Consider the following 115,343-nt stretch of genomic DNA (forward strand, 5'->3'; position numbering starts at 1 on the left):
CCTCGACCCGGATCCCCGCGCTGACCAGGCCGACGATCCGGTCGCCGTCCCGGACCGGGGTCACCGCGCGGACGGACGGGCCGAGGGTGCCGGTGTAGGTCTCGGTGAAGGTGCGGCCCTCGAGGGCGGGGGCGGTGTGGCCGCGGAAGGGCAGGCCGATCTGCTCCGGGTCGGGGTGGGTCCAGCGGATGCCCCGCGGATCCATGATCGTGACGAAGTCGACGTCGGTGTCGCGCACCACGGCCACCGCGTAGGGCTGGAGCGAGGTCGAGGGGTCGGAGGTGCGGATCGCCTCCCGCACCGAGGGGGAGTCGGCGACCGAGCGGGCCACCGCCTCGGCCTGGAGGCCGGCGGTCTCCTCGGCCTGGCTGCGGTCGCTGACGTAGGTGAACAGCGCGTACCCGGCGACGACGACCGTCAGCAGCACGGCCTGCACGGCGAAGAGCTGGCCCGCCAGGCTGCGGGGTCGGGGGACGGGGAGACGCATGGAGCCAGTCTGCCTCCGCTTTCCCGATGAACTAAATGAACGGAAGGGTGACCGCACTCACACGCCGGGAGATAGTCACGGCATTCCCCAAACCCCATCCCGGGACGTGAGCCGCACGCCGGTGATGCCGACGACGTCGTCAAGGAGGGCCGCCGTGACCAGCGCAGCCGATACGGCACCTGCCGAACCCGAGGCCAAGCGGGACCGCACGCACTATCTCTACATCGCGGTGATCATCGCGGTCGCCCTCGGGATCGGCGTCGGCCTGCTCGTACCCGACTTCGCGGTCGAGCTGAAGCCGCTCGGCACCGGGTTCGTGAACCTGATCAAGATGATGATCTCGCCGATCATCTTCTGCACGATCGTGCTGGGCATCGGCTCCGTGCGGAAGGCCGCCAAGGTCGGCGCGGTCGGCGGCATCGCCATGGTCTACTTCCTGGTCATGTCGCTGGTCGCGCTCGGCATCGGCCTGGTCGTCGGCAACATCCTGGACCCCGGGACGGGTCTCGCGGTCACCGACGCGGTCAAGGAGACCGGTCAGGCCCAGGTCGACGCGGAGGCCAAGGACACCACCGAGTTCCTGCTCGGCATCATCCCGGCCACGATCGTGTCCGCCTTCACCCAGGGCGAGGTGCTGCAGACCCTGCTGGTCGCCCTGCTGTGCGGCTTCGCGCTGCAGGCCATGGGCAGCGCCGGCCAGCCGGTCCTGCGCGGCATCGAGCACATCCAGCGGCTGGTCTTCCGGGTCCTCGCCATGATCATGTGGGCCGCCCCGATCGGTGCGTTCGGCGCCATGGCCGCGGTCACCGGATCCGCCGGCCTGGACGCGCTGAAGAGCCTCGCGGTGCTGATGCTCGGCTTCTACATCACCTGTGTGCTGTTCATCTTCGTGGTGCTCGGCGCGCTGCTGCGGATCGTCGCGGGCCTGAACATCTGGAGCCTGTTCAAGTACCTGGGCCGTGAGTTCCTGCTGATCCTGTCCACGTCCTCGTCCGAGTCGGCGCTGCCGCGGCTCATCGCGAAGATGGAGCACGTGGGCGTCAGCAAGCCGGTGGTCGGCATCACCGTCCCGACCGGTTACTCCTTCAACCTCGACGGCACCATGATCTACATGACCATGGCCTCGCTGTTCATCGCCGACGCCCTGGGCACGCCGATGTCGATGGGCGAGCAGGTCACGCTGCTGCTCTTCCTGCTGATCGCCTCCAAGGGCGCCGCCGGTGTCTCCGGCGCCGGCCTGGCGACGCTGGCCGGTGGCCTGCAGTCGCACAAGCCGGCCCTGGTGGACGGCATCGGCCTGATCGTCGGCATCGACCGCCTGATGAGCGAGGCCCGCGCCCTGACCAACTTCGCGGGCAACGCGGTCGCCACGGTGCTGGTCGGCACCTGGACCAAGGAGTTCGACAAGGAGCGGGCGGACCAGGTGCTCGCGGGCCACGTCCCCTTCGACGAGAAGACCTTGCTGGACGACCACGAGCACGGCGCCGGCACCGACGACGTCCGCGCCGGGGCGCCCGCTCCGGGCGGCGAGAAGGAACTGGCCAAGGCCTGACGCCGGCGCCCCGCCCCGCACACCCCGGGCGGCTGGGACACTCCCCCGTTGCCCAGCCGCCCGGTCACCGGAGAACCGCGGGCGCGCCGCCCGTCTCCGGGCCCCACCGCCGAGCGGCCGGACTCCTCCCCCGTGAGTCCGGCCGCTCGGCCTTCTCGCGCGTCCGGGACCGCTCCGGCCCGCCGGCCGGTGGGGACGGACCGGCCCGCGCCGGCACGAGAAAACCCCCGGGTAATTGCGCCCGGGGGTTTCCTCTGCGTATATTCATTGATTCGCGACTTCAATTCAAGGAGTTGCGAATAAGTTCAGTGAGCACAGTATATGCGGGTGGGAGCGGAATTGTCAAACACCGAATTCCCGGACGATGAATTGCGGCGGGAGCAGGAATTCATCGACGGACTGTACGCACGCGTGGACGCCCTGCGCGGCGACACCGAGGTGTCCGTCACACAGGCGCTCGCCCAGGGCGACACGCCCATGCAGGCCAGGCTGGAACGGGACATCCTCGTCGCCGAGCGGTCCGGGCTGCTCGCCGCGCTGAACGCGGTGGACGGCTCCCTCTGCTTCGGCCGGATCGACCTCTCCTCGGGCACCACCCACCACATCGGCCGCATCGGCCTGCGCGCCGACGACGCCGAGCGCACCCCCGTCCTCATCGACTGGCGCGCCGACGTCGCCCGTCCCTTCTACCTGGCCACCGGCCACACCCCGATGGGCCTCAGGCGCCGACGGCACATCTCCACCGAGGGCCGCCGGGTCACCGCCCTGCACGACGAGATCCTCGACCTCGGCGACCAGACCCGCACCGGCCACGAGGACCCCACGGGCGACGCCGTGCTGCTCGCCGCGCTGGGCTCCGCGCGCACCGGCCGGATGGGCGACATCGTGCGCACCATCCAGGCCGACCAGGACCGCATCATCCGCGCCCCGCACCGCGGGGTGCTGGTGGTCGAGGGCGGTCCCGGCACCGGCAAGACCGCCGTCGCCCTGCACCGCGCCGCCTACCTGCTCTACGAGCACCGCGAACTGCTGGCCCGCCGCGCCGTCCTGATCGTCGGACCCAACCCGGCGTTCCTCGGCTACATCGGCGAGGTGCTGCCCAGCCTCGGCGAGACCGGCGTGCTGCTGGCGACCGTGGGCGAGCTGTTCCCCGGCGTGCGGGCGACCCGGAGGGACACCCCCGAGGCCGCCGCGGTCAAGGGCCGGGCCGAGATGGCCGACGTCCTCGCCGAGGTCGTCCGCAGCCGGCAGGCGCTGCCCGACCCGGTGATCACCATCGAGCACGACCGCGAGGTCCTCATGCTCGACGACGGCCTGGTGAACGTCGCCCGGGAACGCACCCGCGCCACCAAGCTGCCGCACAACGCGGCGCGCGAGTACTTCGAGGGCCACATCCTCAACACGCTCACCGACATGGTCGCCGAGCGCATCGGCACCGACCCCTACGACGGGACCAATCTGCTCGACCCCAGCGACATCACCCAGATCCGCGACGAACTCGCCGAGAACCCCGAGGTCTGGTCCGCCGTCGACCTGCTGTGGCCCCGGCTCACCCCGCAGCGGCTCGTCGCCGACTTCCTCGCCGCGCCCGAGGACTTCCTGCCCGAGGAGGACGCCGCCGCGATCCGCCGTCCGGTGACCCGGCACTGGACGGTCTCCGACGTGCCCCTGCTCGACGAGGCCGCCGAACTCCTCGGCGAGGACGACCGGCTCGCGCGCGAACGGGCCGAACAGGAGCGGCAGACGCAGATCGCCTACGCGCAGGGCGTGCTCGACGTGTCCTACGCCTCGCGGACGTTCGAGTTCGAGGACAAGGAGGAGGACGACCCGGAGTCCTCCGAGGTGCTGTCCGCGCACGACATCATCGACGCCGAGCGCTTCGCCGAGCGGCACGAGGAGGAGGACCACCGCAGCGCCGCCGAGCGGGCCGCCGCCGACCGGACCTGGGCGTTCGGGCACATCATCGTCGACGAGGCGCAGGAGCTCTCCCCGATGGCCTGGCGGCTGCTGATGCGGCGCAGCCCGACCCGCTCGATGACCCTGGTCGGCGACCCGGCGCAGACCTCGGAGGCGGGCGGTGTCGGCTCCTGGGCGGACATCCTCGCCCCGTACGTCGAGGACCGCTGGGAGCACACCCGGCTCGGCGTCAACTACCGCACCCCGGCCGAGATCATGGACGTCGCGGCCGCGGTGGTGCGCGCCGAGCACCCGGACTTCGAGCCGCCCGGCTCGGTGCGCTCCACGGGCGTGCGCCCCTGGGCCCGCGCCACCGACGACCTGCCCGGCGCGGTCGCGAAGGCCGTCGGGGAACTCACCCCGGCCGAAGGCCGCCTCGCGGTCATCGCCCCGCGCGAACTGCACCGCGCCCTGGCGGCGCGGCTGGACGGGGTGGAGGCGGGTGCCGAGCCCGATCTGACGCACGGCGTCGTCCTGCTCGACCCGCGCCAGGCCAAAGGACTGGAGTTCGACTCGGTCCTCGTGGTCGAGCCGGGGCGCTACGGCACCAGCGACCTGTACGTGGCGCTCACCCGCGCCACCCAGCGGCTCGGCGTCCTGCACACCGGACCGCTGCCCCGGCCGCTGGCCGAGGCCCTGGGATAGAGGACGCGCCCCGGGGGTCAGGCCGGGCGCAGCCACACCGTCGCCAGGGGCGGCAGGGTCAGCCGGATGCTCGCCGGAAGGCCGTGCCACCCCTGCGCCTCCGGCTTGACCGGGTCCGGCCGGGTGACGCCGCTGCCGCCGTACCGGCCGTCGTCGGTGTTCAGGACCTCGTGCCAGGCGGGCACGTCGTCCGGGACGCCGATCCGGTACGCGTGCCGGACCACCGGGGCGAAGTGGCACACGGCGAGCAGCGGCGAGCCGTCGCCGTCGTACCGCAGGAAGGCGAGCACGTCGTCCTCGGCCGCGTCACCGGCGACCCACCGGAAACCGTCCGGCTCGGTGTCGCGCCGCCACAGCGCCGGGGTGTGCCGGTAGACGGTGTTGAGGTCGCGCACCAGATCGCGCACCCCGCGGTGGTCGGCCTGCGCGCCGTAGTCCGGGTCCAGCAGCCACCAGTCCGGGCCGCGCGCCTCGGACCACTCGGCCCCCTGGGCGAACTCCTGCCCCATGAACAGCAGTTGCTTGCCCGGATGGGACCACATGAAGCCGAGGTAGGCGCGCAGGTTGGCACGCTGCTGCCACCAGTCGCCGGGCATCTTGGACACCAGGGACCGCTTGCCGTGCACCACCTCGTCGTGCGAGATGGGCAGCACGTAGTTCTCGCTGTAGGCGTACACCATCGAGAACGTCATCTCGTGGTGGTGGTACTTGCGGTGGATCGGATCGTGGCTCATGTACTGCAGCGAGTCGTGCATCCAGCCCATGTTCCACTTCAGGCCGAACCCGAGCCCGCCGAACCCGCTCGGGCCCTCGTGGTGGGTGGCCCGGGTGACGCCGTCCCAGGCCGTGGACTCCTCCGCGATGGTCACCACGCCGGGGCAGCGCCGGTAGACGGTCGCGTTCATCTCCTGCAGGAACGCCACCGCGTCCAGGTTCTCCCGGCCGCCGTGCTCGTTGGGGGTCCACTGGCCCGGCTCGCGCGAGTAGTCCAGGTAGAGCATGGAGGCGACCGCGTCCACGCGCAGGCCGTCGATGTGGAACTCCTGGCACCAGTACAGGGCGTTGGCCACCAGGAAGTTGCGCACCTCGCGCCGCCCGAAGTCGAACTCCAGGGTGCCCCAGTCGGGGTGCGCGGCCCGCAGCGGATCCGCGTGCTCGTACAGCGGACGGCCGTCGAACTCGGCCAGCGCCCAGTCGTCCTTCGGGAAGTGCGCCGGCACCCAGTCCATGATCACGCCGATGCCGGCCCGGTGCAGCGCGTCGACCAGGTACCGGAAGTCGTCGGGGGTGCCGAGCCGGGCGGTCGGCGCGTAGAAGCCGGTGACCTGGTAGCCCCAGGACGGACCGAAGGGGTGCTCGGCGACCGGCATCAGCTCCACGTGCGTGAAGCCCAGGTCCTTGACGTACGCCGGGAGTTGCTCGGCGAGCTCGCGGTACGACAGCCCCGGGCGCCAGGACGGCAGGTGCACCTCGTACACCGAGAACGGCGCCTGGTGCGCGGGCACCTCGGCCCGGCGCTCCAGCCACTGCGCGTCGCCCCACTCGTAGTGCGAGGAGGTGACGATCGACGAGGTGGCCGGCGGCTCCTCCGTGCGGCGGGCCATCGGGTCGGCGCGCAGCGTCCTCGAGCCGTCGGGGCGGGTGGTCTCGAACTTGTACAGCTCGCCCTCGCCGACGCCCGGCACGAACAGCTCCCACACCCCGGAGGAGCCCAGCGACCGCATCGGGAAACCGGTGCCGTCCCAGAAGTTGAAGCCGCCGGCCACCCGCACGCCCCGCGCGTTCGGCGCCCACACCGTGAAGCGGGTGCCGGTCACGCCCTGGTGCGTCATCGGGTGCGCGCCGAGCACCGTCCACAGCTCCTCGTGCCGGCCCTCGCCGATCAGGTGCAGGTCGAACTCGCCGAGCGTGGGCAGGAAACGGTAGGCGTCCTCGGTCTCCTGCACCGTCCCCTCGTACGTCACGAGCAGGTGGTACGCCGGTACCTCGCGCAGCGGCAGCAGGCCCGAGAAGAACCCGTCGCCGTCGTCGTGCAGCTCGACGGTGAGGCCCCCGGAGACCACGGTCACCGCCAGGGCGTACGGCTTGAACACCCGGAAGACGACCCCGCCGGGCACCGGATGGGCGCCGAGCACGGAGTGCGGGGCGTGATGCGTGCCGCTCAGCAGCCGCTCCCGGTCGGCGGCGTCCACGGCGGGGGAGACGGCGATCTCCACCTCGGGCGGGACGGACTGCGCGGCGGCGGGCCCGGGCGGCGGCGCCTGCCGGAGGACGGCGTCCGGCACCGCGGTCTCCCGCACGGCGGCCTTCCGGGCCGCTGCCTTCTTCGCGGCGGTCTTCTTCGCGGCGGGTGCCTTCGCCGTCTTCTTCGCCGCCGCCTTCTTCACGGCCGCCTTCTTCGTCGCCGCTTCACCGGCCGCCGCCCTCTTCCCGGGGGCCGCCGCCTTCTTCGTCGCCGCGGCCTTCGCCGCCGCCGACGTCGTGGCGGTCTTCTTCGCGGCCGCCTTCTCCACGGCGGTCTTCTTCGCAGTGGTCTTCTTCCGCGCGGTCGTCGGCTGCTCGGCGCGCCGCTGCTCGGCCGGCTGCTCCGGATGCGGATCGCTGGACTCGGGGCGGGGGGTCACGGGCTGGGCCTCCTGGGCGAGGATCGGGTGGATCGGATCGGATCAGGTGAGGCCGGACGAGGCCAGTCGACGCACCGCGGTCATCGGTACGGGGAGCCACTCGGGCCGGTGCCGGGCCTCGTAGAGCACCTCGTAGACCGCCTTGTCGATCTCGTAAGCGCGCAGCAGCACCGGATCGGTGCGCGGATCCCGGCCCGCGGCCTCCGCGTACCCGGAGCAGTACGCCGCCCGGCACCGCTCGGCCCATTCCGGCTGCGGCGGGTCCGCCGAACGCGCCGCGTAGTCGAAGGACCGCAGCATGCCGGCCACGTCCCGCACCGGGGGCTGGGGCATCCGCCGTTCGGCCAGCGGCCGGGCCGGCTCGCCCTCGAAGTCGATCAGCGACCACCCTCCCCCGCCGCCGAAGGCGTGGGAGGGGCCCCCGGCCGGGGACCGCAGGCACTGCCCGAGGTGCAGGTCGCCGTGCACCCGCTGGGCGGTCCAGGTGCGCCCCTCGGCGGCCAGGTCGTCCAGCGCCGTGAACGCCGAGCGCAGGCCGGACGCGTGCGGCCGCAGGGCGGGGACCGCGTGCACGGCCGCCTCCAGCCGCTCGGTCATGCCGTCGACCATCGGCCGCAGCTGGGGGTGGCCCAGGGTGACCGTCGGCAGCGCGCGGGCCAGCACGGTGTGCACCTCGGCGGTGGCGTGCCCCAGGGCCCGTGCCTCGGCGACGAAGTCCTCGCCCTTGGCCAGCGCCCGCAGGGCCAGGTCCCAGCCGTCCGCCGCTCCCTGCACGAACGGCTGGAGCACCCCCAGGACGTACGGCTCGGCGGGCTGCGGCGCACCGGAGGGCCGCTCGGGGTCCGCGACCAGCCAGGCCAGGGGCGGGGGCACCCGGAGGCAGCCCGCACGGGCCAGGGCCAGCGGCAGCTCCAGATCGGGGTTGGTCCCGGGCACGACCCGGCGCAGCAGTTTCAGGATGAAGGTGTCCCCGTAGACGACCGACGAGTTCGACTGCTCGGCGGTCACCAGGCGCGGCACCAGACCGGACCGGATCTCCCGGTGCGGGTCCCGCTCGAAACGAAGCCCGCCGATCCGGGCCCGGGTGCGCAGGGCCTCCAGGAGCAGATCGGCGGGCCGGGTGTCGTGCAGGGCCTCGTAGACCGTCCGTCCGGCCAGGGGGCCCTGCGTCACATGACCGATCAGCGCGGGCGCGAGCCGGGGCGGCAGCGCCTCGCGCACGCCTATCAGCAGCTGGTAGCAGTCGCCGGGCTGCTCCGGTCCGTCATGGCCCGGCAGGATCGGCTGGTGCGCGCGCACCAGCAGGTGGTACAGGCCCAGTTTGGCCGTGGACGGCAGCAGCTCGGTGACCGCGACCGGGCTGAATCCGGTGACCGGACGCCCCTTGCCCGCGAACCAGCGCTGCCGCGGCAGCCATTCCCTCAGCAGTGGATCCAGTGACGCAAGAAGGCCGGGCGGGGTCGTGACGGTGCGTGTGACGGCTTCCGACATGGCGTCGCGTCCTTTCCCCAGGGTCGGCGCGCCTGTGGAGCACCCCCCGGTCGAGCGCCCGCGCGTGCGCGGCCTCTCGACACCGGCGGCGCCCTTCCGGCTCACGCGGGTGGGCGGGGTGTTACTGATGCGTGCCCCGGGCGGAGCGGGAGAAACCGCCCCGCCCCGGGGTGTTCTACGCGGCGTCCTCGCGCAGGCGGAACCAGTAGAAGCCGTGGCCCCCGAGGGTCAGCAGGTACGGCAGTTCGCCGATGGCCGGGAAGCGCACCCCGCCGAAGAGCTCGACCGGGTGGCGTCCCCGGAAGGCGCCGAGGTCGAGTTCGGTGGGCTGGGCGAAGCGGGAGAAGTTGTTGACGCAGAGCACCAGGTCGTCCTCGTGCTCGCGCAGGAAGGCGAGGACGGCGGGGTTGGAGGAGGGCAGTTCGGTGTAGGAGCCCAGGCCGAAGGCCACGTTCTGCTTGCGGATCTCGATCATGCGGCGGGTCCAGTGCAGCAGCGAGGACGGCGAGGCCATGGCGGCCTCGACGTTGGTGACCTGGTAGCCGTAGACCGGGTCCATGATGGTGGGCAGGAAGAGCCGGCCGGGGTCGGAGGAGGAGAAGCCGGCGTTGCGGTCGGGGGTCCACTGCATCGGGGTGCGGACCGCGTCGCGGTCGCCGAGCCAGATGTTGTCGCCCATGCCGATCTCGTCGCCGTAGTACATGACCGGGGAGCCGGGCAGGGACAGCAGCAGGGCGGTGAACAGCTCGATCTGGTTGCGGTCGTTGTCCAGCAGGGGGGCCAGGCGGCGGCGGATGCCGATGTTGGCGCGCATGCGGGGGTCCTTGGCGTACTCCGCCCACATGTAGTCGCGTTCCTCGTCGGTGACCATCTCCAGGGTCAGCTCGTCGTGGTTGCGCAGGAAGATGCCCCACTGGCAGCCGGCCGGGATGGCCGGGGTCTTGGCCAGGATCTCCGAGACCGGGTAGCGCGACTCGCGCCGCACGGCCATGAAGATGCGGGGCATGACCGGGAAGTGGAAGGCCATGTGGCATTCGTCGCCGCCGGCGGCGTAGTCGCCGAAGTAGTCGACGACGTCCTCGGGCCACTGGTTGGCCTCCGCCAGCAGGACGGTGTCGGGGTACTGGGCGTCGATCTCCTTGCGGACCCGTTTGAGGAAGGCGTGGGTGGCGGGGAGGTTCTCGCAGTTGGTGCCCTCCTGCTGGTAGAGGTAGGGCACCGCGTCGAGCCGGAAGCCGTCGATGCCCAGGTCCAGCCAGAAGCGCAGGGCCGCCAGGATCTCCTCCTGCACGGCCGGGTTCTCGTAGTTGAGGTCGGGCTGGTGGGAGAAGAAGCGGTGCCAGTAGTACTGCTTGCGCACCGGGTCGTAGGTCCAGTTGGAGGCCTCGGTGTCGACGAAGATGATCCGGGCGTCCTGGTACTGCTTGTCGTCGTCGGCCCACACGTAGTAGTCGCCGTAGGGGCCGTCGGGGTCCGTGCGGGACGCCTGGAACCAGGGGTGCTGGTCGCTGGTGTGGTTCATGACGAAGTCGATGATCACGCGCATGCCGCGCTGGTGCGCGGAGTCGACGAACTCCACGAAGTCGGCGAGGTCGCCGAAGTCGGGGAGCACGGCGGTGTAGTCGGAGACGTCGTAGCCGCCGTCGCGCAGCGGCGACCTGAAGAAGGGCGGCAGCCACAGGCAGTCGACGCCCAGCCACTGCAGGTAGTCCAGTTTGGCGGTCAGCCCCTTCAGGTCACCGATGCCGTCGCCGTTGCTGTCCTGGAAGGAGCGGACGAGCACCTCGTAGAAGACGGCGCGTTTGAACCACTCCGGGTCCCGGTCCCGGGCGGGTGTGTCCTCGAAGGTGTCCGGGACGGGTTCGTTGACGATCATGTTGTGGGTGACCCTCCGATCTGCGGGGTGGACGGTCGCAGAACCGTGCCGTGCTCACCCGGGGACGCGACGCCGGCTGCTTTTGCCGCGTGGTCCCCGGACCCTCGGCCGACGACGAGCACATGCGCTCCGCCGGGCCCAAGACGCACATAGTTGGCCCTGCCCCAGTGATAGGTCTCGCCGGTGAGCTCGTCGCGCACCGGCACCGACTCGTGCCAGTCCAGGCCGAGTTGCGGCATGTCCAACGAGACCGTGGCCTCCTGGGTGTGGTGGGGGTCGAGGTTGGCCACCACCAGAACCGTGTTCGAACCCTTCCGTTTCGCGTAGACGATGACCTCCTCCTTGTCCGCGTGGTGGAAGTAGAGGTTCCGCAACTGCTGCAGGGCCGGGTTCTCGCGCCGGATGGTGTTGAGGCGGGTGATCAGCGGGGCGATGGTGCGGCCCTCGCGCTCGGCGGCCTCCCAGTCGCGGGGCCGCAGCTGGTACTTCTCCGAGTCGAGGTACTCCTCGCCGCCCTCGCGCAGCGGGGTGTTCTCGCACAGCTCGTAGCCGCTGTAGATGCCCCAGGCGGGCGCGAGGGTGGCGGCCAGCACCGCGCGGACCTCGAAGGCCGGCCGGCCGCCGTGCTGCAGGTAGGCGGGCAGGATGTCGGGGGTGTTGGCGAACAGGTTGGGCCGCATGTAGCAGGCGGCCTCCCCGGCCAGCTCGGTGAGGTACTCGGTCAGCTCCCGCTTGGTGGTGCGCCAGGTGAAGTAGGTGTAGGACTGCTGGAAGCCGATCTGCGCCAGGGTGTGCATCATCGCCGGCCGGGTGAACGCCTCCGCCAGGAAGACGACGTCGGGGTCGGCGCGGTTGACCTCCCCGAGCACCCGCTCCCAGAACACCACCGGCTTGGTGTGCGGGTTGTCCACCCGGAAGATCCGCACCCCCGCCGCCATCCAGTGCCGCAGCAGCCGCACCGTCTCGGCCACCAGCCCGTCCAGGTCGGCGTCGAACGCGATCGGGTAGATGTCCTGGTACTTCTTCGGCGGGTTCTCCGCGTACGCGATGGAGCCGTCGGGCCGGTGGTGGAACCACTGCGGGTGCTTGTGCACCCAGGGGTGGTCCGGCGAGCACTGCAGCGCGAAGTCCAGCGCCACCTCCAGCCCCAGCCCGGCGGCCCGCCGCACGAACCAGGCGAAGTCCTCCTCGGTGCCCAGCCGCGGGTGCACCGCGTCGTGCCCGCCCTCCGGCGAGCCGATCGCCCACGGCACCCCGACGTCGTCCGGGCCGGCGGTGAGGGAGTTGTTGGGGCCCTTGCGGAAGGTGGTGCCGATCGGGTGGATCGGCGGCAGGTAGACCACGTCGAAGCCCATCGCGGCGATCGCCTCCAGCCGGCGGGCCGCGGTGCGGAAGGTGCCGTGCGGCTGCTCGGGCGTGCCCTCCGAGCGGGGGAAGAACTCGTACCAGGCCCCGTACAGCGCCCGCTCGCGCTCCACCAGCAGCGGCAGCGGCGCGCTGCCGGTCACCAGCTCCCGCAGCGGGTACCGCGCCAGCACCGCCGCCACCTGCGGCGTCAACGCCGCCGCCAACCGGGACGCGGCCGGGCGGCCCTCGTCGCGCAGGGCGTCCACGGTGGCGAGGAGGAGATCCCTCGCGTCCGGCTCGGGCACCCCGGCCGCCGCCCGCTCGTACAGCCGGGCGCCCTCCTCCAGGACCACCTCCGTGTCCATGCCCGCGGGGATCTTGATCTGCGCGTGGTGCCGCCAGGTGGTGATCGGGTCGCCCCAGCCCTCCACGGTGTACGTCCACAGCCCGGGCGCACCGGCGGTGACCTCCGCCCCCCACCGGTCCGTGCCCGGAGCCAGCTCCCGCATCGGCGTGAACGGCCCCGGGCGTCCCTCGGGGTCCCTCAGGACGACATTGGCGGCCACCGCGTCGTGCCCCTCGCGGAACACGGTGGCCGTGACCTCGAACGTCTCGCCCACGACGGCCTTCGCCGGCCGGCGCCCCTGCTGGACCATCGGCCGGACGTCGAGGACGGGGATGCGCCCCACCGCGGTCGCGGGGGCCGCTTCCGGGTTCGTGGGGGTCGGCCCGGGGGGCGACGCGGGACCGGCGTCCGCCGGGCGGGGCGGAGAGTTTCCGGCGCCGCGCTTCGAAGGCGTCCGGGCGCCGGGCGTCGGGGGGGATGACGAGTGGTGCTTGGCGGGCATGACCGCTCCTGTCCGCGTCAACGTGGGTGGGCGGATGACTGTGGGGAGGTGGGTCCTGCGTGGTGTTCCTGTGGGGTGTACCCGCAGGAGCCTTCCCACCCTATTCGGGTGGGCAATCCGGCACGTTGTTAACTACTCACGCGTATGTCGACATGCAGGACCGGCCTCGTCCGGACAGGGCGGGGACGGCCCTCGTGGGCCCGCTCCCACGCCCGCCGGCGCCCTCCCGGCACCCCCGCGCGCCGCGGGGTGCGCGCGGGCACCGCTACGGGCGCGGCACCTGGAGCAGCCGGTTCGGCGAACCGAGCCCGCGACCGGCCACCTTCCCGCTCACCGCCCCTTCGACCAGGGCTTTCTCCACCTGTGCCGGAGCCGCCCGCGGGTGCTCGGCGAGACGCAGGGCCGCCGCGCCCGCCGCGTGCGGGGACGCCGCCGACGTCCCCGAGCAGGTGGCCCGCCCGGAATCGCTCGCGGCGGAGGCCGGGGCGACCGACACCTCCGGAACGAACGGATCGAGGGCCGATCCGTGGTGGGAGAAGGCCGGTTTCTTGTCCTGCCGGTCGGTCGCGCCCACCGTGATCGCCTGCCGCACACCCGCCGGCGAGTGCGGCGCGGCCGGCTTCCCCCCGTTGCCCGCGGCGACCCGGGGGCCGGCGGCCGGACGGCCGGCCTGCCCCGCGCCGGCGCGGACGGCGTAGCCGTTCGGCGCCGTGCCGTAGGTATGGCTGATTCTCACTCCGTACCCCTCGACGAACTCCCTCCCCGCCGCCGAGCGCGCCGATGTCCCCTCCGCCGGCGTCACGAGGTGACCGCCGGTCACGGAACCGGGTGCTCCGGCGCCGTGTACCCGCCCGCCCCCGCGGGGGCGCGGCGTGCGCGGGCAGGGTGGCGGCCGGGACCGCCGCGGCGCCGAGCACCGCCGTCATGACCCCCGCCCGGCGCGGACGCCGTGGTCGCGTCCGCGCCATGGTCCGAGCTCCCCTCCTCGACCCCGCGTGCGGCGCCGCGGACCGCCGGGTGCGCCCGGTGCGGGACGGCACGCCCAAGTGTCAGCCCCTCGTGCGGGGTGAAGCGCCACAAGAACGCCCACGGGGGCGGAATCGGCCATATCCGCTATGAGGCGAATCGTTTGGGTAGGCGTACGGCGGAACCGGAGTCCGCCGGCTTCCCACGCGGACCGTACCCGCGCCGGTACTGTCGGCAACGATGCCCGGACGCACACCGCGTCTTTCACGACCGCGCGAGGTGGAATGTGAAGGCGATCCGTCGATTCACCGTCCGACCCGTCCTCCCCGACCCCCTCCGGCCGCTCGGCGACCTGGCCCGCAATCTGCGCTGGTCCTGGCACACCGGAACCCGTGACCTGTTCCGTTCCGTCGATCCCGAGCACTGGGCCGCCTCGGGCTGCGACCCGGTGCGGCTGCTGGGCCGCGTGGCACCCGCGCGCCTGACCGAGCTGGCCGGGGACCGCGACTTCCTGGACCGCCTCGGGACGGTCGCGGACGATCTGCACGCCTACATGACCGGTGACCGCTGGTACCAGGCCCAGACCGACCGGCTGCCCGCCGCCGTCGCCTACTTCTCCCCGGAGTTCGGCATCACGGCCGCCCTGCCGCAGTACTCCGGCGGCCTCGGCATCCTGGCCGGCGACCACCTCAAGGCCGCCAGCGACCTCGGCGTCCCCCTGATCGGCGTCGGCCTGCTCTACCGGCACGGCTACTTCCGCCAGTCCCTGTCCCGGGACGGCTGGCAGCAGGAGCACTACCCCGTCCTCGACCCCAACGAACTGCCCCTGGACCAGCTCAGGGAGGCCGACGGCACCGCCGCCCGGGTCACCCTCGCCCTGCCCGGCGACCGCTCGCTGCGCGCCCGCATCTGGATCGCCCAGGTCGGCAGGGTCCCGCTGCTCCTGCTGGACTCCGACGTCGAGGAGAACGACCTCGGCGAACGCGGCGTCACCGACCGGCTCTACGGCGGCGGCAGCGAGCACCGGCTGCTCCAGGAGATGCTGCTCGGCATAGGAGGGGTCCGGGCGGTGCGCACGTACTGCAGGCTGACCGGACACGCCGAACCCGAGGTCTTCCACACCAACGAGGGCCACGCCGGCTTCCTCGGACTGGAACGCATCGCCGAACTGCGGTCCGCCGGACTGGACTTCGACTCGGCGCTGGAGGCGGTCCGGGCGGGCACGGTGTTCACCACCCACACCCCCGTCCCGGCCGGCATCGACCGCTTCGACCGCGAGCTGGTCGCCCGCCACTTCGGCCCGCACGCCGAACTGCCGAACATGGAGGTCGACCGCATCCTCCGGCTCGGCAGGGAGACCTACCCCGGCGGCGAGCCCAACCTGTTCAACATGGCCGTGATGGGCCTGCGCCTCGCCCAGCGCGCCAACGGCGTCTCCCTGCTGCACGGCAACGTCAGCCGCGCGATGTTCTCCGGACTCTGGCCGGGGTTCGACCCCGACGAGGTGCCCATCACCTCCGTGACCAACGGCGTCCACGCGCCCACCTGGGTCGCCCCCGAGGTGTTCCGGCTCGGCGCCCGGCGGCTCGGCGGCCGGCGCACCGAGGAGGCCCTGAGCGTCGGCGACTCGGACCGCTGGGACTCCGTCGCGGACATCCCCGACCAGGACATCTGGCAACTGCGCCGGTCCCTGCGCGAACTGCTGGTGATGGAGGTGCGCGAGCGGCTGCGCGCCTCCTGGCGCCAGCGCGGCGCCGTGGCGGCCGAGCTGGGCTGGATCGACCGGGTGCTCGACCCGGACGTGCTGACCATCGGCTTCGCGCGGCGCGTCCCGTCGTACAAACGGCTGACGCTGATGCTGCGCGACCGGGACCGGCTGAGGGACCTGCTGCTGCACCCCGAGCGGCCGGTGCAGATCGTGGTCGCGGGCAAGGCGCACCCGGCGGACGACGGCGGCAAGCGGCTCATCCAGGAGCTGGTCCGGTTCGCCGACGACCCGCGCGTACGGCACCGGATCGTGTTCCTGCCCGACTACGGCATGGCGATGGCGCAGAAGCTCTACCCCGGCTGCGACGTCTGGCTGAACAACCCGCTCAGGCCGCTGGAGGCGTGCGGGACCAGCGGGATGAAGGCCGCGCTCAACGGCTGCCTCAACCTGTCCGTGCTGGACGGCTGGTGGGACGAGTGGTTCCAGCCCGACTTCGGCTGGGCGATCCCGACGGCCGACGGGACGGACGGGGGTGCCCCCTCGCTCTCGGCGGTGGGGGACGATCCGGAGCGGCGCGACGCGATAGAGGCCGCCGCCCTGTACGACCTGCTGGAACAGCGGGTGACGCCGCGCTTCTACGAGCGCGGTCCGGACGGGCTGCCGGACCGCTGGATCGAGATGGTGCGCCGGACGCTGAGCCTGCTCGGCCCGAAGGTGCTGGCCGGCCGCATGGTCCGCGAGTACGTCGAGCGCCTGTACGCGCCCGCCGCCCGCGCGCACCGCGCGATGGACCCGGACGCGGCGCGCGAGCTGGCCGAGTGGAAGGCCCGGGTGCGCGGCGCCTGGCACGGGGTGAGCGTCGACCACGTCGAGACGTCCGCGACGACGGCCACCGCGGAACTCGGCACCACCCTCGCGCTGCGGGTCCGCGTGGGCCTCGGCGCCCTCGGCCCGGACGACGTCGAGGTGCAGGCGGTCTCCGGGCGGGTGGACGAGGAGGACCGCATCACCGACGCGACCGCCGTGCCGCTGAAACCGGCGGGCGCCCCCGACCAGGAGGGCCGCTGGGTGTACGAGGGACCGCTCTCGCTCGACCGCACGGGACCCTTCGGCTACACGGTCCGCATCCTGCCCGGTCACCGGCTGCTGGCGTCCGGCGCGGAACTGGGCCTGGTCGCGGTGCCGTCGGAGGACCTGGCGGAGGCGGCGGGGCTGCTGATGCGGTGAGGGGTCCGGCGGGGCGGGGAGCCCGGCGGGGCGGGGTGCCCGGCGGGGCGGGGGCCTCAGTCTTCCTCGAGGCCCCTCGTGGCCAGGCGGCGCAGGACCGTTCCGCAGCGGCGGGCGTAGGCGTGCTGCAGCCCCCGCGTCGCCGGGCCGCCCGCCCGGGCGTACCAGCGGGCGGGCCTGCTGAACGCCTCGACGGTCAGCCACACCGTCCCGTCGCCCGTGCGGTCCACGACGAAGGACTCCTCGCCGCACTCGGGGTGCCCGGCCAGCGTGCCGTACGCCCAGCCGGCCCTGCGGGTCTCCTCCACCGTCCAGACCACCCGGCAGGGCGCCCTGACGATCCCGGCGAGGGTGATGGTGACGTCGACCCCGGGGGCGGCGCGGTCGGCGGTGGTGTCGACCCCGACTCCCAGCTCCCGGTGCAGCTCCCAGGTGAGGACCGCCTCCGCCGCCTGCCGGAAGACCTCCTCACCCTCGCCGAGGCGGGTGCGCACGTGCGTCGGACGGAAGCCCGGTGGGCAGAAGCCCCGCTCACGGGTCGCGCCGACGTGGTCGTAGGTGAAGTCCGCCGAAGACATGGAACCCAAGGGTAGGGCGGCACCCGGAGCGTTTTCCTCCAGGGTGCCGCCCGGTGTCCGCGGGTGTCCGCCGGCGTTTGCTCAGTTGACGTTGACCGCGGTCCAGGCCGCGGCGACCGCCTTGTACTCGGTGCTGCCGGAGCCGTACAGGGCCGACGCCGCGTTCAGGGTGCCCGTACGGGCCGCCTTGTAGGTGGTCGTCGACGTGAAGTACGTGGTCAGCGCCTTGTACCAGATCTGCAGCGCCTTGGCGCGGCCGATGCCGGTGACGGTGGAGCCGTTGTACGTCGGCGAGTTGTAGGTGACGCCGTTGACGGTCTTGGTGCCGCTGCCCTCGGCCAGCAGGTAGAAGAAGTGGTTCGCCGGGCCCGAGGAGTAGTGCACGTCGATCGAGCCGAGGCCGGAGGACCAGTAGTCCTTCGAGGCGCCGTCCTTGCTCGGCCTGTCCATGTGGCGCAGCGGGGAGCCGTCGCCGTTGATGTCGATCTTCTCGCCGATGAGGTAGTCGCCGGCGTCGGAGGGGTTGTTCGCGTAGAACTCCGCGCCCGTGCCGAAGATGTCGCTGGTGGCTTCGTTGAGGCCGCCGGACTCGCCGCTGTAGTTGAGGCCCGCGGTGTGGGAGGTGACGCCGTGGGTCATCTCGTGGCCGGCCACGTCCAGCGAGGTCAGCGGGTGGGTGTTGCCCGAGCCGTCGCCGTAGGTCATGCAGAAGCAGCTGTCGGACCAGAAGGCGTTGACGTAGTTGTTGCCGTAGTGGACCCGGGAGTAGGCCGCCTTGCCGTCGTTCCTGATGCCGCTGCGGCCGAAGGTGTTCTTGTAGAAGTCCCAGGTCGTCTGGGCGCCGTAGGCGGCGTCCACGGCCGCGGTCTGGTCGCTGGAGGAGCTGGAGGCCGTCCCCGTGCCCCACACGTCGTCCGCGTCGGTGAACAGGGTGCCGGTGCCGGAGGTGCCGCGCGCCAGGTTGTAGGTCTTGTGGCCGCCGCGGGCGGTGTCGTACAGCTGGTACGTCGTCCCCGACTTGTAGGTGCCCAGGGTGACCGTGCCCGAGTACAGGCCCTTGCCGGTGCCGGTGTGGACGCCCTGCCACTCGTACAGCTTCTCGCCGGTGGCGGCGTCGGTGACCACGTGCAGTTCGTTCGGGGTGCCGTCGTCCTGCAGGCCGCCGACGACGGTCTCGTAGGCCAGGACCGGCTTGCCGTCGGCGGCCCAGATCACCTTGCGGGGCGCGGAGTCCGCCTCGGTCCGCTGCGCACCGGCCGCCTTCGCGGCGGTGAGCGCCTGCTTCTCGGCCTTGCCCGCGGTGATCCCCGGCGTCACGGAGGGCACCTCGACGGCCGCCTCGACCGCCTTGGTCACGCCTCTGGTGGCGCCGGAGGCCGACTCGTGCACGACCAGGTCGCCGCCGAGCACGGGCAGCCCGTCGTAGGTGCGCTCGTACCGGGTGTGGACCGAGCCGTCGGCGTCCTTCACGACGTCCTTGACGACCAGCTTCTCCTTGGCGCCGAGGCCTAGGTCGTCGGCGGTCCCGGCCGCCGACGCCTGCTGCTCCTGGATGAGGGAGGTGCGGGCGGCGGCGGACAGCAGCACCGGGGCGCCGGCCGGGGCCGGCTCGGCCGCGGACGCGGGCGCGGCGTCGGCGGCCGCGCTACCGGTGGTCAGACCGGTGGTGAGCAGGGCTCCGGCCGCGACGGTGGTGGCGACGGCCAGGGCGGTGCGCCGGTGACGCGCGTGGAGGGGAGTCACACGAGCTCCTTGTGTCCAGTGGGGGTGCCCGGGCGGCCGGGAGGCCGGCCGGGTGGGTCGTGCGGTCGTGCGATGAGCGAAGGAAGACTGACACTGGCGACGCGTACATGTCAGGAGGGTCCAGTGATGTTGGCCGAAAGTGGTCGGCGGGCCGGATGGTGCGCGCGGACGAAACGGCTTGACCTGGGTAAAGGCCCAACCCGCGGGGCGTATGGGCTCGGCAAAAAGGAGCGCCGTCCCGGGAGGAGTGGAATCCTCCCGGGACGGCGCTTCGACCACGGCGCTTCCTGCGGGTCCTACGGGTCCTACGGGTCCTACGGGAAGGTGAGCTTCCAGCCGTTGATGTAGCCGGTGTCCCGGGACGCCTGGTCCTGCACCCGCAGCCGCCAGGTGCCGTTGGCGGTCTCGGAGGAGGCGTTGACCGTGTAGGTCTCGTTGATGTTGTCCGCCGAGCCGCCGGTGCGGTTCCTCAGGCGGTACGCCGTGCCGTCCGGGGCCAGCAGGTCGACGACCAGGTCACCGCTCCAGGTGTGCACGATGTCCACCGAGACCTGGAGGTTGGAGGGCGCGTTGCCGGTCCGCCCGGTCACGGTGATCGAGGACGTCACCGCGGCGCCGTTGTCCGGGATGGCCACGTCGGCGGTGTTCTCGAAGGACGTACCGCCACCGCCGCCGTCCCCGGAGCGCGAGCCGACGTTGACGCCCGCCCAGGCGTCCTGCACCGCCCGGTACTCGGCGCTGTCCGCGCCGTACAGCTCGCCGGCCGCCGCCAGGGTGCCGGTGCGGGCGCCCGCGTAGTTGGTGGTGGAGGTGAACTTGGTGGTCAGCGCGCGGAACCAGATCTTCTCCGCCTTGGCGCGGCCGATGCCGGTGACCGGGAGGCCGTCCGAGGTGGGCGAGTCGTAGGTGACGCCGTTGACGGTCTTGGTGCCGCTGCCCTCGCTCAGCAGGTAGAAGAAGTGGTTCGCGGGGCCCGAGGAGTAGTGCACGTCGATCGAGCCGATGCCGGAGTACCAGGCGTCCTTGGACCGGCCGTCCTTGCTCGGCCTGTCCATGTAGCGCAGCGGGGTGCCGTTGCCGTTGATGTCGATCTCCTCGCCGATGAGGTAGTCACCGACGTCGGAGGAGTTGTTCGCGTAGAACTCGACCGTCGAGCCGAAGATGTCGCTGGTCGCCTCGTTGAGGCCGCCGGACTCGCCGCTGTAGACCAGGCCGGCGGTGTTCGACGTCAGGCCGTGGGTCATCTCGTGCGCGGCCACGTCGATCGAGGTGAGCGGGTTGGCGTTGCCCGAGCCGTCGCCGTAGGTCATGCAGAAGCAGCTGTCGGACCAGAAGGCGTTGACGTAGTTGTTGCCGTAGTGGACCCGGGAGTAGGCGCCCACCCCGTCGCCGCGGATGCCGTTGCGGCCGTGCACGTTCTTGTAGTAGTCCCAGGTCAGCGCGGCCCCGTAGTGGGCGTCGGCGCCGGCCGACTCCGGGTTGGAGGGGCTGCCGTCGCCCCACACGTCGTCGGGGCCGGAGAACAGCGTGCCGGTGCCCGAGGTGGAGCGGTTGAGGTTGTACGTCCGGTGGTTGCCGCGCGCCCCGTCGGTGAGGTTGTACGTCGACCCGGACTGGGTCGTGGTCAGGTCGACGGTGCCGCTGTAGACGGTGTGGCCGGTCCCGGTCCGGACGGCCTCCCACTCGTACAGCTTCTCGCCGGTGGTGGCGTCCGTGACGACGTGCAGCTCCTGCGGGGTGCCGTCGTGCTGGAGCCCGCCGACGACCGTCTCGTAGGCCAGGACCGGCTTGCCGTCGGCGGCCCAGACCACCTTGCGCGGGGCGCGGTCGACGTCGGACCGCTCGGCGCCCTCGGCCTTCGCGGCGGCCAGCGCCTGCTGCTCGGCCCGGGCGGCCGGCACCTCGGCGGTGGTGGTCGCGGGCTTCACCGCGGCGCGGGTGGCCCTGACGACGGAGTCGGTCCCGCCGGGCCGCTCGCCCTGGACGACCAGGTCGCCGCCGAGGACGGGCAGGCCGTCGTAGGTGCGCTCGTAGCGGACGTGCACGGTGCCGTCGCGGTCCTTGAGGACGTCACGGACGACGAGCTTCTCCTTGGCCCCGAGGCCGAGGTCCTCGGCGGTGTCCGCCCTGGCGGCGTTCGCCTCGCGGATCAGCTCGGCGCGCTGGGCCGGGGTGAGCCGGACCGACTCGGAGCCCGGCTGCGCCGTGCCCGCGGCCGGCGGCGCCTTCGGGGGTGCCGCGGTGGCGCTGCCGGACTGCACCGCCGTGGCGACCAGGGCGGCCACCCCGGCGAGGGCGACGGCCGCGGCGCGGCGGTGCGTGGCGGGGGAGGTGCGTCTGCGGGAGGACCTGCTGCTCAACGCTGACTCCTTCTGCGCGGCCGCGGGTCGCGCGGCCAGGGGAGACCGGCCGACGGGTGGGCCGACCGGGCAGTACTCGGCGGTACGCAGAGACACGTGCGGCTGTGCGGGAGCTCCGGCCGCGGTACGGCGGTGGACCGACGCTGTGGGGTTGCTGTGAAGCGGCCGTGGGAAGAGTCGCAGGGGATCGCGGTTTCTGTCAGGAGCGCGTCAGAAACTTGGCCGGAAACCGTTCGCTGTCCGGGAGTTCGGGTTCGTTATGCGGATCCCCCGGCGGCGGCCCCTTCGAGGAGCCCCGCGGGGTCCTCGAAGGGGCTCGTGGGTCACCGGGCGGCCGTCCCGTCCCCGTGCCAGGAGCGCCACAGCGCCGCGTACGCCCCGCCCGCCGCCACCAGTTCCTCGTGCGTGCCGAGTTCGGTCAGCCGGCCGTTCTCCATCACCGCCACCCGGTCCGCGTCGTGCGCGGTGTGCAGCCGGTGCGCGACGGCGATGACGGTGCGCCCTTCGAGCACGGCGGCCAGCGCGCGCTCGGTGTGCCGGGCGGTCGTCGGGTCGAGCAGGGCGGTGGCCTCGTCCAGGATCAGGGTGTGCGGGTCCGCCAGCACCACACGGGCCAGGGCCAGTTGCTGGGCCTGCGAACCGTCGGTGGCACAGCCCCCCTCGCCCAGCTCCGTGTCCAGGCCGTCCGGCAGCTCCCGCACCCACGCGTCGGCGCCGACCGCGGCCAGCGCCGCCCACAACTCCCCGTCCTCGGCGGCAGGTTCGGCGATGCGCAGATTGTCGCGGACCGACCCGAGGAACACGTGGTGCTCCTGGGTGACCAGCACCACCTGGCGGCGCAGCCGCTCCGGGTCCAGCCCGACCACGGGCACCCCGCCCACGGTCACCGTCCCCGCGGTCGGCGCGTCCACGCCCGCCAGCAGCCGGCTCAGCGTGGTCTTGCCCGCGCCGGACGGCCCCACCACGGCCAGCCGCTCCCCGGGCGTCACCGTCAGGTCGACCCCGCGCAGCACCTCACCGCCCCCGTCGTAGGCGTAGTGCGCGGCGGTCACGTCGATGCGGTCACCGGCCGGATCCGGGCCGTCGCCCCCGGCCGCGGCGCGCGGCGCCCGGGCCAGCCCCTCGACCCGGGCGAACGAGGCGCCGCTGCTCTGCAGTTGCTCGATCCGCATCAGGACCTCGTCCAACGGGCCGCTCAACTGGAGCAGATACAGGGCGGCGGCCACCACCGCCCCCAGGCTCACCGCTCCCCGCTGGTGCAGCAGCCCGCCGATCAGCAGCACCCCGGCCACCGGGAGGTGGTACGACACCTCCACCACCGGGAAGAACACCGTGCGCAGGAACAACGTGTGGAACCGGGTGCGACGGGAGGTCTCCAGGGCGTCCCGGCTCGCCCGGATCCGCCGCTCACCGAGCCGGAACGCCTCCACCGTGCGCGCCCCCGAAGCCGTCGCGGCGACGACCTCCGCCACGTCCGAGGTGGCCGCGCCCTCGGCCAGGTAGCCGTCCCGCGCCCGGCGCAGGTACCAGCGCAGCACGAGCCAGATCGGGGTGAGCGCCAGCACCCCGAGGGCGCCGAGCAGCGGGTCCACCAGGAAGACCGCGGCCGTCACGAACAGCGCCTGCACCCCGTTGACCAGCAGCGCCGGTCCGGCGTCGCGCAGGGTCGTGCCGACGGCGGTCACGTCGGCCGTCCCCCGGGCGGTCAGGTCACCGGTCCCCGCCCGCTCCACCACCGAGGAGGGCAGCGCCAGCACCCGGTCCACGAACCGCTCCCGCACCCGCGCCAGGGTGCGCTCCCCGAAGCGGTGCCCCACGTACCGGGCCCAGCGGGCCAGCAGCAACTGGCCGACGGCGCACAGCAGGATGACCGGTGCCAGCCGGTCCACGGCGGCGACCCCGCCCCCGCCGCGCACCTCGTCGACGATCCGCCCCAGCAGCCAGGGCCCGGCCAGTCCCGCCACCGCGGCCAGCGCGTTCAGGACCAGGACGGCCGCGAAGGCCCGCCCGTCGGCCCGCACCAGCTCCACGGCCGCCCGGCGCACCTCGGCGGGCCCGGCGACGGGCAGGTGTCCCCGGCTCATCCCACGGCCTCCCGGGCGGTGTCCTCGTCGGCGTCCTCGTCGGCGTCCCGGGCCACCAGCGCCCGGTAGCCGGGCTCGGTGGCGAGGAGGCCGCGGTGGCTGCCGGTCGCGGCGACCTTGCCGTCGACCAGGAAGTGCACCCGGTCGGCACGGTCCAGCACGAGCGGCGAGGTGGTCGTCAGCACCGTCGTACGCCCCCGGCGCGCCCGACGCAGCCGGTCGGCGACCGTGGCCTCGGTGTGCGCGTCGAGCGCCGAGGTGGGCTCCACCGCCAGCAGGACCTCGGGGTCGGCCAGCAGGGCCCGGGCCAGCCGGACGCGCTGCCGCTGGCCGCCGGAGAGACTGCGGCCCTGGGCGGACACCACCGACTCCAGGCCGTCGGGCAGTCCCTGCACGATGTCGTCGGCGGCCGCCGCGTGCAACGCCCGGGCGACGTCCTCGTCCGTGGGATCCCCACGGCCGGCCACCACCTCCCGCAGCGGCCCGGCGAACAGGTCGGCCTCGTGGTCGGCGACCAGGATCCGCTCCCGGACCCGCGCGAGCGCGACCTCGTCCAGCCGGGTCCCGCCCCAGGTGGCCGCCGACGGCGCGTACCGGCCGAGGCGGTCGACCACGGCGCGCGCCTCGGCGGGCCGCGCGGCCGCCAGCGCGGTCAGCCGGCCCGGCAGCACCCGCACCCCGGACTCCGGGTCGTACAGCACCGACGGCTCCGCGGGCGCCTCGGAGCCGCCGCCGTCGGCCGGCGGCTCCAGCCGCAGCAGCGCGGCCACGCGCCGGGCGGCGACCACGCCCCGGCTCAACTGGTAACCGCACTCGATGAGGAACGACACCGGCCACGCCAGCACGGCGACATAGCCGTACACCGACACCAGCTCGCCCACGGTGATCTGCCCCTGGGCGGCCAGCCGGGCCGCGATCCAGGTCACGCCCGCCAGGAACAGCACCGGCAGCCCCGCGCCGAGCGCCTGTATCCAGCTGGTCACCGCCCCGACCCGGTGGCCCTGTTCGCGCAGCCGCCGCGAGTCCCGGCGGAAGGCGTCGGCGACCAGTTCCTTGCCGCCGAGCCCGCTCAGCACCCGCAGTCCGCCCGCGAGGTCGCCGATCCGCGCGGTCAGCACCCCCTGCCGCTCCCGGTACTCCGTCTCCCGGCCCCGCAACCGCCCCGCCAGCGGCCCGACGAGCAGGGCGATCACCGGCACCCCGAGCAGCACCACCGCCGCCAGCAGCGGCGACACCGACAGCAGCAGCCCGGCCACCACCGCGTAGGCCACGACCGCGCCGACCCCGGGCCCGACGACCGTCAGGGACGTCGCGATCATCTGCACGTCGCCCACGCCGATGGTGACGACCTCCCCGGCCCCCGCCTTCCGCGCCAGCGAGGCGCCCAGCCGCACCGTCTGCCCGACGACCACCTTCACGGTGCGGAAGTTGGCGTCCATCCGCACCCGGGTCATGGTGCGGTGCCGCATGATGCTCAGCCAGGCGTTGAACGCGCCCACCGCGAACAGCAGGCCACTCCAGCCGGCCAGCGCGGCCGTGTCACCCGGTTCCAGCCCGTCGTCCACGGCCCGGGACATCAGGTACGGCGTCGCCGACAGCAGCACCATCCAGACACTGCCGTACACCGCCCCCGCCGCGCAGCGCCCCGGCTGCCGCCGGACCAGCCACCACAGGTAGCGCGCCCCGCTCCGGCAGTCGGGCGTGCCGGGGTCCTCGTACGCGTCGATCATCCGCCCCCCCTCGACCGGTGCCCGGCCCTATGCCAGGCTGTCCCGCCAGGCCCGGTGCAGGTCCGCGAACCGGCCCGTCCCGGCGATGAGTTCGGCCGGGCGGCCGTCCTCCACGACCCGCCCGCGCTCCATCACCAGCACCCGGTCCGCGATCTCCACCGTCGACAGCCGGTGGGCGATCACCACCGCCGTGCGCCCCTTCAGCACCGTCGCCATCGCCCGCTGCACCGCCCGCTCCCCGGGGATGTCCAGCGAGCTGGTCGCCTCGTCCAGGATCAGCACCGCCGGGTCCGCGAGCAGCGCCCGCGCGAAGGCCACCAACTGGCGCTGCCCGGCCGAGATGCGGCCGCCGCGCTTGCGGACGTCGGTGTCGTAGCCGTCGGGCAGCGCGGCGATGAAGTCGTGCGCGCCGATCTCCTTCGCCGCCTGCTCGATCTCCTCGCGGGTGGCGTCCGGCCGCCCGATGGCGATGTTCTCGGCGACCGTGCCGGAGAACAAGAACGCCTCCTGGGTCACCATGACCACCCCGCGCCGCAGGTCGGGGCCCGCGAGGTCGCGCAGGTCCACGCCGTCCAGCAGCACCCGGCCCTCGGTGGGGTCGTAGAAGCGGGCGAGCAGCTTGGCCAGGGTCGACTTGCCCGCGCCGGTGGAGCCGACGACCGCGACGGTCTGCCCGGCCGGGAGGGTGAGGTCGAAGCGGGGCAGCACCTCGCCGCCGGTGCGGTAGGCGAACCGCACCCCGTCGAAGACGACCTCGCGGCCGGGGTGCTCCGAGCGCCGCCGGGGAAGCTCCCGGGGGGAGACCGGCTCGGGCACGGACGGGGTCTGCGCCAGCAGCCCGGCGATCTTCTCCAGCGAGGCCGCCGCCGACTGGTAGGAGTTGAGGAACATGCCGAGCCGGTCGATCGGGTCGTACAGCCGCCGCAGGTACAGCACCGCCGCCGCCAGCACACCGAGGGCCAGCGACTCGTCCGCGACCCGGTAGGCGCCCCACAGCACGATCAGCGCCACCGTGGTGTTGGCGATCACCCGCGAGCCGACGACGTAGCGGGCCATCTCCAGCAGCGCGTCGCCGTTGGTCCGCTCGTGCCGCCGGTTCAGCACCGCGAAGTCGGCGTCGTTGGCGGCCTCCCGGCGGAAGGCGCGCACCGGCCGGATGCCGTTCATCGTCTCGACGAACTTCACGATCACCGCCGCGATGGCCGTGGACCGCTTGCGGTACACCCGCCCCGCCCGCCGCTGGTAGGACCGCACGAGCGCGTACAGCGGCACGAACGAGGCCACCGCGACCGCGCCGAGCCCCAGGTCCAGCCAGAGCAGCAGCACCGAGATGTAGACGCAGGACAGGACGACCGTCACCAGCTCCTGCAGGCCCTCCTCCAGCAGCTCGCGCAGCGACTCGACGTCGGTGGTGGAGCGGGAGATGAGCCGGCCCGAGGTGTAGCGCTCGTGGAAGTCGAGGCTGAGCGCCTGCGCGTGCCGGAAGATCCGGCCGCGCAGGTCGAGCAGCACGTCCTGGCTGACCCGGGCGGAGGCGGTGACGAACGCGTACTGCAGCGCGCCGGCCGCCGTGGCGCACAGCAGGTAGCCCACCGCCACCGCGATCAGCGGCCCGTGGTCGGCGGCCCGGAACGCGGGCACCGCGCGGTCGATCGCGTACGCCACCAGCAGCGGGCCCGCCTGCACGGCCGCCTGCTGGAGCAGCAGCAACAGCGCGGTGACGGCGACCCGGCCGCGCAGGGGGGAGAGCAGGGAGCGCAGGAGTGCGCCGGTGGCGCCCGGGGGAGCGGGCAGGACGTCCCGGTCGAAGGGGTCGCCGGCCCCCTCGGGCGACCGGTCGTCGTCCCGGTCCGGGGCGGGCGCGGTGGTGGCCGCCGTCATCGGAGCTCCTTCTGTTCTCCCACCGGGTCGCCGGACATGAGGTGGGCGTACTCGGGGTGGGTGCGCAGCAGTTCGTGGTGGGTGCCGACGGCGGTGATCCGGCCGCCGGAGAGCAGCGCGACGCGGTCGGCCAGCAGGACCGTGGAGGGGCGGTGCGCCACGATCAGGGCCGTGGTGTCCGCGAGCACCCGGCGCAGGGCGGCCTCGACCGCGGCCTCCGTGTGCACGTCGAGCGCGGACAGCGGGTCGTCCAGCACCAGGAAGCCGGGCCGGCCGACCACGGCCCGGGCGAGCGCGAGGCGCTGCCGCTGCCCGCCGGAGAGGCTGAGCCCCTGCTCGCCGACCTGGGTGTCCACGCCCTGCGGCAGGGTGTGCACGAAGCCGGCCTGCGCCACGTCGAGCGCCCGCTCCAGCTCCTCCTTCCCGGCCGTCGCCCCGGCGCCCATCAGCACGTTCTCCCCGACACTGGCCGAGAACAGCGTCGGCTCCTCGAAGGCGACGGCGACCCGCGAGCGCAGCTCCTCGCGGGACAGGGCGGTGATGTCGGTGCCGTCCAGGGTGATCCGTCCCGAGGTCACCTCGTGCAGCCGCGGGACCAGGGCGGTCAGCGTGGTCTTGCCGCTGCCGGTCGCGCCGACCAGGGCCAGGGACTCGCCGGGGCGGATGTGCAGGTCGACGCGGTCCAGGACGGGCGGGGAGCCGGCGGGGGCGTCGGGATAGCGGAAGGTGACGTCGTGGAACCGCAGCCCGCCGTCGCCGCCGTCGGGCGCCGCGGACCCGGCGGCCCGCGCGGCCACCGGTCCCGGGTCCTCCTCCGGCGCGTCCATCACCTCGAAGTACCGCTCGGTCGCCGTCGCCGCCTCCTGGCTCATCGCCAGCAGGAACCCGATCGAGTCCACCGGCCAGCGCAGCGCCAGGGCCGTCGACAGGAACGCCACCAGCGTGCCCGCGGACAGGTCCCCGTCGGCCACCCGCACGGCCCCGAGCACCAGCGCCGCCCCGATGGCCAGCTCCGGCAGCGTCACGATGACGCCCAGGATCGCGGCCAGCAGCCGGGCCTTGTGCAGCTCCGTGCCGCGCAGCTTCCCCGACAGCTCCCGGAACGCCCGCGCCTGACTGCGGTGCCGGCCGAACCCCTTGATGATGCGGATGCCGAGCACGCTCTCCTCGACGACCGTGGTCAGATCGCCGACCTGGTCCTGAGCGAGCCGCGCCGCCCTGGAGTACCGCTTCTCGAAGACCACGCAGGTGACCATCACCGGCACGGCGGGGACGAGGATCACCAGCCCCAGCACCCAGTCCTGGACCAGCATGATGATCACACCGACGAGGATCGTCACCCCGTTGACCAGGAGGAACGTCAGCGGGAAGGCCAGGAACATGCGCAGCAGCATCAGGTCCGTGGTGCCCCGGGACAGCAACTGCCCCGAGGGCCAGCGGTCGTGGAAGGCGATCGGCAGCCGCTGCAGGCGCCGGTAGAGATCCGCCCGCATCGCCGCCTCGACCCCCGACAGCGGCCGGGCCACCAGCCAGCGCCGGAACCCGAACAGCAGCGCCTCCGCCAGCCCGAGCAGCAGCAGGTACAGCGCGCCGAGCCACACGCCCGCCGGGTCCCGGTCGGCGATCGGCCCGTCCACCATCCACTTCAGAACGAGCGGGATGACCAGCCCGATGCAGGAGGCGAGGATCGCGATGAAGGCGGCGGTGAACAGCCGCGCCCGCACGGGCCGCACGTACGGCCACAGTCGCAGCAGCGTGCGCACGGTGGAGCGGGCCTCGGGGGGCGCCGCGGGAGACGCTTCGGGAGGGGGGAGTGTCGTGGCCATCAGCAGTGAGACTACGGAACGCGGCTGACACTGCCCACCGAGTTTCGGCCGGACCCGGCTCGGTCCCCGGTCCTACGACCTGCGCGGACGGCCGTTCCGGTACCGGGAGTCCCCGGCCGGTCGCCCTCCCGGCCCCCGGAGGTCGTAGCACTCCATCAGCCGATCGGTCGATGCGCCGTCGAGCGTGACGGCCGATGTGCGTCCGCCCCGCCCGCCGCAAGACTTGCCGCCATGTCCGTCATCGAAGTCACCGACCTGCGCAAGTCCTACGGCGGCCGGCCCGTCGTCGACGGGGTGTCCTTCGCCGTCGAGGAGGGCGAGATCTTCGGGATCCTCGGCCCCAACGGGGCCGGCAAGACCACCACCGTCGAATGCGTCGGGGGACTGCGCGTCCCCGACACGGGACGGATCCGCGTCACCGGCCTCGACCCCGTCGCCGACCACGAGGAGGTCACCCGCGTCCTCGGCGCCCAGCTCCAGCAGAGCGAGCTCCAGCCCAAACTCACCGTCCGCGAGGCCCTGGAGCTGTACGCCTCCTTCTACCCGCGCCCCGCCGACTGGCGCCCGCTCGCCGAACGGCTCGGTCTCACCCCGAAGCTGACCACCCGGTTCGCCAAGCTGTCCGGCGGTCAGAAGCAGCGCCTGTCCATCGCGCTCGCCCTGATCGGCGACCCGCGGATCGTGGTGCTGGACGAGCTCACCACCGGCCTCGACCCGCGTGCCCGGCGCGACACCTGGGAGCTCGTCGAGGACGTCCGCGCGGGCGGCGTCACCGTTCTCCTCGTCACCCACTTCATGGAGGAGGCGCAGCGCCTCTGCGACCGCATCGCGGTGATCGACAGGGGGCGGATCGCCGCGCTGGACACCCCGGCCGGGCTGATCCGCCGCTCGGCGGGGGCCACCGTCATCAGCTTCACCCCGTCCGCCCCGCTGGACGACCACGACCTCAACGCGCTGCCCGAGCTCGCCTCGGTCCGGCACAAGGACGGCCGCCTCACGCTGTCCGGCACCGACGAGACGGTCGACGCCGTCCTCACCCTCCTCGCCCGCGCCCGCGTCACCGCCCACCAGCTGCGGGTCACCGACGCCACGCTGGACGACGCCTTCCTGGACCTCACGGAGACCACGGCATGAGCACCGACGTCCTCGACGGCACCGTCCTCAGGACCGAGATCCGCCTCTTCCGGCGCGAACCCGGCGGCATCTTCTGGATCCTGCTCTTCCCCACCCTGCTGCTGGTGATCCTGGGTTCCCTTCCGTCCTTCCGCGAGCCCGACCCCGCCCTCGGCGGCCTGCGTCCGGTCGACGCCTACGTGCCGGTGGCCGTCCTCCTCGGGCTGATCGTCGGCGGGCTCCAGGGCATGCCCCAGACCCTCACCGGTTACCGGGAGAACGGCATCCTGCGCCGGATGTCCACCACACCGGTACGTCCCGCCGCCCTGCTCACGGCACAGATGCTGGTGTTCGGCGGTGCCGCGCTGCTCTCCGCCCTGGTCGCCCTCGCGGTCGGCCGGCTCGCCTTCGACGTGGCGCTGCCGGGGCAGCCGTTCGGCTACCTCCTCGCGCTGCTGCTCGCCCTGCTCGGCACCCTGGCCCTGGGCGCGGTGCTGTCCGCCCTGTCGCGCACCACGAAGATCGCCACCGCGGTCGGGTCGCTCGCGCTCTTCCCCGCGATGTTCTGCGCGGGCGTGTGGCTGCCGGTCGGGGCCATGCCGGACGTGCTGGCCGACATCGTCGGCCGGACCCCGTTCGGCGCCGCCGCCCGGGCCCTGAACGAGGCCGCGGCGGGCGACTGGCCGGACTGGAGCCACCTCGGGGTGCTGGCGGTCTGGACGGTGCTGCTCACGGCGGCGGCCGCGCGCTGGTTCCGCTGGGAATGAGGACTGGGGATGGGGATGGACGCGCGGACGTGGCCGACAATGACGCCGTGACGGAGACGACGACGCTCGACGACCGGTGGGCGGTGTTCGACCGGTGGGGCCCGTACGGACTGCTGGCCCTGAGCACCCTGACCGCCTGGACGGCCGCCGACGCCCTCGGCATGAGCACCGGTGCACGCCGGGCCTGCGGCGTCCTGATCGTCGCGGCCGTCGTCCTGGAGCTGCGGTGGAACAGGGTGGTGCGGACCCGGCCCGGGCCGTCCGCGGCGGGCGCCCGGCACTACGCCCTGCGCTGGGCCGTCGGCTTCGCCCTCACCTGGGCGAACCCGCTGTTCGCCTTCTACGCCGTCATCGGCTACTTCAGCACCGAGCGCCTGCTGACGCGCCGCCTGCGCAAGGCCGGCCTGTTCGCCACCGCCGTGACGCTGGCGGGCTCCCAGTCGGGCGGGCTGCCGCCGAGCGGGGAGCTGGGCTGGGCGCTCTTCGGCGCCCTCCTCGCGGCCAACACCGTGCTGGTCCTCCTGTTCAGCCACTTCGCCGACCTGGAGGAGGCCCGCGGCCGGGCCCGGCTGGAGACCATCGCCGAACTCGAGCGCACCAACACGGCGTTGCAGCAGGCCCTCGACGAGAACGCCGCGCTGCACGCCCAACTCCTGGTCCAGGCACGGGAGGCCGGGGTCGCCGACGAGCGCCGGCGGCTGGCCGCCGAGATCCACGACACCCTCGCCCAGGGGCTGACCGGCATCATCGCCCAGCTCCAGGTCGTGGCGAACACCGCGGACCCCGCCCTGGCGCGTGAGCACGTGGACCGGGCCACCGCCCTGGCCCGCCACAGCCTCGGCGAGGCCCGCCGCTCCGTGCACAACCTCGCCCCGGCCGCCCTGGCCGACGACGGCCTGCCGAAGGCGCTGGAGAAGACGGTGGCGGAATGGGAGGAACGCACGGGCACACCGGCGCGGTTCACCACCACCGGAACCGTCGAGCCGCTGCACGACGAGGTGGCGGCCACCCTCCTGCGCATCGCCCAGGAGGCCCTGTCCAACACCGCGCGGCACGCGCGGGCCGGCCGGGTCGGCGTCACCCTCTCCTACATCGGCGACGAGGTCACCCTCGACATCCGCGACGACGGGCGCGGCTTCGACCCGCGCGTCCGCTCCGCCCGCACCCTCCCCCACTCCCGACTTCGCTCGAGCGGGGGGACCCCCACCGGCGGCTTCGGCCTCGACGGCATGCGCGCCCGCGCCGAGCGCGTCGCCGGCTCCCTCGACGTCGAGTCCGAACCCGGCCAGGGGACGGCGGTGTCGGCTCGCGTACCGTTGGTCCGCCATGACTGACGCGCCCGACGAACCGACCGTCTCCCTGCTCATCGTCGACGACCACCCCGTGGTCCGGGACGGCCTGCGCGGCATGTTCGCGTCCGCGCCCGGCTTCCGCGTCCTCGGCGAGGCGGCGAACGGCGTGCAGGCGCTGGAGCGGGCCGCCGCCCTGGACCCGGACGTGATCCTCATGGACCTGCGCATGCCGGGCGGCGGGGGAGTGGACGCCATCCGGGAACTGTCCCGCCGGGGCGCCCGCGCCAAGGTGCTCGTCCTGACCACCTACGACACCGACTCCGACACCCTCCCCGCCATCGAGGCGGGGGCGACCGGCTACCTGCTGAAGGACGCGCCGCGCGAGGAGCTGTTCACGGCGGTGCGGGCGGCGGCCGACGGCCGTACGGTCCTCTCCCCGGCGGTGGCCTCCCGCCTGGTCTGCGCGGTCCGCGCCCCCCGCACGGCCGGCGGCGAACCGCTGTCCGCCCGGGAGCGCGAAGTCCTCGCCCTGGTCGCCCGGGGCACCTCCAACCGCGAGATCGCCCGCGAACTGTTCATCAGCGAGGCCACGGTGAAGACCCACCTCACCCACCTGTACGCCAAGCTGGGCGTCAAGGACCGCGCCGCGGCCGTCGCGACGGCCTACGACCGGGGCATCCTGGGCTGACGGCCGCGCGGTCCGGCCCCCGCGCGGCCGCCCGCCTCAGCGCACCCGCAGCAGCAGCACCGTCCGCCCCGGCACCGTGATCGCCGTCCCCGCCCGGTGCGCCGCGCCCGGCTCGGACGCCTGCTCCTCCCGCCCGGTGTCGACGACCACCTCGTACCGCTCGGCCCACGGCGGCCCCGGCAGCACGAACTCCACCGGTTCGCCCCCGGCGTGCAGGACGGCCAGGAAGCTGTCGTCGAGGATCTGCGCCCCGTACTCGTCGCGGCCCGGGATGTCCCGCCCGGAGAGGTACATGCCGAGCGTGGCGGCGGGCGCGTACCAGTCGCCCTCGGTCATCTCCGCGCCCCGCGGGGTGAACCAGGCCAGGTCGCGCAGCCCGTCCGCGGAGTGCGCGCGCCCGGAGAAGAAGGCCCGGCGGCGCAGCACCGGGTGCCGGTGGCGCAGGGCGATCAGCCGGGAGGTCAGCGCGAACAGGGCCTTCCAGCCGGGGTCGTCCAGCAGGCTCCAGTCCACCCAGCCGGTCTCGTTGTCCTGGCAGTAGGCGTTGTTGTTGCCGCCCTGGGTGCGGCCCATCTCGTCGCCGGCGACCAGCATCGGCACCCCCGTCGACAGCAGCAGCGTGGTCAGCAGGTTGCGCAGCTGCCGCCGCCGCAGCGCCAGGACCCTCCCGTCGTCGGTGTCGCCCTCGACGCCGCAGTTCCAGGAGCGGTTGTCGTGGGTGCCGTCCCGGTTGCCCTCGCCGTTGGCCTCGTTGTGCTTGCGGTCGTACGAGACGAGGTCGCGCAGGGTGAACCCGTCGTGCGCGGTGACGTGGTTGACCGAGGCGTACGGGCGCCGCCCGCCCCAGGCGTACAGGTCGCTCGAACCGGACAGCCGGTAGCCCATCTCCCGCACGTCCGGCAGGGCGTGCCGCCAGAAGTCCCGCACCGTGTCGCGGTACCGGTCGTTCCACTCCGTCCACAGCGGTGGGAACGCGCCCACCTGGTAACCGCCCGCCCCCACGTCCCACGGCTCGGCTATCAGCTTCACCCGGCGCAGCACCGGGTCCTGGGCGATCACCGCGAGGAACGGGGAGAGCATGTCGACGTCGTGCATGGAGCGGGCCAGCGCCGCCGCCAGGTCGAAGCGGAAGCCGTCCACGCCCATCTCGGTCACCCAGTAGCGCAGCGAGTCCGTGATCAGGCGCAGCACGTGCGGCTGGACGACGTGCAGGGTGTTGCCGCAGCCGGTGTAGTCGGCGTAGCGGCGGGCGTCCGGCTGGAGGCGGTAGTAGCCGCGGTTGTCGATGCCCTTCAGGGAGAGCGTGGGGCCCAGTTCGCCCGCCTCGGCGGTGTGGTTGTAGACCACGTCGAGGATCACCTCGATGCCCGCCGCGTGCAGGGCGCGCACCATCCGCTTGAACTCCCCGACCTGCTGACCGGTCGTCCCGGAGGCGGCGTAGCCGGCGTGCGGGGCGAAGTAGCCGATCGAGTTGTAGCCCCAGTAGTTGCGCAGGCCCCGGCGCAGCAGATGGTCCTCGTGCGCGAACTGGTGCACCGGCAGCAGCTCCACGGCCGTGACGCCCAGCCGCACCAGGTGCTCGATCGCCGCGGGGTGCGCGAGACCGGCGTACGTGCCGCGCAGTTCCCCGGGCACGCCGGGGTGGCGCTGCGTGAACCCCTTGACGTGCAGCTCGTAGATCACCGAGTCCGCCCACGGCGTCATCGGGCGGTGGTCGTCGGCCCAGTCGTCCTCGTCGTGGACGACGACGCCCTTGGGGACGTACGGCGCGGAGTCCCGGTCGTCGCGCACGGTGTCCGCGACGTGCTGCTCCGGCCAGTCGCGGACGTGCCCGTACACCTCGGGCGACAACCCGCCGGGGGCGTAGTCGCCGTCCACCGCGCGCGCGTAGGGGTCGAGCAGCAGTTTCGCCGGGTTCCAGCGGGCGCCGGTCCACGGGTCCCAACGCCCGTGCACCCGGTAGCCGTAGCGCTGCCCCGGCAGCACACCCGGCACGAAACCGTGCCAGACCTCGTGCGTCAGCTCGGTGAGCCGGGCCCGGCTCTCCTTGCCCCGCTCGTCGAACAGGCACAGCTCGACGCCCTCCGCCCCGCCCGCCCACAACGCGAAGTCGGTCCCCGCCACCCCGTCCGGTCCCACCCGGAACCGGGCACCCAGCGGCGTCGGCCGGCCCGGTCGCACGGGCACCGTGGGCACGGGCGCCGTCGGCCGCGCGCCGTTCACGACGGCCGCCGGACGCCCGTTCCCGGTGGCCCGCTCCCCGGCCGTCGCCTCCTGCTCGGCTGCGCTGGACACCTGTCAGCCTCCCGCGGCTCGTGGAACGACGGCGGACAGGGGCGTGCGGCGGCCCTCTCTCCCGGATCCGGCCGCGGCTCCCGGCGCGTCGTCCTCCCCACTGTTCTGCCCAGAGCGTGCCTCGCACTCACGTTTCCACGGGAGGGGGCATGGTCGTTTCCCGGGGACACGGACCGTCGTTGGGCACCGCGTGAGGCACGTACAAGGGCGCGCACGGCGCGCGAGGGTTGCACTGGCCGCCGTACTGGCATGGGCAGGACTGCTGACCGTGATCGTCGGCTGTACCCCGGGCGGCTCCGTCGGCGGGGCGCTCGGCCCGCCTGCATCCGAGGAGTTCATCCACGTCGCCCCCGACGACGGCAGCAAGGGCGTGCGCCCCGACGCCGGGCTGCGGGTGCGGGTGCCGGACGGGCGGCTGGAGTCGGTGAAGGTCGTCGTGGAGCAGGACGCGCGCCGGTCGGCGGTCCCCGGGCGCGTCTCGGCCGACGGGATGACCTGGAGGCCCGACGACGAACGGCTGGTACTGGCCGCGAAGTACACCGTCGACGCGGTGGCCGTGGACGGCGACGGACGCCGCTCGGCCCGCCACACCACCTTCACGACCCACGTCCCGGCGGAACGCTTCATCGGCTACGTCGCCCCGGAGGACCGCTCCACCGTCGGCACCGGGATGATCGTCTCCCTGGAGTTCAACCGGAAGATCGTCCACCGTGCGGCCGTCGAACGCGCCGTCCGGGTCACCTCCCGTCCCGCCGTCGAGGTCCGCCCGCACTGGTTCGGCGACACCCGTCTGGACTTCCGCCCCGAGCACTACTGGAAGCCGGGCACCCGGGTCACCGTCGAGCTGCGGCTGCGCGACGTGGAGGGGGCCCCCGGGGTCTACGGCCTCCAGCACCGCACGTTCACCTTCACCGTCGGCCGCAGCCAGATCTCCGTGGTCGACGCCTCCCGGCACACCATGCAGGTCAGACGGGACGGCGAACTGCTCACCACCGTGCCGATCACGGCCGGGGCGCCGAAGACCACCACGTACAACGGCAAGATGGTGATCACCGAGATGCTCGAGGTCACCCGCATGGACAGCCGCACGGTCGGCTTCGGCGGCGAGTACGACATCCCCGACGTCCCGCACGCCATCCGCCTGACGAGTTCCGGCACCTTCCTGCACGGCAACTACTGGACCGAGACCGATGTGTTCGGCCGCCGGAACGTCAGCCACGGCTGCATCGGCCTGCGCGACGTGCAGGGCGGCGGCGCGGACACCCCGGCGGGCTGGTTCTTCGACCGCAGCCTCGTCGGCGACGTCGTCGAGGTGGTCAACAGCAAGGACAAGGAGGTCGCCCCCGACAACGGCCTCGGCGGCTGGAACATGAGCTGGGAGGAGTGGACGGCGGGCAGCGCGGTGAAGTGACCCCGGCCGGCGGGCCGGTCTCCCCGGGCGGTGAAGTTGGGACGGAACGGTGACCATTCCGCCTCGTCCCACGCCCCTGGCCTGTGGTTACTATGCGCCGGAGCGCGCGAGGGGCGCGCGGGGGCGCGGGTCGACCGGGGTCGGGGCCCGCCGAGGGGAGAACAAGGTGAACGTGGGGCCGATATCGGGGGCGTCGGTGGGTGCGCGGGGGCGCGCCGGCCGGAAGGTGGCGGCGCTGGCGCTCGGGGTGATGCTGGCGGTGACCGCCTGCGGCGGGGAGGCGGACCCGGGGTCCGGCGCGGGTGACGGCAAGGGCGGGGCCAAGGAGGCGGCCGCGGCGCAGAGCAAGCAGTCCGAGGCCGTCGTCGGCATCGTGCCCGAGGACGGCGCGAAGTCCGTGAAGACCAGCGGCGCGCTGAAGGTGAGCGCCGCCCGGGGCAAGCTGACCGAGGTCGTCGTCAAGGACCCGGACGGCGAGCGGGTCGAGGGGCGGATATCCGGCGACGGCGCCACCTGGACGCCCTCCACCCACCTGGCCGCCTCCACCACGTACACCGTGCACGCGGTCGCCGAGGACTCCGAGGGCCGCACCGCCGCCGAGGACTCCCGCTTCACCACCCTGACGCCGAAGAACACCTTCATCGGCCACTTCACGCCCGAGGACGGCTCCGAGGTCGGCGTCGGCATGCCGTTCTCCCTCCGCTTCACCCGGGGCATCACCAACCCCGAGGACGTCGAGAAGGCCATCCGCATCACGACCGAGCCGGCCGTCGAGGTCGAGGGCCACTGGTTCGGCAACGACCGCCTCGACTTCCGCCCGGAGAAGTACTGGAAGGCCGGCACCAAGGTCACCGTCGACCTCGACCTCGACGGCGTGGAGGGCCGCCCCGGCGTCTACGGCGAGCAGGACAAGACCGTCTCCTTCACCATCGGCCGCGAGCAGGTCTCCGTCGTCGACGCCGAGAAGCACACGATGGAGGTGAAGCGGGACGGCAAGGTCATCAAGACCATCCCGGTCACCACCGGCGCCCCGGGCACCGAGACCTGGAACGGCCAGATGGTCATCACCGAGCGGCTCAAGGTGACCCGGATGAACGGCGAGACGGTCGGGTTCGGCGGCGAGTACGACATCAAGGACGTCCCGCACGCCATGCGCCTGAGCACCTCGGGCACCTTCATCCACGGCAACTACTGGGGCGGCGACGCCTTCGGCAACTACAACGCCAGCCACGGCTGCATCGGACTGCGCGACACCCGCGGCGGCTGGGACAAGAAGGCCCCGGGCGCCTGGTTCTTCGACAACTCCATGATCGGTGACGTGGTGGTCGTCAAGAACTCCAAGGACGCCACCATCGCTCCGGACAACGGCCTCAACGGCTGGAACATGTCCTGGGAGAAGTGGAAGGCGTAACGCCGTCCGACCTGCGCGGCCCCGGTGCGACCCATGGCACCGGGGCCGTCGCCGTCCGGGTGCGAGCGACCGCGCACCGGCCCGGTTTCCGCCGGTCGCCGTGCTGTGCCGCCCGGGGACGGCCCCCGGACCCCCGGCCGGGTGTGAGCGACCGCACCGACCCCGTTTCCGTTAGTCGCCGTTAACCTGCTGGCATGACCGTACACCTCGAAGTCGCGGACGGCGTCGGCACGCTGCGCCTGGACCGTCCGCCCATGAACGCGCTGGACGTCGCCACGCAGGACCGACTGAAGGAACTCGCCGAGGAGGCCGCGCGCCGCGACGACGTGCGCGCCGTGGTGATCTACGGCGGCGAGAAGGTGTTCGCGGCGGGCGCGGACATCAAGGAGATGCAGGCCATGGACCACACCGCGATGGTCCTGCGCGCCCGCGGCCTGCAGGACTCCTTCACCGCCGTGGCCCGCATCCCCAAGCCGGTGGTGGCCGCGGTGACGGGCTACGCGCTCGGCGGCGGCTGCGAGCTCGCGCTCTGCGCCGACTACCGCATCGCCGGGGAGAACGCCAAGCTGGGCCAGCCGGAGATCCTGCTCGGCCTCATCCCCGGCGCGGGCGGCACCCAGCGCCTGTCCCGGCTGATCGGCCAGTCCCGGGCGAAGGACCTCATCTTCACGGGCCGTCAGGTCAGGGCCGACGAGGCGCTGGCGCTCGGCCTGGTGGACCGCGTGGTGCCCGCCGAGGAGGTCTACGCGCAGGCGCACGCGTGGGCCGCGAAGCTGGCCCAGGGCCCGGCGATCGCCCTGCGGGCCGCCAAGGAGGCCGTCGACGCCGGCCTCGAGACGGACATCGACACCGGCCTCGCCATCGAGCGCAACTGGTTCGCGGGGCTGTTCGCCACCGAGGACCGCGAGCGGGGCATGCGCAGCTTCGTGGAGGAGGGCCCCGGCAAGGCGAAGTTCCTCTGAGCCCCACGGAACCTCCGAAAACCCGTTCCGGGTCTTGCAATTGACGCGATGTCTCATCCGGGCCCCTCGGCGGAGCGGTTTATGGGAGCCTTAAGGCGCCCTTAAGCCTCTCGTGTCGAGGGAGCCCGTCGATTGCCGCACAGCGAACCGTTTCCGCAGACCGGGCGGGACGCTGACGGCTCCGAGATGCCGTCGGCATGTGCCGACGGCCCGTCGCGGAGCGGGGGCGTACGGGGGGCGTATTCACCCGGAACGGCCCCGGGGGGTCCCGCGGACGTCCATGATGGGGGCATGGCGGGGCTGGAGGGCATGGAACAGCCGCGGGGAGACGGGCGTGCGACCGCGTCGCGCTGGTCGCCGACGGTCGAGGACGAACGCGCCCTGCAGGCGCTGGAGTTGTTCGGCAACCCGACGGAGGCGGAGGTTCCGTTGCCGTCCCGCCCCGAGTCCGCCGCCACCGCGCGCCGGCTCACCCAGGTCGTGGTCCTGCGCCAGTGGGGCCTCGGCGCCAGGATCACCGAGGACGCCGTCCTGCTCGTCTCCGAACTCGTCGGCAACGCCGTGCGCCACACCGGCGCCCGCGTCTTCGGTCTCCGGCTGCGCCGCCGCCGCGGCTGGATCCGCGTCGAGGTCCGCGACCCCTCCCGCGGCCTGCCCTGCCTGATGCCGGTCCAGGAGATGGACGTCAGCGGCCGCGGCCTCTTCCTCGTCGACAAGCTCGCCGACCGCTGGGGCGTCGACCTGCTGCCCCGGGGCAAGACCACCTGGTTCGAGATGCGCACCGGGGACCGCTGAGCCCCACCGGCGCGCGCACCGCACGGGAGGAGCGCCGGAAGCTTCCTCCGGGGCGCGGGTGCCCCGCGGTACGAGCGCCTCACGGTGCGAGGAACAACGCCTCCGAACCCACCGGCCGGTAACCGGCCGCCTGGAACGCCCGCAGGCTGCGGGCGTTCCCCGGGGAGACCTGCGCCCACACCGGCTCGTCCCCGGCCAGGTGCCGCGCCGCCAGCGCCAGCCGCCGTCCCAGGCCCCGGTGCCGTGCCTCCTCCGCCACCTCCACCGCGACCTCCAGCCGCCCCGCGATCCCGCGTCCCAGGACCAGCACACCCCCGTCCGCCGCCCACACCCGCACGTCGTCGCGCCGCCCGCGGGCGCTCGCCACCCGGGGGTGGCCGGGGTCGTCGATCTCCTCCAGCGCGAGCGGCGGCCCCTCCGGCAGCGGGTCCGCCACCGTCATCACGTCGATCGTGTCCGTCCGCCGTCCCGTGCGGTCCATGAAGGCGGCCAGGAAACGGGCGTGCAGGGTGGCGGCCAGCGCGTCGCAGTCGAGCGAGGCCAGCGTCCGCCGCACCCACGCGGGGTCCTCGTCGGTGAAGACGACGGAGTGCGCGGTGAACGCCAGCACCCCCGCGTCCCGGCCGGACGGCTGGGGCACCACCGTCGTCCCCCCGTCCGCCGCCGGGAAGTCACCGCGCGCCGCCGCGTCGAGAATGTCCCGCAAGGCGTCCCGCGGCCTGTCCGCCGGCGTGTCCGTCACCCGCGCGCTCCTTGAGTCTCCACCCACTGGAAGGCCCAGACTCCCAGACATGATCGACGACGGCACCGGATTTCTCACCATCGGCGAACTCGCCCGGGCCACCGGCCTGTCCGTGCGCACCATCCGCTACTGGTCCGACGAGGACGCCCTGCCCCCGGTGGCCCGCTCCGCGGGCGGCTACCGGCTCTACGACGCCGGCTCCGTCGCCCGTCTGGAACTGATCCGCACCCTGCGCGAACTGGGCCTCGGTCTGGACGACGTACGCCGGGTGCTGACCGGCGAGACGACGGTCGCGCAGGTGGCGGCGGCCCACGTGGCCGCGCTGGACGCGCAGATCCGGGCGCTGAAGGTGACCCGTGCGGTGCTGTCGACCGTGGCACGACGCGGCTCGACCGCCGAGGAGGCGACACTGATGAACGGACTGGCCCGCCTGTCCACCACCGAGCGCAGGCGCATCATCGAGGACTTCATGGCGGAGGTCTTCGAGGGCATCGACACGGCGGACCCCGACATCCGCACCCGCCTGCGCTTCGCCGCGGCCGACCTGCCCGACGACCCCACCCCCGAGCAGGTGGACGCCTGGGTGGAACTGGCCGAGCTGATCCAGGACCCGGAGTTCCGGACGACGATGCGCAGGATGATCGAGTCCAACGCGGCGGACCGGGGCCCGGACGTTCCGGCCGGCACGTCCCTGTGGTTCATGAGCCGCCTGGTGCGGCTCGCGGGCGACGCGCTCGAGGAGGGTCTCGCGCCGGACTCGCCACAGGCCGCCGGCGTCCTGCGCGCGCTGGTCGGCGACGCCGACCCGGCCGCCGTCCTGGAACGCCTCGTGCCGGCGACGAACGCCCGCCTCGTCCGCTACCGGGAGCTCTCCGCGCTCGTGAACGGGCTGGAACCCCCGTCCTCCCACGAGGCGGAGTTCGGGTGGGTGGTCGCCGCGCTGAGGGCCCGCGTGGGCGGTTAACCTGACGTGCGTCATCAGGACTCCGGAGGAGTCCGGCGGAACACCGGAAACACGAGACGAAAAAAGGGGCGGATCGGTGGCGGACATCGAGGAAGCGCGCAAGCAGTTCGAGCGGATCGATACGGACGGGGACGGATTCATCACCGCCGCCGAGTTCAAGGCCGCCCTCGCCCGGGGCGGTGACTGGAACGTCACCGAGTCGGTCGCAGAAGCGATCATCAAGTCCCGTGACCTGAACGGCGACAAGGTCCTCTCCTTCGACGAGTTCTGGGCCCACCTGAACAAGTGAGCCCCCCGGCAGGGGCCCGACCCGCGCACCTCCGCGCGCGGGCCGGGCCCCTGCGCCGTGCCCGGCCCGGTACCGGTGTCACCCGTACGGCCCACAGGGCCGGAATAGTCCGTCCCGTCCGGAGGTTGGTGCCGACCACGACGGTTCCCGAAGGGAACCGAGACGGACACCGATCCCCGGAAGGGCGAGGCGAGTCAGACATGAAGATCGGCATCATCGGCGCGGGAAACATCGGCGGGAACCTCACGCGGCGGCTCACGTCGCTCGGCCACGACGTCTCGGTCGCCAACTCCCGCGGCCCGCACACGCTCACGGACCTGGCCGAGGAGACCGGCGCGACCCCGGTGCGGGCCGAGGAGGCGGCCCGGGGCGCGGAGGTCGTGGTGGTCACCGTGCCGCTGAAGGCCGTACCGGACCTGCCGTCCGGGCTGTTCGACGGGGCCGCGGAGGGCGTCGCCGTCATCGACACCGGCAACTACTACCCGCAGCAGCGGGACGGGAGGATCGCCGGCATCGAGGACGAGGGCCTCACCGAGAGCCGCTGGACGGAGCGGCAGCTCGGCCACCCCGTGATCAAGGCCTTCAACGGCACGTACGCCCAGGACATCCTGGACCGCCACCGCCCCGCCGGGGCCCCCGACCGGATGGCCCTCCCCGTCGCCGGCGACGACGCGGCGGCCAAGCGGAAGGTGCGGGACCTGATCGAGGAGCTCGGCTTCGACACCGTCGACGCGGGCGGCATCGACGACTCCTGGCGCCAGCAGCCCGGCACCCCGGTCTACGGCCTGAGGGCGGGCGTCGAGGCCGTCACCGAGGCCCTGGCGAAGGCGTCCCCGGAGCGCACCCCGGAGTTCCGGGCGTAGCCGTCCGTGCCCCGGGCCCGGCCCCCGTCCCCGCGCACGGGGGTCAGGCGCCCTCGGCCCACTCCCTCAGCGCGGCCTCGTCGGAGAAGTCGGCGACGTTCTGGTCCAGCGGGTCGTCGGTGTACTGGTGGAAGCGCCACTTCGCCTCGATGCGGGGCTTGCCCGCGGTGACGTAGTCGGCGATCCAGAGGCCGTCGCCGGCGTAGGAGGTGGTGTCGACGTTCAGCCAGAAGTCCCGGTTGGCGTACAGGATCACCCGGTTGTGCGGCCGCAGCTCCTTCACCTTCCGGAGGAAGCGGTCCTTCTCCTTGTTGCTCGCGTGCGTGCCCTCACCGGTCCTCTCCCAGTCGACGGCGAGGACGTCGCCCCGCTTCTCCGGCGCCCTGCGCACGAAGTACTCCGCCTGGGCCGTGAGGTTGCCCGGCCAGAGGAAGTGGTAGAAGCCGACGACCAGACCGGCGTCGCGGGCCGTCTTCGTCTGGGCGGAGAGCCGGGGGTTGGTGTACGAACGGCCCTCCGTCGCCTTGACGAAGACGAAGGACAGGCCGTCGGTGTCGTAGGAGGAGGGCTGGTACGCGCTCACATCGATGCCACGCAGCATGCGGGCTCCCTGACGTGCTCGTGGGGGGGAGTCGAGTGGTTCATTCCCCCGCCGCGCGGCGTCCACGCGTCGGCGCGGCCGACCGCGGGCACGCGCGATCCTCGCGGGCACGTCCGGTCGAGAACCGCCCTCGACCGGTCACGGACCCGCTCCCCTCCGGTCGCCCCGGAAACAATGCGCCGCACCCACGGCCGGCTCCCCGCGCAGCATCCGGGCGCGTCGTCGCAGGGGTGCGCCCCTCCTAGAACGGCGCACCGGCAGGGCCCGGTGTCCGTAACATCACCGGGTAACTGCCCGCAGCGGTCGGGGACTTCCGCGAAGGAGCGTGATCGTGCAGCACACCGGCCTGTACTACCCCTACGTCCACTTCCGCGACCCGGCGTGGATCAAGGCCGCCGCGCTGTACCTGCCGCAACTGGCCCGGGTGGTGCCGGAGGGCTTCCGGGTCTCGGACCCGGAGCACGTCCGTGTCCTGCGGGACGCTCTCGATTTCGTCCAGGACATCGACCCCGCCGAGGCGGTCGGGGCGGCGTCGCGGCAGATGCTGGTCCTGGTGCACGAGCACGGCGCCGAGCTGCGCCGCCGCTTCGGTGTCCGCGGCACCGGCGGGCCGCCCCGCGCGGAGGTGGTGAACGCCGAGCCCGCGCCGCCCGGCATCCCGATGCCCGCGGGTCACCGCGCGCAGTCCTTCTCGCCCTCGGGCCGGCCGCTGGCGGGCCTGTACCCGCAGGAGATGTCGGGTGAGCTGCAGGAGGCGCTGTTCGACAGCGGACTGGCGGTGCCCCGCGTGCCCGACGGGGCCGGCCATGACGCGTACCACGAGTGGGTGGGGACGGACCCGGCGCTCGCCTGGGTCTACAAGTGCGCGCTGACCGCAGAACTCGCGGCCCGCACGGCCTTCCTCCCCGTCACCGACCAGGAGGCCGCCCACACGGCCGTCGACGCCTGGGACGCCGAGCGGATGGCGGCGGTTCTCCTGGGCGGCGCCCCGGCCCCGGTCGGGACCGGCGACCTGGCCGGGCGGATCGGGGTGCTGTCGGTGCGGTGCGTGCTCCCCGCCGGGCTCGAGGAGGTGCCCGTCGAGAAGATCGTGGACCTCCGGCGAGACCACGAGCCCGAGTTCTTCGCCTACCTGGACGCCGTCGCCCGGACGGCGGCGGACCTGCGCGAGGAACTGGCCGACATCCGCAGTCCCCGGGCACTGGACCTGTACGTGCGGCAGGCCGCGCACAGGAACTTCGAGGTCGAGCTGGAGAAGCTGCGCAGGGTCATGAACGGCGTCGGCCTCCAGACGATCAGCACCTCCGTCAGCACCACGTTCGACACACCCACCTCGGCGGCCCTGGTGAGCGGGCTGCTCGGCACGATCGGCGGCGCCGTGGCGGGCAGCGCGGCCGGCATGGTGGCCGGCGCCGGCGCGACGGCCGTGGGCATCCTCGGCGGGGCCCGGCGGCAGCGCGACGAGGCGCTCGCCGGCTCTCCGGTCGGCTTCCTCCTGCGCGTCGAGCGCGGGCTGAGGCCCACCACCGCGGTACGCCGGATCGGGCGCGCCCTGCGCCGGAGCGTCGGGGCGGGCGTGTGACGGACGCGGGCCCCTGACGCGCCCGGCCGCCGCGGGCCCGTTAGGGGCCCGCGCCCTCAGCACTCGATGATGTTGACCGCCAGCCCGCCCCGGGCCGTCTCCTTGTACTTGACCGACATGTCCGCGCCGGTCTCCTTCATCGTCTTGATGACCTTGTCCAGGGACACCTTGTGCGAGCCGTCGCCGCGCATCGCCATCCGGGCCGCCGTGACCGCCTTCACCGCGGCCATGCCGTTGCGCTCGATGCACGGGATCTGGACCAGGCCGCCGACCGGGTCGCAGGTCAGGCCCAGGTTGTGCTCCATGCCGATCTCGGCGGCGTTCTCGACCTGCTCCGGGGAGCCGCCGAGCACCTCGGCGAGGGCGCCCGCGGCCATCGAGCAGGCGGAGCCGACCTCGCCCTGGCAGCCGACCTCGGCGCCGGAGATGGAGGCGTTCTCCTTGAAGAGCATGCCGATGGCGCCGGCCGCGAGCAGGAAGCGGACCACGCCCTCCTCGTCGGCGCCCGGCACGAAGTTGACGTAGTAGTGCAGCACCGCCGGGATGATGCCGGCCGCGCCGTTGGTCGGGGCGGTGACCACACGGCCGCCGGCCGCGTTCTCCTCGTTCACCGCCATCGCGTAGAGGGTGATCCACTCCATGGCGAGGGCCTGCGGGTCACCCTCGGAGCGCAGCTTGCGCGCGGTGTTCGCGGCGCGGCGGCGCACCTTCAGACCGCCCGGCAGGATGCCCTCGCGGGACATGCCGCGCGTCACGCACGCCTGCATCACCCGCCAGATCTCCAGCAGGCCCGCGCGGATCTCCTCCTCGGTCCGCCAGGCGCGCTCGTTCTCCAGCATCAGGGCGGAGATGGACAGGCCCGTCTCCCGCGTCAGGCGCAGCAGCTCGTCACCCGTGCGGAAGGGGTGCTTCAGGACGGTGTCGTCCAGCTTGATGCGGTCCGCGCCCACCGCTTCCTCGTCGACGACGAAGCCGCCGCCCACCGAGTAGTACGTCTTGGTCAGGAGCTCGGCGCCGGACGCGTCGTAGGCCCACAGGGCCATGCCGTTGGCGTGGTACGGGAGCGTCTTGCGGCGGTGCAGCACCAGGTCGTCGTCGAAGGAGAACGCGATCTCGTGCTCGCCGAGGAGGCGGATCCGGCCGCCGTCCTTGATCTTCTCCACCCGCTCGTCGGCCGTCTCCACGTCCACGGTGCGCGGCGAGTCGCCCTCCAGGCCGAGCAGGACCGCCTTGGGCGTGCCGTGACCGTGGCCGGTGGCGCCGAGGGAGCCGTACAGCTCGACCCGGACCGAGGCGACCGACTCCAGCAGGTCCTCGTTGCGCAGCCGCCGGGCGAACATGCGGGCCGCCCGCATCGGGCCGACCGTGTGCGAGCTGGACGGGCCGATGCCGATCGAGAACAGGTCGAAGACCGAGATGGCCACGGGAGGACTCCTAGGGGTTCGGTGGACGGCGCTGTCCACCGGGGGAGGGGTGGAACGGGAAGAACGACAAGAGCGAGAAGAGCGAGAAGAAAGGGGGTCGGGGAGGGGATCAGGTGGGTGGGGCATGGTGCGGGGCATCGCGCTCACCGACCCGGTGTGCGCGATGCCCCGGATGTCCGTACAAGGGAAAGCGTACGGAATTACCGCAGACCGGGGTACAGCGGATGCTTCTCGGCGAGAGCCGTGACCCGTGCCCGCAGCGCCTCGGCGTCGTAGGACGGCTTGAGCGTCTCGGCGATCACGTCCGCGACCTCGGCGAAGTCCTCGGCCGTGAAGCCGCGGGTGGCCAGGGCGGGCGTGCCGATGCGCAGGCCCGAGGTGACCATCGGCGGACGCGGGTCGTTCGGGATCGCGTTGCGGTTGACGGTGATCCCGACCTCGTGGAGCCGGTCCTCGGCCTGCCGGCCGTCCAGCTCCGAGTCGCGCAGGTCGACCAGGACCAGGTGCACGTCCGTGCCGCCGGACAGCACGTCCACGCCGACGGCCTTGACGTCGTCCTCGACCAGGCGCTCGGCCAGGATGCGGGCGCCCTCCAGGGTGCGGCGCTGCCGCTCCTTGAACTCCTCGCTCGCGGCGACCTTGAAGGACACCGCCTTGGCCGCGACCACGTGCTCCAGCGGGCCGCCCTGCTGGCCGGGGAAGACCGCGGAGTTGATCTTCTTGGCCAGTTCGGCCGTGGAGAGGATCACACCGCCGCGGGGGCCGCCGAGGGTCTTGTGGGTCGTGGTCGTCACGACGTGGGCGTGCGGCACCGGGTTCGGGTGCAGGCCCGCCGCGACCAGACCGGCGAAGTGCGCCATGTCGACCATGAGGTACGCGCCGACCTCGTCCGCGATCCGGCGGAACGCGGCGAAGTCCAGCTGACGCGGGTACGCCGACCAGCCGGCGACGATCAGCTTCGGTCTGCTCTCCTTGGCCAGGCGCTCGACCTCGGCCATGTCGACCCGGCCGTCGTCGCCGACGTGGTAGGCGACGACGTCGTACAGCTTGCCGGAGAAGTTGATCTTCATGCCGTGGGTCAGGTGCCCGCCGTGCGCGAGGTTCAGGCCCATGATCGTGTCACCGGGCTTGAGCAGCGCGAACATCGCGGCGGCGTTGGCCTGCGCGCCCGAGTGCGGCTGCACGTTGGCGTGCTCGGCGCCGAAGAGCTCCTTGACGCGGTCGATGGCGATCTGCTCGATCACGTCGACGTGCTCGCAGCCGCCGTAGTAGCGGCGGCCGGGGTAGCCCTCGGCGTACTTGTTGGTGAGGACCGAGCCCTGGGCCTCCATGACCGCGACCGGGGCGAAGTTCTCCGAGGCGATCATCTCGAGGGTGGACTGCTGGCGGTGCAGCTCGGCGTCGACCGCCGCGGCGACGGCCGGGTCGAGCTCGTGCAGGGGCGTGTTCAGAAGGGACATGCGGCGACGACTCCTCAGCCGGCGATGTGGGCGTCGTACTCGGCGGCGGTCAGCAGGTCGGCCGGCTCGTCGGTGATGCGCACCTTGAACAGCCAGCCGCCCTCGAAGGGGGCCGAGTTCACCAGCGACGGGTCGTTCACCACGTCCTCGTTGATCTCGGTGACCTCGCCGGAGACCGGGCAGTACAGGTCGCTGACCGACTTGGTCGACTCCAGCTCGCCGCAGGTCTCGCCCGCGGTCACGCTGTCACCGACCTCGGGGAGCTGGACGAAGACGACGTCGCCGAGCGCGTTGGCCGCGTGCTCGGTGATGCCGATCGTCGACACGCCGTCCTCGGCGGCCGACAGCCACTCGTGCTCCTTGCTGTAACGCAGCTGCTGGGGGTTGCTCATGGCCTGGATTCTCCTGTACGCGGTGGGACTGCTGGTGAGGGGGGCGGACAGCGGGGAGCACGCGTGAGCGGGTACGGAGTACCCGGCCGCACCCGTGGGCGGCTGTCCGGAAACGCTACGACGGTGTCACTTCTGCCGCTTGTAGAACGGCAGCGCCACGACCTCGTACGGCTCCTGGCTGCCGCGGATGTCCACGGTGACGCCCGCGGTGCCCGGCGCCGCGTGGGCCGCGTCGACGTACGCCATCGCGATCGGCTTGCCCAGCGTCGGGGAGGGCGCGCCGGAGGTGACCTCGCCGATCACCTCGCCGCCGGCGACGACCGCGTACCCGGCGCGCGGGACCCGGCGGCCCTCGGCGACCAGGCCGACCAGGACGCGCGGCGGGTTCTGCTCGGTGCGGGCGGCGGCCTCGGCCAGGGCGGCGCGGCCGACGAAGTCGCCCTCCTTCTCGAACTTCACCACCCGGCCGAAACCGGCGTCGAAGGGCGTCAGGGAGGTGCTCAGCTCGTTCCCGTACAGCGGCATGCCCGCCTCCAGGCGCAGCGTGTCGCGGCAGGAGAGCCCGCACGGGACCAGGCCGGCCCCGGCGCCCGCCTCGGTCAGCGCCTGCCACAGCCCGACCGCGTGCTCCGGCTTCACGAACAGCTCGAAGCCGTCCTCGCCGGTGTAGCCGGTACGGGCGATGAGCGCGGGGACACCGGCGACGGTGCCGGGCAGACCGGAGTAGTACTTCAGGCCCTCCAGGTCGGCGTCGGTCAGGCCCTTCAGGATCCCCGGGGACTCGGGGCCCTGCACGGCGAGCAGCGCGTAGGCGTCGCGGTCGTCGCGCACCTCGGCGTCGAAGCCGGCCGAGCGCTCCACGAGGGCGTCCAGCACCGTCTGGGCGTTGGAGGCGTTGGCGACCACCAGGTACTCGGGGGCCTCGGCCTCGCCGAGCCGGTAGACGATCAGGTCGTCCAGGATGCCGCCGTCCTCGCGGCAGATCATGGTGTAGCGGGCACGGCCGGGCTTGACGCTCCCGATGTTGCCGACCAGGGCGTGGTCGAGGAACGCGGCCGCCTGCGGGCCGGTGACGGTGATCTCGCCCATGTGCGAGAGGTCGAAGAGACCGGCCCTGGTGCGCACGGCGTTGTGCTCGTCGCGCTCGGAGCCGTAGCGCAGGGGCATGTCCCAGCCGGCGAAGTCGGTCATCGTCGCGCCGAGCGAGCGGTGCAGCGCATCGAGCGCGGTCCGGCGGAGTTCGGTACTGCTCATCGGTCGGTCTCCCAGGGAGATGGGGTCCCCCGCGCCGGGGGCCCCTGTTCGAGCGAGGTCGAGAGCTCGGGGGAGAAGCCGGACATGGGGATGGGCGAGGACGATCCTCCCCATCTGTCATCGGAACCTGAGAGGTTCGCCATGACCGCCCGCACAGGGGAGGAGCCACGGCTTGCACCTTGGGTGGAGCCGCCGGAGCACTGCCGCGGCGGCCCGCTTTTCAGATGTGCCTCGCCCGCGCGGTATCGGGGCCTGAGAGATTCAAGGGAGGAACTTGCTCCTTCGGCGCCCCGGCGGCACACGGTGCCGGGGACTCTCCCGCGCGGATTCAAACGGCCGGTATGCAGTTGGCGCGCCCATCATTGCACGCATCCCCGGGGCACGGCAGGGGGACCTTCACCGGGTATGCACAGCGTGCGCGGTCCGTCACAGTGGGCTGTGGCGGGGTTGTTTCGGGACACGGACGGAAACGGGAGGCTCGGGAATTACCTTCTCTTTACACTCGGCGGGGATGAGGACCGGCGTGCCCGGCCCCCAGGGGAGGACGATCACGGTGAACAGGACCACGGCGTGCGCCACCACCACGGGCGTCGCGCTGCCCGAACGGCCGGACACTTCGGCCCCGGCGGCCCGCGGCGCGCTGCCCGCGCCGGTCGTCCAGGACCTGCGCGAGCGCGCCGGTGACAGCCCGCGCGCCCTGCTCTTCGGGCCCCGCGACCTCGTGGTGGTCACCGGCCTGCCCGGCAGCGGCAAGTCCACCCTGATGCGGCGCGCGGTGCGCGGCGCCCGTGTGGACTCCCAGGACACCCGCGACCTCTGGGAGCGCCGTATGCCGCGCTTCCTGCCGTACGCCGTCTACCGCCCGCTGGTCCGCCTCGCCCACTACGCCGGGCTGCACGGGGCCCTGCGCACGGGCGGGGGAGTCGTCGTGCACGACTGCGGCACGCAGGCGTGGGTGCGCCGCTGGCTGGCCCGCGAGGCCCGGCGCCGGGGCTCGCGCCTGCACCTGCTGCTCCTGGACGTCCCCCCGCAGCAGGCCCTGGCCGGCCAGCGGGAGCGGGGCCGGGGCGTCTCCCGGTACGCGTTCCTGCGGCACCGCGCGGCGAGCGGCCGGCTGCTGCGGGCGGTGGAGCGGGGCGAGGTGCCGGCCGGCTGCGGCTCGGTGGTCCTGGTCGACCGGGACGCGGCGAACGCGCTGCGCCACATCGGCTTCACGGGCTGACCGGCCGCGGCGCGACAGCGGTTAGCCTTTTGAGCCACAGCAGTGGTTCCAGGCAGGCGGTAGGCAGATGGACTTCCCGGCGCAGACACAACCCCACCCGCATGGCGGATGGCCAGGAAACGAGCTGGAGGAGGTGCTCTCCGCCTCCCTCGGCGTCCCCTCGGCGGGCAGCCGGATCGTCGAGGTGCTGGGCCGCAGCTTCGTCTGGGTCCCCCTGCCGTCCGGCGGCGGCCCGCACAGCGGCCCGCTCGACCTGCCCACGGTGGAGCTCGACGGCCAGGCGTACGTCCCGGTGTTCAGCTCCGAGGAGCAGTTCCGCCAGGTCGTCGGCTCCCACATGGCGTACACCGTCGCGCCGGCCGTGGAGTTCGCGCGCGGTCTGCCGCCGCAGGCCGGGATCGCGGTGAACCCCGGCGGCGTGGTGGGCATCCCGCTGCCGCCGCCCGCCGTGGCCGAGCTGTGCCGGGCCGGGCACACCCCGCTGGACGGCGCGGCGAGCGGCGGCCGGGTCCGGCTGTTCGAGCCCGACTGGCAGGACGACCCGGTGGACTTCCTCTCCGCGGCCTCGGCGGAGTTCGAGACCCTCGAAGTGGTGGCCACCGCCCGCCGCTGCCTCGCCGCGATCGAGACGGACGACCCGGTGCTGTTCGTCGGCGTGGAACTGTCCCGGTGGGACGAGGGGGACCTGCGGACCCTGCCGATGGACGCGCTCGGCCGCGCGCTGGGCCGGACGGCGGTGAAGTGGCCGGTGAACCTGGTCCTGCTGGACGTGGCGCAGGACCCGGTGGGCGACTGGATGCGCGACCGGGTCCGCCCCTTCTACCAGCGCGTCCCGTGAGCCTGCCCGGAGCCGTCCCGTCCGCCCGCCCGCCCTCACCGGCGGTCCGTCCGCGTGCCGCACGGGCAGCGGTCACCGGGCGGCGGGCGGCTTAAGCTAGGTTCATTGGCCGGCGAGGTGTTGACGGAGGGGCGATACAAAGTGAGCGCTGGCACCGCGGCGGCCGGGCAGGTCGAGCACATGCTGCGCCAGGTGACGCCCGGGCGTTACGACGCCTACGAGGCGTTGCTGCGCGCGCTCGCGACCCCCTCCACCGGCCAGGTCTGGATGCTGCTGTGGCACGGCCAGGCCGGTTCCCCGGACGCCCAGTACGGGAACATGGAGGTGGACGGCTTCGGCTACGCGCCCTGCGTCACCTCCGCCCAGGAGCTGTCGGCCAGCGGCTGGAACCGGTCCTACGAGGTCGTCGACGGACTCGACGTGGCCCGCGCGCTCTACCCCGACCGCTACGGACTCTGGCTCAATCCGCACGCCCCGGGCGGTGGAGTGGGCATCCCCTGGCTGGATCTGCGCCGCATCGCCACCGGTCTGGACCGCCAGCCCGCCGGGCCGCTCAGGCTGTCCGAACCGGGCATCGAGATCCCGCAGTTCTACGCCCTGCTCGCGCAGAACGCCCACCGCACCCCGGCCGTCCGCGCGCTGCGCCGCGCCTGGGTGCAGCCCGCGCTGGGCGCGCCCTACCTCGCCATCGGCCTCGACGTGTACGACACCTCCCCGCCGTCCGTCGACGCGGTGCGCGCCATGATGCAGCAGTCCCTCGGGGCCGTCCCGGACGGGCTTCCCGTGTCGACCGTCGCGATGTCCGACGAGCACGACCCGGTCGTGATGTGGCTGCGGACCAGGTCGCGGCCGTTCTACGACCGCGAGGCGCACGGCGCCGTGCCGCCCGCCGCCCCGGGCTACGGCTACCCGCCCGCGCACCGGAGCTGACCGGGAAGCGTCCTCGAAAGGCCCGGTGCGGTCGGCCGCACCGGGCCTTCGTCGTGTTGACGCAGCGTCACCGTGTCCACGATGTGGACAGGGGTACCGGTGAGGGGTCCACCTCGCCGCCCGAGGTTGATTTCGCGTCAGATTTTTGGCCATGCGCGCTCGGCTACTTCCCGCTGACCGCCTGTCACCTGCGGTTTCATCCGGCCTTCACGCTGTTCGGCGCCTTCTGAACGGCTCTTGGGGCGGCACCCCAGGTGTCGAACGGGTTAACTCCTCGCGAAAGGACGCCTGAAGAGTCCCTTATGTCAAGTGTTCAGATCTCAGGTAGGTATCACCGCTATCCGGACTGTTCCTGACTCCCTGCGAACGTCTGTAGTGTTCGGCCGGTCAAGATGCATCCACATAGCGGACCCGGAGTGGCCCCAGTATGCGCATATTCAAGCCCCGAGCCGCTCGGGCGATCACGGCCGCGGTCGCGGTCGGTCTGATCGCCACGGGCTGCGCCAGCGAGCGGGACAGCGACAACGAGAGCGGCGGCAAGAAGGACACCTTCGTCTTCGCCGGTGCAGGCGACCCGGGCTCCCTGGACCCTGCCCTCGCGAGCGACGGTGAAACCTTCCGCGTGACGCGCCAGGCGTTCGAGGCGCTCCTCGAGCACGAGTCGGGCGGTACCGAACTGGTCGGCGGCCTCGCCGAGACCTGGTCGAGCAACGACGAGGGCACGGTCTGGACCTTCAACCTCCGCAAGGGCGTGAAGTTCCACGACGGCGAGACGCTCAACGCCGAGGCCGTCTGCGCCAACTACGACCACTGGTTCAACTGGAAGGGCACCTACCAGTCCAGCGCGGTCTCCTACTACTGGCAGACCATCATGGGCGGCTTCGCGAAGAACGAGGACAAGGAGACGCCCGAGGCGAACTACAAGTCCTGCACCGCGAAGGACGAGAACACCGCCGTCATCGAGGTCAAGAAGCCCTCCGCCAACCTCCCCGGCGGCTTCTCCCTCAACGCCCTGGCGATCCACTCGCCGAAGGCCATCAAGGAGTACGAGAAGCAGGAGGCGACCGCCAAGGGCGACGCCATCACGTACCCCAAGTACAGCCAGGAGGCCGGCACGGTCGCCGGCACCGGCCCGTACAAGATCGTCAAGTGGAACAAGGGCAACAAGGAAGTCACCCTCGAGCGCTTCGACGACTACTGGGGCGACAAGGCGAAGGTCAAGAACCTGGTCTTCCGCACCATCGACACCGAGGAGGGCCGCCGCCAGGCGCTCCAGGGCGGTGACATCGACGGCTACGACCTCGTCGCTCCGGCCGACGTCAAGACCCTCGAGGACCAGGGCTACGTCGTCCCGACCCGTGGCGTCTTCAACCTCTTCTACGTGGGCATGAGCCAGGAGGCCAACAAGGCCCTCAAGAAGAAGGAAGTCCGCCAGGCCATCGCGCACTCCATCGACCGGGAGAACCTGGTCAAGACCCAGCTGCCCGAGGGCGGCAAGGTCGCGGACCAGTTCATGCCCGACACGATCCAGGGCTACTCCGAGAAGGTCAAGAAGTACCCGTACGACAACGCCAAGGCCAAGAGCCTCCTCAAGAAGGCCGGTGAGGAGAAGCTCGAGATCGAGTTCTGCTACCCGACCGAGGTCACCCGCCCGTACATGCCTGCCCCGCAGGACCTGTTCGAGCTGATGAAGGCCGACCTGGAGAAGTCCGGCATCACCGTCAAGCCCAAGGCCATGAAGTGGGCCCCGGACTACCTGGACGCCACCGAGTCCGGCTCCTGCGCCCTGCACATGCTCGGCTGGACCGGTGACTTCAACGACGGCTACAACTTCATCGGCACCTGGTTCGCCGGGTACGACAAGCAGTGGGGCTTCAAGGACAAGAAGGTCTTCGACGCCGTGAACGCCGGCTCGAAGATGGGCAAGGCCGAGGAGCGCACCGCCGCCTACCAGAAGGCCAACGAGGTCATCATGGACTACCTGCCGGGTGTCCCGATCTCCTCCTCCCCGCCGGCCATCGCCTTCGGCAAGAACGTGAACCCGCCGAACGTCTCCCCGCTGACGCAGGAAGTCTTCTCCGAGGCCTCCTTCAAGTGAGCGCGTGACGCGTAAGCGGCAGAGAACAAAAAACGGGGGGTCCGCCCGGCCGTCGCAACTCGGCGGCCGGGCGGGTCCGTTCATGTAAGACACACGCAAGAAAGGGGCAAGCGGGGTGCTGCGTCTCGTCGTACGAAGACTGCTCCAGCTCATACCCACGCTGCTCGGCCTGTCGGTACTGCTCTTCCTGTGGCTCGACCGGCTGCCCGGCGGACCCGCCTCAGCGATCCTGGGGGAGAGGGCCACCGAGGCCGAAGTGGCGCGCATCAACCGTGCGCTCGGGCTCGACCAGCCCGTCTACGTCCAGTACTGGCGCTTCCTCAAGCGCATCTTCCAGGGCGACCTGGGGACCTCCGTCCAGACCGGGCAGCCCGTGCTGGACGAGTTCGTCCTGAGGTTCCCGGCGACGGTGGAGCTGTCCCTGCTGGCCATGCTCATCGCCGTGGCGATCGGTATCCCCCTCGGCTACCTCGCCGCCCGCAAGCGCGGCGGCTGGCTCGACGTCGGCGCGGTCTCCGGCTCGCTCGTCGGCATCTGCATCCCGGTCTTCTTCCTCGGCCTGATCCTCAAGGAAGTCCTGGCCGTGAAGCTCGGACTCTTCCCCACCTACGGGCGCCTGGACACCGGCCTCGACGCCACCGAGGTGACCGGCTTCGCCGTGCTGGACGGCCTGCTCACCGGCGAGTTCGACGCCTCCTGGGACGCGTTCCACCACCTGATCCTGCCGGCCGTCACCCTCGCCTCCATCCCGCTCGCGGTCATCGTGCGCATGACCCGCGCCAGCGTGCTCGAGGTCCAGGACGAGGACTACGTCCGCACCGCCGAGGCCAAGGGCCTCAAGCGCAACGTCGTGCGCGGTCGGCACGTGCTGCGCAACGCCCTGCTGCCCGTGATCACCTCGGTCGGTCTGCTCACCGGCTCCCTGCTGTCCGGCGCGGTCCTCACCGAGTCCGTGTTCTCCTTCAACGGCATCGGCAACTTCATCAAGACGTCGATCGACGGCCGCGACTACCCGGTGCTCGTCGGGTTCATCATGTTCATCGCGATGGTGTACGTCCTGATCAACCTGCTGGTGGACGTGGCGTACAGCATCATCGACCCGAGAGTGCGGGTGCACTGACATGAGCGTCGCCACCAAGACCGAGAAGATCCAGCGTCTCGCGGAACTGACGGCCGTCAACGAGACCAGCACCGGCGCCAGCCTCTGGCGGGAGGCCTTCCGCCGCCTGAAGTCCAGCAAGATGGCGATCGTCGGTGCCGTCATCATCGTCGCGTTCATCGTCATCGCGATCGTCGGGCCGCTCCTGGCCCCCTACTCGCCGAGCGCCCAGACCTGGCGGAGCGAGGTCTTCCCCAACCAGGGCAAGTTCGTCGGGGCGCGCGACGGCAACTGGTTCGGCCTCGACCACCTCGGCCGCGACCTGTTCTCCCGGATGCTGGTCGGAGCCCGCCAGACCCTGCTCGTCGGCATCGTCGCCACCCTGATCGGCCTGGTCGCCGGCTTCCTGATCGGCATCGTCTCCGGAGCCGCGGCCACCCTCGGCGGCGACACCGGACGACGCGTCGACTCCGCCATCATGCGCTTCATCGACATGATGCTGGCGCTGCCCTCGCTGCTGCTGGCCGTCTCCATCGCCGCCGTCATGGGTCAGTCGCTGACCACCGTGATGATCGCGGTGGGCGTGGTCCAGGTCCCGGTGTTCGCCCGGCTGCTGCGCGGCGCCATGCTGGCGCAGGGGGGCGCGGACTACGTGCTCGCGGCCCAGTCCCTGGGCGTGCGCAAGCGGCGCATCGTGCTCTCGCAGATCCTCCCCAACTCGCTCAGCCCGGTGATCGTGCAGGCCACGCTCTCCCTGGCCACCGCGATCATCGAGGCGGCCGCGCTGTCCTACCTGGGCCTGGGCAACCCCGACCCGGCCATCCCCGAGTGGGGCGTCATGCTCGCCCAGGCGCAGCGCTTCTTCAGCTACGCCCCCACGATGGCGATCTACCCCGCCATCGGCATCATCATCACCGCCCTCGGCTTCACCCTCCTCGGCGAGGCCATGCGGGAAGCCCTCGACCCGAAGCTGAGGGGCTGAACCACCATGTCTCTGCTCACTGTCGACGAACTGACCGTCACCTTCGGCGGCCGCGGCCGCAAGGAGTCCCGGGCGGTCGACGGCATCTCCTTCGAGGTCGACCAGGGCCAGGTCGTGGGTCTGGTCGGCGAGTCCGGCTGCGGGAAGTCCGTCACCTCCCTGGCCCTGATGGGCCTGCTGCCCCACAAGGGCCTCACCATCGGCGGCCGTGCCGAGTTCGACGGCACGGACCTGTTCACGATGAGCCCGTCCGCCCGCCGCGACCTGCGCGGCAGCGAAATGGCGATGATCTTCCAGGACCCGCTGTCCTCGCTCAACCCGGTCGTGCCGATCGGCGTGCAGGTCACCGAGATCCTGGAGCGCCACCGCGGGATGAAGGGCGAGGCCGCCCGCAAGGAGGCCGCCCACCTGCTGGACCGGGTCGGCATCCCCGACCCGACCCGGCGGCTCAAGGAGTTCCCGCACCAGCTCTCCGGCGGCATGCGCCAGCGCGCGCTGATCGCCATGGCGGTGGCCTGCGCCCCGCGCCTGCTCATCGCCGACGAGCCCACCACGGCCCTCGACGTGACGATCCAGGCGCAGATCCTGGAGCTGCTCAAGGAGCTCGTGGACCAGGAGGGCACCGCCCTGCTGATGATCACCCACGACCTCGGCGTGGTCGCCGGCCTCTGCGACCAGGTCAACGTGCTCTACGCGGGCAAGGTCGTGGAGTCCTCCGGGCGCCGCGAGCTGTTCGCCCACCCCACCCACCCCTACGCGCACGGACTGCTGGGCTCCATCCCGCGTCTGGACGCTCCCCGGGGCGAGCCGCTCAACCCCATCCGCGGCTCCATCAACGACCGCATCGCCTGGGCCGACGGCTGCGCCTTCGCGCCCCGCTGCGACCGGTACGAGATGGGCTGCCTGACCGGCACCCCGCAGCTCACCGAGCCCCGTGCGGCCGGCCATCAGGTGCGGTGCGTCAACCCCGTACTCGACGACGCGAAGGCCGAGGAGGTCCCCGCATGAGCCTGCTCGAACTGGACGGCGTCAAGGTCCACTTCCCCATCAAGAAGGGCGTCCTGTTCGACCGCACGGTCGGCCACGTCTACGCCGTGGACGGGGTGTCCCTGAAGGTCGAGGCCGGTGAGACGTACGGTCTGGTCGGCGAGTCCGGCTGCGGCAAGACCACCCTGGGGCGGTCGGTGCTGCGGCTGGTGGACATCACCGAGGGCTCGGTCGTCCTCGACGGCACCGACCTGGCGAAGCTGCCCGGCGAGGAGATGCGCCGCTTCCGGCGCCGGCTCCAGATGGTCTTCCAGGACCCGCTGGGCTCGCTCAACCCCCGGCAGAACATCGAGTCGATCCTGAGCGAGGGCATGGTCGCCCACGGCATCGGCAAGGACCAGGAGGAGCGCCGGGAGAAGATCAAGGCGATCCTGGAGCGGGTCGGCCTGCCCTCCAACGCGCTCTCCCGCTACCCGCACGAGTTCTCCGGCGGTCAGCGCCAGCGCATCGGCATCGCCCGCGCGCTCGTCCTCGAACCGGACGTGATCATCTGCGACGAGCCGGTCTCCGCGCTCGACGTGTCGATCCAGGCCCAGGTCATCAACCTGCTGGAGGAGCTCCAGGAGGAGCTCGGCCTGACCTACGTGGTGATCGCCCACGACCTCGCGGTGGTCCGGCACATCTCCGACACGATCGGCGTGATGTACCTGGGCTCGCTGGTCGAGGAGGCGCCGAGCGACGCGCTCTACGCCGAGCCGAAGCACCCGTACACCAAGGCCCTGATGTCGGCCGTGCCGGTGCCGGACCCGGAGGTGGAGGACCGCCGCGAGCGCATCCTGCTCACCGGTGACCTGCCCTCGCCGGCGAACCCGCCCAGCGGCTGCCGTTTCCACACCCGCTGCCCCTGGGCCCAGGCCGAGCGGTGCTCGACCGAACGGCCCCAGCTGCGGGACGTCGGCGGCGGCCACCGGGTGGCCTGCCACTACGCCGAGGAGATCGCGGCCGGGACGCTGCAGCGGACCACGGGCGAGGTCGTGGCGGCGACGCGCGAGGGAGTGGAGGACAACCCGGTCTCCGAGGAGACCGGAACGGCGACGGTGCCGGAGCAGCCCGGGCCGCCGGAGCTGGAGATGGAGACCGGATCGGCGGAGGAGGCCGAGAAGGTCGAGGCTGCGGAGAAGGCGGAGACTTCGAAGGAGGCCGAGCCTTCGGAGGAGGCCGAGAAGGCTGAGCCTTCGGAGGAGACCGAGGAAGCCGTGAAGACGGAGGCCTCTGAGAAGGCCGTGTCCTCAGAAGAAGCCGAGAAGACCGAGACTTCGGAGAAGACCGAGGAAACCGGGGAAGCCGTGAAGGCGGAGACCTCGGAGAAGACCGAGACCCCGGAGAAGGCCAAGAAGGCCAAGAAGGCCGAGACCTCGGAGAAGGCCGAGAAGGCCGAGAAGGCCGTGTAGTCGGTCGCCAAGTCTCCGCCGGAGTCCGGGACTTCGCCCGATCGGTTCCCGGACGGCAAGCTCACACCACCCCTCGCCTTGCTTTGCAAGGCGAGGGGTTCTTGCTGGGCGAGAATGTAAGGGTGCTCCAACAACTGTTCAGCCCGTCCGTCCTGCACGCGCTCGACCTGATCGGCATCTTCGTCTTCGCGATCTCCGGCGCCCTGCTGGCCGTACGCAAGAACCTCGACGTCTTCGGCATGGCCGTGCTCGCCGAGGTCACCGGCCTGGGCGGAGGACTCTTCCGCGACCTGGTCATCGGCGCCGTGCCGCCCGCCGCCTTCACGGACCTGGGGTACTTCCTCACCCCGCTGCTCGCCACGGTCCTGGTCTTCTTCCTCCACCCGCACGTGGAGCGCATCCAGGCCGCCGTCAACGTCTTCGACGCGGCCGGCCTCGGGCTGTTCTGCGTCGTCGGCACGACCAAGGCGTACGACTACGGGCTCGGCCTGACCGCCTCCGCCTGTCTGGGCCTGGCCACCGCGGTGGGCGGCGGTGTGCTGCGCGACGTGCTCGCCAACGAGGTGCCCTCGCTGCTGCGCTGGGACCGCGACCTGTACGCGGTCCCGGCCATGGTCGGCGCCGCCATGGTCGCGCTGTTCCTCCGCTACGACGCGCTGAACGCGATGACCAGCGGCCTCGCCGCGGCCACGACCTTCATGCTGCGGCTGCTCGCGCTGCACTACCACTGGCGGGCGCCCCGAGCGTGGCAGCGGCGTTCGGCGGTCCGGGACGAGTAGGGCCCCGGAGACGCGGCCGGGGTGGGCGCGGAGGAACGGGTCCCGGCGAGGCCGGTGTCCGCATGCCGGACGGCCGACGGGAGATCGGCCACATTCCGGTCTCCCGATCCGAGCAAAGCTACCGCTTAGTATTTTCCTCTTGTACTGTGCAGCCATGCCAGAAGCAGCCTCTGCCCCGGCCGTCCGGGCCATGATCGGCGCCAGTGAGTTCGACCGCGACACCGCGGTGACGCCGCGCGCGCCCGGCGTCTACGACATCGACCTGTCCGCCGGCTGGACGATCATCAGCGCCGTCAACGGCGGCTATCTGCTGGCCGTCCTGGGCCGCGCGCTCGCGGACGCCCTGCCGCACCCAGACCCGTTCACCCTCTCGGCGCACTACCTGACGGCCTCCCAGCCGGGCCCGGCGGTCGTGCGCACCGAGACCGTGCGCACCGGACGGACCCTGTCGACCGGCCAGGCGTCCCTGTTCCAGCGGGACGAGCAGGGCCGGGAGGTCGAGCGCATCCGCGTCCTCGCCTCCTACGGCGACCTGGCCTCCCTCCCCGACGACGTCCGTACGGCGGCCCGGCCGCCCGTGATCCCTCCGATGGAGCAGTGCTTCGGCCCCGAGGACGGACCCACCCCCATCGACGGCAGCTCCGCCATCGCCGACCGGCTGATGCTCAAGCTCGATCCGTCGACCCTGGGCTGGGCGCTCGGGAAGCCCTCCGGCAAGGGGGAGATGCGGGCCTGGTTCGGGCTCGCCGACGGCCGCGACCCCGATCCCCTCTCGCTGCTCCTCGCGGTGGACGCGCTGCCGCCCACCGCCTTCGAGCTCGGGCTCTCCGGCTGGGTCCCCACCGTGGAGCTGACGGTGCACGTGCGCTGCCGTCCCGCGCCGGGCCCGCTGCGCGTGTCGATCACCACCCGCAACCTGGCCGGCGGCTTCCTGGAGGAGGACGCCGAGGTCTGGGACAGCGCCGACCGGCTGGTGGCCCAGTCCCGCCAGCTCGCGCGCGTACGGCTGGGCTGAGCCGCACGCCTTCGGCCCGCCGCCGCGACGCCTGCCCACGACGGCCGCCCCGCTCCCGGGGCGGCCGTCGTCGTGGGGAGCCGTCGTCACGGGGTGCCGGTGTCGTCGTCATGGGATGCCGCGGCCGCCCTCGGCCGGTCCGTCGAGCCAGTGCCGGCGGCCGATGCCGATCAACCGCAGCCGACGGGCCGCCAGCCGCGTCACGCGCTCCCGCTCCGGCGGGCCCGCCTCCGCCTCCAGCGCCTCCAGGAAGAGCGAGGCCGTGGCGAGCATCTGGTCGACGTAGAGCTGGGCCAGCATCAGCCGGTCGTCCTCGCTCCAGCCCACGGAGACCGGGTCGTCGGCCAGCGCCTCCCCGACCTCCTCGGCGAACCGGGCGAGTTGCTCGCGTATCGCCTCCCGGACCGGCCGGACCCCGCCGTGCCGCTCCCGGGTGATGAACCGGACGTGTGCGGGGTACGCGTCCACATGAGCGGCGATCAGCGCGACGGCGCGCGCGATGCGTTCCTCGCCGTCGCCGGCCGTGGACACCGTCGCCCGGATCGTCGGGTGCAGGCTGTCCAGCGCCTCCTCGACCAGCGCCACGCCCAGGTCCGCGACGGAGCGGAAGTGCCGGTAGAAGGCGGTCGGGGCGACCCCCACGGCACGGGTCACCTCACGCAGGCCCAGACTGCTCAGGCTCTGCCCCTCGAGCAGTTCCAGGGCCGCGTCGAGGAGTGCCCGCCGGGTCTTCTGCTTCTGGGCCTGCCGGATGCCGAGGGTGTGACTCATGCCATGCAGTCAACAGCCGTTCTCCGGAATGGGGAAGCCGTGACGGGTACTAGTCTGAGTGGTCAGTGAACAACTGTAACTGCAACCGTTCACCGAAAGGTGGGATCCGACCCATGCTGTTCCTGGTCGCCACCCTTCTGCTGCTGGGCGTGCTCCTGGGCACCGTGGCCCACGCGCCGCTCTCCTTCTCCGTCGCCGTGGGCGCCGTCATCGCCGTCTGGCTCGGCCTCTTCGCCCTGCGCGAGCGTCACGGCCGCGGTCGCGGCAGCTCGGCGCACTGACGCTCCGCAGGGCCGCCCCTCGGCCCAACCCCTCCCACTACCCCGACCACCCCGACCACGGGAGTCGATCACCATGCAGCTCACCGCACCGGCGAACCGCCGCACCGGTTTCCGGGACACCGACGGCATGGCCGTCGCGTCGTTCGTCCTGGGTCTGCTGGGCCTGCTCGTCCTCAACGTCGTCCTCGGCCCGCTCGCCATCGTGCTGGCGGGCGCGGCGCTGTGGCGGGGCACCACCCGGCGCGGCCGTGCCCTCCTCGGACTCGGCCTCGGCGTCGCCGACCTGCTGGTCCTGATGGCGTTCGTCCAGGCGGACCAGACGTTCTCGTGGAGCCTGTGAGCCGGTGAGCCCGTGAGCCGGCGCCGCATCCCGGCCGACCGCGACCCGGAGCCGGAGCGCCGGGGCCCGTAGAATCGGCCCCACCATGGCTTACCTCGACCACGCCGCGACCACCCCGATGCTTCCCGAGGCGGTCGAGGCACTCACCGCGCACCTGGGTGTCACCGGCAACGCCTCCTCGCTCCACGCGGCCGGCCGCCGGGCCCGCCGCACCGTCGAGGAGGCCCGCGAAACCCTCGCCGAAGCCCTCGGCGCCCGCCCCAGCGAGGTGGTCTTCACCTCCGGCGGCACCGAGGCCGACAACCTCGCCGTGAAGGGCCTGTACTGGTCCCGCCGCGACGCGGACCCGGCCCGCACCCGGGTCCTCGCCAGCCCCGTCGAGCACCACGCCGTCCTCGACGCCGTCCACTGGCTCGGCGAGCACGAGGGCGCCACCGTCGAGTACCTGCCGGTCGACTCCCACGGCCGGGTCCACCCGGACGCCCTGCGCGAGGCCGTCGCCCGCAACCCCGACGACGTCGCCCTCGCCACGGTCATGTGGGCCAACAACGAGATCGGGACCGTCCTGCCGGTCCGCGAACTCGCCGAGGCGGCGGCCGAGTTCGGCGTTCCGCTGCACTCCGACGCGGTCCAGGCCTTCGGCCAGGTCCCGGTGGACTTCGCCGCCTCCGGGCTCGCCGCGATGACGCTGTCCGGCCACAAGATCGGCGGTCCGTACGGCATCGGCGCGCTGGTGCTGGGCCGTGAGCACACCCCCGTGCCGGTCCTGCACGGCGGCGGTCAGGAGCGCCATGTCCGCTCCGGCACGCTGGACGTGCCCGCGATCGCCTCCTTCGCGGTCGCCGGACGGCTGGCCGCCGAGCAGCAGGAGTGGTTCGCCCGCGAGATCGGCGCCCTGCGCGACGCCCTGGTCGCTGCGGTCCGCGAGGCCGTCCCGGACGCCCTCCTCGGCGGGGACCCCGCGCCCGGGGGGCGGCTTCCGGCCAACGCCCACTTCACCTTCCCCGGCTGCGAGGGCGACTCCCTGCTCCTGCTGCTCGACGCCCAGGGCATCGAGTGCTCCACCGGCTCCGCCTGCACCGCCGGCGTCGCCCAGCCCAGCCACGTCCTGCTGGCCACCGGCACCGACCCCGAGCTGGCCCGCGGCACCCTCCGCTTCTCCCTCGGCCACACCTCCACCCAGGCCGACGTGGAGGCCCTGGCCAAGGCCATCGGCCCGGCGGTGGAGCGGGCGCGGGTGGCCGGCCTGACGTAAGGACGCGACGACGTGCCGGACGTGCCGGACGTGGCAGACGCGACGGACGTGACCGACACGCACCGGACGCGACGGACGGGCGTGCGGAGGCGCGCGGGCGCCTCCCTCAGGCCCGCGTCGGCGCCGTCGGTGTCGACGGTGTCGACGGTGTCGATGGTGCCGTCCGCGCCCGTCGCACCAGCTTCATGTAGCGGTCCCAGTCCCAGTGCGGGCCCGGGTCGGTGTGGTCGGTGCCCGGCACCTCGATGTGGCCGATGATGTGCTCCCGGTCGACCGGGATGTCGTACCGCGCGCATATCCGGGCCGTGAGCCGCGCCGAGGCCTCGTACATCTCGTCCGTGAAGTCCTGCGGCCGGTCCACGAACCCCTCGTGCTCGATGCCGACGCTGCGCTCGTTGTAGTCCCGGTTGCCCGCGTGGTACGCCACGTCCAGCTCGCGGATCATCTGGGTGACGCGTCCGTCCTGGCCGACGATGTAGTGCGTGGCCGCCTTGTGCCCCGGGTCCTGGAAGGCCCGCACCGCGCTGTCGAAGCTGCCCTGGGTGACGTGGACGATCACCATGTCGATGCCGTAGTCGTCGGGCCGGTCCGCGCGGCGCCAGTTGGCGTCCGAGGCCGCCACCCAGCGCGCGCCCGTGAAGTCCACCGCGCCCTGCTCCCGGGGCTTGTCGACCCCCGGCACGCGCCACCACAGCCGAGCCAGCTCGTCCCGCGCCAGCACCGCCGTGCCCGCCGCGGTCGCCGCCCCGCCCACGATCAGGGCCCGCCGCCCGATGCGCCGGTCCCCGTCCTTGCCCTTGGATGCTCTTCGCGCCCCCATGCGATCTCCAACGCACGCGCGGCGGCCCCGGTTCCCGCGCCCCCGTACCCTGGAAGGGCTATGACTGACACCCCGCAGCCCTCCCGCCCCCTCCGCGTCCTGGCCGCCATGTCCGGCGGGGTCGACTCCGCCGTCGCCGCCGCCCGCGCGGCCGAGGCGGGCCACGACGTGACCGGCGTCCACCTCGCGCTCTCGGCGAACCCGCAGTCGTTCCGCACCGGCGCGCGGGGCTGTTGCACCATCGAGGACTCGCGCGACGCCCGCCGCGCCGCCGACGTCATCGGCATCCCGTTCTACGTGTGGGACCTCGCCGACCGTTTCCGCGAGGACGTCGTCGAGGACTTCGTCGCCGAGTACGAGGCCGGCCGCACCCCGAACCCCTGCCTGCGCTGCAACGAGAAGATCAAGTTCGCCGCGCTGCTGGACAAGGCGCTCGCGCTCGGCTTCGACGCCGTCTGCACCGGCCACTACGCCAAGGTGGTCCTGCGCGAGGACGGCACCCGCGAGCTGCACCGCGCCTCCGACATGGCCAAGGACCAGAGTTACGTCCTCGGGGTGCTGGACGACCGGCAGCTCGCCCACGCGATGTTCCCGCTCGGCGACACGGTCACCACCAAGGAGGAGATCCGCGCGGAGGCCGAGCGCCGCGGACTCGCCGTCGCCAAGAAGCCCGACTCGCACGACATCTGCTTCATCGCCGACGGCGACACCCGGGGCTTCCTCGCGAACCGCCTGGGCCGGGCCGAGGGCGACATCGTCGACGAGTCCGGCGCCAAGGTCGGCACGCACGAGGGCGCGTACGGCTTCACCATCGGCCAGCGCAAGGGCCTCAGGATCGGCACCCCCGCCCCCGACGGCAAGCCGCGCTACGTCCTCGACATCTCCCCGGTGACCAACACGGTCACGGTCGGCCCCGCCGCCGCCCTCGACGTCACCGCCCTGACCGCGATCAGGCCCCGTTGGTGCGGCGCCGCTCCCGAGGGCCCCGGCACCTACACCGCCCAGCTGCGCGCCCACGGCGGCGAGACCGAGGTGACGGCGGAGCCCGTCGACGGCGAGCTGCGGGTCCGCTTCACCGAGCCCGTCCGCGGGGTCGCCCCCGGCCAGGCGATCGTGCTGTACGACGGCACGCGCGTGGTCGGTTCGGCGACGATCGCGACCACGGTGCGGTCGACGGAGCCGGCCACGACGTCCTGACGCACGGGCCGGGGAGGTTCGCCGGTCCCGGCCCGGCGCCCGACGTCCGTGCCCCGTGCCCGCCCCGTCGAGCCGACGGCCGCGCGGGCGGCCACGCTGTTCTCACGGCCCGACAGGGCCCGACACGGCCCGAAGGACCACGGGCACGGGCTCCTCAGTGACCGCAGTGACCGCGTCGGGGAGGGCCCGGCCCGCGGCGGACGGCGGCGGCTCCACCGCTCACCCCGCGAAGAACCCCGCCAGCACCGGTGCCAGGACGTCCGGATCGGCCATGTGGGTCTGGCCCTCCAGGACGCGGTACGTGCCCCGGGGCACCGCGTCCGCGATCGCCCGCGCGGCCTCGCGCATCCACGCCGGGCTCCCGTCGCCCGCGACCGCCAGCACCGGCACGCGGATCGACGCCAGCAGCCCCTCGGGGACGCTCCCGTCGCCCATGACGGCGTCGTCGTACGCGAGGCTCGGGGCGATCGTCTCCATCCCGGCCCACATCGGCGACTGCCGGGCGCTCTGGATCACCGCCTCGTCCAGTCCGGTCAGCCGCAGGAAGAGCTCCACCGCGTCCCCGCGCCGCCCCTCGGCCAGCGCCGCCGTCAGCCGCTCGGTGTACTCCGCGCGCTCCCGCAGGTCCTCCTCGGACGTCGCGTACGGCGTCTCGTACACGGCGACATGGCGCACCGGCAGCCCGCTCGCCGCCGCCCTGAGCGCCAGCGCGCCGCCCGAGGAGACGCCGTACAGCGACGCCTCGCCGCCCACCGCCTCGACCAGCGCCGCCAGGTCCTCGACCTCGCGCTCCACCGCGTACGGCGCGGTGTCCCCGCTCGCACCGCGGCCCCGTCGGTCGTAGACGACGACCCGGAACCGCTCCGAGAGCGGCGCGGCCAGCGGTGCCACCGTCGCCCCCGTCGACATCGCGCCGCTGACGAGGACGACCGCGGCACCCCGCCCGGCGCTCTCGTAGGCGAGGGAGGTGCCGTCGCGCGAAAGGATTTTTTTGTCCATGTCGCACCAGAGTGCCGCACGGCGCGGAATTCGTCGGTGAGGCGGGCGGCGCGTCCGCCGATCGGAGCCCCTCCATCCGGTCACCCGCCCTACGCGGTCACCGCACGTCCACGTCGTAGAAGCACAGGTGGTCCTTGATCTCCGCGACCTCCGGCTTCGGGTCCGGGTACGCCCAGACCAGGTCGGCCGCGTCCGGCAGCGACCAGTAGGACGCGGTGCCCTTGAAGGGGCAGTGCGTGCGCGTCGCGGACGGTGTCAGCAGGTCGAGGCGGACGTCCTCCGGCGGGATGTAGTACCGGTCCGGACAGCCCGTCTCCTTCAGCACCAGCGCCCGGTCGCTCCGCGCCAGCACCCGATCGCCGTGCACCACGCGCACGTGCCGGTCGCCGGGCTCGATGGTGATGCGGTGGCCTGTGGTCACGATCGACCCTCCCTGGGTAGCCGTGTCACCGGATACAGCGCACGCTGAAGCCGAGTTCTTCCCGACGGTGAGGGAATCACCGTCCCGTCCGGCCCGCATCCGCAGGAGGCCCCATGGGAGCCGGTGACCCCGCCAGGAACCGCAGCAGCCTCGCCCACCGGGTCCGCTACGCCCTGCGCCATCCGCGGCGCGTCCCCGCCCATGGGCGGCGCGCCCTGCGCGACGCCCGGCTGCGCCTGCTCCACCGCGACCACATCTCCTACTACCGCGCGGTGATGGCCTCCGACACCGCCCGCAGCGCCGAGGCCGCGGTGGGCCACAGTCCCTCGCGCGAGCAGTGGGCCAGGATCGGCCGGATGCAGTTCGACTACCTGGTGCGGCACGGCCTGGAACCCCACCACCGGATGCTGGAGATCGGCTGCGGCAACCTCCGCGCGGGCCGCCTGTTCATCGACCACCTGGAGCCGGGCCACTACTACGGCATCGACATCTCGCCGCACATCCTGCTCGCCGCCCAGGACACCCTCGTCCGCGAGGGGCTCCAGGCCAAGCTGCCCCACCTGACGCTCGCGAACGACCTGACCCTCGCCTTCCTGCCCGAGGGCCACTTCGACGTCGTGCACGCGCACAGCGTCTTCTCGCACTCGCCCCGGCACGTCATCGAGGAGTGCTTCGCGCACGTCGGCAGGGTGCTCGCGCCCGGCGGGTTCTTCGACTTCACCTTCGACCGCACGGAGGGGGAGGAGCACCAGGTGCTGCACGAGGACTTCTACTACCGGACCGAGACGCTCGTCCGGCTGGCCGCCGAGCACGGCCTGGCGGCGCGGTTCATGGACGACTGGGAGGAGCTGCCGCACCGGCAGTCGAGGATCCGGCTGACCGCGATGTCCGACCGGACCCGTACGGTGAGTCCGTGAACATCTGTGTCTTCCTCTCCGCAGCCGATCTCGACGAACGCTACACGGGCCCCGCGCGGGAGTTCGCGCGCCTGCTCGGCAAGGGCGGGCACACGCTCGTCTGGGGCGGCTCGGACGTCGGCCTGATGAAGGTCGTCGCCGACGGGGTGCAGGAGGCGGGCGGCCGGCTCTGCGGCGTCTCCGTGGAGTTCCTCGCGGCGACGGCGCGCGACGGCGTCGACGAGATGGTGATCGCGAAGGACCTGGCCGAGCGCAAGCGGCTGCTGCTGGAGAAGGCCGACGCGGTGGTGATCATGGTGGGTGGCACCGGCACCCTCGACGAGGCGACCGAGATCCTGGAGCTGAAGAAGCACGGGCGCACCGACAAGCCGGTGGTCCTGCTCAACACGGCGGGCTTCTACGACGGTCTCAAGGAGCAGTTCCGCCGCATGGAGGACGAGGGCTTCCTGCCGCGTCCGCTGGCCGACCTGGTGTTCTTCGCCGAGGAGCCGGTGGGGGCGCTGGCGTACCTGGAGGAGAGCCGGGGCGTGGTGTGACCACCGGGTGATGCGAGCATGGCGGGCATGGCTACACATGTGATCACCGGAGCGGGCTCCGGCATCGGCGCGGCCGTCGCCCGCCGCCTGCACGCGCGCGGGGACGACCTCGTGCTGCACGCGCGCGACGCGGGCCGCGCGAAGGAGCTGGCGGCCGAGTTCCCCGGTGCCCGGACGCTCGTCGGCGACCTCGCGGACCCCGACCGGCTCAGCTGGGCCTTCTCCCACCAGTCGCTCCCGGACCGGGTCGACTCCCTGCTGCACATCGCCGGCGTGGTGGAGCTCGGCCCGGTCGGCGAGCTCACCCCGAAGACCTGGCGCCACCAGCTCGACGTCAACCTGATCGCCCCCGCCGAGCTGACCCGGCACTTCCTGCCCCAGCTCCGCGCGAGCCGCGGCCACGTGGTCTTCGTCAACTCCGGCGCCGGTCTGAACGCCCACGCCCACTGGGCCGCGTACGCGGCCTCCAAGCACGGCCTGAAGGCCCTCGCCGACTCCCTGCGCCACGAGGAGCACGGCAACGGGGTCCGGGTGACCTCGGTCTACCCGGGCCGCACCGCCAGCCCCATGCAGGCCAAGGTGCACCGGCAGGAGGGCAAGGACTACGACCCCGGCAGGTGGATCGACCCCGAGTCGGTCGCCACGACCGTCCTGATGGCCCTGGACCTGCCCCGGGACGCGGAGGTCAACGACCTGACGGTGCGCCCGGGGCGCTGAACCGGGCCGGATCGTTCCGTAGGCTTCTCGGGTGAGCGAAGACAGTCAGTTCAGGTTCGGGCCCGCCACCGGGATCGGGTCCATGCCGGGCGGGGACGCCCGCGAAGCCGCCAAGACCGTCACCGGGAGCTTCGAGGACTTCCCGTTCCTGCCCGAACTCCCCGCCCGGGGACCCGGCGCGGACATGATCGGGCGGACCGCCGGGATGCTCGTCGAGCTGTACGCGCGCGTGGAGCCCAGCGGCTGGCGGATCGGGGACCGGCCGGGGCGGGACACCAGGCGGGCCCGTTCCTGGCTCGGCGAGGACCTCGACGCGCTGGAGGAGTTCACCCAGGAGTACGAGGGACCGCTGAAGGTGCAGGCGGTGGGGCCGTGGACGCTCGCCGCGGGCCTCGAGCTCAGGAACGGCGAGGCCGCCCTGTCCGATCCCGGCGCCTGCCGCGACCTCGCCGCCTCCCTCGCCGAGGGGCTGCGCCTGCACCTGGCCGAGGTGCGGCGGCGGGTGCCCGGCGCGCGGCTCGTCCTCCAGCTCGACGAACCCTCCCTCACCGCCGTCCTGCGCGGCCGGGTGAGGAGCGCCAGCGGCTACCGCACCCACCGCGCGGTGGACCGCCAGATCGTCGAGGCCACGCTCCGGGACGTGGTCGGGGCGCACGGCGGCGGTCCCGTCGTGGTCCACTCGTGCGCACCGGACGTCCCGTTCGCCCTGCTGCGCCGGGCGGGCGCGGCGGCGGTCTCGTTCGACTTCTCCCTCCTCACCGAGCGTGACGACGAGGTGATCGGGGAAGCGGTGGAAGGGGGTACCCGGCTGTTCGCCGGTGTCGTCCCGGGCACGGACGGCCCGTTGTCGGACCCTGCCGGTAGCGTCATGGGGGTCAGGACACTGTGGCGCAGGCTGGGGCTGCGGCCGGGGCTCCTCCCGGAGGCGGTCACCGTCACCCCGGCGTGCGGGCTCGCGGGTGCCTCCCCCGAGTACGCGCGCGCGGCGTACGCCCACTGCGTCCGGGCGGCGAGATCACTCGCGGACAACCCTGAGTAACGGGAGGACACACGGTGGCCGGCGACCAGCAGGCGGAGACGACGAACGTGCCAGCCGAGGCACGGGAGCAGCACGTGCAGCTCGCTGAGCAGATCGAGGAGCACCGCTTCCGGTACTACGTGAACGACGCCCCCGTCATCAGCGACGCCGAGTTCGACCGGCTGCTGCGCGAGCTGGAGGCGCTGGAGGAGGAGTACCCGGAGCTGCGCACCCCGGACTCGCCGACCCAGAAGGTCGCCGGGTCGTACGAGACGGAGTTCACGGCCGTCCGGCACCGCTCGCGCATGCTCTCCCTGGACAACACCTTCAACGACGACGACCTCGCCGCCTGGACGGAGCGCGTCCGGCGGGAACTGGGCGAGCAGGAGTACCACTTCCTGTGCGAACTGAAGGTCGACGGCCTCGCCGTCAACCTCACCTACGAACGCGGCCGGCTCACCCGCGCGGCGACCCGCGGCGACGGCCGCACCGGCGAGGACATCACGCCCAACGTCCGCACCATCGCCGAGGTCCCGGACCGGCTGAAGGGCGACAGGGTGCCCGACCTCGTGGAGATCCGCGGCGAGGTCTACTTCCCGATGGAGAAGTTCGAGGAACTCAACCGCCGCCTGGTGGAGGCCGGTGACAAGCCCTTCGCCAACCCCCGCAACGCGGCGGCCGGTTCGCTGCGCCAGAAGGACCCGCGCGTCACCGCCACCCGCCCGCTGCACCTGGTGGTCCACGGCATCGGCGCCCTGGAGGGCTTCGAGGGCATGACCCGCCTCTCCGAGGCGTACGACCTGCTCAAGTCCTGGGGCCTGCCCACCTCCCGGCACAACAGGGTGGTCGACGACCTCGGCGGCGTGCGGGAGTTCATCGCGCACTACGGCGAGAACCGCCACTCCGTGGAGCACGAGATCGACGGCGTCGTCGTCAAGCTCGACGAGATCCGCCTCCAGGGCCGCCTGGGCTCCACGGCGCGCGCCCCGCGCTGGGCCATCGCGTACAAGTACGCGCCCGAGGAGGTCAACACCAAGCTGGTCGACATCCGCGTGGGCGTGGGCCGCACGGGCCGGGTCACGCCGTACGCCCAGGTCGAGCCGGTCACGGTGGCCGGATCCGAGGTCGAGTTCGCCACGCTGCACAACCAGGACGTGGTCAAGGCCAAGGGCGTCCTCATCGGCGACACGGTGGTGCTGCGCAAAGCCGGTGACGTGATCCCGGAGATCCTCGGTCCGGTCGCCGACCTGCGCGACGGCAGCGAGCGCGAGTTCGTGATGCCGGGCGAGTGCCCCGAGTGCGGTACGCCGCTGAGGCCGATGAAGGAGGGCGACGTCGACCTGCGCTGCCCCAACGCCCGCGCCTGCCCCGCCCAGTTGCGGGAGCGCCTGTTCTACCTCGCGGGCCGCAAGGCGCTGGACATCGAGCACTTCGGCTATGTGGCCGCGGCGGCGCTCACCAAGCCGCTGGAGCCCGCGGACCCGCCGCTGAAGGACGAGGGCGACCTGTTCGACCTCACCGTCGACCAGTTGCTGCCCATCAAGGCGTACGTCCTCGACCAGGACAGCGGTCTGCCCAAGCGGGACCCGAAGACCGGCGAGGAGAAGATCGCCACCGTCTTCGCCAACCAGGAGGGCAAAGCGAAGAAGAACGCGCTCGCGATGCTGGAGAACATCGCGGCGGCCAAGGAGCGTCCGCTGGCCCGCCTGCTCACCGGCCTGTCGATCCGTCACGTCGGCCCGGTCGCGGCGGAGGCGCTGGCCCGTGCCTTCCGGTCCATCGACCGGATCGAGGAGGCCTCGGAGGAGGAGCTCAAGAACACCGAGGGCGTCGGTGAGATCGTCGCCGCCGCGGTCAAGCAGTGGTTCGCCGAGGAGTGGCACCGCGAGATCATTCGCAAGTGGAAGGCGGCCGGTGTCCGCATGGAGGACGAGGGGTCCGGGGAGGACGAGGGGCCGCGTCCGCTGGAGGGACTCACCGTCGTGGTGACCGGCACCCTGGAGCATTTCACCCGCGATGGCGCAAAAGAGGCGCTGCAGAGCCGGGGTGCGAAGGTGACCGGTTCGGTGTCGAAGAAGACGTCGTTCGTCGTCGTCGGGGACAATCCCGGGTCGAAGTATGACAAAGCGATGCAGCTCAAGGTGCCGGTTCTGAACGAGGAAGGTCTCAACGTCCTTCTCGGGCAAGGGCCGGAGGCCGCGGCGGAGGTCGCCCTTTCGGCCGAGGAGTAGCGGTTGAAGACCACCCGTTCGGCGCATACCAGATGCATACGGGTGGCCGGGGCGCATTCGGGCAACCGTCGGCGACCGGTGCCCGTGGAAGCCTTCTGCGGCCTACTGTTGAGATGTGCGCCTGCCGTGCCCAGTCGCGGTCGGGGCAACTCCGCACTCGTGAAGGGGCCGGGGAAGGGCTTTCCACCGCGGAGCCGCTGAGGGTTGTCGGGCATCGGGCCGCGTGGCGTGGGCACCGCCGGCTGTGAGAGGGACGGGAATGGAACCGACCGAGAGCGCCGCCCCGGGCTCACGGCTGCGTCTGCGCCGTAGGGCGGTCGTAGGGCGGCGCGGCCGTGGGGGCGGCCGGCCCGCGGGGCGGCCGGACGCGCGGGGACGCACCGCCGTGGGCACCGCGGACGCGGCCGGCACCGGGCGGCAGGCCCCCGGACACGGCCCCGGGCTGCCCGGGACGGACCCCGAACGGCCCCCGTCCTGGCCCGCGTTGCCCTCGGCGATCGTCGCGGCGGCCGGCCTCGTGCTGGGCGCGGGCCTCCTGCGGGCGTTCACCGGCGGCCACGCGCTCTTCCCGTCCGGGACCGTCGGCTGGTCCCTGGCCGTGCTGACCGGGATCGTCGTCGGCCACCTGGTGATGCTGGGCCGCTCCCGCTGGTGGGGCGGCACCGGCTCGGGCGCCGCCCTCACCCTCGCCGTGCTGCTGCTGTACGGCTGGGTTCCGGCCGGCATGGTCAGCCTCACCGTGGTGGTGCTGGTCGGCGTGGCCCGCAGGGGCCGCTGGCGGCAGGGCGTGCTGCACGGCGCGGTGGACCTGCTCGGCATCGGCGCCGGAGCCCTGGTCCTGGCCGCGTTCGGCTCCGTGCCGTCCGTCGAGTCCCCGGCCACCCCGGACACCTGGACGCCCTACACCGTCCCCGGCGTGGTGCTGGTCGCCGGCGCCTACCTCCTGGTGACCCGCTCCCTGCTCTGGTACCTCCGGACGCCGCGCTCCGGACTGCCCACCGTCGCCCGCACCGCCCTGGCCAGACAGGGCCTGGTCGCGGTCGCCCTGCTCGGCATAGCGCCCCTGGTGTGCGTGGTCGCGGACGCCGAACCGGTGCTGCTGCCGCTGTTCTCCATCCCGCTGATCGCCCTGGACTCCACCCTGTGGATAGCCCGCGCCCGGGCGGAGGAGCAGCTGCGCGACCCGCTGACCGGGCTGCCCAACCGGCAGTGGCTGCAGGAGCGCATCTGGACCGCACTCGACGAGGCCGAGCGCATGGACGCCCGCGCCGCCCTGATGCTGATCGACCTCGACCGTTTCCGGTCGGTCAACGACACCCTCGGTCATCTCGCCGGCGACCGGCTGCTGCTCCAGATCGCCGACCGGCTGCGACTGGCACTGCCGCGCGGGGCGGAGGCCGCACGGCTCGGGGGCGACGAGTTCGCCGTCTTACTGCCGGTCGCCGACTCCACGACGTCCGCGACCCGCATCGCCCGCAGCCTGGTCGGAGCCCTCAGCTCCCCCCTCGACCTCGACGGCCTCACCCTCGTCCTGGAGGCGAGCGCGGGCGTCGCCGTCTTCCCCGACCACGCGGTCGACGCGGAGGGGCTGCTGAGGCGCTCGGACGTGGCGATGTACCAGGCCAAGCGGGACCGCACGGGCGTCGAGGTCTACGAGTCCAAGCGCGACTCCAACACCCCCGACCGGCTCGGCCTGCTGGGTGATCTGCGCCGGGCCCTGGACGCCCACGAGGTCCAGCTCCACTACCAGCCCAAGGTCCGCTTCGACGGCCAGGTCGCGGGTCTGGAGGCCCTGGTCCGCTGGGTGCACCCGGAGCGGGGCAGGGTGCCGCCGGACGAGTTCATAGCGATCGCCGAGTCCTCCGGGCTGATGCCGCACCTCACCGAGTACGTGCTGGAGACCGCGCTCGGCCAGGTCGCCGAGTGGCGTGCGCAGGGCCTGTTCGTACCGGTCGCGGTCAACGTCTCGCCGCGCGACGTCCACATCCCCGGCTTCGCCGGCTCCGTCGCGGCCCGGCTGGCCCGGCACGGCGTCCCGGCGGGAGCCCTCCAACTGGAGATCACCGAGCACGTCCTCCTGGAGGACCCGCAGCGCGCCGCCGACACCCTGAACGCCCTGACCGGGCACGGCGTGAAGATGTCCCTGGACGACTTCGGCACCGGCTACTCCTCCCTGGTGCACCTGCGGCGGCTGCCGGTCAGCGAGCTGAAGATCGACCGCTCCTTCGTGGCCCGGCTGGCCGTCGACACCGAGGACGCCGAGATCGTGCGCTGCACCGTCGACCTCGCCCACTCGCTCGGTCTGCTCGTCGTCGCCGAGGGCGTCGAGGACGACGAGACCTGGGAGCGCCTGCGCGACCTCGGCTGCGACGCGGTCCAGGGCTGGCTGGTCGCGGCCGCGATGCCGCCCGACGAGACCACGGCCTGGCTCCTCGCCCGCGGCTCCCGCGGCTGGCAGCGCCCGGCGGCGGCCCTGCCCGCCGCCGCGGGGGACGACACGGGGCGGGTCGGCTGACGCCCCGGGGGCGGACACCGTGGGGTCCGCCGTCGGCGTGCGGCCTCCCCGCGGCGTGCGCGGATCCCGCGGAGCGCCGGGCGGCGACCGTTTCACGGGCACGGCTCCCGGCCCCATAGGATTGGCCCCAAACCACTCACACTCACCCCAGAGGAACGCTGCATGCCTGGCATCACGCGCGAGGAGGTCGCCCACCTCGCCCGGCTGGCGCGTCTGGAGCTGAAGCCCGAAGAGCTCGATCACTTCGCGGGCCAGCTGGACGACATCATCGGCGCGGTGGCCCGCGTCAGCGAGGTCGCCGACCAAGACGTACCGCCGACCTCGCACCCGCTCCCGCTGACGAACGTCATGCGGCCGGACGAGGTCCGTCCCTCGCTCACCCCCGAGCAGGCGCTCTCCGGCGCCCCGGCCCAGGAGCAGCAGCGTTTCAAGGTGCCGCAGATCCTGGGGGAGGAGTAAGCCATCATGACGGACATCATCAGGCTCACGGCGGCCGAGACCGCCGAGAAGATCGCCTCCGGCGAGCTCACGGCCGTCGAGGTCACCGAGGCGCACCTGGCCCGGATCGAGGCCGTCGACGAGAAGGTGCACGCCTTCCTGCACGTCGACCGCGAGGGCGCCCTCGCCCAGGCCCGTGCCGTCGACGAGAAGCGCGCCCGGGGGGAGAAGCTCGGCCCGCTGGCCGGCGTGCCCCTCGCGCTCAAGGACATCTTCACCACCGAGGGCATCCCGACCACCGTCGGTTCGAAGATGCTCGAGGGCTGGATCCCGCCGTACGACGCGACGCTCACCCGGCGCCTCAAGGCCGCTGACGTCGTCATCCTCGGCAAGACCAACATGGACGAGTTCGCCATGGGGTCGTCCACGGAGAACAGCGCCTACGGCCCGACCGGCAACCCCTGGGACCTCACCAGGATCCCGGGTGGCTCCGGCGGCGGGTCGTCCGCCGCGCTCGCCTCCTTCCAGGCCCCGCTCGCCATCGGCACCGACACCGGCGGCTCCATCCGCCAGCCGGCCGCCGTCACCGGCACCGTCGGCGTGAAGCCGACGTACGGCGCGGTGTCCCGCTACGGCATGGTGGCGTTCTCCTCCTCCCTCGACCAGGGCGGCCCCTGCGCCCGCACGGTCCTGGACGCGGCCCTGCTGCACGAGGTGATCGCCGGGCACGACCCGCTCGACTCCACCTCCATCGACGAGCCGGTCCCGCCGGTCGTCGAGGCCGCCCGCAACGGCTCGGTCGCGGGCCTGCGCGTCGGCGTCGTCAAGCAGTTCCGCGGCGAGGGCTACCAGGCCGGCGTCATCCAGCGGTTCGACGAGTCCGTCGAACTGCTCAAGGGGCTGGGCGCCGAGATCGTCGAGCTGGACTGCCCGTCCTTCGACCTCGCGCTGTCGGCCTACTACCTGATCGCGCCCTCGGAGTGCTCCTCCAACCTCGCCCGCTTCGACGGCCTGCGCTACGGCCTGCGGGCCGGCGACGACGGTGCGCACTCCGCCGAGGAGGTCACCTCGCTGACCCGCGAGGCCGGCTTCGGCGACGAGGTCAAGCGCCGCATCATGCTCGGCACCTACGCGCTCAGCTCCGGCTACTACGACGCGTACTACGGCAGCGCCCAGAAGGTCCGCACGCTGATCAAGCAGGACTTCGACAAGGCGTTCGAGCAGGTCGACGTGATCGTCTCCCCGACGACCCCGACCACCGCCTTCCCGATCGGCGAGCGCGCCGACGACCCGATGGCGATGTACCTCGCCGACCTGTGCACCATCCCGACCAACCTGGCGGGCAACGCCGCCATGTCGCTGCCCTGCGGCCTCGCGCCCGAGGACGGCCTGCCGGTCGGACTGCAGATCATCGCCCCGGTCATGAAGGACGACCGCCTCTACAAGGTGGGTGCCGCCGTCGAGGCCGCCTTCGTGGAAAAGTGGGGCCACCCGCTGCTCGAGGAGGCTCCGTCGCTGTGAGTGCACTGACCAAGGCCAAGGGCTTCAAGAAGTCCAAGTCCGGCACGTACCTGTCCATGGCCGCCACCGCGTTCGGCGCGATCGGCGTCGCCAAGCGCGTCAAGAAGGCCCGGCTGGAGAAGGACACCCTGGTCCTGATCGACGCCACCGTGTCCGCCGCCGCGATCGTCACCGGCCTCGCCATCCTCTACCGCGAGCTGAAGCGGCTGGGCGACGACGACGTCCTGCTGGGCTGAGAGGGAAGTTTCACCGTGACCACCACGACCGACCTGGTGTCGTACGAGGACGCGCTGGCGTCGTACGACCCCGTCATGGGCCTCGAGGTCCATGTCGAACTCGGCACCAAGACCAAGATGTTCTGCGGCTGCTCGACCACGCTCGGCGCCGACCCGAACACCCAGACCTGCCCGGTCTGCCTCGGCCTGCCCGGAGCGCTCCCGGTCGTCAACGCGACCGGCGTCGAGTCGGCGATCAAGATCGGTCTCGCGCTGAACTGCGAGATCGCCGAGTGGTGCCGCTTCGCCCGGAAGAACTACTTCTATCCGGACATGCCGAAGAACTTCCAGACCTCCCAGTACGACGAGCCGATCGCCTTCGACGGCTACCTCGACGTGCAGCTGGAGGACGGCGAGACCTTCCGCGTGGAGATCGAGCGCGCCCACATGGAGGAGGACACCGGCAAGTCGACGCACGTCGGCGGTGCCACCGGCCGCATCCACGGCGCGTCCCACTCCCTGCTCGACTACAACCGCGCCGGCATCCCGCTCATCGAGATCGTCACCAAGCCGATCACCGGCGCCGGCGAGCGCGCCCCCGAGGTCGCGCGGGCCTACGTCCGCGAGCTGCGCGAGCTCATCCGGGCGCTCGGCGTGTCCGAGGCCCGGATGGAGATGGGCCAGATGCGCTGCGACGTGAACCTGTCGCTGATGCCGAAGGGCACCGCCACGTTCGGCACGCGCTCCGAGACCAAGAACGTGAACTCGCTGCGGTCCGTGGAGCGCGCCGCCCGCTTCGAGATCCAGCGCCACGCGGCCGTCCTGAACGGCGGCGGCACGATCGTGCAGGAGACCCGGCACTTCCACGAGGACACGGGGTCCACGACCTCGGGCCGCGTGAAGGAGGAGGCCGAGGACTACCGGTACTTCCCGGAGCCGGACCTGGTCCCGGTCGCCCCGTCCCGCGAGTGGGTCGAGAAGCTGCGCGCGCAGCTGCCCGAGCTGCCGCTGGTGCGCCGCAACCGGCTCCGCGAGGAGTGGGGCGTGAGCGCCACCGACATGCAGGCGATCCTCAACGCAGGTGCGCTGGACCCGATCGTCGCCACGATCGACGCCGGTGCCGACGCGGCCTCCGCCCGCAAGTGGTGGATGGGCGAGCTGGCCCGCAGCGCCAACGAGTCGGGCAAGGCCCTGGACGAGCTGGCCATCACGCCCGGGCAGGTCGCCCGCGTCACCGAGCTGGTGGCCTCCGGCGACCTGAACGACAAGCTGGCCCGTCAGGTCATCGAGGGCGTCCTCGCGGGCGAGGGCACCCCGGACGAGGTCGTCGAGAAGCGCGGCCTGAAGGTCGTCTCGGACGAGGGCGCGCTCACCGCGGCCGTGGACGAGGCCATCGCCGGCAACCCGGGCGTCGCGGACAAGATCCGCGGCGGCAAGGTGGCCGCGGCCGGCGCGCTGGTCGGCGCGGTCATGAAGGCCACGCGCGGCCAGGCGGACGCGGCCCGCGTGAAGGAGCTGATCCTCGAGAAGCTGGGCGTCGGCGAGGGCTGATCCCCCCCAAGACCCCGGGACCGCACCAGGGGGACGCATCGGGTTCGATGCGTCCCCCTGTGCCGTGCGGCCGTGCCGTGCGGCCGTGCCGTGCGGCCGAGTGCGCCGGCAGCGACCCCGGCGCCGGCCGGGGCGCCGGGGTCAGGGGCGGCGGCCCACCACGCGGGCGAAGCCGAGCATGCGGCCCTCGTCCACGCGCAGCATCCGCGCGCTCTCCCGGCTCATCCGCACGTGGAAGTCGTCCGTGCTCTCCTCGGCGACGACGTCGCACCACAGCAGCCAGTCCCGCCAGCCGTCCGGCAGCCAGTCGGCCGCCTCGACCTCCACCGCGGCGCTGCGGGTCCAGTGGCGCCGCCACCAGCCGGGGGTGTGGAAGCACCAGAAGGCGGGGTCCCAGAAGGGCTTCAGGTGCTCCGGCGGCTCGCTGCCCTCGATCTCCTCGCGCAGCGCCGGGACGACGACACCGATCCGCCCGCCGGGCTTCAGCAGCCGGGTCAGCGTCGGCAGGTACAGGTCGTCGGTGCCGAAGTACTGGTACGCGTCGACGGAGACGATCGCGTCGAAGCTCCCCTCGCCGAAGGGCAGGTCGTGCGCCTCGGCGAGGACCGGCAGCACCCGGTCGGCGACGCCCGCCTCGGCGATCCGGCGCGCGTTCTCGTCGGGCTTGACCCACAGGTCGGCGGCGGTGACCCGGACGTCGTACTCCCTGGCCAGGAAGACGGACGTCATGGCGCGTCCGCAACCCAGGTCGAGCACGTGCGCGCCGGGACGCAGGGCGTCGAGTCCGAGCGCCGGCGCCAGCCACTCCAGCAGCCACAGCGCGTGCGGGCCCATCTGGTTCTCGATGGTCCAACGGGCGTCGTAGGAGCTGCTGCGCGGATAGCGGGACAGGGTCAGACGGCTAGTGAGGTCGTCGTGCGGAGGGGGGTTGGATGTGATGTCCGACATCGGTGAACGGGCTCCTCGGGTCCGTGAGGGGGCAAGGGGTGGCGTCGCAACTCGGGCGGACCGTCATCAAAGCACCTGCTCCGGTCGGGCGGCGGCTGCCGCGGAACGTCGGACCGACGGACGGTAACAGGCGGCCGCACACCCCCGCACCAGGGTTTCCGCATGTGAAGCGCTACGCTCCCGCGCCATGGGTGGACGCGCTGATTCCGACACCTCCCCGGACACTCATGCCGAGGACACCGATGACATCCGGGAGCCCCGGGACGCACAGGACACCGGTGACGGCCGGAGCGTCGAGGGCACCGGGGGCATCGGGAACGCAGGGGAGAGGCAGGAGCAGAAGACCGACGACGCCGACGACACCGACGTCGACGACGAGGAGGAAGCGCGACGGGCCCGGCGGGCCCGGTGGGTCGCGGCCGGTACCGGGGCCGTGCTGACCCTGGCGGGGACGGCCGCGGCGCTGCTCCGCCTCACCGGCCCCGCACCGGTCCTCGTCCCGGTCGCCTACGCCTGCGGGGCCGCCGTCTGCGCCTTCGCCGCGCTCCTGGGCTCCCGGGGGCGCACGCGCAGGGCGCTGTGGCTGCTGGTCGCGGGGGTCATGGTCATGGCGCTGGGGGACCAGTTCGACTGAACGGTCCTCCGGCGTCCCCGGTGCTGAGCCCGGTCCGGGTGAGAGGCGTCACGCTCGACCGCGGGACCGGAGTGATCATCGCATGAGTCGTTTTTGTGCACTGTGAATAAGCACACGAATGTGACAAACGATCATTCTTGACTGCAAGAGTGACAGTGCATTGCTCGTGCGTTCTTTGCGGGTTGTCCGTTCCCCGTTCGGCTGTTCCCGGTCAAAGATCCACACGCCGTCACTCCGGGAGCACGTTCGTGGCAGCCCTAGCACGCTGGTGTGTCCAACGCCGTCTGATCACCGTTCTGTTGTGGCTCCTCGCCCTGATCGGGACCGCCGCGGGCGCCGTCGCCGCGGGCTCCGCCTACTCGAACGACTACGAGGTCCCCGGGACCGAGTCCGGGCGCGCCACCGAGCTGCTGCGGGAGGGCTTCCCGGGACTCGGCGGCGACAGCGACACCGTGGTCTGGCACACCTCGTCCGGCACCGTCCGGGACGCCGGCGTCGAGCGGACCATGAGCCGCACCCTGGACCGGATCGAGGGCCTGCCCGGCGTCGCCGCCGTGATCGGCCCGTACGACGAGGCGGGCGCGGGCCAGGTCAGCGAGGACGGCCGCACCGCGTACGCCACGGTCGCCTTCGAGGACCAGGCCAAGGACATCGACGCGGGCGAGGCCGCCGCCGTGGTGGAGACGGCCGAGGCCGCCGAGGCCGACGGGCTCCGCGTCGAGCTAGGCGGCAGCGCCGTCGAGGCCACCGGATCCTCCGGCGGGCACCTCGCCGAGGCCGTCGGCGTGCTGGTCGCCGCCGTCGTCCTCTTCCTCGCCTTCGGCTCGCTCGCCGCCTCGCTGCTGCCCATCGCCACCGCCCTGGTCGGCGTCGGCACCGCCTACGCCGGGATCGGGCTGCTCGGGCACGTCATGACCGTCGCCGACTTCGCGCCCATGCTCGGCATGCTGATCGGGCTCGGCGTCGGCATCGACTACGCGCTGTTCATCGTCACCCGGCACCGGCGCGGACTAAAGCGCGGCCTCACCGTCACCGAGGCCGCCGGCGACGCCGTCGCCACCACCGGACGCGCGGTCGTGTTCGCGGGTGCCACCGTGTGCATCGCCCTGCTGGGCATGCTGATCCTCCGGCTGAACTTCCTCAACGGCGTCGCCGTCGCCGCCTCGCTCACCGTGGTGCTGACCGTCGCCGCCTCGGTGACCCTGCTGCCCGCCCTGCTGTCGTTCATCGGCATGCGCGCGCTCAGCCGCCGCGAGCGGCGCCGGCTGGCCGAGTACGGGCCCGAGCCGGAGGTCCCGACCGGGTTCGCCGCCCGCTGGTCGGCGTTCGTGGAGCGCCACCCCAAGCTGCTCGGCGCGATCGCGGTGGTCGTCATGGCCGTGCTCGCGCTGCCCACCCTCTCCCTCCACCTGGGCACCTCCGACCAGGGCAACGACCCGAAGACCTCCACCACCCGCCAGGCCTACGACCTCATCGCCGAGGGCTTCGGCCCCGGTGCGAACGGCCCTCTCACCCTCGTCACCGAGGTCGACGGCGCCCAGGACCGGCTCGCGCTGGACAACCTCGGCGCCGCCCTGCGCGAGACCGAGGGCGTCGCGTCGGCCTCCCCGGTGACCTACGGCGCGGGCGGCGACACCGCGTACCTCACCGTCGTGCCGGAGTCCTCCCCGCAGTCCCGGCAGACCAGCGACCTGGTCGACCGGCTGCGCGACGACGTGCTGCCCCGGGCCGAGGCGGGCACCTCGCTCGACGTGCAGGTCGGCGGTGTGACGGCCGGCTACGACGACTTCGCCGACGTCATCGTCGCCAAGCTGCCCCTCTTCGTCGGCGTCGTGATCGGCCTGGGCTGCCTGCTGCTCCTGCTCGCCTTCCGGTCCGTCGGCATCCCGCTGAAGGCCGCCGTGATGAACGTGGCCGCCGTCGCCGCCGCCTTCGGTGTCGTCGTGGCGATCTTCCAGTGGGGCTGGGGCAGCGAACTGCTCGGTCTCGGCCGGGCGGGCCCCATAGAGCCCTTCCTGCCGGTGATCATGGTCTCGGTCCTCTTCGGGCTCTCCATGGACTACCAGGTCTTCCTGGTGAGCCGGATGTACGAGGAGTGGCTGGAGACCGGCGACAACCGGCGCGCCGTCCGCGTCGGCCTCGCGGAGACCGGCCGGGTGATCAACTCCGCGGCCGTGATCATGATCTCGGTCTTCCTGGCCTTCGTCCTCAGCGGCGACCGTGTGATCGCCATGTTCGGCATCGCGCTGGCCGTGGCCGTCGCCCTCGACGCCTTCGTGCTGCGCACCCTGCTCGTCCCCGCCCTGATGCACCTGCTCGGCGGCGCCAACTGGTGGCTGCCGCGCTCGCTGGACCGGATCCTGCCGCGGATCAGCATCGAGCCGCCCGAGAGCCGCGTCGCCCATGAGAGGCTGGCCGCCGCCACGGACGCCGAGATGGCGGACGTGCTCACCACGGAGGAACGGCAGCGGGATGTACGCGATACGACTGGGTGACGACGGAGCCGAACTGCGTCCCCTGGAGCCCTGGCACGCCGAGGAGTTCCTCGCCCACCTGGACCGCGGCCGGGAGTTCATCAACCGGTACGTCCCCTTCGGCTCCCGGGCCACGGACGTGGCCGGGGCCCGGGAGGTGCTCCAGCGGTACGCCGACGGGCGCGCGGCCGACACGGCCTCGCTGCACGGACTGTGGCTGGACGGCACGCTGGTGGGCGGGGTGCTCACCCTGAACTTCGACGCGGCGAACGGCACCTGCGAGGTCGGCTGCTGGCTGGAGCCCGCCGCCACCGGCCGCGGGCTCGTCACGCGCGCCATGCGGGTGCTCGTCGACTGGGCGGTCGAGCAGCGCGGCATCCACCGGGTCGAGTGGGTCGCCGCCGCCGGCAACCTGCCGAGCACCGCCGTCGCCCGCCGGCTCGGCATGACCCGGGACGGGGTGCGGCGGGAGGCGCACCTCCACCACGGTGTACGGCACGACCTGGAGGTGTGGTCCGTCCTGGCCCCCGAATGGCGTGCGGCGCGGGCCGCTGCCGACGGTCGGTGACCGGGACGCCCGCCACGAGCCGGACCGACGCGTCCCCGAGGGCCTTAGGGGCTGTCGTTTGGATCTTGCCGCGGGGCGCGGGGTCCGGCACGCACTCCCCCGAGCTCTCGGCTTCGCTCGAGCAGGGGGGACCCCCAGCCGCGTTGTCGTCCCTCGCCGACTCCCCCGAGCTCTCGACGAGCTCGAGCAGGGGGCGCCCCCACCGCGTCGACTCCCTCCTCCGCCTTGCAGCTGCACGCACCGGACCCCGCTCGACTCGGCTGCAAGGCACCGCTCACCGGAGCCGGCCTGATCCAAACGACACCCCCTAGGGCATCCGGTGAGGTGCTTACGGCACCGCCCCGGGCCCTCCTCGCACGTCTAAGGCCCTCGGGGCCGCCGAAGATGCGGAACTCTTCCGATGCGACCGGGCCGCCCGGCGGACGAAGGTGGAGACGTCGCGGAAAGCGACGTCCGACACCGACTCCCCCAAGGGGTACCGCCATGTTCGCGCACCAGCTCCGGCAGTTCCGCCACGACGACCTCGTCCACCGGGCCGAGCAGGAGCGGCAGGCCCGTGAGGCCGTCCGCCTCCGCCGCGCCGCCCGCCGCGAGGCCGCCGCGCGGGACACCGGGCCCGAGAGCCCTCCCCGCCGCCACCGCCGCGACCGGTTCCTCCGAGCCGCGTGAGCCCGGACGCGGGGGGCGGCGGCCGCACCGGGCCCGGCCGCCGTCCCCCGGAGGCCGGCGCCCCCGCGCCCGTCGGACGCGCACACCGCCCGCCGACGCCGGTCCCCGCGGGAACGGGTGCCGGACGGAAAACCGGTGCCGGACGGAAAACCGGTGCCCGGCCGGCGGAGCCGCATGCGATGCTCGGGGCCGTGGAAACCAGGTCCGTCAGTCCCGTGTTCGTCGGTCGCACCACGGAGTTCGGCACCCTGAACGACGCGCTCGCCCGGGCCGCCGAGGACCCGGGCGAGCCGCAGGCGCTGCTGATCGGCGGTGAGGCCGGCGTCGGCAAGACCCGCCTCCTCGAGGAGTTCGCCGCGGCGGCCCGCCGCCGCGGCGCGGTCGTCGCGCTCGGCGGCTGTGTCGAGATCGGCGCCGACGGACTGCCCTTCGCCCCCTTCTCCACCGCCCTGCGCCAACTGCGCCGCGCACTGCCCGCCCAGCTCGCCGCCGCTGCCGCCGGACAGGAGGAGGAACTCGCCCGCCTGCTGCCCGAACTCGGCACCACGGCCGCCCGCGAGGCCCGCCGGGACGAACAGGACATGGCCCGCCTCTTCGAGCTCACCGCCCGCCTGCTGGAACGCGTCGCCACCGAGCACACCGTCGTCCTCGCCCTGGAGGACCTGCACTGGGCCGACGCCTCCACCCGCCACCTGCTCGCCTACCTCTTCCGCACCCTGCGCACCGGCCGCCTCGTCGTCCTCGCCACCTACCGCTCCGACGACATCCACCGCCGTCACCCCCTGCGCCCGCTCCTCGCCGAACTCGACCGGCTGCGCACCGTCCGGCGCATCGAACTCGGCCGCTTCAACCGCGAGGAGGTCGGCCGGCAGATCGCCGGCATCCTCGACCGGGAACCCGACCCCGACCACGTCGACCGGATCTTCGAGCGCTCCGACGGCAACGCCTTCTTCGTCGAGGAACTCTCCGTCGCGGCCCACGAGGGGTGCCGCACCGGCCTCACCGACTCGCTGCGCGACCTGCTCCTGGTCCGGGTCGAACAGTTGCCGGAGAGCGCCCAGCAGGTCGCCCGGCTCGTCGCCGAGGGCGGCTCCACCGTGGAGCACCGGCTGCTCGCCGCCGTCGCCCGGCTCGCCGAGGACGACCTCATCGAGGCCCTGCGCGCCGGTGTGAACGCCGGCATCCTCAGCCCCGCGCCCGATCGCGACGGCTACCGCTTCCGCCACTCCCTGGTCCGCGAGGCCGTCGGCGACGACCTGCTGCCCGGCGAACGCTCCCGCATCAACCGGCGCTACGCCGAGGCACTGGAGGCCGACCCGGTCCTCGTCCCCGCCGACGAGCGCGTGACGCGGCTGGCCAGTTACTGGTACCACGCCCACGACGCCGCCAAGGCCCTCCCCGCCGTGCTCGACGCCTCCGTCGCAGCCCGCCGGCGCCACGCCTACGCCGAGCAGCTGCGACTGCTGGAACGCGCGATGGAACTGTGGGACGCCGTCCCCGACGACATCCGCACCGCGCTGCGCCCCGCCGACTACACCAAGGCCTACCCTCCGCCCCCGCTGCCCGAAGGACACGGGGGCACCCCCGGCGGCCGCGATCCCGGGACGGCCCCGCTGCGCTATCTCGACCTGATGGCCGAGGCCGCCGTCGCCGGCCGGCTCTGCGGGGAGCGCGAACGCGCCATGAAGATCACCAAGCGGGCGCTGTGCCTCCTGGAGGAGGACCCCGACCCCCTGCGCGCCGCCTGGTTCTGGGAGCAGCGCTCGCGGCTGACCCAGTCCCTCGCCCGCGGCGACGGCTGGGCGGAACTCGCCACCGCGCAGGACCTGGTGCGCGGCCTGCCGCCCTCGGAGGTGCACGCCGCGGTGCTCGCCTCCGCCGCCGCCTGGTCGATGCTGCACCGACCGGGCCCGGAGGCCATGGCCGCCGCCGAACGCGCCGTCGAGTACGCGCGCATGGTCGGCGCCCACGACATCGAGCTCCACGCACGCCTCACCCTCGGCGGACTCATGGTGGACGCCGGTGACCTCGAGGCCGGCTTCGCCGAGATGTACCGGGTCAAGGACCGGGGGATGGAACTCGGCGTGGACATGGTGGTGGGCCGCAGCCATGTGAACCTCCCCTCCGTCCTCGAAGGCGTCGGCCGCTCCCAGGAGGCGGCCGAACTCCTCCAGGAGGGCATCCGGATCACCCGCAGGCTCGGCCTGCTGGACTTCGAGGGCTGGGTGTGGGGCAACCTCGCCGAATCCCTCCACTCCCTCGGCCGCTGGGACGAGGCGGCCGAGGCGGCGGCCAACGCGCAGCGTCTGGAGCAGAGCGCCAAGCCGCGCGTCGGGGGATCGGTGCGCCTGGCGCACCTCGCCCACGACCGGGGGGACCTGGCCGAGGCGGCCCGCCGCCTCGCCGAGGCCCGGACCTTCTTCGGCACGCACGACCCGATGCCGCAGTACGCCCTTCCGATGGTCTGCGTCGCCCTCCGCAGCGCCGCCGCCGAGGGCCGCCTGCCCGACGCCCGGGCCGAACTGCTCACCGCCCTCGACGCCGGCCTTCCGCCCGGCACCCAGCGCTACGGCTGGCCCCTGCTGCTCGCCGCCGCGACCGCCGAGGCCGACGCCCACGGCGACCCGGCCACCGAACCCGACCGCCCGCGGATCCTCGAACGCCTCCGCAAGGAGGCCAGGGCCCTGACGACCGGTGCCCCCGTGTGGCAGGCGTACGACCTCTGGCTGCGGGCCGAGCTGCTGCGGGCGGAGGGCGTGCCCGCGCCGGGGGAGTGGAGCACCGCCCTCGCCGCCGTGGAACCACTCGGGCGGCCCTACGACCTGGCACGCGTCCGGTTCCGGCTCGCCGAGGCGCTGCTCGCCTCCGGCGCGGGCGACGACGAGCGCGCCCGCGCCACGGAACTGCTCCGGCTGTCCAAGGCCGTCGCCGATCACCTCGGTGCCGCTCCGCTGGCCCGGTCCGTCGGACTGCTGGCCCAGCGCGCCCGCCTCGTCCTGAGTCCGACCGCCCGGGGGCCGGTCGCTCCCGCCGGTCCGGCCGACGCCCTCGGACTCACCAGCCGGGAGCACGACGTCCTGCGTCTGGTGGCCGCCGGTCACACCAACCGCCGTATCGCCGAGGAACTGTTCATCTCCCCGAAGACGGCCAGCGTCCACGTCTCCCACATCCTCGCCAAGCTGGGCGTCTCCGGCCGTGGCGAGGCGGCGGCGGTGGCCCACCGGCTGGGCCTGTTCCCGGCCGGGGCCGGGAACAGGCAGGTGGCGGGATAATGGCCGGGTCACCCCCGCGGCCCTGGAAAGGGGAGCGATGTTCAACGCCTTCGAGGAACTGTTCGCTCCCGGACGCAAGCACACCCGCGACGAACAGAACCGGCTGGAACTGACCCGCGAGGACGTCGGCGACGCCGACCCCGGACGCGGACCGATAGACCTCGCCTCCGGGAAGGTGGTCGTGCGCCCGTCGGAGCCGGATGAACCGGACGAACCGGATGAACCGGATGAGCCGGACGAGAAGAAGGACGGGAAGGGCGAGAAGAGCGAGAAGGACGAGGAGGAGACGGCCGGGGACTGAGGTGCCGCGGCCCGGCTCAGCTCACCCGCAGCTCCAGGATCCGGTCGTCGCCGTCCTTCGGGTCGCCGCGGCCGTCCGTGTTGCTGGTGACCAGCCACAGCTTGTCGCCGCCCGCCGGGGCCACCGTGCGCAGCCGGCCGTACTCGCCCTCCAGGAAGGCCTGCGGGTCCGCCGATGCCTCGGTGCCCTTCAGGGGTATGCGCCACAGACGCTGGCCGCGCAGGCCCGCCATCCAGATCGAGCCCTCGGCGTAGGCGATGCCGCTGGGCGAGGCCTCGTCCGTGCTCCACTGGTCGACCGGGTCGTGGAAGCCGCTCTCGTCGGACCTGCCCTCCGCCTCGGGCCAGCCGTAGTTGTCGCCCGGCGCGATCGCGTTCAGCTCGTCCCAGGTGTTCTGGCCGAACTCCGAGGCGAACAGCCGCTGTTCGCGGTCCCAGGCCAGACCCTGCACATTGCGGTGGCCGTACGAGTACACCGGGGAGTCGGGGAACGGGTTGCCCGGAGCGGGCTCGCCCTCCGGGGTCAGCCGCAGGATCTTGCCGCCCAGGGAGTCCTTGTCCTGGGACAGCCCCGTGTCACCGCTCTCCCCCGTGCCCACGTACAGCATCCGGTCCGGGCCGAAGGCGATCCGGCCGCCGTTGTGGATCACCCCCTTGGGGATGCCCCGGAAGACCGTGTCGGGTGCGCCCAACTGCTCGCCGGCGGGCTTCCGCTCGTCGTACAGCATGCGGACGACGCGGTTGTCGGAGGCCGAGGTGAAGTAGGCGTAGACCATGCGGTCAGAGGCGTACTCGGGGGAGAGCGCGATGCCGAGGAGGCCGCCCTCGCCGGCCGGTGACACCCCCGGCACCTCGCCCAGCTCCGTCTTCTTGCCGGTCTTCCCGTCGACCCGGGTGATCGTCGCCTCGTCCCGGGAGGACACCAGCAGGTCGCCGTCGGCCAGGGGGGCCAGGCCCCAGGGGGTGCTCAGGCCCGTGGCGACCGTGCGGACCACCTTCACCGAGCCCTTGGCGGGGGGTGTCTCCCCGGCGGTCCGCCCCGGCGACGGCGGCGCCGTCGTACCGCTCGGGGAGGCGCTGTCGTCCTTCCCCGGCGACCCTCCGTCGTCGGAGGAGCAGCCTGCCGTGAGCAGGAGCGCGGCGGTGGCCAGCAGGGCCGTCACGGCTCGACGTTGCACGATCGTGTCCCTTCGACGCGGCGGGTCTCTCCCTTGTCATACACCGCTCGCGCCCTCCGGGTTCCCGATCACGCACACTCCAACCGCGCCCCGGCGCCGCCGTCCGCCCCGGTCCGGCCGCGCCCGCCGGGGCGCGGTTCAGTCCCACGACCCCCGCGCCGCGGGCAGTTCCGCGATCTCCGCGAGGTCCCGCTCCGTCAGGCGCAGCTCCGCCGCCGCCGCGTTCTCCGCGACCCACCGCTCCCGCTTGGCGCCCGGCACCGGGACCACGTGGCGGCCCCGGGCCAGCACCCAGGCCAGCGCCACCTGGGCCGGGGTGACGTGCTCGCCGTGCCGGCGGGCGACGCGGCGCAGGCCGGCCACGATCGGCTGGTTCGCGGCCATCATCTCGGCCGTGAAGCGGGGGTGGCGGGCCCGCAGGTCGTCCGGTTCGAAGCCCACGCCGGGGGTGAGCGTCCCGGTCAGGAAGCCGTTGCCCAGGGGCATCGCGGCCAGGAAGCCGACGCCCCGTGCCTCGCACCACGGCAGCAGCGTCTCCAGCGCCTCCGGCGACCACACCGACAGCTCGGCCTCCACCGCGCTCACCGGGAAGACCTGCTGCACCCGCTCCAACTGCCGGATCGTCGTGTCGTGCAGCCGCGCCCCCGGCCGCCGGGCCGAGCGCGCCCCGACCGCGCACAGCCCCAACGCCCTCACCTTCCCCGCCCGTACGAGGTCCGCCATCGCACCCCAGGTCTCCTCGATCGGGACCTCGGGGTCGGCGCGGTGCAACTGGTAGAGGTCGATGACGTCGGTCTGGAGCCGGCGCAGTGACGCGTCGCAGGCCCTTCTCACGTATCCGGGGCGGCCGTTGGCCACGACGTGCTGGTCGCCCACCAGCAGACCGACCTTCGTGGACACGAGGGCGTCGGAACGCCGCTGCCTCAACACCCGCCCGAGCAGCAGCTCGTTGGTGAACGGGCCGTACATGTCGGCGGTGTCGAGGAGCGTCGAGCCCAGGTCCAGCGCCCGGTGCACCGCCCTGAGCGACTCCTCGCCGCGCTGCCGGGACGTGCTGTAGGCCCAGCTCATCGGCATGCAACCGAGTCCGACGGCCCCCACCGCGAGCGCCGTCGCGCCGATCGTCCTGCGCTCCACCTGGTCGTGACCCTCCCTCTCCCGGCCCCCCAACCTAACCTCTGCGGTCGCGGGCCCCTGAACTAGCCTCCGGACCATGACTGCTGATGTGTGGCTCCCCATCCCGCCGGACGAGATCGAGGGCCTTCCCGAAGGGCCGGACTACCGCTTCTGGGACGGCGGCGAGGACTTCCCCGCCGACCCGGCCGACTGCGTCTTCTACGCCGTGCCCTACATGAAGCCCGGCGGTGTCGGCGTGCGGCCGATGCCGCTGATGCGCTCCGTGCGGGTCGTGCAGACCCTGTCGGCCGGCACCGACCACGTGGAGCCGGGGCTGAAGCACCTGCCCGCCGGGGTGCGGCTGTGCAACGCGCGGGGGGTGCACGAGGCCAGCACCGCCGAGCTCGCGCTCGCGCTGATCCTCGCCTCCCTGCGCGGCATCCCCGATTTCGTGCGGGCGCAGGACAAGGGGGAGTGGCGCGGCGGGTTCCGGCCGGCGCTCGCCGACAAGAACGTGCTCATCGTGGGGTACGGCTCGATCGGCGCGGCGATCGAGGACCGGCTCGTTCCCTTCGAGGTCGCGCGGGTGGCGCGCGTCGCGCGCTCCGCGCGCACCACGGAGCGCGGCCCGGTGCACCCGCTCACCGACCTGCCCTCCCTGCTTCCCCGGGCGGACGTCGTCGTCCTCTCCACCCCGCTGACCGGTTCCACCCGCCACCTCGTGGACGCGGACTTCCTGGCCCGCATGAAGGACGGCGCCCTGCTGGTGAACGTGGCCCGGGGCGCCGTCGTCGACACCGAGGCCCTGCTCACCGAGGTGGAGAGCGGCCGCGTCACCGCGGCCCTCGACGTGACGGATCCCGAACCGCTGCCGGCCGGGCACCCCCTGTGGCGGGCGCCGGGCGTCCTCATCAGTCCGCACGTCGGCGGACCCACCTCCGCCTTCCTGCCGCGCGCCAAGCGGTTGCTGGTGGACCAGTTGCACCGTTTCCTGAACCAGGAGGAGCTCGGCAACGTGATCCTGGTGACGGGAGCGGAATCCTCGTGATCCGCTTCGAGTACCGCCCGCTACTTCCCGGGCGCGGTGGGTACTCGTACGACAGGTGATCGTTACGGAGCGTAGAGAACCTATGTCCCTGAGTGACGATACTGGTGTATCGTCCCGACAGGGGCCGCGCCGCTGACCTACGGCGCCGGGGACGGACAGTGCGGATGGACTGAGGGGGGCGACGGGCGATGCACGGCCTGGTGACGAGCGATCCGACGCGGCGGAGCCGCCGACGGCGACCCTGGCGCGCGACCGTGCGCGGCCGCGGTCACCGCGGCGGCCATCATCTCCGGCACGGCGACCGCCCCCGCGGTCCCGTCCCCCGGCACCGCGGGCCAGCCGACCGCAGGAGGCAGGCCCACCCGGTGCAGCAGGGGACCAGGGACCCCGGCGTGGCGCGGATCGGGAGGTACTGGTGAGCGCGCCCCCCTCCACGTCCACGCTCGACGGGGCGGTGCTGCCGCAGCCCGTCCAGGAGGCGCTGCCGCCCCGGCCGCCGGCCGCCGATCGCCGGCCCGGTCCACTCGCGCAGCTCGTCCTGGCCCTCGTCTGCGGGTCCTACGCCGTCGGTGCCGCGTTCGGCTGGGGCTCGGAGCGGCTCGCGCTCGTCATGGGCGACTTCGGGCTGAGCGCCGCGGCCGCTGTCGCCGCCGTCTCCTGCTTCGTCTACGCCCGCAGTCCGCGCACCCGGTTCCGACCCGCCTGGCTGCTGTTCGGCCTCTCCTCGACCATGGCCTCCCTGGGAAACCTGCTCTGGGGGTGGTACGAGGTGGTCCTCGGGGTCCCGGTGCCCAGCCCCAGCTACGCCGACCTGTTCTTCCTGTGCTTCGCGCCGCCCGCCATCGTGGGCCTGCTGGTGCTCGCCAAACGGCCCGTGACCAGGGCCGGCTGGGTCTGTCTCGCCCTGGACGCCTGGCTGATCGGCGGCTCCCTGCTCACCCTGGCGTGGAGCCTCGCGCTCGCCCAGGCCGCGCGGGCCGAGAGCCCGGACGTCGCGCACACCGCGCTGTCGCTGGCCTACCCGCTGCTCGACATCGCCCTGGTCAGCATGGTGCTGGCGCTGCACTTCCGGCGTTCGGCGGTGAACCGCTCCGCGGTCAACACCGCGATCGGCGCGCTGGCGCTGACCGTGATGTGCGACGCCCTGTTCACCTCGCCGCTGGTGCACAGCAGTTACCGCTCGGGGCAACTGCTCGACGCGGGCTGGTTCGCCGGTTCGCTGCTCCTGGCGTACGCCCCCTGGACCGCGCCCCGCGACGGCCGGTCCGACGACGAGGGGCGCACGCGCGTGGTCCGCGAACACGTGCCCGGACGGCCCGGCGGCCCGGACCTCGACCGGCCGCCCGTGCCCGGCGGTGAGCAGGACCGGTATCCGGTCACCCGCCCCATCGCCGGTTCCCTCGCCGCCCTCACGCCGTACCTCGCCGCGGCCGTGTGCACCCTGGGCATCCTCTACAACGTGCTCAACGGCCGCAGCGTCGACCGCGTCGTCCTGTTCACCGGGAGCACGGTGGTGCTCGCGCTCGTCGTGCGCCAGGCCATCATGCTGCTCGACAACATCACCCTCACCCAGGAACTGGCGCAGAAGGAGAACCACTTCCGCTCCCTGGTGCAGGGCTCCAGCGACGTCATCATGATCGCCGCGCCCAGCGGCATCCTCCGCTACGTCTCCCCGGCCGCCGCCGGGGTGTACGGCCGGTCCGCGGAGGAACTGGTGGGCACGGAACTGGCCGGTCTCATCCACCCGGAGGACCTGGGCTGCGTCGTGCACGAAGTGCGCCGCTTCCTCGCCGCCGACCCGGTCGCCGAACCCACCACGCGCATCGAGTGCCGGTTCCGCTCCGGCGACGACGGCTGGCTCAACGTCGAGTCGACCGTCAACCGGCACCACGGAGGCCTCATCTTCAACAGCCGCGACGTCACCGAACGCGTGCGGCTGCAGGCACAGCTCCAGCACAACGCGGAGCACGACCCGCTCACCGACCTGCCCAACCGCGCCCTGTTCACCCGGCGCGTCCAGCAGGCGCTGTCCGGCCGCCGCGCCTCCGACCGCGGGGCCGCCCTGAAGGGCACGGCCGTGCTCTTCATCGACCTCGACGGCTTCAAGGGCGTCAACGACACGATCGGGCACCAGGCCGGGGACGAACTGCTCGTCCAGGCCGCCCGCAGACTCCAGGAGGCGGTCCGCAAGGGCGACACCGCCTCCCGGCTGGGCGGCGACGAGTTCGCGGCCCTGATCGTCGGGGACGGCGTCCGCGACCGGGACGCCCGGGAGCGCCACATCCTGGAACTGGCCGACCGCCTCAGGGCGACCCTGTCCCAGCCCTACCTCATCGACGGCAACGATGTCCGCGTCAACGCCTCCATCGGCGTCGCCTTCGCCGAACCCGGCCTCGGCGCGGGCGAGCTGCTGCGCAACGCCGACCTCGCCATGTACCGGGCCAAGGCCGCCGGGAAGGGCCGCGTGGAGCTGTACCGGCCGCAGATGCAGCAGGACGTCGTCCGCAGGGCGGAGCTGGCCACCCGGCTGCGCGCGGCGCTGCACGACGGCGAGTTCTCGCTGCTGCACCAGCCGGTGGTGTGCCTGGAGGACGGCCGGATCACCTCGGTCTGCGCACAGGCCCGCTGGCGCTCCTCCCAGGGGGCGCTCTTCACCCCCGCGGAGTTCCTGCGGGTGGCCGAGGACAGCGAGAAGACCGCCGAGCTCGGCCGGTGGGTGCTGGAGGAGGCCGTCGAGCAGGCCGCCGAACGCCACGCGACCGGTCTGTCGGTGCCCGTGGTCGTCCGGCTCGGTGCGCGCCGGCTGCTGGACCGGTCGTTGCCGCTCGGCTCGATCGAGGGGCTGCTCACCCGGCACGGGCTGCCGCCCGGCTCGCTGGTCCTCGAGCTGGCCGACGCCGACCCCCGGGTCGGCCTGGAGGAGCTGGAGCGCCGCCTGGCCGCGCTCAGGCGGGTCGGCGTCCGGATCGCCCTCGACGGCTTCGGCGGCGGCTGCGCGGCGATCACGGCCCTCAGAAGGCTGCCCGTCGACGTGCTGAAACTCGACCGCGGTCTGGTCGACGGCGTGGTGGAGTCCGCCCGGCTGCACAAGATCACCAGTGGGCTGCTGCGCATCGCCTCCGACCTCGGGCTGCAGTCCGTGGCCGACGGAGTGGACCTGCCCGAGCAGGTGGTGGCCCTGCGCGCGATGGGCTGTACGCACGGCCAGGGGATGGCCTTCTCCGGCCCGCTGGACGAGTACCGGCTGCGCCGGGCGCTGGGCACCTGGCGGTACCCGGTGCCGCACGGACCGGCCGAACGCGTGTTCGTCGGCGGGGGTGCCGGCGTGTACTCCGCGGGGATGACCGCCGTCTTCGGAGGTGGCACGACACTCCGCTCACATGATGAGACTCCCGTCCCACCCACTTGACAGTGAGGGTGTGCCGGGAGGAGGGTCAGTTCCATGCGCACCCGAATTCTCGTACTTGGACAGCGCGTCGGCTGACGCTGGGCCTCGACCGCTCAGCGACCACCACCCGGCGCGCTCCCCTCGCTTGCCTTATGGCACGAGGGGTTTTTTGTTGCACAGGCACCTGCCGAGCAGCACGCGTAACCCGCACCAACCTCGCAAAAAACCCTCAGCATCGAGAAGAGAATGCCGATGACCGAGCAGGCCACCGGGGCCCCTCACCCGCAGCCGCGGCCCCGATCCGGAGGACAGTCCGCCCCCGTCGAGCACGTCACGGGTGCGCAGTCCCTCATCCGCTCTCTCGAGGAGGTCGGCGCCGACACGGTATTCGGCATTCCCGGCGGTGCGATCCTTCCCGCGTACGACCCGCTGATGGACTCCACCCGGGTGCGCCACGTCCTGGTGCGGCACGAGCAGGGCGCCGGTCACGCGGCCACGGGGTACGCACAGGCCACCGGCAAGGTGGGCGTCTGCATGGCGACCTCCGGCCCCGGCGCCACCAACCTGGTCACCCCGATCGCCGACGCGCACATGGACTCCGTGCCGCTGGTCGCGATCACCGGCCAGGTCGCCTCCAGGGCGATCGGCACGGACGCCTTCCAGGAGGCGGACATCGTCGGCATCACGATGCCGATCACCAAGCACAACTTCCTCGTCACCAAGGCCGAGGACATCCCGCGGGTGATCGCGCAGGCGTTCCACATCGCCTCCACCGGCCGCCCCGGTCCGGTGCTGGTCGACATCGCCAAGGACGCACTCCAGGCGAAGACCACCTTCTCCTGGCCGCCCACCATGGACCTGCCCGGCTACCGGCCCGTCACCAAGCCGCACGCCAAGCAGATCCGCGAGGCCGCCAAGCTGATCACCGCCGCCAGGCGGCCCGTCCTCTACGTCGGCGGCGGTGTCATCAAGGCCGGCGCCACCGCCGAGCTGAAGGTCCTCGCGGAACTCACCGGGGCGCCCGTCACCACCACCCTGATGGCGCTCGGCGCATTCCCCGACAGCCACCCGCTGCACGTGGGGATGCCGGGCATGCACGGTGCGGTCACCGCCGTCACCGCGCTGCAGAAGGCCGACCTGATCGTCGCCCTCGGCGCCCGCTTCGACGACCGCGTCACCGGCAAGCTGGACAGCTTCGCCCCGTACGCCAAGGTCGTCCACGCCGACATCGACCCGGCCGAGATCGGCAAGAACCGGGCGGCGGACGTGCCGATCGTCGGTGACGCCCGCGAGGTCATCGCCGACCTCGTCCAGGCCGTCCAGAAGGAGCACGCCGAGGGCAACCGCGGCGACTACACCTCCTGGTGGAACGACCTCAACCGCTGGCGCGAGACCTACCCCCTCGGCTACGACCTGCCCGAGGACGGATCGCTCTCCCCGCAGCAGGTCATCGAGCGCATCGGCCGACTCGCGCCCGAGGACACGATCTTCGCGGCGGGTGTCGGCCAGCACCAGATGTGGGCCGCGCACTTCATCGAGTACGACAAGCCCTCCACCTGGCTGAACTCCGGCGGCGCCGGAACCATGGGCTACGCGGTCCCGGCCGCCATGGGCGCCAAGGCCGGCGCGCCCGAGCGCACCGTCTGGGCGATCGACGGCGACGGCTGCTTCCAGATGACCAACCAGGAGCTCACCACCTGCGCCCTGAACAACATCCCGATCAAGGTCGCCGTCATCAACAACGGCGCCCTCGGGATGGTCCGCCAGTGGCAGACCCTCTTCTACAACCAGCGGTACTCCAACACCGTGCTGCACTCGGGCCCCGACGACGTCAACCCGGAGGCCAGGGGCACCCGCGTCCCCGACTTCGTGAAGCTGGCGGAGGCCATGGGCGCCCACGCGATCCGCTGCGAGGACCCGGCCGACCTCGACAAGGTCATCGAGGAGGCGAACTCCATCAACGACCGTCCGGTCGTCGTGGACTTCATCGTCCACGAGGACGCGATGGTGTGGCCGATGGTCGCCGCCGGCACCTCCAACGACGAGATCATGGCCGCCCGGGACGTCCGTCCCGACTTCGGCGACAACGAGGACGACTGAGAGCCGCAGGCAAAGGAACAGGTAAAGGAAGCAGCCCCATGTCCAAGCACACGCTCTCCGTCCTGGTGGAGAACACCCCCGGCATCCTGGCCCGGATCGCGGCCCTGTTCTCCCGCCGCGGCTTCAACATCGACTCGCTCGCCGTCGGCGTCACCGAGCACCCGGACATCTCCCGCATCACCATCGTGGTGAGCGTGGAGGAGTTCCCGCTGGAGCAGGTCACCAAGCAGCTCAACAAGCTCGTCAACGTGCTGAAGATCGTCGAGCTCGAACCCGGGCAGGCGGTCCAGCGCGAACTCGTTCTGGTGAAGGTGCGCGCCGACAACGAGACGCGTTCCCAGATCGTCGAGATCGTCCAGTTGTTCCGCGCCAAGACCGTGGACGTCTCCCCGGAGGCGGTCACCATCGAGGCCACCGGCAGCAGCGACAAGCTGTCCGCCATGCTCAGGATGCTGGAACCCTTCGGCATCAAGGAGCTCGTCCAGTCCGGCACGATCGCGATCGGACGCGGTGCCCGTTCGATCACCGACCGATCGCTGCGTGCTCTGGACCGGTCGGCCTGAGCCGGGAGACGGGCGGCCGGCCCGCATCCGGCCGCCCGTATTCCGAGATCCCGAACCTTCCCCTCCCCTCACCGTCATACGGTGGGACGCAACACCCGCACTCAAGGAGAGAACCCAAAGTGGCCGAGCTGTTCTACGACGCCGACGCCGACCTGTCCATCATCCAGGGCCGCAAGGTCGCGGTCATCGGGTACGGCAGCCAGGGCCACGCCCACGCCCTGTCGCTGCGCGACTCCGGCGTCGACGTGCGCGTCGGTCTGCACGAGGGCTCCAAGTCCAAGGCCAAGGCCGAGGAGCAGGGCCTGCGCGTGGTGACCCCGTCCGAGGCCGCCGCCGAGGCCGACGTCATCATGATCCTGGTCCCGGACCCGATCCAGGCCAAGGTCTACGAGGAGCACATCGCCCCGAACCTGAAGGACGGCGACGCCCTGTTCTTCGGCCACGGCTTCAACATCCGCTTCGGCTTCATCAAGGCCCCGGCCGGCGTGGACGTCTGCATGGTCGCCCCGAAGGGCCCGGGCCACCTGGTGCGCCGCCAGTACGAGGAGGGCCGCGGCGTCCCCTGCATCGCGGCCGTCGAGCAGGACGCCTCCGGCAACGCCTTCGCGCTCGCCCTGTCCTACGCCAAGGGCATCGGCGGCACCCGCGCCGGCGTCATCAAGACGACCTTCACCGAGGAGACCGAGACCGACCTGTTCGGCGAGCAGGCCGTCCTCTGCGGCGGTACGGCCGCGCTGGTCAAGGCGGGCTTCGAGACCCTGACCGAGGCCGGTTACCAGCCGGAGATCGCCTACTTCGAGTGCCTGCACGAGCTGAAGCTGATCGTGGACCTCATGTACGAGGGCGGCCTGGAGAAGATGCGCTGGTCGATCTCCGAGACCGCCGAGTGGGGCGACTACGTCACCGGCCCGCGCATCATCACCGACGCCACCAAGGCCGAGATGAAGAAGGTCCTCGCCGAGATCCAGGACGGCTCCTTCGCGCAGCAGTGGATGGACGAGTACCACGGCGGCCTGAAGAAGTACAACGAGTACAAGCAGCAGGACTCCGAGCACCTGCTGGAGACCACCGGCAAGGAGCTGCGCAAGCTCATGAGCTGGGTCGACGAGGAGGCGTAAGCCTCACCGCCGGGGGTCGGAGCGGCATGCTCCGGCCCCTTCGGCGAACCCGGGGTAACGTCGTACGTGCGGCGTTGTCCATCCCGTCCAGCCACGGACGGGTGATCCTTCCGAAGCGGCGTAAGACGACGCCCTCGGCGCCACTACACTGCTGCACTACATACGCGTCAGGCCCACAGCGTCGTGCGTCTTCCACGCGGCCACTACTCCCTCCACCGCCTGCGGCCGTCGGGACGGCCGTCCGCATTGGACATGTGAGGACTCACGTGAGCTCGAAACCCGTCGTACTCATCGCCGAAGAGCTGTCGCCCGCCACCGTGGACGCCCTGGGGCCGGACTTCGAGATCCGCCACTGCAACGGAGCGGACCGCGCCGAGCTGCTGCCGGCCATCGCCGACGTGGACGCGATCCTGGTCCGCTCCGCCACCAAGGTCGACGCCGAGGCGATCGCCGCGGCGAACCGGCTCAAGGTCGTCGCCCGCGCCGGCGTCGGCCTCGACAACGTCGACGTCTCCGCCGCCACCAAGGCCGGCGTGATGGTCGTCAACGCCCCGACCTCGAACATCGTGACCGCCGCCGAACTCGCCTGCGGTCTGATCGTCGCCACCGCGCGGAACATCCCGCAGGCCAACGCCGCGCTGAAGAACGGCGAGTGGAAGCGGAGCAAGTACACGGGCGTCGAGCTCGCCGAGAAGACCCTCGGCGTCGTGGGCCTGGGGCGGATCGGCGCCCTCGTCGCGCAGCGCATGTCCGCCTTCGGCATGAAGATCGTCGCCTACGACCCCTACGTGCAGCCCGCGCGGGCCGCGCAGATGGGCGTGAAGGTGCTGTCGCTGGACGAGCTGCTCGAGGTCTCCGACTTCATCACCGTCCACCTGCCCAAGACCCCCGAGACGCTGGGCCTGATCGGCGACGAGGCGCTGCGCAAGGTCAAGCCGAGCGTGCGCGTCATCAACGCCGCGCGCGGCGGCATCGTCGACGAGGAGGCGCTCTACTCGGCCCTCAAGGAGGGCCGGGTCGCGGGCGCGGGCCTGGACGTGTACGCCAAGGAGCCGTGCACGGACTCCCCGCTGTTCGAGTTCGACCAGGTGGTCTGCACCCCGCACCTCGGCGCCTCCACCGACGAGGCCCAGGAGAAGGCCGGCATCGCCGTCGCCCGCTCGGTGCGCCTCGCGCTCGCCGGTGAGCTGGTCCCGGACGCGGTGAACGTCCAGGGCGGGGTCATCGCCGAGGACGTCAAGCCGGGCCTGCCGCTCGCCGAGCGCCTCGGCCGGATCTTCACCGCGCTCGCCGGTGAGGTCGCGGTCCGCCTCGACGTCGAGGTGTACGGCGAGATCACCCAGCACGACGTGAAGGTGCTGGAGCTGTCCGCGCTCAAGGGAGTCTTCGAGGACGTCGTCGACGAGACGGTGTCCTACGTCAACGCGCCGCTGTTCGCCCAGGAGCGGGGCGTCGAGGTGCGGCTGACCACCAGCTCCGAGTCGGCCGACCACCGCAACGTGGTGACCGTGCGCGGCACCCTCGCCGACGGCGAGGAGATCTCGGTCTCCGGCACGCTGGCCGGTCCCAAGCACGTCCAGAAGATCGTCGCGGTCGGCGACTACGACGTGGACCTCGCGCTCGCCGACCACATGGTGGTCCTGCGCTACGAGGACCGTCCGGGTGTCGTCGGCACCGTGGGGCGCATCCTCGGCGAGGCGGGCATCAACATCGCCGGCATGCAGGTCGCCCGCGCCGCGGTCGGCGGGGAGGCGCTCGCCGTGCTGACGGTGGACGACACGGTGTCCGCCGCGGTGCTGGGCGAGCTCGCCGCGGAGATCGGGGCGACGTCGGCCCGGTCGGTGAACCTGGTCTGAGGCGACGGGCCCGGGGCCGGGGCCCCGGCACCCGCTCCGGCCCGAACGGGCCTCGTCCTCAAGCACCGGAGGGGCTGAGCCGATCAGCCCCTCCGGTGCTTTCCGCGCACGCCTCCTCCCGCACCCGTACCCCCCGCAGGGCCGTCCCCGCCAGTACCGCGGCGCCCGCCAGCACCACCGCCCCGGCGACCGCCGCCGCGTTCATCCCGCTGGTGAACGCCTCCCTGGCCGCCGTCGCCAGGGCGTCCCCCGCCCCCTCCGGGAGCCGCTGCGCGACGGCCAGCGCGCCGCCCAGCGTCTCTCGCGGGCCGCGGCCGGGGCGGAGTCCGGCATCCCGTCGCGGTAGACGGGCGGTGCCGAGGGAGCCGAGGACCGCCGTGCCCAGCGCCCCGCCGGACTCCGCCCCGGTCTCCATTTCGTCAAAGGCGCCCCGGACGTGCTGGCCGGCCGGGCCGACCGGTACCTCGGCGGCGACGGCGGGTGAGGCGGCGCGGGACGCCGGGGCCGGACGCGGCACCGGGAGCGGACCGGTGAGCCCGCCCGCGCGGGACGGGCCGCGTGCCGTTCAAAGGCGCGCGCCCTTCAGCGCCATGTGCAGCAGCAGCCGGTCCTCCCCGTCGTCCAGGTCCAGGCCGGTGAGCTGCTCGATCCGGGACAGGCGGTAGTAGAGGGTCTGGCGGTGGATGCCCAGTTCGGCCGCCGTGCGGCCGGCCTGGCCCGCGCGGTCGAGGTAGACCTCGGCGGTGCGGGCGAGTTCACGGTGGACGGGAGCGAGCAGGGGGCCGACGGCCGGGTCGCGGACGGCCTGCGGGGGCAGCGCGGTCAGCAGGCGGAAGGGCCCGATGGAGGTCCACGGGGCGACCGGTCCCAGCCGGGGTTCGGCCAGCGCCGCCCGCGCCGCCGCCGACGCCTCGGTCCAGGCGGTGCCCAACTCCGCGAGGCCGCTACGGGGCGCCGCGATCCCGGCGGCCACGGCGGGGGCGGCCCGGCCGCCGGAGCCGCCTTCGCGCGCCCGCTCCAGCAGCCGGGTCGCCGCGGACATCGCCGGGGCCGGGACGTCCGTCGAGCGCAGCCGCAGCAGCAGGGCCAAGGACAGTCCCGCCTCCCGCCACGGCAGGGTGCACAGCGCGGTCGCCCCCGGCACCGTACGGACCGAGGGCGCGTCGTCGGGGTCGGCGGAGGGCCACGGGGCGACGCAGACCACCGTGTACGGGCCTTCGGCGCGGGTGCCGAGGGCGGTGCGCAGCTCGGCGACGGCCATGTCGCGCTGCCAGTCCCGCTCGGCGGTGAGCACCGCCCGCAGTTCGCGCGTGAGACCGGCACCCTGCCGGGCCTCGTCCGCGAGCAGCGCGCCGATCCGGGCCGCCACCCGCATGGCCGCGCCGAGCTGCCGCTCGGTGGGTCCCGGCTCGCCCTCCAGCAGCCAGACGTACCCGAGGACGACCCCCCGGTGGCGCACCGGCAGGCAGATGCGCCCCCGGTGCACACCCGCCTCCGGGGTGCGCGGAATCCGGACCGGGCCGGTCGCCCGTGTGATGCCGAAGCCCTCGAACCAGGCGCGGACGGCGGCCGTCGAGCGGCGGGTGAGGATCGAGCGGGCGCGCACCGGGTCCAGCGCGGACGGATCGAGGGCGCCCTCGCTGTCGTACGCGCCGAAGGCGATCAGCTCGAAGTCCCGGTTCTCCAGCGTCGCCGGCGCGCCGAGCAGCTCCGAGATCTCGTCCACCAGCTCCTGGTAGTCACTCCTGCGTTCCGCCGTCACCCGGGCATTCTCCCCCAGAACCCCACCGCCTTCATACATCTGTCTGAGATCTGCCGCACGGATGCGTGACAGCTGTCGATGGCCGACGATCGGAGGAATCCTTAGGTTTCACGGTGGTTCTCCGTGCCGTGTCCGCGACGTCGGGCGACGGCCTTGTTCAGTAGTTGTGGAGGTGCCCCGTGCTGGGTCCCGTGATTCTCGCCGCGTCGCGCAGTGACCGGATGCGACGCCTCATCTCGGCGGCACCGGTGACCAAGCAGGTCGTCGACCGCTTCATCCCCGGCGAGACCGTCGACGAGGTCCTGCCGATCGTCCGGGAGCTCACCGGCAACGGCCTGGAACTGACGATGGACGTCGTCGGCGAGGACATCACCACCCCCGAGCAGGCCGCCGCCGCACGCGACGCCTACCTGGAGCTGATCGGCCGGCTGGGGCCGCTGGAGCTCGGTGCCCGCGCCGAGATGTCGGTGAAGCTGTCGATGTTCGGGCAGGCGCTCCCCGGCGGCCACGAGCTGGCGCTCGCCAACGTCCGCCCGGTCGTCGAGGCCGCCGCGGAGATCGGCACCACGGTCACCCTCGACGCGGAGGACCACACCACCCTGGACTCGATGTTCGCCGTCCACGAGGAGCTGCGGAAGGACTTCCCGCAGACCGGCTGCGTCATCCAGGCCTACCTCTTCCGCACCGAGGAGGACGCGCGCCGCCTCGCCGCGAGCGGCAGTCGCGTACGGTTGGTGAAGGGCGCCTACAAGGAGCCCGCCGAGGTCGCCTACCAGCAGAAGCACGAGATCGACAAGGCGTACGTGCGCATCCTGCGGACGCTGATGGAGGGCGAGGGCTACCCGATGATCGGGTCCCACGACCCGCGTCTGGTCTCCATCGCCCAGGAACTGGCCCGGACCGCCGGGCGCAAGCTCGACGAGTACGAGTTCCAGATGCTGTACGGCATCCGCAGCGACGAGCACCTGCGGCTGGCCGCCGAAGGACACCGCATGCGCGTCTACACGGCCTACGGCACCGACTGGTACGGCTACTTCATGCGCCGTCTCGCGGAGAAGCCCGCCAACCTGCGGTTCTTCGCCCGGAGCATGATCACCAAGGGCTGACGCCACACCGCTCAAGACAAGGAGTTACGCCACCCATGGACGCTGTGACCCAGGTCCCCACCCCCGTCAACGAGCCGGTGCACGGCTACGCCCCCGGTTCGCCCGAGCGCGCCCGGCTGGAGGCCAAGCTCAAGGAGCTGGCCGACAACCCGATCGACCTGACCTGCACGATCGGCGGTGAGCAGCGGATGGGCGGCGGAGAGCGCTTCGACGTCGTGCAGCCGCACAACCACAAGGCGCGCCTGGGCACCTACGCCAACGCCACCCGGCAGGACGCGCAGGACGCCATCGACGCGGCCCTCGCCGCCGCGCCCGCCTGGCGCGCGATGTCCTTCGACGACCGCGCGGCGATCATCCTGCGCGCCGCCGAGCTGCTGTCCGGGCCGTGGCGCGAGACCATGGCCGCCTCCACCATGCTGGGCCAGTCCAAGACCGCCCAGCAGGCCGAGATCGACACGCCCTGCGAGCTGATCGACTTCTGGCGGTTCAACGTCTCCTACGCCCGGCAGATCCTCGCCGAGCAGCCCCCGGCCAACTCCCCGGGTGTGTGGAACCGCCTGGACCACCGCCCGCTGGAGGGCTTCGTCTACGCGATCACGCCGTTCAACTTCACGGCCATCGCCGCCAACCTGCCCACCGCCCCGGCCCTGATGGGCAACGTGGTGGTCTGGAAGCCGTCCCCGACGCAGACCCACGCCGCCGTGCTGATGATGCGGCTGCTGGAGGAGGCGGGCCTGCCCAAGGGCGTCATCAACCTCGTCACCGGCGACGGCATCGAGGTCTCCGAGGTCGCCCTCGAGCACCGGGACCTGGCCGGCATCCACTTCACCGGCTCGACCAAGACCTTCCAGTACCTGTGGAAGACGGTCGGCAACAACATCGAGAAGTACCGCACCTACCCGCGCCTGGTCGGCGAGACCGGCGGCAAGGACTTCCTGGTCGCCCACCCGTCGGCCGACCGCGCGGTGCTCAAGACCGCGCTGACCCGCGGTGCCTTCGAGTACCAGGGCCAGAAGTGCAGCGCCACCTCGCGCGCCTACATCCCGGCGTCCCTCTGGAACGACGGCTTCAAGGAGGAGTTCGCCGCCGAGGTCGACCACCTCACCATGGGTGACGTCACCGACCTGTCGAACTTCCTCGGCGCCGTCATCGACGAGCGCTCCTTCGCCAGGAACAAGGCCGCCATCGACCGGGCCAAGGAGGACCCGGCCTGCACGATCGTCGCGGGCGGCACCTACGACGACTCGGTCGGCTACTTCGTCCGTCCGACCGTCATCGAGTGCACCGACCCGGAGAACGAGGTGTTCCGCACCGAGTACTTCGGCCCGATCCTCGCCGTGTACGTCTACGAGGACGAGAAGTACGACGAGATGCTGACCCAGATGGAGTCGGTGTCCGACTACGCCCTGACCGGCTCGGTCATCGCCAACGACCGCGCGGCGGCGGCGTACACGATGGAGAAGCTGCGCTACGCGGCCGGCAACTTCTACATCAACGACAAGTCGACCGGCGCCGTGGTCGGCCAGCAGCCCTTCGGCGGCGGCCGCGCCTCCGGCACCAACGACAAGGCCGGCGCCCCGCAGAACCTGATGCGCTGGACCCTGACCCGCGCCATCAAGGAGACCCTGGTCCCGCCGACCGACTACACGTACCCGCACATGGGCTGACACCCACCCGATCCCGGACGGGCCAGGTCTTCCCCGACCTGGCCCGTTCGTCGTCCCCGCCCCCGGAGAGCCCCCCGAACGGCCCGCCCGCCGGAAGGAGTCGACGGACCGGCCGCGACCGACCGGGGAGGAGGACCGGGAGCGGGCGTGGCCGCGGGTGCGGCGGGTGGTGCCGTCCGGGACCGGGCGCCTCGCGGGTGGGGAACCCCTCGGGTCTCCGTGCGGCGGCGGAAACGGCGTTGCGGGATCGCCGCAGGTCAGGGGCGTGTGACGCACTCCACCGTCTCAGATAGTAGGAAGCCCGAGTAATTGTGGAGACAGAGGCGTGGTCCTCCCTTAGTTTTGTAGGAGCCGAACGCCTCGCTCGATCAAGCGAATGGCGGTCGTGAGTCGGGCCCCGTGCAGGCAATCCCTGCGGCCACCGCTCCTCCCCCCTTCCGGGGTCCTCCCGTGCCCATCGGGCAGCGGGGGAGTTCCGTCGCTCCCCTTTTCTGTTTTCCTGCTTTTCCGCTTCTTCCCGCTTCTTCCCGCACTCCGCTCTGTCGAAGGAGTCGATGTCCCATGTCCGAGACGACCGTCCGTCGCCGCGTCCGCCACACCTCCCGCACGAGCGAGTCCGACCGCAGGAACGCAGCCGCCGCCCTCCAGCGCGCCCTCGACCGCCGCGACAACGGCGGTTCCACCGGACACTGAGCACCCGTGCGGGTGTCCGCATCCCGGACCGGGTGTGTCAGAGCATGGGACGAGGAGTAGGGTGCCCGCATGTCTCGCAGCATCAATCTCGCAGTGATCCCCGGTGACGGCATCGGCCAGGAGGTCGTGGCCGAAGGCCTGAAGGTCCTCTCCGCCGCCCTTCCGCAGGATGTGAAGCTGGAGACCAAGGAGTACGACTTCGGCGCCAGGCGCTACCACGCCACCGGTGAGACCCTCACCGACGCCGACCTCGACGAGCTCAAGCGGCACGACGCCATCCTGCTCGGCGCCATCGGGGACCCCGGCGTCCCCTCCGGCGTCCTCGAGCGCGGCTTCCTGCTCAAGCTCCGGTTCGCCTTCGACCACCACGTCAACCTGCGGCCGAGCAAGCTGCTGCCCGGGGTGGCCACCCCGCTCGCCGGACAGCCGGAGATCGACTTCGTCGTGGTCCGCGAGGGCACCGAGGGCCCGTACACCGGCAACGGCGGCACCATCCGCAAGGGCACGCCGCACGAGGTCGCCACCGAGGTGTCCGTGAACACGGCCTTCGGTGTGGAGCGCGTGGTCCGCGACGCCTTCGCCCGCGCCCAGGCCCGCCCGCGCAAGAAGCTCACGCTGGTCCACAAGAACAACGTGCTGACCTTCGCCGGTCACCTGTGGACGAGCGTCTTCGACAAGGTGGCCGAGGAGTACCCGGAGGTCACCACCGAGTACATCCACGTCGACGCCGCGACCATCTACCTGGTCACCCAGCCCGAGCGCTTCGACGTCATCGTCACCGACAACCTCTTCGGCGACATCATCACCGACCTCGCCGCGGCCGTCTCCGGCGGCATCGGCGTCGCCGCGAGCGGCAACATCAACCCGAGCGGCGAGTTCCCCTCCATGTTCGAGCCCGTGCACGGCTCGGCCCCGGACATCGCCGGCCAGGGCAAGGCCGACCCCAGCGCCACGGTCCTGTCCGTCGCCCTCCTCCTGCGCCACCTCGGCCACGACGCCGAGGCGGTCCGCATCGAGGACGCCGTCTCCGCCGACCTCGCGGAGCGCGGCGACCTGCCCGCCCGCAGCACCTCGCAGATCGGCGACGCACTCGCCGCACGAGTAGCCGGCTGATCCGGCGCGCCTCCTCGAGAACATCGAAGCCGCCGGGTCGCATCCGCAACCCGGCGGCTTTCGCATGTCCCCGCCGGGTGCCACCATCGACCACCGGGCCGCATCCACCCCGTTCCTTCCGCCGCCGCCTCCGGGCGATAATCGAACACGGAGCCGCGGAATGGGGGAATGCTCGGACGTCCTAACACCGGCCACCGGCCGTACGGGCGTGTGCGCGGCCCGTCACTACAACCGGTGAAGGACAACCACTCATGACGACGCCCACGATCGAGCTCAAGCCCTCGGCCCACCCGCTCTCGGACGCAGAGCGCGAGGCGATCCTGGCCAGCCCCGGATTCGGCCGCCACTTCACCGATCACATGGTGACCATCAAGTGGACCGAGGGCCGCGGCTGGCACGACGGCCAGCTCGTCCCGTACGCGCCGATCCCCCTCGACCCCGCCACCACCGTGCTGCACTACGCCCAGGAGATCTTCGAGGGCCTCAAGGCGTACCGCCGTCCCGACGGGTCCGTCGCCACCTTCCGCCCCGAGAAGAACGCCGAGCGCTTCCAGCGCTCCGCCCGCCGCCTCGCGATGCCCGAGCTGCCGGTCGAGACGTTCATCGAGGCGTGCGACGTCCTGGTCGCGCAGGACAAGGCGTGGGTGCCGGCGCACGGCGGCGAGGAATCCCTCTACCTGCGCCCGTTCATGATCGCCACCGAGGTCGGCCTGGGCGTCAAGCCCGCCAACGAGTACCTGTTCCTGGTCATCGCCTCCCCGGCCGGCGCCTACTTCCCCGGGGGGGTCAAGCCGGTCTCCATCTGGGTCTCCGAGGACCGCGTCCGCGCCGTTCCCGGCGGCATGGGCGACGCGAAGACGGGCGGCAACTACGCGGCCTCCCTGCTCGCCCAGGCCGAGGCCGCCGCCCAGGGCTGCGACCAGGTCTGCTACCTCGACGCCGTGGAGCACCAGTGGGTCGAGGAGCTGGGCGGCATGAACCTGTACTTCGTGTACGGCGACAAGATCGTCACGCCCGCCCTCAGCGGGTCCATCCTGGAGGGCGTCACCCGTGACTCCCTGCTGACCGTCGCCCGCGACCTCGGCTACGAGGCCGTCGAGGAGCGCGTCTGCGTCGAGCAGTGGCAGCGCGACGCCGAGAACGGCAGCCTCACCGAGGTCTTCGCCTGCGGCACGGCCGCCGTCATCACCCCGGTCGGCACCGTCAAGCGGTCCGGCGCCCAGTGGCAGCACAGCGGCGGCGAGCCCGGTGAGGTCACCATGCGCCTGCGCCGGGCCCTGCTCGACATCCAGCGCGGCACCGTCGAGGACGAGCACGGCTGGATGCACCCGCTCGGCTAGTCGCTCACCGACCCCGTCGGGCCGCCGCGGACCGTGCGTCCGCGGCGGCCCGACGCGTTCCCCGCCCTCTTTGGGACGGGGACGGAGACCCACGCCCACGTCCGCGACCTCCGGAGGGACGTGACCACCCGGATCCTGCACGAGGGCGCGGGCCGGACCGCGTTCCGGTCCGCCACCCGGCTCAGCCCCGACGGCCGGTACCCGGCCTTCCTGCCGGCGTCGGCCCAACCGGCCCCCGGCGGCACCGACGGGCGCGCCGCCGGCTTCGTCCGCCGGCTGCGCCGAGCACCCGCCGCCCGCATCCTGAGACGGACGGTGAGCACGGGGGCGGATTGTGCCAGACTGCCCCCGTGCTCTCGTTCGCCACGATTATTGGCAGCAGGCGCGCCGGTCCGCAGTGACCGCACGTACGACACCGTACGGGCGGACACCGTCGTCCTCGACCCGCGCGCAGACCTCTCGCACCCGCGAGAGGTTTTTCTGTTTCCCGGCCCCACCCGCGGCCGGAAACCGGGCGCGAGGGACCATGGGGGGACGGTGGAACCGGTCATTCCGGTAGACCGAGATCAACACAGGAGCCTTCAGACCATGACCGCAACCAGCGAGCCCGACGACTCGTTCCACGTCTTCGACACCACCCTGCGCGACGGCGCCCAGCGCGAGGGCATCAACCTCACGGTCGCCGACAAGCTGGCCATCGCACGACACCTGGACGAGTTCGGCGTGGGCTTCATCGAGGGCGGCTGGCCCGGCGCGAACCCGCGGGACACCGAGTTCTTCGCCCGCGCCCAGCAGGAGATCCGGTTCCGGCACGCCCGGCTGGTCGCGTTCGGCTCCACCCGCCGCGCCGGCACCACGGCCGACAAGGACCCGCAGGTCAAGGCGCTCCTCGACTCCGGCGCGCAGGTGATCACGCTGGTCGCGAAGTCCCACGACCGCCATGTCGAGCTCGCCCTGCGCACCACCCTGGACGAGAACCTGGAGATGGTCCGCGACACCGTGGCCTTCCTCAAGGGGCAGGGCCGCCGGGTCTTCGTCGACTGCGAGCACTTCTTCGACGGCTACCGCGCCAACCCCGAGTACGCCAAGGCGGTCGTCCGCACCGCCGCCGAGGCCGGTGCCGACGTCGTCGTCCTCTGCGACACCAACGGCGGCATGCTCCCGGCGCAGATCCAGGCCGTGGTCGCCACCGTGCTCGCCGACACCGGCGCCCGGCTCGGCATCCACGCCCAGGACGACACCGGCTGCGCGGTCGCCAACACCCTCGCCGCCGTCGACGCGGGCGCCACCCACGTCCAGTGCACGGCCAACGGCTACGGCGAGCGCGTCGGCAACGCCAACCTGTTCCCGGTCGTGGCCGCGCTGGAGCTGAAGTACGGCAGGAAGGTCCTGCCCGAGGGGCGGCTGCGCGAGATGACCCGCATCTCGCACGCCATCGCCGAGGTCGTCAACCTCACCCCCTCCACCCACCAGCCCTACGTCGGCGTCTCCGCGTTCGCGCACAAGGCGGGCCTGCACGCCTCCGCGATCAAGGTCGACCCGGACCTGTACCAGCACATCGACCCCGAGCAGGTCGGCAACACCATGCGGATGCTGGTCTCCGACATGGCCGGCCGCGCCTCGATCGAGCTCAAGGGCAAGGAGCTCGGGATCGACCTCGGCGGGGACCGCGAGCTGGTCGGCCGGGTCGTGGAGCGGGTGAAGGAGCGCGAGCTCAAGGGCTACACGTACGAGGCCGCCGACGCCTCCTTCGAACTGCTGCTCCGCGCGGAGGCCGAGGGCGGGCCGCTGACGTACTTCGAGGTCGAGTCCTGGCGCGCGATCGCCGAGGACCGCCCCGACGGCACCCACGCCAACGAGGCCACGGTCAAGCTGTGGGCCAAGGGCGAGCGCATCGTCGCCACCGCGGAGGGCAACGGCCCGGTCAACGCCCTGGACCGCGCCCTGCGCGTCGCCCTGGAGCGGATCTACCCCCAGCTGGCCAAGCTGGAGCTGGTCGACTACAAGGTCCGCATCCTCGAGGGCAAGCACGGCACCCACTCCACCACCCGGGTCCTGATCTCCACGTCCGACGGGACGGGGGAGTGGTCCACGGTGGGCGTCGCGGACAACGTCATCGCCGCGTCCTGGCAGGCGCTGGAGGACGCCTACACCTACGGCCTGCTGCGCGCCGGGGTGGCACCGGCCGCCTAGCACCACGGGAGAAAAGGGCCGGCGGGGGCGTCACCGGAAGTCCCCGCCGGGCCCGATGCCCGTTTCGGGGAGGATTCGGGTAGCTTCGAACATATGAAGGCTGCGCCGAAGCGTACTCTCATACGCCTGTTGATCGCGCCGATGGTCGCCGCACTGGCGGTGCTGACGGCCGGTGCGCCCGGGGCGCAGGCGGCCACGGACCTCTCGACCGTCGCCCAGGCGCTGCGCGAGAGCCCCGTCTACGTCGATCCCGAGGCCACCGACATCCTGTCGGAGTCCGACGCCGAGGCCCTCGCCGACAAGATCGAGGACGCGGACAAACCGATCTTCGTGGCGGTCCTCCCGGCGGACTACCCGACCGAGAACCTCTTCCGGAACCTGCGCACGGAGACCGGTGTCACCGGTCTGTACGGCATCCGCCTCGGCAACGAGTTCGACGCGCGCGCCGACAGCAGCGTGCTGAGCAGCCAGGGCGTGCAGAACCTGGTCACGGCCGCACAGGGCGCGGGTGACGCCAAGGCCCAGCTGAACGACTTCGTCGACGACGCGCTGCGCAACCTCGGCGGATCGGCGCCGAGTTCCTGGAGCGGCGGGTCCGGCGGCGTCCCCGTCGGCGGGCTGATCACCGTCGGCACCCTGCTGGCCGCCGGCGGCGCGGGCGTGTACGCCGTGTCCCGCCGCAACCGGCGCCGCCACCAGGAGGAGCAGCGGGCCGCGCTGGAGAAGCTGCGGGTGGTGGTCGACGAGGACATCACCGCCTTCGGCGAGGAACTCGACCGCCTCGACTTCCACCCCGCCGAGCCCGGCGCGGACGACGCGATGCGCACGGACTACGCGCACGCGCTCGACGCCTACGAGCAGTCCAAGCGGTTGATGGCCGAGGCCCGCAGGCCGGAGGACGTACGGGGGGTCACCCAGGCCGTGGAGGACGGCCGCTTCGCCCTCGCCCGGCTCGCCGCGCGCCGCGAGGGCCGGTCGCTGCCGGAGCGCCGCCCGCCCTGCTTCTTCGACCCGCGTCACGGCCCCTCGGTCGACGACGCCGTCTGGACTCCCCCGGGCGGCGCCGCGCGCGAGGTCCCGGTCTGCGCGGCCGACCGGGCCCGTCTCGCCGACGGCCAGGACCCGATGATCCGCGAGGTCGACACCGACTACGGCCGCCGTCCCTACTGGGACGCCGGTCCCGCCTACGGTCCCTGGGCCGGCGGCTACTTCGGCGGCGGCCTGCTGCCCGGCCTCCTCGTCGGCACCCTGCTCGGCGGGATGATGGCCGGCCCCGGCTACGCGGCCGACTACGGCGCCGACTACGGCGACTTCGGCGGCTACGAGGGCGGCGACCTCTCCGGCGCCGACTTCGACGGCGGGGACTTCGGCGGCGGCTTCGGCGGCTTCGGAGGGGGCGACTTCGGCGGCGGCGGGGACTTCGGCGGCGGGTTCTGAACGACGTGCGCCCCGGCGGGCCGGTCCGCCGGGGCGCACCGCGTACGTACCGCGTACCGCTCCCGGCGGCGTGCCACCACCCCGGCGGCAACCCGCCCGGGTCCGGGCGGAGCGGCGGTGACGGTCGCGCCGGCCGTGCTGCCGCTCCGCCCCGCTCGGGGAAGAGGCCCGGACACGCCGAGCGCCCGCCCTCCCGTACGGGGGAGTCGGGGGGCGGGCGCGCTCGGGGGCGGCGCCGACCGGGGCGCCGGCGGCGTCAGGCGTTGCGGATCGCCGAGATGTCGAAGACCAGCTTGATCTTGTCGGAGACCAGGAAACCGCCCGTCTCCAGGGCCGCGTTCCAGGACAGGCCCCAGTCGGAGCGCAGGATCTCCGCCTTGCCCTCGAAGCCGACGCGCTCGTTGCCGAAGGGGTCCTTCGCGGAGCCGTTGAACTCGAGGTCGATGGTGAGCGGCCGGGTGGTGCCCAGGATGCTCAGGTCACCGGTGATGCGGTAGTCGTCGCCGCCGAGGGCCTCCGCCTTGGTGGAGCGGAACGTCATCGTCGGGAACTCGTCCGTCTTGAAGAAGTCCGCGCTCTTCAGGTGGCCGTCACGGTCGGCGTTGCCCGTGTCGATGCTGTCCATCACCACGTCGATGGTGGCCGTGGACCGGGACGGGTCGGAGCCGTCGAGGTGCAGCGTGCCGGTGAAGTCCTTGAAGCTGCCCTTGACGTTGGTGACCATGGCGTGCCGGGCGACGAAGCCGATCGTGGTGTGCGCGGGGTCGATCGTGTAGTCGCCGGAGAGGGCGGCCAGGTCCGGGCTCACGGCGGCGGCGGTGTCCGTGGCGGGCGCGGGCTGGTTGCTCTTGCGGTTGAAGATGCCCATGGTGTTCCTCCTGGGGGGACGGGGAGATCACGTTGAATTTTCAACTAACTCGACGAGGTCCACCGTAGACCTATTCTCTTCAAAGTTCAACATCTTTGGCGAGGTGCCGTGGTCGGACCGCCCGGAGGAGTGGTACCGGCCCGAGCGCGCCCTCCGTCGCCGCCGTGGGCCCGGACCTGACCGTCCACTTCCTCGGCGACCGGGAGCGGGTCGAGTCCCTCGCTCCGCACGACCGGTTCGTCATGCTCCGGTCGGCTCATCGGTTCCGTGCACACACCTACCCCTGCCGGCTTCCGCCCATGCCCGCTGTCCGGCCGGCCGGTGGCCGCCCGGCTCCCGCCCCCGGGTGGACGGCCTCCTCGCGGCCGAGGCGGAGACCCGGCTGCGCCGACGGCGGGACCGGTCGCCGGGGCGGCGAACGCGTGCCGACCCCGGAAGGACGCGGCGGCGGCCCCTTCGGACGGGCCGGGCGGACTAGCCCGGTGCCCGCCGGGCCCGCGCGCCCTGGGTCGCGCTCCGGGTGTGGACGTACAGCTCGCGCCGGTCCCCGACGTCGAGGCGCTGGGGGAGCGGCAGCTCGTAGCGCACCGGCCGGGCGTGGTCGGCGAGTTGACGGCGCGGGTTGTAGACCTGGTTGAACTTCCACAGCATGCGGGCGAAGTTGGTCTGCCCGTGCAGCAGGTTGCGGGTGAGCACCCGCGCCGCGCCGAACGCCGTGCGCAGTCCCAGGTGCTTGCGGTTGATGACGGCCTGGGTGCGCACCAGCTCCTCGTAGAAGCGCTCCAGCGGCAGCGTGGTGGGCACCACCGCGTGCTGGATGTCGAAGAGGCGGTAGTCCCGGGTGGTGAGCCGGCGGGCCTCGGTGTGCCAGATCTCGGTGCCCGGATACGGCGTCATCACGGTGAAGTGCACGATCTCCGGCACGGCCAGCGCGAACTCCCGCACCACGCGGAAGCGCTCCTCGTCCCAGGACGGGTCCACGATCAGGTTGATGGCGGCCTTGATGCCGAGCCGGCGCGCCGTCTCCAGGGCCTTGAGGTTCTCGTCCGGGCTGACCCGCTTGCGGTACAGGTCCAGGCCTTCGGCGTCGATGGCCTCCATGCCGAGGAACATGTAGCGCAGTCCCAGCCGCGCCCACCGCTCGAAGACCTCCGGGTGGCGCAGCAGGACGTCGGCACGCGTCTCCAGGTAGTACCGCTTGCGGATGCCGCGCCGCTCCACCTCCGCCGCGATGGCGTCCCCGTGCTCCGGCCGGATGAAGGCCACGTCGTCCACGATGAACACGTTCGGCTCGCGGACGTTCGCCAGGTCCTGGGCCGCGGCCTCGGGTGAGGCCTTGCGGTAGCTGCGGCCGTAGAACGTCCACGCCGAGCAGAACGAGCAGTCCCAGGGGCAGCCCCGGGTGAACTCGGCGGAGGCGCACGGGTCGAGCTCGCCGATGAAGTAGCGGCGCCGGTTCCGCATCAGGTCGCGGGCCGGGAGCGGGGTGTCGATGCCGTGCAGCATCAGCGGCGCGGGTCCGCGTCCGGCGGTCGTGACGACGCCCGGCACCCCTTCCACCCCGCCGTCGCGCACCGCCTCCAGCAGGGGCGCGACGGCCGGTTCCCCCTCGCCGCGCACCACGGCGTCCACCGCGCCCTCCGCCTGTTCGAGCACCTCCTCGGCGACGAAGGAGACACTGTGCCCGCCGAGGAAGACGAAGCAGCCCGGCACCTCCTGCTTCACCCGCGCCGCCAGCGCGATCGCCTCGGGGATGTTCGCCAGGTAGTTCAGCGAGATGCCGAGCGCCTCCGGGCGGAAGGAGCGCACCTCGTCGCGCAGCCGCCCGAGGCCGAGCACCTGGAGGTCGACGACCCGCACCTCGTGACCCGCCTCGCGGGCGGCACCCGCGACCCGCTCCAGGCCCAGCGGTTCGAGCCGGAGGAAGATCTCGGAGTACATCAGGGCACTGGGGTGGACGAGCAGCAGACGCATGGTGACCTCGCCACGGGGAACCGGAGGGAACCGGAGACGACAGGGTGTTCCCTTCGTATCCCGGAGAACCCGTGCCGCGTGCTTCCGATACACCCGCTTGGCGGCACCGCACGGCACGCAGGGGTGGTTCCGCCGTACGGCACGCGGGGCGCGGGAAGCGGGGACGACACGTGCCGGACCGGGCGGGGAGCCGGGCCCGGCGGACGGCTCCAGCGCTGGCGCGGCGCACCGGAGTGGGGGTGTCCTGGATGCCGAGGACCCGCAGCGACCACGAGACCAGAGCGGACCGACAGCGCAGGGAGACCGACTCGTGACCCACCCCGGTTCCGGCTCCACCTACGACCCCCCGGTGGACCCCGCACACGGTGCCCGCCCCACCGCCCCCACCCCGGCGGGGGCGCGCGGACACGGGTCACCGCCTCCCACGGACCCCACGGACCGGCCGGTCGCCCTCATCACCGGCGCCTCCTCGGGCATCGGCGCGGCCACGGCGCGGCGCTTCGCCGCCGAGGGCTGGCACCTGCTGCTCAGCGGGCGGGACCGGAGCCGGCTGGAGGAGACGGCGGCCGGTGCCTCGGCGGCCCTCCTGCCCGCCGACCTCGCCGCCCCGGAGGGGGCGCGGCTGCTGGCCCAGGCCGCGCTGCGCCGGACCGGCCGGATCGACGTGCTGGTCGCCGGGGCGGGCATCGGCTGGGCGGGGCCGTTCGGGACCATGCCGCACACCGACATCGACCGGGTGCTGTTCCTGGACCTCAACGCGACGCTGCACCTCGTACGGGAGGTCCTGCCCGCCATGGTGGCGGCCGGCAGGGGACGGGTGGTCCTCGTCGGCTCGGTGGCCGGCTGCGTGGGGGTCCGGGAGGAAGCGGTGTACTCCGCGGCCAAGGCCGGGCTCGCCGCGTTCGCCGAGGCGCTCCGGCAGGAACTGCGCGGTACGGGCGTGGGGGTGACGCTCGTCGTGCCCGGCCCCGTGGAGACGCGCTTCTTCGCCCGCCGCGGCCGGCCGTACGACCGTGCCCGACCCCGTCCCTCCTCGCCCAGCAGCGTCGCGGGCGCGGTCTGGGAGGCGGTCTCCCAGGGCCGCGACGACGCCTATGTCCCTCCCTGGCTCACCCTCCCGGCCCGGGTGCGCGGTCTCGCCCCCGGCCTCTACCGGCGGTTGTTGAACCGCTTCGGGTGAGGCCGCAGCAGTGGCGGCACCCATCGGACCGTCACCGTCCCTCCCTCCGGCCCCGGCTCCGGTCCCGCCGCGGCCGTACCGCTACGCTCTGCGTGGCGAAGCGACCCGAACGGGCGAACCGCTGAAGATCATCTGGAAGTACCCCGTACGAGGGGCGCGGTGGACCGGTGATTCCGCGGGGATCCCAGCCGTCGGCCGCCGCCCGGGGGCCGGGCATCACCCGCGGGGAGGTATGCGCCACCCCCGGATGTGAGGTGACTCTCAGCCGACGGCTTTGTGCGACCCCTACAAGCCGTACGCCCTCTGAGCAGTTGGAACGCCTGCATGCGGCCGTGGTTCTGTTCAGGGGTACCAGGAAAACGCCTTGGAGACTGTGAGGAGTCAACGGCTCGCATTCCCC

The 115,343-nt window shown here is 72.6% G+C and carries 89 protein-coding genes, 1 pseudogene and 2 riboswitches (1 of these 92 cut by a window edge); of the genes and pseudogenes, 59 read left to right on the forward strand and 31 right to left on the reverse strand.

Annotation, left to right across the window (positions count from 1 at the left end):
* Positions 1-487, reverse strand: the beginning of a protein-coding gene (locus CP969_RS26265; protein WP_016824590.1) for a sensor histidine kinase. The gene continues 1,178 nt to the left of window position 1, outside the view; 487 of the gene's 1,665 nt are visible here — the first part of the coding sequence; it begins with the start codon at positions 485-487; its stop codon lies off the left edge, out of view.
* Between the two features lie 154 nt (positions 488-641).
* Here CP969_RS26265 and CP969_RS26270 point away from each other — a divergent pair, with 154 nt between their 5' ends.
* Together CP969_RS26270 and CP969_RS26275 are read left to right on the forward strand one after the other, a co-directional pair.
* Positions 642-2,039, forward strand: a complete 1,398-nt coding sequence (locus tag CP969_RS26270) for a C4-dicarboxylate transporter DctA (protein ID WP_016824589.1) — start codon at positions 642-644, stop codon at positions 2,037-2,039.
* Between the two features lie 321 nt (positions 2,040-2,360).
* On the forward strand, positions 2,361-4,640 hold the full coding sequence (locus CP969_RS26275; protein WP_078495351.1) for a HelD family protein: 2,280 nt from the start codon (positions 2,361-2,363) through the stop codon (positions 4,638-4,640).
* A 17-nt stretch (positions 4,641-4,657) separates the two neighbouring features.
* Here CP969_RS26275 and glgB read toward each other — a convergent pair whose 3' ends face one another.
* From glgB to CP969_RS26300, 5 genes are all read right to left on the reverse strand, one after another.
* On the reverse strand, positions 4,658-7,264 hold the full coding sequence (gene glgB, locus CP969_RS26280) for a 1,4-alpha-glucan branching enzyme (RefSeq protein ID WP_016824587.1): 2,607 nt from the start codon (positions 7,262-7,264) through the stop codon (positions 4,658-4,660).
* A gap of 42 nt (positions 7,265-7,306) precedes the next feature.
* The gene (locus tag CP969_RS26285; protein WP_016824586.1) at positions 7,307-8,755 is read right to left on the reverse strand and encodes a maltokinase N-terminal cap-like domain-containing protein; all 1,449 of its coding nucleotides are present in this window, start codon (positions 8,753-8,755) and stop codon (positions 7,307-7,309) included.
* A 175-nt stretch (positions 8,756-8,930) separates the two neighbouring features.
* Complete coding sequence (gene treS / locus CP969_RS26290) at positions 8,931-10,631, reverse strand: maltose alpha-D-glucosyltransferase (RefSeq protein ID WP_150474968.1); 1,701 nt, start codon at positions 10,629-10,631, stop codon at positions 8,931-8,933.
* Positions 10,628-12,826 (reverse strand): alpha-1,4-glucan--maltose-1-phosphate maltosyltransferase, encoded by a 2,199-nt coding sequence (locus CP969_RS26295; protein ID WP_191093701.1) that lies wholly within the window; start codon positions 12,824-12,826, stop codon positions 10,628-10,630. The genes treS and CP969_RS26295 overlap by 4 nt, the downstream gene beginning before the upstream one ends.
* Positions 12,827-13,091: 265 nt before the next feature.
* Entirely contained in the window at positions 13,092-13,562 is a 471-nt protein-coding gene (locus CP969_RS26300; RefSeq protein WP_317984057.1) for a S8 family serine peptidase, read from the reverse strand.
* 516 nt (positions 13,563-14,078) lie between these two features.
* On the opposite strand from CP969_RS26300, the gene CP969_RS26305 reads away from it, so the two are divergent.
* Positions 14,079-16,727, forward strand: coding sequence for a glycosyltransferase family 1 protein (locus CP969_RS26305; protein ID WP_016824582.1), 2,649 nt, complete (start codon positions 14,079-14,081; stop codon positions 16,725-16,727).
* 56 nt (positions 16,728-16,783) lie between these two features.
* Here the strand turns inward: CP969_RS26305 and CP969_RS26310 are convergent, their stop codons facing one another.
* From CP969_RS26310 to CP969_RS26340, 7 genes are all read right to left on the reverse strand, one after another.
* Complete coding sequence (locus CP969_RS26310; RefSeq protein WP_016824581.1) at positions 16,784-17,305, reverse strand: DUF1990 family protein; 522 nt, start codon at positions 17,303-17,305, stop codon at positions 16,784-16,786.
* 81 nt (positions 17,306-17,386) lie between these two features.
* Positions 17,387-19,048 (reverse strand): M4 family metallopeptidase, encoded by a 1,662-nt coding sequence (locus tag CP969_RS26315; RefSeq protein ID WP_016824580.1) that lies wholly within the window; start codon positions 19,046-19,048, stop codon positions 17,387-17,389.
* A gap of 314 nt (positions 19,049-19,362) precedes the next feature.
* On the reverse strand, positions 19,363-21,408 hold the full coding sequence (locus CP969_RS26320; RefSeq protein WP_016824579.1) for a M4 family metallopeptidase: 2,046 nt from the start codon (positions 21,406-21,408) through the stop codon (positions 19,363-19,365).
* 323 nt (positions 21,409-21,731) lie between these two features.
* A complete protein-coding gene (locus CP969_RS26325) occupies positions 21,732-23,492 on the reverse strand; it encodes an ABC transporter ATP-binding protein (RefSeq protein WP_016824578.1) in 1,761 nt (586 codons plus the stop codon).
* Entirely contained in the window at positions 23,489-25,222 is a 1,734-nt protein-coding gene (locus tag CP969_RS26330; protein ID WP_016824577.1) for an ABC transporter transmembrane domain-containing protein, read from the reverse strand. The genes CP969_RS26325 and CP969_RS26330 overlap by 4 nt, the downstream gene beginning before the upstream one ends.
* Positions 25,223-25,249: 27 nt before the next feature.
* Complete coding sequence (locus tag CP969_RS26335) at positions 25,250-27,103, reverse strand: ABC transporter ATP-binding protein (protein ID WP_016824576.1); 1,854 nt, start codon at positions 27,101-27,103, stop codon at positions 25,250-25,252.
* The gene (locus CP969_RS26340) at positions 27,100-28,929 is read right to left on the reverse strand and encodes an ABC transporter ATP-binding protein (RefSeq protein WP_171817459.1); all 1,830 of its coding nucleotides are present in this window, start codon (positions 28,927-28,929) and stop codon (positions 27,100-27,102) included. The genes CP969_RS26335 and CP969_RS26340 overlap by 4 nt, the downstream gene beginning before the upstream one ends.
* A gap of 231 nt (positions 28,930-29,160) precedes the next feature.
* On the opposite strand from CP969_RS26340, the gene CP969_RS26345 reads away from it, so the two are divergent.
* Genes CP969_RS26345 through CP969_RS26360 form a run of 4 tightly spaced genes read left to right on the forward strand, consistent with a single transcriptional unit; the run spans position 29,161 to position 32,789 of the window.
* Positions 29,161-30,063, forward strand: a complete 903-nt coding sequence (locus tag CP969_RS26345) for an ABC transporter ATP-binding protein (RefSeq protein ID WP_016824574.1) — start codon at positions 29,161-29,163, stop codon at positions 30,061-30,063.
* Positions 30,060-30,809 carry an ABC transporter permease gene (locus CP969_RS26350; RefSeq protein ID WP_016824573.1) on the forward strand — a complete coding sequence of 250 codons (750 nt, stop codon included), beginning with the start codon at positions 30,060-30,062 and terminating at the stop codon, positions 30,807-30,809. The genes CP969_RS26345 and CP969_RS26350 overlap by 4 nt, the downstream gene beginning before the upstream one ends.
* Complete coding sequence (locus CP969_RS26355; protein WP_086019004.1) at positions 30,806-32,143, forward strand: sensor histidine kinase; 1,338 nt, start codon at positions 30,806-30,808, stop codon at positions 32,141-32,143. Before CP969_RS26350 ends, CP969_RS26355 begins: the two co-directional genes overlap by 4 nt.
* Positions 32,136-32,789: a response regulator gene (locus CP969_RS26360; RefSeq protein ID WP_004983232.1), complete on the forward strand. Its 654-nt coding sequence runs from the start codon at positions 32,136-32,138 to the stop codon at positions 32,787-32,789. Before CP969_RS26355 ends, CP969_RS26360 begins: the two co-directional genes overlap by 8 nt.
* A gap of 36 nt (positions 32,790-32,825) precedes the next feature.
* On the opposite strand, the gene glgX is transcribed toward CP969_RS26360, so the two are convergent.
* Positions 32,826-35,084, reverse strand: coding sequence for a glycogen debranching protein GlgX (gene glgX / locus CP969_RS26365; protein ID WP_004983230.1), 2,259 nt, complete (start codon positions 35,082-35,084; stop codon positions 32,826-32,828).
* 190 nt (positions 35,085-35,274) lie between these two features.
* On the opposite strand from glgX, the gene CP969_RS26370 reads away from it, so the two are divergent.
* From CP969_RS26370 to CP969_RS26385, 4 genes are all read left to right on the forward strand, one after another.
* Positions 35,275-36,495, forward strand: coding sequence for a L,D-transpeptidase (locus tag CP969_RS26370; RefSeq protein WP_004983228.1), 1,221 nt, complete (start codon positions 35,275-35,277; stop codon positions 36,493-36,495).
* Positions 36,496-36,661: 166 nt separating this feature from the next.
* Complete coding sequence (locus CP969_RS26375) at positions 36,662-37,906, forward strand: L,D-transpeptidase (RefSeq protein ID WP_223887105.1); 1,245 nt, start codon at positions 36,662-36,664, stop codon at positions 37,904-37,906.
* 194 nt (positions 37,907-38,100) lie between these two features.
* Positions 38,101-38,868, forward strand: coding sequence for an enoyl-CoA hydratase/isomerase family protein (locus tag CP969_RS26380; protein ID WP_016824569.1), 768 nt, complete (start codon positions 38,101-38,103; stop codon positions 38,866-38,868).
* 186 nt (positions 38,869-39,054) lie between these two features.
* The gene (locus CP969_RS26385; RefSeq protein ID WP_004983223.1) at positions 39,055-39,663 is read left to right on the forward strand and encodes an ATP-binding protein; all 609 of its coding nucleotides are present in this window, start codon (positions 39,055-39,057) and stop codon (positions 39,661-39,663) included.
* Between the two features lie 79 nt (positions 39,664-39,742).
* Here CP969_RS26385 and CP969_RS26390 read toward each other — a convergent pair whose 3' ends face one another.
* Positions 39,743-40,405, reverse strand: coding sequence for a GNAT family N-acetyltransferase (locus tag CP969_RS26390; RefSeq protein ID WP_016824567.1), 663 nt, complete (start codon positions 40,403-40,405; stop codon positions 39,743-39,745).
* 49 nt (positions 40,406-40,454) lie between these two features.
* On the opposite strand from CP969_RS26390, the gene CP969_RS26395 reads away from it, so the two are divergent.
* The 3 genes from CP969_RS26395 (at position 40,455) to CP969_RS26405 (ending at position 42,521) form a co-directional block, all read left to right on the forward strand.
* A complete protein-coding gene (locus CP969_RS26395; protein ID WP_016824566.1) occupies positions 40,455-41,369 on the forward strand; it encodes a helix-turn-helix domain-containing protein in 915 nt (304 codons plus the stop codon).
* Positions 41,370-41,445: 76 nt separating this feature from the next.
* A complete protein-coding gene (locus CP969_RS26400) occupies positions 41,446-41,658 on the forward strand; it encodes an EF-hand domain-containing protein (RefSeq protein ID WP_016824565.1) in 213 nt (70 codons plus the stop codon).
* Between the two features lie 128 nt (positions 41,659-41,786).
* Positions 41,787-42,521, forward strand: a complete 735-nt coding sequence (locus tag CP969_RS26405; RefSeq protein WP_223887106.1) for an NADPH-dependent F420 reductase — start codon at positions 41,787-41,789, stop codon at positions 42,519-42,521.
* Between the two features lie 43 nt (positions 42,522-42,564).
* On the opposite strand, the gene CP969_RS26410 is transcribed toward CP969_RS26405, so the two are convergent.
* Complete coding sequence (locus CP969_RS26410; protein WP_016824564.1) at positions 42,565-43,122, reverse strand: glycoside hydrolase family 25 protein; 558 nt, start codon at positions 43,120-43,122, stop codon at positions 42,565-42,567.
* A 331-nt stretch (positions 43,123-43,453) separates the two neighbouring features.
* Here CP969_RS26410 and CP969_RS26415 point away from each other — a divergent pair, with 331 nt between their 5' ends.
* A complete protein-coding gene (locus CP969_RS26415; RefSeq protein ID WP_223887107.1) occupies positions 43,454-44,704 on the forward strand; it encodes a DUF6236 family protein in 1,251 nt (416 codons plus the stop codon).
* A gap of 56 nt (positions 44,705-44,760) precedes the next feature.
* On the opposite strand, the gene CP969_RS26420 is transcribed toward CP969_RS26415, so the two are convergent.
* From CP969_RS26420 to gcvT, 4 genes are all read right to left on the reverse strand, one after another.
* Complete coding sequence (locus CP969_RS26420) at positions 44,761-46,128, reverse strand: L-serine ammonia-lyase (RefSeq protein ID WP_016824563.1); 1,368 nt, start codon at positions 46,126-46,128, stop codon at positions 44,761-44,763.
* A gap of 200 nt (positions 46,129-46,328) precedes the next feature.
* A complete protein-coding gene (gene glyA, locus CP969_RS26425) occupies positions 46,329-47,588 on the reverse strand; it encodes a serine hydroxymethyltransferase (RefSeq protein ID WP_004983212.1) in 1,260 nt (419 codons plus the stop codon).
* Positions 47,589-47,602: 14 nt separating this feature from the next.
* Positions 47,603-47,980 carry a glycine cleavage system protein GcvH gene (gene gcvH / locus CP969_RS26430; protein ID WP_004983210.1) on the reverse strand — a complete coding sequence of 126 codons (378 nt, stop codon included), beginning with the start codon at positions 47,978-47,980 and terminating at the stop codon, positions 47,603-47,605.
* A gap of 126 nt (positions 47,981-48,106) precedes the next feature.
* On the reverse strand, positions 48,107-49,234 hold the full coding sequence (gene gcvT, locus CP969_RS26435) for a glycine cleavage system aminomethyltransferase GcvT (protein WP_016824562.1): 1,128 nt from the start codon (positions 49,232-49,234) through the stop codon (positions 48,107-48,109).
* A gap of 104 nt (positions 49,235-49,338) precedes the next feature.
* A riboswitch (glycine riboswitch) is annotated at positions 49,339-49,464 on the reverse strand.
* Positions 49,465-49,565: riboswitch (glycine riboswitch) on the reverse strand.
* A gap of 222 nt (positions 49,566-49,787) precedes the next feature.
* Between gcvT and CP969_RS26440 the strand changes: the two genes are divergently transcribed.
* From CP969_RS26440 to CP969_RS26485, 10 genes are all read left to right on the forward strand, one after another.
* A complete protein-coding gene (locus tag CP969_RS26440; RefSeq protein WP_016824561.1) occupies positions 49,788-50,456 on the forward strand; it encodes an AAA family ATPase in 669 nt (222 codons plus the stop codon).
* Between the two features lie 67 nt (positions 50,457-50,523).
* Positions 50,524-51,294, forward strand: a complete 771-nt coding sequence (locus CP969_RS26445; protein ID WP_026084862.1) for an enhanced serine sensitivity protein SseB — start codon at positions 50,524-50,526, stop codon at positions 51,292-51,294.
* Positions 51,295-51,435: 141 nt separating this feature from the next.
* Positions 51,436-52,224, forward strand: coding sequence for an enhanced serine sensitivity protein SseB C-terminal domain-containing protein (locus tag CP969_RS26450; RefSeq protein ID WP_004983200.1), 789 nt, complete (start codon positions 51,436-51,438; stop codon positions 52,222-52,224).
* Positions 52,225-52,651: 427 nt separating this feature from the next.
* On the forward strand, positions 52,652-54,322 hold the full coding sequence (locus CP969_RS26455; RefSeq protein ID WP_004983197.1) for an ABC transporter substrate-binding protein: 1,671 nt from the start codon (positions 52,652-52,654) through the stop codon (positions 54,320-54,322).
* A gap of 115 nt (positions 54,323-54,437) precedes the next feature.
* The gene (locus CP969_RS26460) at positions 54,438-55,442 is read left to right on the forward strand and encodes an ABC transporter permease (RefSeq protein WP_004983196.1); all 1,005 of its coding nucleotides are present in this window, start codon (positions 54,438-54,440) and stop codon (positions 55,440-55,442) included.
* Position 55,443: 1 nt separating this feature from the next.
* Positions 55,444-56,403, forward strand: a complete 960-nt coding sequence (locus CP969_RS26465; RefSeq protein WP_004983194.1) for an ABC transporter permease — start codon at positions 55,444-55,446, stop codon at positions 56,401-56,403.
* A 6-nt stretch (positions 56,404-56,409) separates the two neighbouring features.
* Positions 56,410-57,411, forward strand: coding sequence for an ABC transporter ATP-binding protein (locus CP969_RS26470; RefSeq protein ID WP_016824559.1), 1,002 nt, complete (start codon positions 56,410-56,412; stop codon positions 57,409-57,411).
* Entirely contained in the window at positions 57,408-58,841 is a 1,434-nt protein-coding gene (locus tag CP969_RS26475) for an ABC transporter ATP-binding protein (protein WP_016824558.1), read from the forward strand. The genes CP969_RS26470 and CP969_RS26475 overlap by 4 nt, the downstream gene beginning before the upstream one ends.
* A 122-nt stretch (positions 58,842-58,963) precedes the next feature.
* A complete protein-coding gene (locus tag CP969_RS26480) occupies positions 58,964-59,620 on the forward strand; it encodes a trimeric intracellular cation channel family protein (protein ID WP_016824557.1) in 657 nt (218 codons plus the stop codon).
* Between the two features lie 154 nt (positions 59,621-59,774).
* Positions 59,775-60,635, forward strand: coding sequence for a thioesterase family protein (locus CP969_RS26485; RefSeq protein WP_004983187.1), 861 nt, complete (start codon positions 59,775-59,777; stop codon positions 60,633-60,635).
* A 108-nt stretch (positions 60,636-60,743) separates the two neighbouring features.
* On the opposite strand, the gene CP969_RS26490 is transcribed toward CP969_RS26485, so the two are convergent.
* Complete coding sequence (locus CP969_RS26490; RefSeq protein ID WP_016824555.1) at positions 60,744-61,406, reverse strand: TetR family transcriptional regulator; 663 nt, start codon at positions 61,404-61,406, stop codon at positions 60,744-60,746.
* 113 nt (positions 61,407-61,519) lie between these two features.
* On the opposite strand from CP969_RS26490, the gene CP969_RS26495 reads away from it, so the two are divergent.
* The 3 genes from CP969_RS26495 (at position 61,520) to CP969_RS26505 (ending at position 63,282) form a co-directional block, all read left to right on the forward strand.
* Positions 61,520-61,687, forward strand: coding sequence for a hypothetical protein (locus CP969_RS26495; RefSeq protein WP_016824554.1), 168 nt, complete (start codon positions 61,520-61,522; stop codon positions 61,685-61,687).
* 73 nt (positions 61,688-61,760) lie between these two features.
* Entirely contained in the window at positions 61,761-62,027 is a 267-nt protein-coding gene (locus CP969_RS26500) for a hypothetical protein (protein WP_004983184.1), read from the forward strand.
* A gap of 85 nt (positions 62,028-62,112) precedes the next feature.
* A complete protein-coding gene (locus tag CP969_RS26505) occupies positions 62,113-63,282 on the forward strand; it encodes a cysteine desulfurase family protein (protein ID WP_016824553.1) in 1,170 nt (389 codons plus the stop codon).
* Between the two features lie 106 nt (positions 63,283-63,388).
* Here the strand turns inward: CP969_RS26505 and CP969_RS26510 are convergent, their stop codons facing one another.
* On the reverse strand, positions 63,389-64,102 hold the full coding sequence (locus tag CP969_RS26510; protein WP_016824552.1) for an N-acetylmuramoyl-L-alanine amidase: 714 nt from the start codon (positions 64,100-64,102) through the stop codon (positions 63,389-63,391).
* A gap of 60 nt (positions 64,103-64,162) precedes the next feature.
* On the opposite strand from CP969_RS26510, the gene mnmA reads away from it, so the two are divergent.
* On the forward strand, positions 64,163-65,299 hold the full coding sequence (mnmA, locus tag CP969_RS26515; RefSeq protein WP_004983180.1) for a tRNA 2-thiouridine(34) synthase MnmA: 1,137 nt from the start codon (positions 64,163-64,165) through the stop codon (positions 65,297-65,299).
* Between the two features lie 219 nt (positions 65,300-65,518).
* On the opposite strand, the gene CP969_RS26520 is transcribed toward mnmA, so the two are convergent.
* Together CP969_RS26520 and CP969_RS26525 are read right to left on the reverse strand one after the other, a co-directional pair.
* A complete protein-coding gene (locus tag CP969_RS26520) occupies positions 65,519-66,298 on the reverse strand; it encodes an alpha/beta fold hydrolase (RefSeq protein ID WP_016824551.1) in 780 nt (259 codons plus the stop codon).
* A 97-nt stretch (positions 66,299-66,395) separates the two neighbouring features.
* Positions 66,396-66,719 carry a DUF427 domain-containing protein gene (locus CP969_RS26525; RefSeq protein ID WP_016824550.1) on the reverse strand — a complete coding sequence of 108 codons (324 nt, stop codon included), beginning with the start codon at positions 66,717-66,719 and terminating at the stop codon, positions 66,396-66,398.
* A 113-nt stretch (positions 66,720-66,832) separates the two neighbouring features.
* Between CP969_RS26525 and CP969_RS26530 the strand changes: the two genes are divergently transcribed.
* The 10 genes from CP969_RS26530 to gatB all read left to right on the forward strand — a co-directional run bounded on the left by CP969_RS26530 (position 66,833) and on the right by gatB (position 78,378).
* Positions 66,833-67,636, forward strand: coding sequence for a class I SAM-dependent methyltransferase (locus CP969_RS26530; protein WP_016824549.1), 804 nt, complete (start codon positions 66,833-66,835; stop codon positions 67,634-67,636).
* Positions 67,633-68,172, forward strand: a complete 540-nt coding sequence (locus tag CP969_RS26535; protein WP_004983164.1) for an LOG family protein — start codon at positions 67,633-67,635, stop codon at positions 68,170-68,172. The genes CP969_RS26530 and CP969_RS26535 overlap by 4 nt, the downstream gene beginning before the upstream one ends.
* Positions 68,173-68,199: 27 nt before the next feature.
* Positions 68,200-68,889: an SDR family oxidoreductase gene (locus CP969_RS26540; RefSeq protein WP_004983162.1), complete on the forward strand. Its 690-nt coding sequence runs from the start codon at positions 68,200-68,202 to the stop codon at positions 68,887-68,889.
* A 31-nt stretch (positions 68,890-68,920) separates the two neighbouring features.
* Entirely contained in the window at positions 68,921-69,928 is a 1,008-nt protein-coding gene (locus tag CP969_RS26545) for a methionine synthase (protein WP_004983161.1), read from the forward strand.
* A 14-nt stretch (positions 69,929-69,942) separates the two neighbouring features.
* Positions 69,943-72,138 carry an NAD-dependent DNA ligase LigA gene (gene ligA, locus CP969_RS26550; protein WP_004983160.1) on the forward strand — a complete coding sequence of 732 codons (2,196 nt, stop codon included), beginning with the start codon at positions 69,943-69,945 and terminating at the stop codon, positions 72,136-72,138.
* Between the two features lie 259 nt (positions 72,139-72,397).
* Positions 72,398-74,653 (forward strand): putative bifunctional diguanylate cyclase/phosphodiesterase, encoded by a 2,256-nt coding sequence (locus CP969_RS26555; protein WP_039830858.1) that lies wholly within the window; start codon positions 72,398-72,400, stop codon positions 74,651-74,653.
* A 162-nt stretch (positions 74,654-74,815) separates the two neighbouring features.
* Positions 74,816-75,112 carry an Asp-tRNA(Asn)/Glu-tRNA(Gln) amidotransferase subunit GatC gene (gatC, locus tag CP969_RS26560; RefSeq protein ID WP_004925108.1) on the forward strand — a complete coding sequence of 99 codons (297 nt, stop codon included), beginning with the start codon at positions 74,816-74,818 and terminating at the stop codon, positions 75,110-75,112.
* 6 nt (positions 75,113-75,118) lie between these two features.
* Positions 75,119-76,612 (forward strand): Asp-tRNA(Asn)/Glu-tRNA(Gln) amidotransferase subunit GatA, encoded by a 1,494-nt coding sequence (gene gatA / locus CP969_RS26565; RefSeq protein ID WP_016824545.1) that lies wholly within the window; start codon positions 75,119-75,121, stop codon positions 76,610-76,612.
* Positions 76,609-76,848 (forward strand): hypothetical protein, encoded by a 240-nt coding sequence (locus CP969_RS26570; protein ID WP_004983148.1) that lies wholly within the window; start codon positions 76,609-76,611, stop codon positions 76,846-76,848. The genes gatA and CP969_RS26570 overlap by 4 nt, the downstream gene beginning before the upstream one ends.
* Before the next feature lie 15 nt (positions 76,849-76,863).
* Entirely contained in the window at positions 76,864-78,378 is a 1,515-nt protein-coding gene (gene gatB / locus CP969_RS26575; protein WP_004983146.1) for an Asp-tRNA(Asn)/Glu-tRNA(Gln) amidotransferase subunit GatB, read from the forward strand.
* A gap of 141 nt (positions 78,379-78,519) precedes the next feature.
* On the opposite strand, the gene CP969_RS26580 is transcribed toward gatB, so the two are convergent.
* On the reverse strand, positions 78,520-79,326 hold the full coding sequence (locus CP969_RS26580; RefSeq protein ID WP_016824544.1) for an SAM-dependent methyltransferase: 807 nt from the start codon (positions 79,324-79,326) through the stop codon (positions 78,520-78,522).
* Between the two features lie 187 nt (positions 79,327-79,513).
* On the opposite strand from CP969_RS26580, the gene CP969_RS26585 reads away from it, so the two are divergent.
* The 6 genes from CP969_RS26585 to CP969_RS26610 all read left to right on the forward strand — a co-directional run bounded on the left by CP969_RS26585 (position 79,514) and on the right by CP969_RS26610 (position 87,244).
* The gene (locus tag CP969_RS26585; RefSeq protein WP_016824543.1) at positions 79,514-79,960 is read left to right on the forward strand and encodes a hypothetical protein; all 447 of its coding nucleotides are present in this window, start codon (positions 79,514-79,516) and stop codon (positions 79,958-79,960) included.
* Between the two features lie 248 nt (positions 79,961-80,208).
* The gene (locus CP969_RS26590; RefSeq protein WP_026084860.1) at positions 80,209-82,455 is read left to right on the forward strand and encodes an MMPL family transporter; all 2,247 of its coding nucleotides are present in this window, start codon (positions 80,209-80,211) and stop codon (positions 82,453-82,455) included.
* A complete protein-coding gene (locus CP969_RS26595) occupies positions 82,433-83,002 on the forward strand; it encodes a GNAT family N-acetyltransferase (RefSeq protein WP_016824541.1) in 570 nt (189 codons plus the stop codon). Before CP969_RS26590 ends, CP969_RS26595 begins: the two co-directional genes overlap by 23 nt.
* 483 nt (positions 83,003-83,485) lie before the next feature.
* Entirely contained in the window at positions 83,486-83,671 is a 186-nt protein-coding gene (locus tag CP969_RS26600) for a hypothetical protein (RefSeq protein WP_043494146.1), read from the forward strand.
* 179 nt (positions 83,672-83,850) lie between these two features.
* Positions 83,851-86,943: a helix-turn-helix transcriptional regulator gene (locus CP969_RS26605; RefSeq protein ID WP_016824539.1), complete on the forward strand. Its 3,093-nt coding sequence runs from the start codon at positions 83,851-83,853 to the stop codon at positions 86,941-86,943.
* Between the two features lie 37 nt (positions 86,944-86,980).
* A complete protein-coding gene (locus tag CP969_RS26610) occupies positions 86,981-87,244 on the forward strand; it encodes a DUF6191 domain-containing protein (protein ID WP_016824538.1) in 264 nt (87 codons plus the stop codon).
* 16 nt (positions 87,245-87,260) lie between these two features.
* On the opposite strand, the gene CP969_RS26615 is transcribed toward CP969_RS26610, so the two are convergent.
* Both CP969_RS26615 and CP969_RS26620 read right to left on the reverse strand, forming a co-directional pair.
* Entirely contained in the window at positions 87,261-88,421 is a 1,161-nt protein-coding gene (locus CP969_RS26615; RefSeq protein ID WP_223887108.1) for a PQQ-dependent sugar dehydrogenase, read from the reverse strand.
* Positions 88,422-88,559: 138 nt separating this feature from the next.
* Complete coding sequence (locus CP969_RS26620) at positions 88,560-89,558, reverse strand: aldo/keto reductase (protein WP_016824536.1); 999 nt, start codon at positions 89,556-89,558, stop codon at positions 88,560-88,562.
* Positions 89,559-89,634: 76 nt separating this feature from the next.
* Here CP969_RS26620 and CP969_RS26625 point away from each other — a divergent pair, with 76 nt between their 5' ends.
* From CP969_RS26625 to serA, 6 genes are all read left to right on the forward strand, one after another.
* Positions 89,635-90,585 carry a 2-hydroxyacid dehydrogenase gene (locus CP969_RS26625; protein ID WP_086015457.1) on the forward strand — a complete coding sequence of 317 codons (951 nt, stop codon included), beginning with the start codon at positions 89,635-89,637 and terminating at the stop codon, positions 90,583-90,585.
* Between the two features lie 415 nt (positions 90,586-91,000).
* On the forward strand, positions 91,001-93,994 hold the full coding sequence (locus CP969_RS26630) for a putative bifunctional diguanylate cyclase/phosphodiesterase (protein ID WP_016824535.1): 2,994 nt from the start codon (positions 91,001-91,003) through the stop codon (positions 93,992-93,994).
* Positions 93,995-94,225: 231 nt separating this feature from the next.
* Positions 94,226-96,073 carry an acetolactate synthase large subunit gene (locus CP969_RS26635; protein ID WP_004983104.1) on the forward strand — a complete coding sequence of 616 codons (1,848 nt, stop codon included), beginning with the start codon at positions 94,226-94,228 and terminating at the stop codon, positions 96,071-96,073.
* Positions 96,074-96,111: 38 nt separating this feature from the next.
* Positions 96,112-96,636 carry an acetolactate synthase small subunit gene (gene ilvN / locus CP969_RS26640; RefSeq protein WP_004983099.1) on the forward strand — a complete coding sequence of 175 codons (525 nt, stop codon included), beginning with the start codon at positions 96,112-96,114 and terminating at the stop codon, positions 96,634-96,636.
* Between the two features lie 119 nt (positions 96,637-96,755).
* Positions 96,756-97,754, forward strand: coding sequence for a ketol-acid reductoisomerase (gene ilvC, locus CP969_RS26645; protein ID WP_004983098.1), 999 nt, complete (start codon positions 96,756-96,758; stop codon positions 97,752-97,754).
* Between the two features lie 266 nt (positions 97,755-98,020).
* Positions 98,021-99,610 carry a phosphoglycerate dehydrogenase gene (gene serA / locus CP969_RS26650; RefSeq protein WP_004983097.1) on the forward strand — a complete coding sequence of 530 codons (1,590 nt, stop codon included), beginning with the start codon at positions 98,021-98,023 and terminating at the stop codon, positions 99,608-99,610.
* 58 nt (positions 99,611-99,668) lie between these two features.
* Here serA and CP969_RS26655 read toward each other — a convergent pair.
* Positions 99,669-100,079, reverse strand: a pseudogene (locus CP969_RS26655) (MFS transporter); the annotation flags it as partial.
* Between the two features lie 96 nt (positions 100,080-100,175).
* A complete protein-coding gene (locus CP969_RS26660; protein WP_086019001.1) occupies positions 100,176-101,411 on the reverse strand; it encodes a PucR family transcriptional regulator in 1,236 nt (411 codons plus the stop codon).
* Between the two features lie 140 nt (positions 101,412-101,551).
* Here CP969_RS26660 and CP969_RS26665 point away from each other — a divergent pair, with 140 nt between their 5' ends.
* The 7 genes from CP969_RS26665 to CP969_RS26695 all read left to right on the forward strand — a co-directional run bounded on the left by CP969_RS26665 (position 101,552) and on the right by CP969_RS26695 (position 110,921).
* Complete coding sequence (locus CP969_RS26665; protein ID WP_004983095.1) at positions 101,552-102,478, forward strand: proline dehydrogenase family protein; 927 nt, start codon at positions 101,552-101,554, stop codon at positions 102,476-102,478.
* 35 nt (positions 102,479-102,513) lie between these two features.
* Positions 102,514-104,145 carry an L-glutamate gamma-semialdehyde dehydrogenase gene (gene pruA, locus CP969_RS26670; protein WP_016824532.1) on the forward strand — a complete coding sequence of 544 codons (1,632 nt, stop codon included), beginning with the start codon at positions 102,514-102,516 and terminating at the stop codon, positions 104,143-104,145.
* A gap of 561 nt (positions 104,146-104,706) precedes the next feature.
* A complete protein-coding gene (locus CP969_RS34295) occupies positions 104,707-104,838 on the forward strand; it encodes a hypothetical protein (RefSeq protein WP_016824531.1) in 132 nt (43 codons plus the stop codon).
* A 69-nt stretch (positions 104,839-104,907) separates the two neighbouring features.
* The gene (locus CP969_RS26680; protein WP_004983090.1) at positions 104,908-105,951 is read left to right on the forward strand and encodes a 3-isopropylmalate dehydrogenase; all 1,044 of its coding nucleotides are present in this window, start codon (positions 104,908-104,910) and stop codon (positions 105,949-105,951) included.
* A gap of 251 nt (positions 105,952-106,202) precedes the next feature.
* Complete coding sequence (locus CP969_RS26685) at positions 106,203-107,291, forward strand: branched-chain amino acid aminotransferase (RefSeq protein WP_004983088.1); 1,089 nt, start codon at positions 106,203-106,205, stop codon at positions 107,289-107,291.
* Between the two features lie 588 nt (positions 107,292-107,879).
* On the forward strand, positions 107,880-109,484 hold the full coding sequence (gene cimA / locus CP969_RS26690) for a citramalate synthase (protein WP_004983083.1): 1,605 nt from the start codon (positions 107,880-107,882) through the stop codon (positions 109,482-109,484).
* Between the two features lie 93 nt (positions 109,485-109,577).
* Positions 109,578-110,921 (forward strand): hypothetical protein, encoded by a 1,344-nt coding sequence (locus CP969_RS26695; RefSeq protein ID WP_026084858.1) that lies wholly within the window; start codon positions 109,578-109,580, stop codon positions 110,919-110,921.
* A 256-nt stretch (positions 110,922-111,177) separates the two neighbouring features.
* Here CP969_RS26695 and CP969_RS26700 read toward each other — a convergent pair whose 3' ends face one another.
* A complete protein-coding gene (locus CP969_RS26700; RefSeq protein ID WP_004983080.1) occupies positions 111,178-111,789 on the reverse strand; it encodes a YceI family protein in 612 nt (203 codons plus the stop codon).
* 474 nt (positions 111,790-112,263) lie between these two features.
* Complete coding sequence (gene hpnR / locus CP969_RS26705) at positions 112,264-113,763, reverse strand: hopanoid C-3 methylase HpnR (protein WP_016824529.1); 1,500 nt, start codon at positions 113,761-113,763, stop codon at positions 112,264-112,266.
* Positions 113,764-114,073: 310 nt separating this feature from the next.
* Between hpnR and CP969_RS26710 the strand changes: the two genes are divergently transcribed.
* Positions 114,074-114,943 carry an SDR family NAD(P)-dependent oxidoreductase gene (locus tag CP969_RS26710; protein ID WP_016824528.1) on the forward strand — a complete coding sequence of 290 codons (870 nt, stop codon included), beginning with the start codon at positions 114,074-114,076 and terminating at the stop codon, positions 114,941-114,943.
* Positions 114,944-115,343: the final 400 nt, after the last annotated feature.

This window comes from Streptomyces viridosporus T7A, from assembly GCF_008704515.1.
In the GTDB taxonomy this organism is placed as follows: domain Bacteria; phylum Actinomycetota; class Actinomycetes; order Streptomycetales; family Streptomycetaceae; genus Streptomyces; species Streptomyces viridosporus.

What these genes read in the sequence shown, in the direction of transcription:
- CP969_RS26275 (WP_078495351.1), top strand. Translation starts at nt 2,361, where the DNA reads ATGCGGGTGGGAGCGGAATTGTCAAACACCGAATTCCCGGACGATGAA.
- CP969_RS26285 (WP_016824586.1), bottom strand. Translation starts at nt 8,755, where the DNA reads ATGTCGGAAGCCGTCACACGCACCGTCACGACCCCGCCCGGCCTTCTT.
- treS (WP_150474968.1), bottom strand. Translation starts at nt 10,631, where the DNA reads ATGATCGTCAACGAACCCGTCCCGGACACCTTCGAGGACACACCCGCC.
- CP969_RS26295 (WP_191093701.1), bottom strand. Translation starts at nt 12,826, where the DNA reads ATGCCCGCCAAGCACCACTCGTCATCCCCCCCGACGCCCGGCGCCCGG.
- CP969_RS26310 (WP_016824581.1), bottom strand. Translation starts at nt 17,305, where the DNA reads ATGTCTTCGGCGGACTTCACCTACGACCACGTCGGCGCGACCCGTGAG.
- CP969_RS26325 (WP_016824578.1), bottom strand. Translation starts at nt 23,492, where the DNA reads ATGAGCCGGGGACACCTGCCCGTCGCCGGGCCCGCCGAGGTGCGCCGG.
- CP969_RS26330 (WP_016824577.1), bottom strand. Translation starts at nt 25,222, where the DNA reads ATGATCGACGCGTACGAGGACCCCGGCACGCCCGACTGCCGGAGCGGG.
- CP969_RS26335 (WP_016824576.1), bottom strand. Translation starts at nt 27,103, where the DNA reads ATGACGGCGGCCACCACCGCGCCCGCCCCGGACCGGGACGACGACCGG.
- CP969_RS26340 (WP_171817459.1), bottom strand. Translation starts at nt 28,929, where the DNA reads ATGGCCACGACACTCCCCCCTCCCGAAGCGTCTCCCGCGGCGCCCCCC.
- CP969_RS26345 (WP_016824574.1), top strand. Translation starts at nt 29,161, where the DNA reads ATGTCCGTCATCGAAGTCACCGACCTGCGCAAGTCCTACGGCGGCCGG.
- CP969_RS26350 (WP_016824573.1), top strand. Translation starts at nt 30,060, where the DNA reads ATGAGCACCGACGTCCTCGACGGCACCGTCCTCAGGACCGAGATCCGC.
- CP969_RS26355 (WP_086019004.1), top strand. Translation starts at nt 30,806, where the DNA reads ATGAGGACTGGGGATGGGGATGGACGCGCGGACGTGGCCGACAATGAC.
- CP969_RS26360 (WP_004983232.1), top strand. Translation starts at nt 32,136, where the DNA reads ATGACTGACGCGCCCGACGAACCGACCGTCTCCCTGCTCATCGTCGAC.
- CP969_RS26380 (WP_016824569.1), top strand. Translation starts at nt 38,101, where the DNA reads ATGACCGTACACCTCGAAGTCGCGGACGGCGTCGGCACGCTGCGCCTG.
- CP969_RS26385 (WP_004983223.1), top strand. Translation starts at nt 39,055, where the DNA reads ATGCCGTCGGCATGTGCCGACGGCCCGTCGCGGAGCGGGGGCGTACGG.
- CP969_RS26395 (WP_016824566.1), top strand. Translation starts at nt 40,455, where the DNA reads ATGATCGACGACGGCACCGGATTTCTCACCATCGGCGAACTCGCCCGG.
- CP969_RS26410 (WP_016824564.1), bottom strand. Translation starts at nt 43,122, where the DNA reads ATGCTGCGTGGCATCGATGTGAGCGCGTACCAGCCCTCCTCCTACGAC.
- glyA (WP_004983212.1), bottom strand. Translation starts at nt 47,588, where the DNA reads ATGTCCCTTCTGAACACGCCCCTGCACGAGCTCGACCCGGCCGTCGCC.
- gcvH (WP_004983210.1), bottom strand. Translation starts at nt 47,980, where the DNA reads ATGAGCAACCCCCAGCAGCTGCGTTACAGCAAGGAGCACGAGTGGCTG.
- gcvT (WP_016824562.1), bottom strand. Translation starts at nt 49,234, where the DNA reads ATGAGCAGTACCGAACTCCGCCGGACCGCGCTCGATGCGCTGCACCGC.
- CP969_RS26445 (WP_026084862.1), top strand. Translation starts at nt 50,524, where the DNA reads ATGGACTTCCCGGCGCAGACACAACCCCACCCGCATGGCGGATGGCCA.
- CP969_RS26455 (WP_004983197.1), top strand. Translation starts at nt 52,652, where the DNA reads ATGCGCATATTCAAGCCCCGAGCCGCTCGGGCGATCACGGCCGCGGTC.
- CP969_RS26465 (WP_004983194.1), top strand. Translation starts at nt 55,444, where the DNA reads ATGAGCGTCGCCACCAAGACCGAGAAGATCCAGCGTCTCGCGGAACTG.
- CP969_RS26470 (WP_016824559.1), top strand. Translation starts at nt 56,410, where the DNA reads ATGTCTCTGCTCACTGTCGACGAACTGACCGTCACCTTCGGCGGCCGC.
- CP969_RS26475 (WP_016824558.1), top strand. Translation starts at nt 57,408, where the DNA reads ATGAGCCTGCTCGAACTGGACGGCGTCAAGGTCCACTTCCCCATCAAG.
- CP969_RS26485 (WP_004983187.1), top strand. Translation starts at nt 59,775, where the DNA reads ATGCCAGAAGCAGCCTCTGCCCCGGCCGTCCGGGCCATGATCGGCGCC.
- CP969_RS26490 (WP_016824555.1), bottom strand. Translation starts at nt 61,406, where the DNA reads ATGAGTCACACCCTCGGCATCCGGCAGGCCCAGAAGCAGAAGACCCGG.
- CP969_RS26495 (WP_016824554.1), top strand. Translation starts at nt 61,520, where the DNA reads ATGCTGTTCCTGGTCGCCACCCTTCTGCTGCTGGGCGTGCTCCTGGGC.
- CP969_RS26500 (WP_004983184.1), top strand. Translation starts at nt 61,761, where the DNA reads ATGCAGCTCACCGCACCGGCGAACCGCCGCACCGGTTTCCGGGACACC.
- CP969_RS26505 (WP_016824553.1), top strand. Translation starts at nt 62,113, where the DNA reads ATGGCTTACCTCGACCACGCCGCGACCACCCCGATGCTTCCCGAGGCG.
- CP969_RS26510 (WP_016824552.1), bottom strand. Translation starts at nt 64,102, where the DNA reads ATGGGGGCGCGAAGAGCATCCAAGGGCAAGGACGGGGACCGGCGCATC.
- mnmA (WP_004983180.1), top strand. Translation starts at nt 64,163, where the DNA reads ATGACTGACACCCCGCAGCCCTCCCGCCCCCTCCGCGTCCTGGCCGCC.
- CP969_RS26520 (WP_016824551.1), bottom strand. Translation starts at nt 66,298, where the DNA reads ATGGACAAAAAAATCCTTTCGCGCGACGGCACCTCCCTCGCCTACGAG.
- CP969_RS26530 (WP_016824549.1), top strand. Translation starts at nt 66,833, where the DNA reads ATGGGAGCCGGTGACCCCGCCAGGAACCGCAGCAGCCTCGCCCACCGG.
- CP969_RS26540 (WP_004983162.1), top strand. Translation starts at nt 68,200, where the DNA reads ATGGCTACACATGTGATCACCGGAGCGGGCTCCGGCATCGGCGCGGCC.
- CP969_RS26555 (WP_039830858.1), top strand. Translation starts at nt 72,398, where the DNA reads ATGGAACCGACCGAGAGCGCCGCCCCGGGCTCACGGCTGCGTCTGCGC.
- gatC (WP_004925108.1), top strand. Translation starts at nt 74,816, where the DNA reads ATGCCTGGCATCACGCGCGAGGAGGTCGCCCACCTCGCCCGGCTGGCG.
- gatA (WP_016824545.1), top strand. Translation starts at nt 75,119, where the DNA reads ATGACGGACATCATCAGGCTCACGGCGGCCGAGACCGCCGAGAAGATC.
- CP969_RS26580 (WP_016824544.1), bottom strand. Translation starts at nt 79,326, where the DNA reads ATGTCGGACATCACATCCAACCCCCCTCCGCACGACGACCTCACTAGC.
- CP969_RS26585 (WP_016824543.1), top strand. Translation starts at nt 79,514, where the DNA reads ATGGGTGGACGCGCTGATTCCGACACCTCCCCGGACACTCATGCCGAG.
- CP969_RS26595 (WP_016824541.1), top strand. Translation starts at nt 82,433, where the DNA reads ATGTACGCGATACGACTGGGTGACGACGGAGCCGAACTGCGTCCCCTG.
- CP969_RS26600 (WP_043494146.1), top strand. Translation starts at nt 83,486, where the DNA reads ATGTTCGCGCACCAGCTCCGGCAGTTCCGCCACGACGACCTCGTCCAC.
- CP969_RS26605 (WP_016824539.1), top strand. Translation starts at nt 83,851, where the DNA reads ATGCTCGGGGCCGTGGAAACCAGGTCCGTCAGTCCCGTGTTCGTCGGT.
- CP969_RS26610 (WP_016824538.1), top strand. Translation starts at nt 86,981, where the DNA reads ATGTTCAACGCCTTCGAGGAACTGTTCGCTCCCGGACGCAAGCACACC.
- CP969_RS26625 (WP_086015457.1), top strand. Translation starts at nt 89,635, where the DNA reads ATGACTGCTGATGTGTGGCTCCCCATCCCGCCGGACGAGATCGAGGGC.
- CP969_RS26635 (WP_004983104.1), top strand. Translation starts at nt 94,226, where the DNA reads ATGACCGAGCAGGCCACCGGGGCCCCTCACCCGCAGCCGCGGCCCCGA.
- ilvN (WP_004983099.1), top strand. Translation starts at nt 96,112, where the DNA reads ATGTCCAAGCACACGCTCTCCGTCCTGGTGGAGAACACCCCCGGCATC.
- CP969_RS26660 (WP_086019001.1), bottom strand. Translation starts at nt 101,411, where the DNA reads ATGTATGAAGGCGGTGGGGTTCTGGGGGAGAATGCCCGGGTGACGGCG.
- pruA (WP_016824532.1), top strand. Translation starts at nt 102,514, where the DNA reads ATGGACGCTGTGACCCAGGTCCCCACCCCCGTCAACGAGCCGGTGCAC.
- CP969_RS34295 (WP_016824531.1), top strand. Translation starts at nt 104,707, where the DNA reads ATGTCCGAGACGACCGTCCGTCGCCGCGTCCGCCACACCTCCCGCACG.
- CP969_RS26680 (WP_004983090.1), top strand. Translation starts at nt 104,908, where the DNA reads ATGTCTCGCAGCATCAATCTCGCAGTGATCCCCGGTGACGGCATCGGC.
- CP969_RS26685 (WP_004983088.1), top strand. Translation starts at nt 106,203, where the DNA reads ATGACGACGCCCACGATCGAGCTCAAGCCCTCGGCCCACCCGCTCTCG.
- cimA (WP_004983083.1), top strand. Translation starts at nt 107,880, where the DNA reads ATGACCGCAACCAGCGAGCCCGACGACTCGTTCCACGTCTTCGACACC.
- CP969_RS26695 (WP_026084858.1), top strand. Translation starts at nt 109,578, where the DNA reads ATGAAGGCTGCGCCGAAGCGTACTCTCATACGCCTGTTGATCGCGCCG.
- CP969_RS26700 (WP_004983080.1), bottom strand. Translation starts at nt 111,789, where the DNA reads ATGGGCATCTTCAACCGCAAGAGCAACCAGCCCGCGCCCGCCACGGAC.
- hpnR (WP_016824529.1), bottom strand. Translation starts at nt 113,763, where the DNA reads ATGCGTCTGCTGCTCGTCCACCCCAGTGCCCTGATGTACTCCGAGATC.